Source organism: Streptomyces sp. HP-A2021, assembly GCF_022807935.1.
GTDB classification, from domain to species: Bacteria; Actinomycetota; Actinomycetes; order Streptomycetales; family Streptomycetaceae; genus Streptomyces; species Streptomyces afghaniensis.
Window position 1 is genome coordinate 5,741,538 of record NZ_CP094344.1, and the last position, 114,051, is coordinate 5,855,588.

Genomic DNA, 114,051 nt, shown 5'->3' on the forward strand with positions numbered 1-114,051 from the left:
CAGCGACGCCGAGCGGTGGCTCCACCGGCAGCTGCCCTTCACCTCGCAGCTGCGCCGCGGACTGCTGTGGGGCATCCGGGAGTTGCAGGTCCAGGCGTTCACCAAGCGCCCGAACGAGCTCGGCTTCGTCGAGCAGCTGGCCAAGCGCAACATGGCCCGCGCCATCAAGGACCCGGCCCTGCGGGCGAAGCTCACCCCCGACTACCGCATCGGCTGCAAGCGGATCCTGCTGTCCAGCGAGTACTACCCGGCGCTCGCGCAGCCGAATGTGGACGTGGTCGCGAGCGGGCTGGCCGAGGTCCGCGGCTCGACCCTCGTCGCCGCAGACGGCAGTGAGGCCGAGGTGGACGCGATCGTCTTCGGCACCGGGTTCCACGTCACCGACATGCCCATCGCCGAGCGGGTCGTGGGCGCCGACGGGCGGACCCTCGCCGAGAGCTGGAAGGGCGGCATGGAGGCCCTGCGCGGCGCCTGTGCCGCCGGGTTCCCCAACTGGATGACGATCATCGGGCCCAACACCGGCCTCGGGAACTCCTCGATGATCCTCATGATCGAGTCCCAGTTGAACTACCTGGCCGACTTCGTCCGCCAGGTCGACGTCCTCGGCGGCCGCGTCGCCCTGGACGCCCGGCCGGACGCCGTACGCTCCTGGAACCACCGGGTCCAGGAGCGCATGAAGCGGACCGTGTGGAACACCGGCGGCTGCACCAGCTGGTACCTCGACGCGAGCGGCCGCAACACCACCATCTGGCCCGGTACGACAGCCGAGTTCCGGCGGGCGACGCGGCGGGTGGACCTCGCGGAGTACGACGTCCTGCGGGCCCCCGTGGCGGAGACCGAGAAGGCCGCCGGGCAGAAGGCCGGGGCGGACGCGTGAGCCGCCTCCTGCCCGTCGACTCCGGGCCCTACGCCCCGCCCGCCCCCGCGCGCGAACTGACCGCCGTCTCCGCCGACGGCGCCCGGCTGCACGTCGAGATCCACGGGCCCGGCACAGCCCCCGCCGTCGTCCTCGCCCACGGCTGGACCTGCTCCACCGCCTTCTGGGCGGCCCAGATCCGCGACCTCGCCGCCGACCACCGGGTCATCGCCTACGACCAGCGCGGCCACGGACGCAGCCCCGCCAGCCCCGCGTGCACCACCGACGCCCTCGCCGACGACCTGGAAGCCGTACTCGAAGCCACCCTCGCGCCCGGCGAACAGGCCGTGATCGCCGGGCACTCCATGGGCGGCATGACCGTGATGGCGGCCTCCGGGAGAACCGCCTTCCGCGAGCACACCGCCGCCGTCCTGCTGTGCAGCACGGGCAGTTCGCAGCTGGTCGCGGCCGCCACCGTCGTCCCCCTGCGGCCCGGGCGGCTGCGGACCTGGCTGACCCGGAGGGTCCTCGGCTCCCGGGCACCGCTCGGCCCGGTCACGCCCCTGGCCCGCCGGATCCTCAAGTACGCGACGATGGGCCCGGGTTCGGCCCCGGACATGGTCGAGGCCTGTGCCCGCATCGTGCACGCCTGCCCCCGCAAGGTCCGCTACGCCTGGTCGCACGTGCTGGACCTGCTCGACCTGGACCACGCCGTACGGGCGCTGGATATGCCCACGGCCGTGGTGGCCGGTACGGCGGACCGGCTGACCCCGCCCGTGCACGCCCGGGCCCTGGCCGCCGCGCTGCCGCACTGCACCGGGCTCACCGAGCTGCCCGGCATCGGCCACATGACGCCGGTCGAGGCGCCCGAGCTGGTCACCGGCAAGATACGTGAACTCGTCCAGACACACATCCAGGCACACATCCAGGTCGTATCCGAGGAGAGCGCATGAGCAGGGTGAACCTCGAGGGCAGGGTCGCCGTGGTGACCGGGGCGGCGCGCGGCGTCGGGGAGTTGCTGGCCCGTAAGCTCTCCGCGCGCGGCGTGAAGATCGCGCTGGTCGGGCTCGAACCGGACGCGCTCAAGGAGGTCTCCGGGCGGCTGCACAGCGACAGCGACCATTGGCACGCCGACGTCACCGACCACGAGGCGATGGCCCGGGTCGCGCAGGAGGTCGAGGAGCGCTTCGGCCGGGTCGACATCGTCGTCGCCAACGCCGGTGTCGCCACGGGCGGTCCGTTCGCCGACTCCGACCCGGTGTCCTGGCGGCGGGTGATCGAGGTCAACCTGGTCGGCTCGGCGGTGACCGGCCGCGCCTTCCTGCCGATGCTGCTGGAGAGCCGCGGCTATCTGCTCCAGATCGCGTCCCTCGCGGCGATCACCCCCGCGCCGATGATGACCGCGTACTGCGCGTCCAAGTCCGGTGTGGAGGCGTACGCGCACAGTCTGCGCGCCGAGGTCGGGCACCGTGGTGTGAAGGTCGGCGTCGGGTATCTGTCGTGGACCGACACCGACATGGTGCGCGGGGCCGACCAGGACGACGTCATGCGGGAGTTGCGGCAGCGGCTGCCCTGGCCGTCCAACAAGACGTATCCGCTCGGCCCGGCGGTGGACCGGCTGGTGGCCGGGATCGAGCGCCGGTCGAGCCATGTCTACGGGCAGTGGTGGCTGCGCGGCATGCAGGGCGTGCGCGGATATCTGCCCGGGGTCATCGGGACGGTGGGCCAGCGCGAGATGCGGCGGTTCGCGGACCGGCTGACGGGCATGCGCACGGGCCTCGTCGGGGCGGGCGGAGCGGCCGATGAGCAGCAGCGGGCTACGCTCCGTAAGTGATCGACATGCGCAGCGTCACCGCTCGTGTGAATCTGGTCGAGCCAGATCCCCTCACCCCCAACGGGAGTGAACCCACATGGGTATGAAGGACCAGTTCCAGGAGAAGTCCGAGCAGTGGCAGAACCAGGCCAAGCAGAAGGCCGACCAGGCCCGTGAGCAGATGCAGGGCCGCGGTCGCCGGCGTGACGAGGACATGGACCCCTCGCACCCCTCGCAGCCCTCGCAGCGCGAGCGTGAGCGGGAGCGGGAGCGCGAGCAGGAGGACCGCTTCGACCAGGACTACGACGCCTGACGTTGCGTGCTGAACGGAAGGGGTGCCTCGCGCGGGGCACCCCTTCCTCACGCCCTGGTGCCCTCCTCACCTCCTGGGCGGCAGCTTCGGACGGGAGTGGTCCGGTACGTCGCTGTAGGTCGGCGGTTTGGCCGGCGGGTTGGTCTCCAGCAGCCCGAGCGCCAGCTCCACGGCGTCGGTCAGCTGGGCGTGGCGGCCCTCCGCCCAGTCCAGCGGGGTGCGCAGGACGTCGATGTCGGGGGCGACGCCCTTGTTCTCCACCGACCAGCCGTAGGCGTCGAACCAGGCCGCGTTCATCGGCACCGTGATGACCGTGCCGTCCCCCAGCTCGTGCCGGCCGGTCATGCCGACCACACCGCCCCAGGTGCGCTGCCCCACCACCGGGCCCAGCTTCAGCAGCTTGAACGCGGCGGTGATCATGTCGCCGTCGGACGAGGTCGCCTCGTCCGCCAGGGCCACCACCGGGCCCCGCGGCGCGTTCGAGGTGTACGACACGGGCTGGGCGTCGCGGGTCAGGTCCCAGCCCAGGATCGTGCGGCTCAGCGTCTCGATGACCAGCTCACTGATGTGACCGCCGGCGTTGCCGCGCACGTCCACGATCAGCGCGGGCCGGGACACCTCCATGCGCAGGTCGCGGTTGAACTGCGCCCAGCCAGAACCGCCCATGTCCGGGATGTGCAGGTAACCGCACCGACCGCCGCTCAACTCCCGCACGACGGACCGGCGTTTGGCCACCCAGTCCTGGTAGCGCAGCGGCCGCTCGTCGACGAGCGGGACGACGGCGACCCGCCGGGGCGGGCCCTCGCCCTCCGCCGGCGAGAAGGTCAGCTCCACCGTCGTACCGCCCGCGCCCGCCAGCAGCGGATACGGGCCCGCGTCCGGATCCACCGGGCGGCCGTCGACATGGGTCAGGATCGCTCCCTCGCGGATGCCCGTACCGGCCAGCGGGGAGCGGGCCTTGGAGTCGGAGGAGTCGCCGGGCAGGATCCGCCTGACCGTCCAGCCGCCGTCCCGGCGTACGAAGTTGGCGCCCAGCAGGCCCTGCCGGCGCTGGTAGTGCGGCGGGCCCTCGTTGCGCCGGGCGGCGGTGACGTAGGCGTGGGAGGTGCCGAGCTCGCCCAGCACCTCGCGCAGCAGGTCGGCGAACTCGTCCGGGGAGGCGACCCGTTCGACCAGCGGACGGTACTGCTCCAGCACCCCGTCCCAGTCGATGCCGCACATGTCCGGCTCCCAGAAGTACGCCCGGATCAGCCGCCCGGCCTCCTCGTACGCCTGCCGCCACTGAGCGGCCGGGTCGACCACGTGCAGGATGCGGCGCGCGTCGATCCACACCGTCGTGTCCAGGTCGCCGGGTTCGGTCGCGGGCACCGCGCGCAGCTCGCCCTCGTCGACGACGACCAGCCGGGTGCCGTCGCCGCTGACCGCGAAGAAGTCCAGGTGTACGGCGAGTTCGGACTTCTTGGCCTTGGTGATGCCGAAGTGCTCCAGGGTCGGCCGGCCGCTGGTGTCGTCCGGGTTCGCGAACGTCTCACCCAGCGCGCCCGAGATCGGCCAGCGCAGCCACACCAGCCCGCCGCCCGCCACCGGGTGCAGTGCCGAGTACTTGGAGGCGGCCACCGGGAACGGTGTGACCCGGCTCTCCAGCCCTTCGACCTCGACGGTCACCGCCCCGCTCTCCCCGTTCTCCTCGTCCTCCACCGGATCCAGGCCCCCGGCGGCCGGGCGGCCCTCGGGGTTCACCGCGAACGGGGAGGGCGTCGCGGAGGACAGCGGGACGAGGTACGGGCGGCAACCCAGGGGGAAGGACAGGTCGCCGGTGTGGACGTCGTAGACGGGGTCGAAGCCGCGCCAGGAGAGGAAGGCGAGGTAGCGGCCGTCGCGTGTGAAGACCGGGTTCTCGTCCTCGAAACGGCCGTTGGTGACGTCCAGGACGAACTTGTCCTTGATCCTGGCGATCTTGATCTGCCGCAGGGTCCGCCCGATGCCCGGATGTGACCAGGTCAGCCATGCCCCGTCCGGGGAGAACGCGAGATCCCGCACGGGCCCGTTGATCGACCGGATCAGCTCGGTGACCTCGCCGTCGGACTCCTCGGCCACGTCCACCAGCAGCAGCCGTCCGTCGTGCGAGGCGACCGCGAGCCGCTCGCCCTCCGGATCGGACACGAGCTCCCGTACCCGGCCCAGCGCGCCCGAGGCCAGCCGCCGCGGCCCGCGGTCGCCGCTCGCCCGGGGCAGGGAGGCGATCTCGATCGCGTCCTCGCCCTCCGTGTCCGTCACGTACGCCACCCGCCCGCTCCCGCCGAGCATCTCCGGCATCCGCACCCGGACGCCCGGGGTATCGGTGAGGGTGCGGGCCGGGCCGTCCCGGTGGGTGAGCCAGTAGAGGCTGCCGCGTACGACGACCGCGCTCGCCCGCCCGGTCTCGTCGACGGAGATCCCGTCGATGTGCTGGGCCGCGGCCACCTGGTACGGGCGCCGCCCCGCGCGCGGCCCGCTCAGCCGTACGTCCAGCCGGCGCGGCTCGGAGTCCGGTGACAGGTCGTCGACCAGCCACAGGTCGCCCGCGCACTGGTACACCACCCGGGTGCCGTCGCTGGCGGCGTGCCGGGCGTAGAAGGCGTCGTGGTCGGTGTGCCGGCGCAGGTCGGAGCCGTCGTACGCGCACGAGTAGAGGTTTCCGACGCCCTCGTGGTCGGAGAGGAAGGCGATCCTGCCGCCGACGAACATGGGGGAGTGCAGATGGCCGCCGAGGCCTTCGAGCAGCCGTTCGCCGTGCAGCCACAGCCTGCCCATGGCCCCGCCCCGGTAGCGCTTCCAGGCGGCCGGTTCGTGCGGCGGGGTGCCGGTGAGGAGCAGCGACTTGCGCTCCCCGTCCAGGTCGGCGACCTGGATGTCGGCGACCGGCCCCCAGGGCAGCTTGCGCCCCGGGTCGCCCTCGGGGGAGACCTTGTAGGCCCAGGTGAAGTACGAGAAGGGCTCGCCGTGCGAGGCCACGGCCAGGATCTCGCCGTCCGGGGTCCAGCCGCAGACCCGGGTGTCGGCGCTGCCCCAGTGGCTCACCTGCCGGGCCGGGCCGCCGTCCACCGGCGCGAGATGGACCTCGGGCACCAGGCTGCGCCAGCTCGTGTACGCCAGGTGCCGGCCGTCGGGCGAGAAGCGGGGGTGGCCCACCTTGGTGCGGTCGACGGTGAGCCGCCAGGCGCGGCCGGGGCTGTCCACCGGGGCGAGCCAGAGGTCGTCCTCGGCCACGAAGCAGAGCAGGTCGTCATGGAGATGCGGCAGACGCAGATAGGTCACCTCTTCATGCTTTGCCGGGGGACGGAGTGCAGCAAGTCAAGACAAACCGGATACCGTGAACTCGGCCGTGACTCAGCACACGTACGAAACGGTTTCGTTTCCATATGGGATGCGCTACCTTCGTGATGTACGAAACCGTGTCGTTCGGAGCAGGAAGGTGAGCGAGATGGCTGAGGTCGCCACCACGCGTCGCAGTCGGATCACCCCCGAGCGTGAGGCCGAGCTGTACGCGGCCGTGCTCGAACTGCTCCGCGAGGTCGGCTACGACGCCCTCACCATGGACGCCGTGGCAGCCCGCACGCGATCCAGCAAGGCGACGCTCTACCGCCAGTGGGGCGGCAAGCCGGAGCTGGTGGCGAAGGCGATCCGGCACAACAAGCCGGGCAACATCGCCGACGTCGACACCGGATCGCTGCGGGGTGACCTGCACGCCCTCACCACGCGTGAGGACGACTGCACCATGCAGCAGAACGCCGCGCTGATGCGCGGTCTGTTCATGGCGGTGCACAGCAACCCGGACCTGCTCCAGGCCTTCAAGGAACTGCTCATCGAGCCCGAGATGGAGGAGTTCCACCGGGTGGTGCAAAGAGCAGTCGACCGCGGTGAGGTCGAGGCCGGCCGCCCGGCGCTGGACTACATCGTGCACATGCTCGTCGGCGCCTTCGCCACGCGCACCCTGATCGACGACCAGCCGCCCACGCAGGCGTTCCTCACCTCGTACATCGACGCCGTGGTCCTCCCCGCCCTCGGCATTCCCGTCGACTGACAAACCCCCTCAGTCACATCCCCACCTGACGTCACCGCTCACGTCGTCGGGCTGATCAGCCCTGCCCAGAACCAACCCAACGACCTGACCGGGAGTACGCCCTCGTGGCCACATTCCTCTACAAGATCGGCCGGATGTCGTTCCGGCGGCGGCATTTCGTCGCCCTGCTGTGGGTGGCGCTGCTGACCCTCGCCGGTGTCGGCGCGGCCAGTGCCCCCGCCGCGGGCAACAGTTCCTTCTCCATTCCCGGCACCGAGGCTCAGAAGGCCTTCGACCTGCTGGAACAGCGCTTCCCCGGCACGAGCGCCGACGGAGCCACCGCACGCGTCGTCTTCAAGGCGCCGAGCGGCGAGAAGATGACCGACCCGGGCAACAAGGCGACCGTCCAGGAGACCGTCAAGGAACTCTCCGACGGCTCCGAGGTCGTCCGCGTCACCGACCCGTACCAGGCGAAGGCCGTCAGCAAGGACGGCACGGTCGCGTACGCGCAGGTGTCGTACAAGGTCTCCGGCATGGAGCTGGAGGACTCCTCCCGCGACGCACTGGAGGACTCCGCGCAGGACGCGCGGAAGGCCGGGCTGACCGTCGAGATCGGCGGTGACGCGCTCCAGACGGTCCCGCACACCGGCACCACCGAGATCATCGGCATCGCCGTCGCCGCGGTCGTCCTCGTCATCACCTTCGGCTCGCTGGTCGCGGCCGGCCTGCCGCTGCTGACGGCACTCGTCGGCGTGGGCATCGGCGTCTCCACGATCACGGCCCTGGCCAGTGCGCTGGACCTCGGCTCGACAACCACCACCCTCGCGATGATGATCGGCCTCGCGGTCGGCATCGACTACGCGCTGTTCATCGTCTCCCGCTACCGGGCCGAACTCGCCGAGGGCCGCGAGCGCGAGGAGGCGGCCGGCCGGGCCGTCGGAACGGCGGGCTCCGCGGTGGTCTTCGCCGGCCTCACGGTCGTGATCGCCCTGGTGGGCCTGTCCGTCGTCAACATCCCGATGCTCACGAAGATGGGCGTCGCGGCGGCGGGCACGGTGGCCATCGCGGTGCTGATCGCCCTGACCATGATCCCGGCGCTGCTCGGATACGCGGGCCGGAGGGTGAAGCCGGCGGGGGAGAAGGGCAAGCTGCTCGGCCGCTCCAAGAAGCAGGAGAGGCCTGCGAAGCCGAACCTGGGCACGCGCTGGGCGAGCTTCGTCGTCCGCCGCCCGGTCGCGGTGCTGCTGTTCGGCGTCATCGGCCTCGGCGCGGCGGCCGTCCCGGCGGCGAGCCTGGAACTGGGCCTGCCGGACGACGGCTCCCAGCCCACGTCCACCACGCAGCGCCGCGCCTACGACCTCCTCTCCGAGGGCTTCGGGCCGGGCTTCAACGGTCCGCTGATGGTCGTGGTCGACGCGCAGCACAGCGACGACCCGAAGGCGGCCTTCACGCAGGTCGGCGACGAGATCAAGGGCCTCAAGGACGTCGTCACGGTCACGCCGCCGGCGCCCAACAAGGCCGGTGACACGGCGACGATCACCGTCATCCCGGACTCCAAGCCCTCGTCGGTCGCGACCGAGGACCTGGTCCACTCCATCCGGGACAAGGGCGCCGGGATCAAGGCCGACTCGGACGCGAACGTGCTGGTCACGGGCCAGACCGCGATGAACATCGACGTCAGTGAGAAGCTCAACGACGCCCTGATCCCCTACCTGGTCCTGGTGGTCGGCCTGGCCTTCCTCCTGCTGATCGTGGTGTTCCGCTCGATCCTCGTCCCGCTGAAGGCGGCCCTCGGCTTCCTCCTGTCGGTGATGGCGGCCCTCGGCGCGGTCGTCGCGGTCTTCCAGTGGGGCTGGCTGGCGAACCTGATGGGCGTCGAGCAGACCGGCCCGGTCATGTCGATGATGCCGATCTTCATGGTGGGCGTGGTCTTCGGCCTGGCCATGGACTACGAGGTCTTCCTGGTGACCCGGATGCGGGAGGCCTACGTCCACGGCGAGAAGGCCGGCCAGGCGGTCGTGACGGGCTTCCGGCACGGCGCCCGGGTGGTGACGGCCGCGGCGGTCATCATGATGGCGGTCTTCGCCGGCTTCATCGGCTCGTCCGAGTCGATGGTCAAGATGATCGGCTTCGGCCTCGCGATCGCGGTCTTCTTCGACGCGTTCATCGTCCGCATGGCCATCGTCCCGGCCGTCCTGGCCCTCCTCGGCCGCAAGGCCTGGTGGCTGCCCAAGTGGCTGGACCGGGCCCTGCCCAACGTGGACGTCGAGGGCGAGGGCCTGCGCACGGACGCCGACCGCGGGGACCAGGACAGGGAGCTGGTACGCGCCTGACGGCACCCTGGGAAACCGGCCGGTGAGGGCTCCCCGTGGGGACGGGGAGCCCTCACCGGCTCTTCTTTCTCATCCTTCTCAAGCGTGCGGGTGGAGTCTCTCAACCGTGCGGGTGGAGAACGACCTTGGTGTAACCCTCGACGCGCTTGTCGAACTTCTCGTACGCCGTCGGCGCCTGGTCGAGAGGAAGTTCGTGCGAGACGACGAAGCTCGGCTTCGCACGGTCCTCGATGATCAGGTCACGCAGGTGGCGGTTGTACCGCTTGACGTTGCACTGGCCGGTGCCCATCCGGAGCCCCTTCTCGAAGAGGCGTCCGATGCTGACCATCAGCATCCCCTGCTTCGCCTGCTCGTCCGGTCCGCCCGGGTCGCGCGGGACGTACAGGCCGGGTACGCCGAGCGCGCCCGTCGGCCGGACTGTCTCGACGAGCGAGTTCAGCACGGTCGCCGGTTCCTCGCGGTCCTCGCTCTGCGCCTGCGCCTGGTAGCCGACGGCGTCGATCCCCTTGTCGGTGCCCTGGCCGTCGGTCTGCTCCTTGATCTGCTCCGCCGGACTGCCCTGGGTGAAGTCGATCGGCACGGCACCGATCTCCCGCGCCTTCTGCAGCCGCTCCGCGACCCGGTCGACCACGAACACCTTGCTCGCGCCGCGCAGCATCGCGGAGTAGGCGGCCATGAGCCCGACCGGGCCGCCGCCGTAGACCGCGACGCTGTCACCGGGACGCACGTCGGCCAGTTCGTTGCCGTGGTAGCCGGTCGGGAAGATGTCGGCGAGCAGGACGAAGTCGGTCTCCTTCTCGGTGCCCTCGGGGAGCTTGAGGCAGTTGAAGTCGGCGTACGGCACGCGCACGTACTCCGCCTGGCCTCCCACATAGGGCCCCATCGCGACATAGCCGTAGGCGCCGCCGGCGAAGCCCGGGTTCACGGTCAGGCAGAAGCCCGTGAAGCCGGCCGTACAGTTCTTGCAGAAGCCGCATGCCACATTGAAGGGCATCACCACCCGGTCGCCGCGGCTGAGCGAGGTGACCCCCTCTCCTGCCTCCTCGACGACCCCGAGGTTCTCGTGGCCGAACACGATCCCCGGTTCCGCGGCGGTACGGCCCTCATACATGTGCAGGTCCGAGCCGCAGATGGCGGTCGAGGTGACACGGACGATCACATCGTTCGGGTGCTGGATCCGTGGGTCCTCCACTTGCTCTATCGCTACCTCGAAGGGGCCTTTGTACACGACAGCCCTCATCGTCACGCACCTCCAACTGTGCCGTGGGTCATATACCAGGCTGGTGCATGATGAGACGATTTGCATCTACAGAAGAAAGGAAGTAGCGCTTTGTCAGGACGTATCGGCACATTGCTCGTGGCGGTCCCCGGTCTGTCCGGCGTCGTCTATCCGGAGGGGACGCGCGTGACCATCCAGGGCACCGGCGGCTCCGTAGACGGTTTCGTCGACGGGGACTGGCTGCCGCTCGCGTGGTGGGAGTTCGCGGATGTCCGGCCGGAGGACGCCACCGGCTGAAACCGCCTCGCGTGCCTCGTACACGTACCGCTAGCGTGCCCGCATGACGACGACAGACGCCACGGACGCCGAGAACCCCGGAGCGCACCCCCGTTTCGCCGAGGCCCTGCGGGAGCTGGGGATCGGGGACCTCGTACCCCAGGTCCGCCGGTTCCCGGAAGCCACCCGCACCGCCGCCGAGGCCGCCGCCGCGCTCGGGTGTGAGCTGAGTCAGATCTGCAAGTCGCTGATCTTCGCGGCGGACGGTGTGCCGGTGCTCGTCCTCATGGACGGGGCCTCCCGGGTCGACCTCGAGCTCGTGCGCAAGGAGCTCGGGGCGGACAAGGTCACGCGGGCCAGGGCCGATGTCGTGCGGGAGACCACCGGGTACGCCATCGGCGGCGTGCCGCCCTTCGGGCACCGGACGAGGACGCGCGTGCTCGCCGACCGGTCCCTGCTGGCCCACGACGTCGTCTGGGCCGCCGCCGGGACGCCGTACACCGTGTTCCCCATGGCGCCCCGCGACCTCGTCGCCCACGCCGGCGCCACCCTCGTGGACGTGCGCGAGCACGCCGCGTGACGCCGCTGGTCACCGCCGCCGTCCTGCTCGCCGCCGTCACGCACGCCAGCTGGAACGCCATCGCCCACAAGATCACCGACAAGCTGGCCGGTTTCGCGCTGATCTCGGGCGGCGGGGTGGTCATCGGGCTGGCCCTGGCGCCCTTCGTGGCGTTTCCGGCGGCCCGGGCCTGGCCGTATCTGCTCGGCTCGGCCGTCATCCACATCGCCTACTACGCGCTGCTCATGAAGTCCTTCCGGCTGGGCGACTTCGGGCAGGCCTATCCCATCGCGCGCGGCACCGCGCCTCTCGTCGTGACCGTGCTGGCCGCCGTCTTCGCGCACGAGGTGCCCGACGGGTGGGCCGCAGCCGGCGTCGCCCTGTCGTGCGCGGGGCTGACCGGCGTCGCCGTGTGGGGACTGCGGGGGCGCCGGCCCGACTGGGCGGCGATCGGGGCGGCCCTGGCGACCGGGCTGACGATCGCGGCGTACACCGTCGTCGACGGACTCGGCGTGCGCGCCTCCGGGTCCTCCCTCGGATACATCGCCTGGCTGATGGCCGTGCAGGGGGTCGTGATCCCCGCCTACGCCGTGAGCCGCTGGAGGAGGGAGACCGTCGCCGTGCTCCGGCCGTTCGCCGGGATCGGGCTCATCGGGGCCGCCCTCTCCGTCGCCGCCTACGCCCTCGTCCTGTGGGCCCAGACCAAGGCCGAACTCGCGCCCATCGCCGCCCTGCGCGAGTCGTCGATCATCGTGGGCGCGGCGATCGGGGCCGTGTTCTTCAAGGAGCGGTTCGGGACGCCGAGAATCGTGGCGGCCGGGCTGCTCGTCGTCGGGATCGGGCTGATGCTGCACACCGGATAGACCGGGCCGGACGGGTGCGCATCCCCCTCCCGAGGAGGACCCTGGAACTAGACGTTCCGGAGGTGATCGACATGATGCACACCAGAGTCGGATGGCACGTCGAGATGGAGTTCCGGGAGGACGACCAGCACACCCAGGCGGTGGCGATGGTCCGGCTGCCCGACGGCACCGAGGTACGGGCGCGCGGACACGCGAGCCGGCACCGGACCGACGTCAATCAGCCCAGAGTCGGGGAGGAGATCGCCGGCGCCCGGGCGCTCAACGAGCTCGCCATGCAGCTCCTGACCAAGGCCCACGAGGAGATCGACCAGGCGTCGGGGCGGACCTCCCACCCGATCCACGTCTAGAGCCCCAGTGCTCCCCGCACCGCCCGCACCAGCCCCTGCGCCCGAGGATCGGCCGTCACCGTCTTGCGGAAGCCGTTGGTGACGTAGCCGAAGGCGATCCCGGTCTCCGGGTCGGCGAAGCCGAGGGCGCCGCCGCGGCCCGGGTGGCCGAAGGAGCCCGGTGTGAGGAAGGGGGAGGCGCTGCCGTGCAGCATGTAGCCGAGGCCGAAGCGGGTGCCGACCACCAGGACGCGGTCGGGGCCCGCCGACTCCTCGGTCCGGGCCAGTGCGACCGTCTCCGGGGTGAACAGGCGGGCGGCGCCGGCGGTGTCGCCGATCAGCGTCGCGTAGAAGCGGGCCAGTCCGTCCGCCGTCGCGACGGCGTTGGTCGCGGGGAGGGCCGCCGCGCGGTAGGCCGGGTCGTTCTGGTCCGGGAACGGAGTGATCGCCGCGAAGGCCCGGCGGGTCAGGGAGGCCGGGTCCTCGTAGGCCTCGGTGACCGAGCGCTTCGGGCGGGCGCGCAGGCCGCCGGCCGGTTCGGGTCCCTCGACGCGGCCCACGCGTCCGGCCCGGCCGGCCTCCGCGTCCGGCAGGCCCAGCCAGAGGTCCAGGCCCAGCGGGCCGGTGATCTGTGAGGCGAGCCATGCGCCGGTGCCCTGCCCGGTCACGCGTCGCACCAGTTCGTCGAGGAGCCAGCCGTAGGTGAGCGCGTGGTAGCCGTGGTCGGTGCCGGGCTCCCAGGCGGGGGCCTGGGCGGCGACCGCCTCCGGGCCCCGCAGCGGGTCGAGGGCCTGCTCGGGGGTGAGGGGGCGGTCGAGTACGGGCAGGCCGGCCCGGTGGTTCAGGACGTGCCGGACCAGCACCCGCTCCTTGCCCCGCGCCTTGAACTCCGGCCAGTAGTGGCCCACCGGCGCGTCCAGGTCCAGCTGCCCGCGCTGGTGCAGCAGCAGGAGTACGGCGGCGGCGACCCCCTTCGTCGCCGAGCGCACGACCTGGGCGGTGCCGCGCTCCCAGGGGGCCGTGCCGTCGACGTCCTTCGTGCCGGCCCACAGGTCGACGACCCGCTGCCCGTCCCGGTAGACGGCGACCGCGGCGCCCCGCTCCCCGAGCGTGGCGAAGTTCCGTACGAACGCGTCCCTGACCGGCTCGAAGCCCTCGGCCACTGTGCCGTGCACGTCCACGTCCGTACTCCTCGTCTCGCTGCGGTGCTCTCGTTGCTCCCCTTCAGCCAAGCAGGATGGTCACGTCGATGTTCCCGCGGGTCGCGTTCGAGTACGGGCAGACCTCGTGGGCCGCGTCCACCAGCTTGGTCGCGAGGTCCGGGTCGAGGACCGGGAGCGAGACGCTCAGGGCGACCGCGAGGCCGTAGCCGCGCTGCTTGTTGGGGCCGATGCCGACCTTCGCGGCGACCGTCGAGCCGGTCAGGTCGTAGCCCTCGCGGTTGCCGACCAGGATCAGCGCGTTGTGGAAGCAGGAGCTGTAGCCGGCTGCGAAGAGCTGCTCCGGGTTGGTGCCGTTGCCGTCGCCGCCGAGCTGCGGGGGCATCGCGACCTTGAGGTCGAGCTGTCCGTCCTGGCTGGTGACATAGCCCTCGCGGCCGCCGTGGGCCGTGGCCTCGGCCACGTACATGATCTTCGTCGGGCGGGTGTCGACGGCGGGGCCGTCCATCATGCTGTCCTCCCCCGGGAAACAAGTGCGCACAAACACATCGTGCACAAGGTACTGACCGGTAACCGGCCTCCCGCTACCAGGGGTGGGCAACCGGGGGTAACTGCTCCTAGAGGCTCTCCGCCAGCCGCCACAGCTCCTCGCGGAGCCGTGCGACCTCCGCGTTGTCGAACCCCGTCGCCGCCAGCAGTGCGTCGGGCACGCTCGCCGCCCGTTCCCGGAGCTCCTCCCCGCGCCCGGTCAGCGCCACGAGCACCGACCGCTCGTCCCGCGCCGACCGTTCACGCCGTACGAGACCCGCCGACTCCAGCCGCTTCAGCAGCGGCGACACCGTGCCGTAGTCGAGCCGCAACGCGGCCGCCAGCTCCTTGACCGTGGTCTCCCCACGCTCCCAGAGGACCAGCAGGACGAGGTACTGCGGGTAAGTCAGGCCCAGTTCCTCGAGGAGCGGGCGGTACGCCGCCGTCACCGCGCGCTGGGCGGCGTACAGCGCGAAGCACAGCTGCCGGTCCAGCAGCAGCGGGCTCTCGGTCTCCTCGTTCGTCACGCGCCCATTGTCACGGACGTGCCGGAGCGGCCGGCACGGCACGCGGATCGAAACCGAACGGCAGCTCCAGCCGGTGGGCGCGCATCAGTTCCTCGTCGGAGAGCAGTTCACCGGTCGGGCCGTCCGCCGCGATCACACCCTCGCTGAGGATCAGGGACCGCGGGCACAGCTCCAGGGCGTACGGCAGGTCGTGCGTGACCATCAGCACGGTCACGTCCAACGACCGCAGGATGTCGGCCAGTTCGCGGCGCGAGGCGGGGTCGAGGTTGGAGGAGGGCTCGTCGAGGACGAGGATCTCCGGTTCCATGGCCAGGACGGTCGCGACGGCGACCCGGCGGCGCTGCCCGAAGGAGAGGTGGTGCGGCGGGCGGTCCTTGAAGTCCGCCATGCCGACCCGCTCCAGCGCCCGGTCCACGCGCTGCTCCAGCTCCGGCCCCTTCAGCCCGGCCGCCGCGGGCCCGAACGCCACGTCCTCCCGGACGGTCGGCATGAAGAGCTGGTCGTCCGGGTCCTGGAAGACGATGCCGACCCGGCGCCGGATCTCCGCCATGTGCTGTCTGCCGACGGGCAGTCCGGCCACCTTCACCGTGCCGGTGCCGCCGGTCAGGATGCCGTTGAGGTGGAGCACCAGGGTCGTCTTGCCGGCGCCGTTCGGACCGAGCAGGGCCACCCGCTCGCCGCGGGCGATCGAGAAGTCGACCCCGAAGAGGGCCTGGTGCCCGTCGGGGTAGGCGAAGGCCAGACCGGCCACGTCCAGGGAAGGGGTCACATCAGTCACAGGGCCCATCCCAGCAGACAGACGACGAGGGCGGCACACGGCAGGGCGAGGGCGTACGACCACTGTGCCCGGGACGCGGTCACCTCGTCGATGACCGGCATGGAGCCGGCGTACCCGCGGCTGACCATGGCCAGGTGCACGCGCTCGCCGCGCTCGTAGGAACGGATGAACAGGGCGCCCGCGGACTTGGCCAGGACACCCCAGTGCCGGACGCCCTTCGCCTCGAAGCCGCGGGACTCCCGGGCGATCCGCATGCGCCGCATCTCGTCCGTGATGACGTCGCCGTAGCGGATCATGAAGGACGCGATCTGCACGAGGAGCGGCGGGAGCCTGAGCCGTTGGAGGCCGAGGAGGAGTTCGCGCAGTTCGGTGGTGGCGGCGAGCAGGACGGAGGCGGCGACGCCGAGCGTGCCCTTGGCGAGCACGTTCCAGGCGCCCCACAGGCCGTTGACGCTCAGGGACATCCCCAGGACGTCGACCCGCTCGCCCTCCGCCACGAACGGCATCAGCACCGCGAACGCGACGAACGGCACCTCGATCAGCAGCCGCCTCAGCAGGAACCCGGCGGGCACCCGCGCGACGTACGCCACGGTCCCGAGCAGCGCGGCGTACAGCCCGAAGGCCCACATCGCCTCCCGCGGTGTCGACACCACGACCACCACGAAGGCGAACACGGCGGCGAGCTTGGTGTGCGGCGGCAGACCGTGCACGGGCGAGTGCCCGTGCCGGTAGAGCTTGTGCGCGTGCCCCGCTCCCATGTCAGACGCTCGTGCTGCTCGTCGAGTCCGGCGTGGCCGATGTGCTCGTCGTGTTCGTCGTGTTCGACGGCGAGGTGTCGTCGTCACGGCGGCGGCGGACGGCCCAGAAGACCGCGCTGCCCGCGACGACCGTGACACCCACGCCGATGACGCCCGCCAGCCCCCCGGACAGACGGGCGTCGTCGACGTCCTTGACGCCGTAGTCGGCGAGCGGGGAGTCCGCGACGGCGTGCTCCTCGGTCTTCTTGTCGATGCCGTGGTCGGCGGCGACCTTCTCCAGACCGTCGGGGTCGGCGGAGGCGTAGAAGCTGACGAATCCCGCCAGGACCAGGGAGGCGACCAGGCCGGCGGCCCACACCTTGCGGTGCGAGGTCCGGGCGGCCACGGGCGTCGGCTCCGGCTCGGCGGCAGGGGCGTCGACCAGTTCGCCGTTCACCCGCAGTTTGAGCTTCTGCGTGAGGCCGCGCGCCCCGTACACCAGGTCCGGGCGTACGGCGATGACGGCGCCGACGGTCAGCGCGGTGATCACGGCCTCGCCGATGCCGATCAGGACGTGCACGCCGATCATGGCGGTGGCGACCTTGCCGATCGACACGTCGGTGGTGCCGCCGATCGCGTACATCAGCGTGAAGGCCAGGGCGGCGGCCGGGACGGAGACCAGGGCGGCGGTGAACGAGGCCACGGTGACCGAGCGGCGGGTGCGGGGCAGCACCTTCACCAGGCCGCGGAAGAGGGCGTAGGCGACGACCGTGGTGACGATCGCCATGTTGGTGATGTTCACGCCGAGCGCGGTCAGACCGCCGTCCGCGAAGAGGATGCCCTGCATGAGCAGGACGACGGAGACACACAGGACCCCTGTGTAGGGGCCCACGAGTATCGCGGCCAGCGCACCGCCGAGCAGATGGCCGCTGGTCCCCGCCGCGACGGGGAAGTTCAGCATCTGCACGGCGAAGATGAACGCCGCGACGAGTCCGGCCAGCGGTGCCGTCCGCTCGTCGAGTTCGCGGCGCGCGCCGCGCAGGCTCACGGCGACGGCGCCCGCGGCGATCACACCGGTGGCGGCGGAGGTGGGCGCGTTGATGAATCCGTCGGGTACATGCACCGTTCGATGATGTGGCTTGATGCGAATGATTTGCAAGAGCGGGATGCTCGTTTTACCTCACGTGCGGTCTCTCCGGCCTCCGGGGGCGTAATCCGGAAAATATGCGACATTGGAGAGGGAGTGGACGCACAGTCTCCACACAGATGGCGCACGGTGAAGGGTCTGTCCGATGTCCGTAGTCGAGCAGTACGCGCGAGCCCACATCGTCACGGACGCGGCCGTCCCGCTGATCGACGAACTGCAGGCGGTTCCGGTCACGCTGCGGTACGACCCCGACCGCGATCCCCGGTCGGTGCGCATGGGGCTGCCCGGGTCCGGGGGGCGCGAATGGACCTTCGGCCGCGAGCTGCTGGAGGAGGGGCTGCGGGCCCCCGCCGGGAGCGGTGACGTGAGGGTGTGGCCGTGCGGCCGGGTGCAGGTCGTCGTGGAGTTCCACTCCGCACAAGGGGTGTCGGTGGTGCAGTTCGAGCGGCAGGCGCTGCTTCGGTTCCTGCGGCGGACGTACATGGCCGCCGCGGAACCGGTCACGCACTGAGCCCGGGCCCGGGCTTCGAGCCCTGAGGCTCAGCCGCCCGCCTTCAGCAGCGCCGCCACGATCGGACCGGCCGTCGAACCGCCGTGCCCGCCCTGCTGGACCACACCCGCCGCCGCCAGATCGCCCCGGTAGGCGGTGAACCAGCCGTTCGGCTTCTTCTGGCCGTCGACCTCGGCGGACCCGGTCTTCGCGCCGACGTCGCCGCTCACCCCGGCCATCGCCTCCGCGGCCGTGCCGTAGTCGGCCGTGTACGACATCAGCTCACGCAGCTGGGACAGTGTGCCCGCCGACATCGTGCGCGAGGCCGTGGCGAGCTTGCGGCCGTCCACGTCCGGGGAGACCAGGTACGGCTGGTGGAAGGTGCCGGACTTGACCGTCGCCGACACCGACGCCATGTTCAGCGGGTTCATCCGGACGCCGCCCTGCCCGATCAGCGAGGCAGCCATCTGGGCCGCCGACTGCACCGGCACCGCGCCGTCGAAGGACGGCACACCGATCGCCCAGTTGTTCATCCCCAGGCCGAAGACCTGCTGGGCCTGCTTGGTCAGGTCGTCGTCCTTGAGCTTCGGCGCCTGGCTGATGAAGGCCGTGTTGCAGGAGCGGGCGAAGCTCGCCTTGAACGTGCCGTTCTTGATCTCGAACTTGTCGTCGTTCTGGAACTTCCAGTGCCCGTACGTGAAGTACTTCGGGCACGGGTGCTTCTTGTCCGCCGAGGCCAGGCCCTTCTCGAGCAGCAGCGACGAGGTGATGACCTTCATCGTGGAGCCGGGCGCGAGGGAGCCCTGGAAGGCGGTGTTGAAACCGGGCGAGGCGTTGGCGGCGGCCAGGATCTCGCCGGTCGAGGGCCGCACCACGGCCACCGACGACCGGGCCTTCTTCGCGACCTGCTTCTCGGCCGCCGCCTGGAGGGCCGGGTCCAGCGTGGTCTTCACCGTGCCGGGCGTGCCCTCGCTCAGCTCCAGCAGGGTCTTGTCGGACAGGTCGTCCGACTTGGCGGACTTCCCGCGCACGACCCGCAGCTCGATGCCGGCCTTGCCGCCGGCCTCCTTGCCGTACTTCTCGCGCAGCCCGTCCAGGACCGGGCCGAGCGAGGCGTACTTCTCCTTGGTCAGTTCGCCGCCGTCCCGGTCGAGCGCCTTGACCGGGGGTGTGCCCGCCTCGCCGGTGACCAGCTTGTCGCCGTCCTTCAGGTCGGGGTGGACGACCGCCGCGTGCCAGTCGACCAGCGGCTTCCCGTCGCTCGTACGGCGGACGACGGTCAGCGCGCTGTCGTACGCCAGCGGCTTCTCGGTGTTCTTGTACGACACCGTGGCCTTGACGGCGAACGGCACCTTGTCGCCGGCGGGCGTGCCCGGGGTGAGGGTGACGTCCTTGATGCGGGCGTCCTTGGTGTAGCCGGTGAGCAGGGACCTGGCCGCCGCCGAGTCGTCGGTGGCCGCGGCGGCCTCGGTGACCTTCCCCGACTGCCAGGCGGTGAGGAAGGCCCGGGATGCGGTTTTGACCTCGGTCACCGACAGGGGCCCGGTCTTCACCTTGGGCTTCTGGTCGGTGGAGGCCGCGCGGGTGCCGTCGTCGGCCGCCGCGCCGGCGCCGTACAGCGCGTAGGCGCCGAACCCGGCGCCGCCGACGACCACGGCGATCATCCCGCCGATCACGGCGGGTCTGGTGTTCCGTCGCTCGGCGACGCGCCTTCTGTTGCCCACTGCTGTCCGTTCCTCCGCGAATCCCCAGGGTCCCCGATGCCCTCAGCTGTCCCAACGACGGCATCCACCCTAGAGTCCCGTCCTGCGCGGGTGAGATCAGCCGCCTGTTCGTAGCACGGCTGCGACAATCGGCCCGGCCGCGTCGCCGCCGTGGCCGCCCTCCTCGGTCATGGCCGCCGCCGCGATGTCGTTCCGGAACCCGGTGAACCAGCTGTTGGACTTGGCGTTCCCGTCGACCTCGGCGGAACCGGTCTTGGCGCCGATGTCGCCGCCGAGCCCCGCCATGGCCTCCTGGGCGGTGCCCTGGGTGGCGGTGAGCCGCATCATCTGCTTCAGCTGTGCGGCGGTGCTCGCCTTCAGGCCCTCGGCCCGGGCCAGTTGCCGGTCGTCCAGCCTCGGCGAGACGAGATAGGGCTGGCGGAAGGTGCCGGTGATCGCGGTCGCCGTCACCGAGGCCATGTTCAGCGGGCTCATCTGCACCTGGCCCTGCCCGATGGCACCGGCCGCCCGGTCCGGGCCGCTGACCGCGGGGACGCTGCCGTCGAAGGAGACGATGCCCGTCTTCCAGTTGTCCTGCCCGAGCCCGAAGTGCTGCTCGGCCTCCTGGGTGAGCGAGGCGTCCGTGAGCGGCTTCTCGTCGATGAGCTTGATGAAGGCGGTGTTGCAGGACCGCATGAAGCTGTTGGCGAGGGTGGCGTTCTCGTTGGGCTCCATGCCCTTGAGGTTGTTGAAGGTCTGGCTCTGCCACGTCGCCGTGGGCGGGCAGGGTGCCGGGCCGTTCATCGAGGTCACGCCGTTGTCGATGAGCATCGCGGCGGTGATGATCTTCATCGTGGAGCCGGGTGCGGTCCGGCCCTCGAAGGCCGCGTTGAAGCCGTCCGTACGGTTGTTCGCCACGGCCAGCACCTCACCGGTGCTCGGCTTGACGGCCACCACCGACGACTGGGCGAACCGCTTGACCGCCTTCTCGGCCGCCGCCTGCGCGCTCGGGCTGATCGTGGTGGTGAGCTTGCCGGGCTTGCCCTCGGCGAGGGTCAGCAGCGGGGTGTCGGGAGCGCTCCCGCTGTGCCGGACGACCAGCTCGATGCCGGCGGAGCCGCCGGCCTTCCGTCCGAACTTCTCGCGCAGGGCGTCCAGGACGGGACCGAGGGAGGGGTACTTCTCCTTCGTCAGCTCGGAGCCGTCACGGCCGACCGCCTCGATGGGCGGGCTGTCCGACCGCTCCGTGACGAGGGTGTCGTCCTTCTTCAACTCCGGGTGCACGAGGGACGGCTGCCAGTCGACCAGCGCCCGCCCGCTGGTGAGACCGCGCACGACCGTCAGCTTGCTGCTGTAGCTCAGCGGCTTCGACTTCCCGCCGTAGGCCACCTTCGCCTTCACCGTGTAGGGCACGGTGGTACCGGCCGCCGTGCCGGGTGTGATCTTCACGTCGGTGATGTGCGCGTCGTCCCCGAAGGCGGTCAGCAGCTGCTCGGCGGCCGCGTCGTTGTTCGTGTACGACGCCGCCGTCGTGGCCTCGCCCTTCTCCCAGGCCGCGAAGAACTTGGCCGTGGTCTCCTTCACCTCGTCCTTGCCGGGCGGCCCCGACTTCTTCTCCGTGGCCACGCCGCTCGTGCCGCCCCCGTCACCGTTCAGCGCGCTCACGATGTTGTAGGCCCCGTACCCGGCCCCGCCCACCATCACCGCGAACACGCCGCCTATGACGGCGGCCTTGACCCCCTTGCTCATGAGGCGGTCCCCTCCCCGTTTCGAGCTTCACACGTCCCTTTGAACGTGTTCAGAAAGCTCATATCCCGGAGCACTCTATGCACAAGCGGTTACTACCGGCACGGGCGTTTCGATTTTTTGACCGAAGACGGCGGCTGAAGGTCGCCCTCGGTGCGCGGTACGGTGCGCCGATGTCAGCGATCAAGAAGTTCCAAGTCACCTTTGACTGCGCAGAACCCGAGCGCCTCGCCCGCTTCTGGTGTGAAGTGCTGGGGTACGTCGCACCGCCTCCACCGGAGGGGTTCACCACCTGGGACGATTTCAACCGCACCCTGCCTCCTGAGGAGCGGGGATCATGGTTCGCCTGCAGTGATCCCTCAGGCGTGGGCCCTCGCCTGTACTTCCAGCGCGTCCCCGAAGGAAAGATCGTCAAGAATCGGGTGCATCTCGACGTCCGGGTCGGCACCGGGCTCGTGGGGGAAGAGCGCCTCGCCACGCTCGAAGCCGAGTGCGCACGACTGGTCGCGCTCGGGGCGACCCACGTGCGAACGCTGTACGCCGATGAGGAAAACGAGTCGTGCATCCCGATGCTGGACATCGAGGGCAACGAGTTCTGCATCGACTGAACATCCTCCGCTCAGGGGAGGTGGGGAACCACCTCCCCTGAGCCTCGCAGCCGGGCGATGCCGGGCATGGCGCTGTGAACGCCGTCGCCCTTCGTCGTGCCTTTGGGCGTCTGCCCAGCTAGACCCAGGTGTCCAGCCACATCCGCGCCCGCCAGTCGTCGATGGGGATGGCGGTGCCCGTGTAGAGCGGCCAGAAATAGATGAAGTTCCACGCGATCAGCAGGACGAGGACGCCCGCGGCCGTGGCGCCGACGACGCGGCGGGTGTCGGTGGAGCGGGGCGGGCCGATGATCGCGCCGAGGAGCATGGCCACCGCCAGGCACAGGAACGGCAGGAAGACGATGGCGTAGAAGAAGAAGATCGTGCGCTCCTGGTACATGAACCAGGGCAGGTAGCCGGCCGCGATGCCGCAGGCGATGGCGCCCGCGCGCCAGTCGCGGCGGAAGAGCCAGCGCCACAGCACGTAGAGGACCGCGAAGCAGGCGACCCACCACAGCAGCGGCGTGCCGAGGGCCAGGACCTCGCGGGCGCACTTCTCGCCCGCGTCCGCCGGGCAGCCGTCCTTGCCGGGCGCCGGCGACTCGTAGAAGTACGACACCGGGCGGCCCAGGACCAGCCAGCTCCACGGGTTGGACTGGTAGGTGTGCGGCGAGGACAGGCCGACGTGGAACTCGTACACCTGGTGCTCGTAGTGCCACAGGCTGCGCAGCCAGTCGGGCAGGAAGGTCCAGCTGCCGCCCTTGCCGTCGGTCGCGGCCCAGTTGCGGAAGTAGCCGCCCTTGCCGTCGGTGGCGGAGAGGATCCAGCCGGTCCAGGACAGCACGTAGGTGACGATCGCGACGGGGACCGTGGCGACGAACGCCAGGCCCGTGTCGCGCCTGAGCACCGTCGAGTACGGGTGCCGGGCGCCGGCCACCCGGCGCGAGCCGACGTCCCACAGGACCGCCATCAGGCAGAACGCGGCCAGGATGTAGAGGCCGTTCCACTTCGTGGCGAAGGCCAGGCCCAGCATCAGGCCCGCCGCCCAGCGCCAGGGGCGCCATCCCAGACGGGCCGTCTCGGCGACGTGCCGGTCCGGCCGGACCCGGCCGTCGGCGTCCACCGGGAGCGCCGCGGCGAGTTTCCCGCGCGCTTGGTCCCGGTCGATGAGCAGACAGCCGAACGCGGCCAGCACGAAGAACATCAGCACGCCGTCGAGCAGTGCCGTGCGGCTCATCACGAAGTGCAGGCCGTCCACCGCCATCAGCGCGCCCGCCAGGCACCCCAGGAACGTGGAGCGGAACAGCCGGCGGCCGATCCGGCACAGCAGCAGCACCGACAGCGTGCCGAGCAGCGCCGTCATGAACCGCCAGCCGAACGGATCGAAACCGAACAGGAGCTCGCCGAGCCCGATGACGTACTTGCCGACCGGCGGGTGCACGACGTACGCCGCGTCCGCCGGGATCGTGACGTGCCCACCGGACGAGAGGACCAGGTCGTTGGCGTTCTTGTCCCAGTTGACCTCGAAACCGCGGTGGACGAGCGCCCACGCGTCCTTCGCGTAGTACGTCTCGTCGAATATCACCGCCTTGGGGTTGCCCAGGTTCCAGAACCGCAGCACCCCCGCCAGCAGTGTGACGAGCAGCGGGCCGATCCAGCCCGACCAGCGCACCAGCCGCCCCGCGAGGGTGTGCGGGACGCCGAGCGCGGCCCACAGGCGCGGGCCGGGCTCGGTGTACGGCGGCACCAGCCGGTCACGGACGTCACCGGCGTCGCTTCGTGGCTGCTGGTAGCCGAAGCGGCGCAGCCGCTGCTGCCAGGACGGCCGCTGCTCGTGCGGCGCCTGGCCCTGCCGGGTGTCCGTGGAGGACGCGGTACTGGTCACCGCGCCATCGTAGGGAACCGTGCTGTGTGAGTCCCGTGCATGGCCGGTATGCGTCCCCATCCTCCGCCCCTGGGCGGAGTGTGCGTCCCCGGCCCCTGGGAGGATGGGGGCGTGACCGGAACCCTCGTACTCGCAGGCACCCCCATCGGCGACATCGCGGACGCCCCGCCCCGGCTCGCCGAGGAACTGGCCGGAGCCGATGTCGTCGCCGCCGAGGACACGCGGCGGCTGCGGCGGCTGACCCAGGCGCTCGGCGTCACGCCCAAGGGGCGGGTGGTGTCGTACTTCGAGGGCAACGAGTCCGCGCGGACGCCGGAGCTGGTCGAGGAACTGGCGGGCGGGGCGCGTGTGCTGCTCGTCACGGACGCCGGGATGCCCTCGGTGTCGGACCCCGGGTACCGGCTGGTCGCCGCCGCCGTGGAGCGGGACGTCCGGGTCACCGCCGTGCCCGGGCCGTCCGCCGTGCTGACCGCGCTCGCGCTGTCGGGGCTGCCCGTCGACCGGTTCTGCTTCGAGGGGTTCCTGCCGCGCAAGGCGGGGGAGCGGCTGGGGCGGCTGCGGGAGGTGGCGGGGGAGCGGCGCACGCTCGTCTACTTCGAGGCTCCGCACCGGCTCGACGACACGCTCACGGCGATGGCCGAGGTGTTCGGGGCGCAGCGGCGGGCCGCGGTGTGCCGGGAGCTGACCAAGACGTACGAGGAGGTCCGGCGGGGCGGGCTGGGCGAGCTCGCCGCGTGGGCGGCCGAGGGCGTGCGGGGGGAGATCACCGTCGTGGTGGAGGGGGCGCCTGAGAAGGGGCCTGAGGAGGTCGGGCCCGAGGAGCTTGTGCGGAGGGTCCGGGTGCGGGAGGAAGCGGGGGAGCGGCGTAAGGAGGCCATTGCCGCGGTGGCGGTCGAGGCCGGGGTGCCGAAGAGGGTTGTGTTCGATGCGGTGGTTGCCGCGAAGAACGCGGCGGGGTAGCCGGGTTCGGGGTGGGGGCTGGAGTGCTTCGCGGGGTGCGGGTGGTGTGTGGTTGAGCGCGCAGTTCCCCGCGCCGCTGAAGGGCGACTAACTACCCTCTGAGCAGGGCGCATGTCGGATGAGCGTGCGCCCCATGGGTGGGCAAAGGTGGCGGGGGTCAGGGGCAAGGGACGCCCAAATCGGGGCCAATTAGTCGACAGGTCTGCTGCCATCGGTCCGGCTGAGGAGTCCACTGGGTTGCGGGGGCGGAATCGTCCTCACGCCACAGCGGAACAGGAGCTGGCATGAGCGAGATCACAGGACAGACCGGGCTCCGCGCCGGTGCGAGTGCCGTCGTCAACGAGTCGTACTCCTTCGCGTGCATGCGCTGCGGGTACGGCTGGGAACAGTCGTACGAGATAGAGCACCACACGGACGCCGCGGGGCACGAGTTCGTCCTCTACGTGGCGGACGGCCAGGTCGTGCCCTCGCCGTTGAGCAAGCCCACGTGCCAGAACTGCGACGGACACCTCGTGCGGATCATGCGGCCCGGGCGGGTCGAGTCGGCGCGCAACGCGGCGCACCGGCCCCACCGCGTGCCCCCGCAGGCCGGCCCCGTTCAGGCCCCGACGGCGGACGCCGAGGCCGAGGGCGCGGGCGAGCGGGAACAGCGCGAGGACCACCACTGGCATCTGTCCGACCTGCTGCACCCCTTCCAGCGCAAGGCGAGCTGACCCGTCCGGCTCCCCTTGTCGACGCCCTCCCCGGTCCTCCCCCATCGGGGAGGGCGTACCCCTTTCGTAGGATCGGGGCATGCCTTCGAACGACTCCGGCAAGCACGCCGCGCCCCCGCTCCCGGAACCCCTCCGGGTGCCGGTCGCCGACTCCCACACCCACCTGGACATGCAGTCCGGCACGGTCGAGGAGGCGCTGGCGAAGGCGGCGTCGGTCGGAGTGACGACCGTCGTGCAGGTCGGCTGCGACCTCAAGGGCTCCCGCTGGGCGGCCGAGACGGCGGCGGCGTACGACGCCGTCCACGCGACGGTCGCCCTGCACCCCAACGAGGCGCCCCGGATCGTCCACGGCGACCCCGACGGCTGGTCGCGGCAGGGCGCGCGCGAGCCCGGCGGTCAGGCCGCCCTGGACGACGCGCTCGCCGAGATCGACCGGCTGGCCGCGCTGGAGCAGGTCAAGGGCGTCGGCGAGACGGGCCTCGACTACTTCCGCACCGGCCCCGAGGGCAAGGAGGCGCAGGAGAGGTCCTTCCGCGCCCACATCGAGATCGCCAAGCGGCACGGCAAGGCCCTGGTCATCCACGACCGCGAGGCCCACGCCGACGTCCTGCGCGTGCTGAAGGAGGAGGGCGCCCCCGAGCGGACCGTCTTCCACTGCTACTCCGGCGACGCCGAGATGGCGCGGATCTGCGCGAGCGCGGGCTACTTCATGTCCTTCGCCGGCAACGTCACCTTCAAGAACGCCCAGAACCTGCGGGACGCGGTGGCGGTGTCCCCGCCGGAGCTGCTGCTGGTGGAGACGGACGCGCCCTTCCTCACGCCGGCGCCGTACCGCGGGCGGCCCAACGCCCCGTACCTCGTGCCGATCACGGTGCGGGCCATGGCCGAGGTGCGGGGCATCGACGAGGACACGCTGGCGACGGCTCTCGCGGAGAACACGGCACGCGCCTTCGGTTACTGACCCGCCCGCCCTCCCGTACGACTGTGCGTAGTCGCGTCGCTTTGGAGAGTGACGACCGCTCCGCTAGGTTCTGGGGGCCCCATCCGGACCCCTCTGGACCCCCTCCGGCCCCTGGAGCGTGTCGGCGTGAGCAACTCGCGGTACGAGACGTACGAGACGTACGAGACGTATGAGCCATACGAGGCGTACAAGGCGTGCAAGGCGTACGAGACGTATGGCCCGGCCTACGCGGACCCGGTGTACGGCGGCTTCGACGCGCCGTCCGCCGGTCTGCACAGCGCCGAGACGCTCGGGGCCGAGACGCTCGGGTACGGGACGAACCCGGGGGCGCCCGTCGCCTACGAGGACACCTACCGGCCCGCCTACGAGGCGCCGCCCCTGCCCGGACTGCCCCGGCAGGGCGGCCGCGTGCCGGTCGCGGGCGATCCGGGACCGCCCGCGACCGGCACGCGGCCCTCGCGCGCGGAAGCGCGCGCCGAAGCCCGCGCCGCGTCGCGCACCGGCTCGCACCGGCGGTCCGCGCGGCGGCGCAAGGCGCGGTACGTCGAGCGTCCGGGCGACGGCTCCATGCGGCGGCTGCTTCCGCAGGCCCTGGTCGTCGCCTTCCTGGCAGGCGGGACCACGGCGTTCGTCGCCAAGGACAAGGCGATCGAGCTGAACGTCGACGGCAAGTCCCGCACGCTGCACACCTTCGCCGACGACGTCACCGAGCTGCTGGCGGAGGAGGGCGTGGACATCGGCGCCCACGACGTGGTGGCGCCCGGCCCCGGCGCGGAGATCGCCAGCGGCGACGAGGTCGCCGTGCACTACGGCCGCCCCGTGCGGCTCACCCTCGACGGACAGCGGAGCGAGGTGTGGACGACGGCACACACCGTGGCGGGGGCGCTCCGGCAGCTGGGGGTGCGACAGGAGGGCGCGTACGTGTCCACCTCGCGCTCCCGGAGTATCGGGCGGGAAGGGCTCGCACTGGACGTGCGGACCGAGCGCACGGTCACGATCATGGCGGACGGCCGGGCCCGCACCGTCCGCACCAACGCGGCGACCGTGCGGGAGGCCGTCGAGGAGGCCGGGATCACCCTGCGCGGCCAGGACACCACGTCGGTGCCGCAGGGGAGCTTCCCGCGCGACGGGCAGACCGTCACGGTGCTGCGGATCACCGGCGGCAAGGAGGTCCGTGAGGAGCCGATCCCCTTCCAGGTGCGGCGGACCGACGACCCGACCCTGTTCCGCGGCACGGAGGTCGTCGAGGAGGCGGGCCGGCCCGGCCTGCGCCGGGTCACCTACTCGCTGCGCACCGTCAACGGCGTCAAGCAGAAGCCGCGCCGGATCAGCTCCGAGGTGGTGCGCGAACCGCGCCCGCAGCTGGTGAAGGTCGGCACCAAGCCGCGTCCGATGTCCGTGCAGGGCGCCGACCACCTCGACTGGCAGGGCCTCGCGGCGTGCGAGTCCGGCGGCCGCCCCGACGCGGTCGACTCGTCGGGCACCTACGGCGGCCTGTACCAGTTCGACACCCACACCTGGCAGGCCCTCGGCGGCAAGGGCCGCCCCCAGGACGCCCCGGCGGCGGAACAGACGTACCGCGCGAAGAAGCTGTATGTGCGGAGAGGGGCGAGCCCCTGGCCGCACTGCGGGGGCCGCTTGCACGGGTGAGGTCAGCTGCGGGCACCAGTCCCGCCCAGCTGCGGGCAATCGTGCCGCTAAGGGCGGCACGGGTGGGCGCAGCGGCACCCCGCTCCGCCGGGCTGCGCACCCCCCGGCCCCAGCCCCACCGCCGAGCACCCCACATCGCCGGGCCGCGTAACCCCCCGGCCCCACACCAACGCCGAGCACCAGGAAACCCGGCCCCCGAACCCCCCGTACCCTTGTCCCCGTGACCAGCCCCACCCCCGACGCCCTCCTCGGCCCCGCCGACGTCCGCGAACTCGCGGCAGCCCTCGGCGTACGCCCCACCAAACAACGCGGCCAGAACTTCGTGATCGACGCGAACACCGTCCGCCGCATCGTCCGCACCGCACAGGTCCACCCCGACGACGTGGTCGTCGAGGTCGGCCCGGGCCTCGGGTCACTGACGCTCGCCCTCCTGGAGGTCGCCGACCGCGTCACAGCCGTCGAGATCGACGACGTGCTCGCCGCCGCGCTGCCCGCGACCATCACGGCCCGCATGCCCGACCGCGCCGACCGGTTCGCCCTCGTCCACTCCGACGCGATGCACGTCACGGAGCTGCCCGGCCCCGCCCCCACCGCGCTGGTCGCCAACCTTCCCTACAACGTGGCCGTCCCGGTCCTGCTGCACATGCTCGAAGCCTTCCCGAGCATCGAACGCACCCTGGTCATGGTCCAGTCGGAGGTCGCCGACCGCCTCGCCGCCCCGCCCGGCTCGAAGGTGTACGGCGTCCCGTCGGTCAAGGCCAACTGGTACGCCGAGGTCAAGCGGGCCGGCGCCATCGGCCGGAACGTCTTCTGGCCGGCGCCCAACGTCGACAGCGGCTTGGTCTCCCTCGTCCGCCGGACCGAGCCGCTGAAGACGACCGCCTCCAGGCCCGAGGTGTTCGCCGTCGTCGACGCCGCCTTCGCGCAGCGCCGCAAGACGCTGCGGGCCGCGCTCGCCGGCTGGGCCGGGTCCGCCGCCGCCGCGGAGGCGGCCCTCGTCGCCGCCGGGGTCTCACCGCAGGCGCGGGGCGAGTCGCTGACCGTGGAGGAGTTCGCGCGGATCGCCGAGCACAAGCAGAACCAGCACCAGGAGGAGGAGTCCGCGTGAGCGTGACGGTCCGGGTCCCCGCCAAGGTCAACGTCCAGCTGGCGGTCGGCCCCGCCCGCCCCGACGGCTTCCACCCCCTGGCCAACGTCTTCCTCGCGGTCGGCCTCTACGACGAGGTCACCGTCACCCCGGCCGACGAGCTCCGCCTCACCTGCGAGGGCCCGGACGCGGGGCAGGTCCCGCTGGACCGTACGAACCTGGCCGCACGGGCGGCCGAAGCGCTCGCCGAGCGGTACGGCAGGACGCCCGACGTCCACATCCACATCGCCAAGGACATCCCCGTCGCCGGCGGCATGGCGGGCGGCAGCGCGGACGGTGCCGGCGCACTGGTCGCCTGCGACGCGCTGTGGGAGACCGGCGCCTCCCGGGAGGAACTGCTCGACATCTGCGCCGAGTTGGGCAGCGACGTGCCGTTCAGCCTGGTCGGCGGGGCGGCCCTGGGCATCGGGCGGGGCGAGCAGCTGACGCCCCTGGAGGTCGGCGGCACCTTCCACTGGGTGTTCGCGATGGCCGGCCGCGGCCTGTCCACCCCGGCCGTGTTCCGGGAGTTCGACCGGCTCGGCGAGGGCACGGACATCCCCGAGCCCGTCGCCTCCCAGGAGCTCCTCGCCGCCCTGGCGAAGGGCGACCCGGACGCGCTCGCCGCCGCCGTCTCCAACGACCTCCAGCCCGCGGCCCTCTCCCTCTTCCCGGAACTCGCCGGCACCCTGGCCACGGGCCGCGCCGCCGGTGCCCTCGCCGCCCTGGTCTCCGGCTCCGGCCCGACCACGGCGTTCCTCGTCCGCGGCCCGGAGTCGGCGGCCGCCGTCGCCCAGGCGCTGGTGGCGTCCGGCACGTGCCGGACCGTGCGGACGGCCTCGGGTCCGGCGCCCGGGGCGACGGTCGCCGGGCGTTAATCACGTGCCCGGCCGCGGCCGGACGCCTAGGCTCCCCCAGTCGTTTCAAGAGGGGGCAAGGGTGTGGGAACTGGTCGCGGCCGTACGGCGCGGTGACGTGGACGAGGTCACGGCGCTGCTGGGGTCCGGCGCCGACCCCGACACCCTCGAGGACGGCCTCCCGGTCCTCTGCCTGGCCGTGGCGGCGTACGACCGGCCCGTCGCCGAGGCGCTGCTGCAGGCCGGCGCCGACCCCCTGCGCCGGCTGCCCGACGGGAGCACCCCGCTGACGCGGGCGGTGGACGGCGGGTCCCACCTGCTGACCTACGCGCTCGCCACCAGTCGGATCCCGCTCCCGGCACCGGCGCGCGCCGAACTGCTGGCCCGAGCCCGGCGATGGGCCGAGGCGGGCCCGGAGGCCGAACTGCGCCGCATCACCGGCCACACCGGGCCGGTGATGCGGATCCGGGTCGAGGACGACGAGGTCGGTTGGTGGTCCGAGCAGCTCACGCTGGGCGGGACGACCGTGCGCGACGAGCACCGGGCGGTGCTCACCTCCATGGAGGAGCGCTACGGGATCCGTACGCCCTTCGACGAGCTGGTGGACCGGGCCCTCGCCCACCCCGACCGGAACCACGTCGTTTGGCTGGACGTGGTCTTCACCCTCGGCCGCCGCCTGGACGAGGAGACCTGGCAGTGGACCAGGGACCTCCTCAACCACCCCGACCGGCTGTACCGCCTGCTCGCCGCCGACATCCTGCTGTTCCTGATCCTCGGGGACTTCGTCACGGGAAGGGACCCCTTCTGGGACCGGGGCAGGGAGCTCGTGCCCTGGGCCGAGCAGGAGGAGGACCCGGAGGTGCTGGCGGTCATCCTCCAGGCGATGACCCACGACAGCGCCCCGGAGATCGAGGCGGTCGGCCTGTCGCACCTCGCCCACCCGGACCCCCGGGTGCGCGCCCAGGTGACGGACGCCCTGGGGCACTCCGAGGACGGCCGGTCCCAGGCCGGCCCCGAGAGCCTCACCGCGGTGCTCACCCTGGCCCGCGACGAGGACCCCGGCGTACGCGAGGCGGCGTGCCGCTGGCTGGCTCACTACCGGGGGCCCGACCCCGAGGTCGGGGACGCGCTGGTCGCGCTCACCCATGACGAGCGGCAGCCGATCCGCATCTGCGCCGTGTCCGGCCTGGCCTACCGCGACGACCCGCGCTGTGTGGAGGCCGAGCACCGGATCGGCCCCGTCGACGCGGAGCAGCCGTTCGACGAGAGGCTGCTGGACGTGTGGCGGTACCAGCGCCGCCAGGAGGCCGCCGGGGGCTCCTGACGACCCCGGACGGAGCACCGCCCCGCCCGACTACCCTGGAGGGTCGATCCACCCCCCTCGTCAGGAGAGAAATGGCCGTCAACCTGGTCAATGTCGAGAACGTCAGCAAGGTGTACGGCACCCGCGCCCTGCTCGACGGCGTCTCCCTCGGCGTCTCCGAAGGGGAACGCATCGGCGTGGTCGGCCGCAACGGCGACGGCAAGACCACGCTGATCCGGATGCTCGCCAGGCTGGAGGAGGCCGACACCGGGCGCGTCACGCACTCCGGCGGACTGCGCATCGGCGTGCTCACGCAGCACGACTCCCTCGACCCCGAGGCCACCGTCCGCCACGAGGTCATCGGCGACATGGCCGACCACGAGTGGGCCGGCGTCGCCAAGGTCAGGGACGTGCTGACCGGCCTGTTCGGCGGGCTCGACCTGCCGGGGTTCCCCAAGGGGCTCGACACCGTCATCGGTCCGCTGTCCGGCGGTGAGCGGCGCCGCATCGCGCTCGCCAAGCTGCTCATCGAGGAGCAGGACCTGCTCGTCCTCGACGAGCCCACCAACCACCTCGACGTCGAGGGCATCGCCTGGCTCGCCCGGCATCTGCAGAACCGCCGGTCCGCGCTCGTCTGCGTCACCCACGACCGCTGGTTCCTGGACCAGGTCTGCACGCGCATGTGGGACGTCCAGCGCGGCGACGTCTACGAGTACGAGGGCGGCTACTCCGACTACGTCTTCGCCCGGGCCGAGCGCGAGCGCATCGCCGCCACCGAGGAGGTCAAGCGGCAGAACCTCGTCCGCAAGGAGCTGGCCTGGCTGCGGCGCGGGGCGCCCGCCCGGACGTCCAAGCCGCGCTTCCGCGTCGAGGCCGCCAACGAGCTCATCAAGGACGTACCGCCGCCCCGGGACAGCAGCGAACTGATGCGGTTCGCGTCCACGCGGCTCGGCAAGACCGTCTTCGACCTGGAGGACATCACGGTCCAGGCCGGTCCCAAGGTCCTCCTCAAGCACGTCACCTGGCAGCTCGGGCCCGGCGACCGGATCGGTCTCGTCGGCGTCAACGGCGCCGGGAAGACGTCCCTGCTGCGGGCCATGGCCGAGGCGGCCCGGACCGACGGCGAGGCCCAGCCCGTGGGCGGGCGCATCCGCGTCGGCAAGACCGTCAAGCTGGCCTACCTCTCCCAGGAGGTCGCCGAACTCGACCCCGCCACGCGGGTGCTGGAGGCCGTGCAGCAGGTGCGCGAGCGCGTCGACCTGGGCAAGGGGCGCGAGATGACGGCCGGGCAGCTGTGCGAGACGTTCGGCTTCACCAAGGAGAAGCAGTGGACGCCGGTCGGGGACCTGTCCGGCGGTGAGCGACGGCGGCTCCAACTGCTGCGGCTCCTCATGGACGAGCCCAACGTCCTCTTCCTCGACGAGCCCACCAACGACCTCGACATCGAGACACTGACGCAGCTGGAGGACGTGCTCGACGGCTGGCCCGGCTCGATGATCGTCATCTCCCACGACCGGTTCTTCATCGAGCGCACCACCGACCGGGTGTTCGCCCTGCTCGGCGACGGCACCCTGCGGATGCTGCCGCGCGGCATCGACGAGTACCTGGAGCGGCGGCAGCGCATGGAGGAAGCCGCGGCCGCCTCGACGCCCGCCGCGGCGCCGCAGACCGCCGCCCCGGAGAAGAGCGCCGCCGACCAGCGCGCCGCCAAGAAGGAACTCCAGAAGATCGAACGGCAGCTCGACAAGGTCTCGGAGAAGGAGGCCAAGCTGCACGCGCAAATCGCTGAAAACGCCACGGACTTCTCGAAGGTCGCCGAACTGGACGCCGAGCTGCGCGAGTTGGCCGGTCAGCGCGAGGAGCTGGAGATGCGCTGGCTGGAACTCGCCGAGGACGCGTGAAGGGTGCGTGAAGGCGCATAACGACGGCATCACGGGCCGGTCCTCCCTTGGGAACAGGGGGTGACACGGCCCGGTGCGCTGTCGGAACGGGGTGATAGAAAGAGCCGTCTTAGAACTTTATGAAGCGACTCTGAGCCCATCGCGTACCTCAGGGCGTGGCTAAAAATCAGTGATCGAACGGGGGAGCCGCTGATGACTCAGCCGCCCAATCAGCCACCGCACGGTGGCTTCGGAGCACCGCAGAACCAGCCGCCGCAGGGCGGTGGCTTCGGGGCACCGCAGACCCCGCCGCCGCCCCAGGGACCGCCCCAGACGCCGCCGCCCCCGCAGGGGCCGCCGCAGCCTGGATACGGCTATCCCCAGCAGCCCCCGCAGCAGCCCGGGCCGTACGGGCAGCCGGGACCCTACAACTCCGGCCCCTACGGCCAGCCGCAGCAGCCGGGCCCGTACGGCCAGCCCGGCTACGGCTACCCGCAGCAGCCGCACTACCCCGGCGCGCCCGGCACCCCGCCCGGGGGCGGCTCGGGCAACCCCTTCAAGGGCAAGCCCGCCCTGATCATCGGCGCCGCCGTGGCCGTGCTGCTCGTGGTCGGCGGCACCGTGTGGGCGGTCACCGGCGGCGACGACGGCAAGGGCAAGAAGAAGCCGGTCGCCCAGCCGAGCAACGACGGCAAGCCCGCCGCCTCCGCCCCGGTCAACCCCGGTGACGGCAGCGGCGACGGCGGCGAGGACCCGGAGAACCTCAACGAGGGCCGCCAGGCAGGCGAGGCGAAGGTCCTCTGGTACAAGGAGGCGCCCGACGCCCCCGGTTCCGGCGCCGACGCCCCCGGCATGTGGATCACCGACAAGGCGGCGGTGAAGGCGGCGTACAAGCAGCTCTTCGCCTACAACGTCGGTGACGGCAAGCCGGCCTGGGACGCGATCACCTTCCCGCAGAAGATCTGCGCGACCACCCCGCAGAAGACGTCCGACGACAAGATCGTCGTCGCGTACATGAGCGGCAGCAGCGACCGCGCCAAGTGCAACCAGCTCCAGGAGATCGACCTCGACACCGGCGAGAAGGGCTGGAAGGAGGAGGTCGGCGACGGCGCCCTGTTCGACTCCACGCTCTCCGTCGAACTGTCCATCACCGGCAAGACGCTGATGGTGGGCCGCTCCCAGTCCGGCACGGCCTACGACGTCACCAACGGCGACAAGCTCTTCGACAAGAAGAAGTACGGCAGTGCCTGCTTCCCGTCCGCGTTCGCCGGCGGCGAGAAGCTGATCGCCGTCTCCTCCTGCGGTGCGGGCACCGACAAGGAGCACGACGAGGTGCAGGAGCTCGACCCGAAGACCGGCAAGGCGAAGTGGACCCAGCCGTTCGACAAGGGCTGGCGGGTCGCGCGCACCTACTCGGTCAGCCCGCTGGTCGTCTACAGCACCAACAAGGACAAGAAGGCCTGGAACATCTCCACCTTCACCTCCGGCGGCAAGTTCCGCTCGCAGGTCGGCTTCGACGAGGACTTCGCCCCCGAATGCGGCTGGGCCATCCTCGAACGCGACCTCCAGGGCTGCCAGGGCGTCGCCGTCGACGACACCACGCTCTACCTCCCGACGGAGGCGACCACCGGCGCCAACGAGATCGTCGCGGTCAACCTCGCCGACGGCAAGGAGAAGTGGCGGGTGAAGTCCCCCGCCGACGAGTCGATGCTGCCGATGAAGGTCGAGGGCGGCAAGCTCATCGCCTATGTGGAGCCGTCGTACGACGCGGGCGGCCAGATCGTGTCCATCCCGACCGGCGGCAGCGGCCACAAGCCGGTCAAGCTGCTCCAGAACCCGCAGGCCGCGGCGGACATCGAGAACGGCTTCTTCTCCAAGGACACCGACTGGGTCGACGGGCGCTTCTACATCTCGACCACCCGGCTGAGCGGAAACGACGACACGAAGGAGAAGTTGATGCTCGCCTACGGCAAGTGACTCTTCCCCCTTCGGTTCTGTCTTCGTCTTCGTCGTCCGTCCCCTTCCCCGAGGTACTCACGCCATGACCCAGCCGCCGCCTCCGCCGCCCCAGCAGCCCCCGCCCGGGGGAGGCTTCGGGCCGCCCCCGGACCAGCCCCCGCAGGGTCCGCCCGCGGGCGGACCGAACCTCGGGAAGGCCCCGCAGCCGGGGTACGGCTATCCGCAGGCCCCGCAGACGCCTCCGCAGACACCCTCGCCGGCGGCTCCGCAGACGCCGCCCCCACCCCCCGCGCAGCAGCCACAGCCGGGGTACGGCTATCCGCAGGGCGCTCCGCAGGCGCCGCCCGGCTACGGCCACCCCGGCCAGCAGCAGCCGCCGGGGCCGTACGGGCAGCCGCCGCAAGCGCCTTACGGACAGCCGGGGCAGCCGGGCCAGCCGGGATACGGGCAGCAGCCCGGTTACGGCTATCCGCAGCCGACCATGCCGCTCCAGCCGCAGCCCGGACAGCCGGGCGGGGGCAGGAAGTTCAACGCGCAGGTGGCGATCATCGTGGCCGCGGTCGTGGCGATCGCCCTGATCGTCGGCGGCGGTGTCTGGTACTCGACGTCCAAGGACGACGGCAAGAAGGACGACACGGCCAGCTCCGGCGGCACCACCGGCGGCACCGACGACAACAACGGCGGCACCAGCTCGGGCGGCAAGGAGAAGGCCCCGGCCGACACCGGTGCCAAGGTCCTCTTCCAGGTCCCGATGCCCGAGGTGAAGAACGACAGCACGGTCGTCGTCTCCGGCTCGTGGCTCACCGACAAGACGTACGCCAAGAGCGGCGTCGCCGAGATCGTCGGCTACGACCGCGACAAGGGCGGCAAGCAGTGGACGATCCCGCTGGACGGCCCGGTCTGCCAGGCCAGCCGCCACGTCACGGACGACAACAAGACGGCGGTCCTCTACCAGCCCGCGATGCCGACCAAGGCCGACCCGTCGCACGGATGCAGCCAGCTCGCCCTGATCGACCTCGACGCCGGCAAGGAGCTGTGGACCAAGACCGTCAAGACCGGTGACCAGCTGATCAGTTTCGACAACGTCACGATCAGCGGCAACACCGTCGCCGTCGGCAGCACCAGCGGCGGCGCCGCGTTCGACCTGTCCGGCAAGCTCCTGTGGAGCCCGAAGCCGACCGACTCCTGCTACGACGCCGGGTACGGCGGCGGCGAGAAGCTGGTCGCGGTGCGCAAGTGCGGCACGTACGAGCAGCGGCAGCTGCACATCCAGACCATCGACCCGAAGACGGGGAAGGTGATCTCGGAGTACAAGATGGCCCAGGGCATCGAGTACGCGAGCATCGTGTCGACCAACCCGCTCGTCGTGGCCGCCGACGTCGGCGACTCCGCGGGCGACGGCAGCGGCATCTCCGACTTCTTCTCCATCGACAACAAGACCGGCAAGCTGCGCACGCGCATCTCCGCGCCGGGCGAGCAGTTCGCGGCCCGCTGCGAGGGCGTCACCCGCATCGAGTACTGCACCCAGCTGGCCGTCGGCAACGACCGGCTGTACCTGCCGACCGAGGAGCACGACGGCACCGGCGAGTACAGCCAGACCAACGAGATCGTCGCCTTCGACCTCACCACCGGCAAGCAGACCGGGCAGCGGGCCGACGCGGGCGACGGCTACAGGATCTCGCCGCTGCGGATGGACGGCGGCAACCTGATCGCGTACAAGCGGCCGCCGTACGACAAGGGCGGGCAGGTCGTGAGCATCGACGGGGGCAGCTTCAAGCAGACGAAGCTGCTGGAGAACCCGGCGAACGACTCGGTGCGGGACGTGGAGGCGGGCATGTCGCCGGAGTACTCCGAGTTGCTGTACGGCGACGGGCACCTGTTCATGTCCAAGGTGTACGCCAGCAAGCGGACCAGCAGTACGAGTGAGAAGGAGTACCTGGCGGTCGGCTTCGGTACGAGTTGATCGCCCGGTGTCCGCTCTGTGATCGACTGAGTGCCGGTACGGTCCCGTCCCTGTTCAGGGGCGGGACCGTTCGCGTTTGGTTCGGTCAACCTCGAATGAGAGGAATTTCGGCGATCGGGGCGATTATCGCCGGTAGGGGGAGCGCAACGTCGAACAAGCGTGTAGCTTCCGGGGGCATGAAGGCGGGGGAGCCGGGGGGCTTCCATCTGGGGGGACCGGGGTGACTGGGGGGTTGCTCGATGGGAGTGCGGCTCATGGTGGTCGACGACCACCGATTGCTGGCCGAGGCGCTGGCCTCGGCGCTGAAGCTGCGGGGGCACCGGGTGCTGGCCGCGGCGGCGCCGGCCGCGGGGGCGGCGGAGCTGGTGATCACACGGGCGCCGGAGGTGTGCCTGCTGGGGACGGCCACGCCGGCGGAGCCGGGGATCTTCGACCCGGTGGTGCGGATCAAGCGGGAACGTCCGCAGGTCGCGGTCCTGGTCCTGGGGCCGGTGCCGAGTCCGCGCGGCATCGCGGCCGCCTTCGCCGCGGGGGCTTCCGGGTACGTACGGCACGATGAGCGCATAGAGGGTGTCGAGCGGGCGATCATGAAGGCTCGGGCGGGGGAGGCGGCGGTGGCGCCGCAGTTGCTGCAAGGGGCGTTCAGCGAGTTGCTCAACCCGGCGGCCCAACCGGACGACGAGGGCCAGCGGTTGCTGTCGATGCTCACGCCGCGGGAGGCGGAGGTCCTGGTCCGCGTCGCGGACGGCGAGGACACCCGCCTGATCGCGGCGGGCATGGGCATCGCCCCCTCCACGGCCCGCACACACGTGCAACGGGTCCTGATGAAACTGGGCGTCGGCTCCCGCCTGGAGGCAGCGGCGCTGGCGGCTCGGACGGGGTTGCTGGACCGGGCGGGCCCCCTCACCCGTTCCCCGGACCCGGAGCCGTAGCCGTAGGCCGGGCCACGCCGGGGGGCGGGGCGGGGGTCCGCCTAGTGCTCTGACCACGTAGGTTCGCCGGGTCGGTGGCCCGGGCGGTTGGATGTGCGGTGACGTCCGATCCAACTGCCGGGGGGTGTGGTGGCTGAGCCTGTCCGTGTGCGCAGGTTGACCGACCAGGAGGGGCAGAGACTGCAGCAGATCGTGCGCCGAGGGAGCACCAGTTCGGTGCGGCTCCGGCGCGCGATGATGCTGCTGGCCTCGGCCGGCGGGAACCGGGTGCCAGTGATCGCGAAGCTTGTGCAGGCCGACGAGGACACTGTCCGGGATGTGATTCACCGGTTTAACGAGATCGGCTTGGCCTGTCTGGACCCTCGGTGGGCGGGAGGTCGTGCCCGCCTTCTCAGTCCTGACGATGAGGACTTCGTCGTTCAGACGGCCACCACGCGCCCGACCAAGCTCGGCCAGCCCTTCACCCGCTGGTCGATCCGCAAACTTGCCGCCTACCTGCGCAAAGTCCACGGCCGCGTGATCCGGATCGGCCGCGAGGCGTTACGGGGCCTGCTCGCCCGCCGCGGTGTCACCTTTCAGCGGACCAAGACGTGGAAGGAGTCTCCCGACCCGGACCGTGACGCCAAGCTGGACCGCATCGAGCAGGTGCTGGAGCGATTCCCGGCCCGGGCGTTCGCGTTCGACGAGTTCGGCCCGCTCGGCATCCGGCCCACCGCCGGGTCGTGCTGGGCCGAGCAGGGCCGGCCCGAGCGGCACCCCGCCACCTTCCACCGCACCCACGGAGTCCGTTACTTCCACGGCTGCTACTCGGTCGGCGACGACACCCTGTGGGGCGTCAACCGCCACAAGAAGGGCGCCGTGAACACCCTGGCCGCACTGAAGTCGATCCGAGCGGCCCGCCCGGACGGCGCCCCGATCTACGTGATCCTGGACAACCTGTCCGCCCACAAGGGCGCCAAGATCCGCAGCTGGGCAAAGAAGAACCGCGTCGAGCTGTGCTTCACCCCGACCTACGCGTCCTGGGCCAACCCGATCGAAACCCACTTCGGACCGCTGCGACAGTTCACCGTCGCCAACTCCCACCACCCCAACCACACCGCGCAGACCCGCGCCCTGCACGCCTACCTGCGCTGGCGCAACACCAACGCCCGCCACCCCGATGTTCTCGCCGCCCAACGACGCGAACGCGCCCGCATCCGCAGCGAAAAGGGCATCCGCTGGGGCGGACGCCCACTCGCCGCGGCCTGACCGCCCGTCACGGGTGCTGGTCGGCCTCTCCACGGCGCCGGACCTTACCGAGACATCGGCTTGAGGGCGTCGGCAATCTCTGGCACCAGGGCCTCGTAGGCCGCGCGCGACAGGTGCATGCCGTCGGGGTCGAACGCGGCGGGGCCCAGCCGGTCTGTCACCGCGCGCACCCTGATCGCAGTGCCGCCGGCCGTCGTGACCAGCTCGGCCAGCACCTCGGCATAATCCCTGATCAGGTCGTTGACCTCGGCGGTGTCGAACGGCTCGGGAGCACGAGCAAGGCCCGGGGGCACGAGCGCGACCCACCGACCACCGCGCTCCAGCTCGCGAGCCACGTTCTTGCGGAAGAGGCCCAGGGAGCTCGAGAAGGCCGGATGGTTGTCGCTGCTCCCGATCGACAGCACGACCGCGTCATACGACGCCGGCTCCCGATCGCCGACCTGGCCTCGCAGGGACCCCGACCAGGCACCGCCGACCGCGCAGGACTCGACGTCGCCGCCGAACGCGAGCGGCACGAGGTCCGGGTACTGGTCCTGAAGCACCGCGAGGTTGCTGTCACCGAGCAATAGAACGGTCATATGAACATCCTGCACCAGGACACTGACACGGCTCGCAGACCAGGCACGACATCGAGGACTCCACCCGTTGCCGCGGCCGCCATGGCACGCAGCTCATGAAGTAATCCGGCGAACCTATGCGGTCACAGCACTAGCTGCGGGCAGTCGTGCCTCCCCCAGTGCCTTAAGGGCCTTGAGGTGCCCCCAGGCGGCACGGGTGGGCGCAGCGGCACCCCGCTCCGCCGGGCTGCGGACCCACCCGGCCTCAGCTCCAGCGCCGAGTACCTGTGACGCCGTCGGTCACTCGGCCCGCTCCTCCTCCCCGGGCACCACACCCGGCGGCGGAGGGGCCACAGGCCTCAGCTTCAGCCAGACCAGGAAGAACACCCCGAGCGCGAGCATCCCCAACCCGGTCCACAGGTTGATGTTCACGCCCTCCGCCTTGTCGATGTCGGCATCGGACGCCGTGAACCCCGCGATCGTGACGATGACCCCGTAGACCACGAACAGCCCACCGATGATCCGCCGGATGTCGAACAGCCGCGCAGCCGTCGCCGACTTGCCCTGCAGCTCGGTGACTTCCCGCTGCACGTCCTTCTCGGAGTAGAACTCGGACATCTGTCAATCCTCCCTCGGTCAGAACGAGAACGGGATGTAGCAGGCCGCGGCCAGCACGATCGCGCCCCATCCCAGCAGCGCCGGCTTGCGATACCAGGCCTCGTCCCCGGGTGCCGGCGGCTCCGCCATGCCGGGCGAGGTCGTGCCGTAGACCAGCCCCTGGAGTTCGTCGGCCGGCTTCGGCGCGGTGAAGAGCGACACCACCACCATGACGACCGCGCCCGCGACGAACCCCGCGATGGCCGAGACGAAGTTGGCCCCCTGGTCGGAGGGGATGCCGATGATGTCCTGCTTGTAGAGGACGAAGTAGTTGACCATCGCGGCCGTGGTGCCGGCGAGCAGACCCCAGAAGCCCGACTTCATCGACGTCCGCCTCCAGAACATGCCGATGATGAAGACGACGAACATCGGCACGTTGAAGAAGGAGAACAGCGTCTGGAGGTAGCTCATGATGTTGGAGAAGGACGACGCCAGGAACGCCGTGCCGATCGAGGCCAGGACACCGATCGCGGTGATCAGGCGGCCGAAGCGGACGTAGTACTCGTCCTCCCGCTCCTTCACCACGTACTTCGCCCAGATGTCCGTCGTGAACACCGTGTTGAACGACGACACGTTCGCCGCCATGCCCGCCATGAAGGCCGCGAGGAGACCGGTCACGGCGATGCCCAGCACCCCGTTGGGCAGCAGCTGCTCCATCAGGTACGGGATCGCGTCGTTGTACTGCAGGTCGGAGCCGGACGTACCGATCTTCGGGACCAGCACCGCGGCGACCAGACCGGGGATCATCACCAGGAAGACGATGAAGATCTTCGGGAACGCGGCGATGAGCGGGGTGCGCTGGGCCGCCGAGAGGTTCTTCGCCGACAGGGCTCGTTGGACCTCCGCGAAGTTCGTCGTCCAGTAGCCGAAGGACAGCACGAAGCCCAGGCCCAGGACGATCGTCAGCCAGTTCGCGCCCAGCGGGTTGGCATTGCCGATGCCCGTGCCGCCCCAGGAGGTCATGAAGTCGGCGCCGTGGGACTGGGTGAGGGAGTCGGACAGGCCGTCCCAGCCGCCGACCTTCTTCAGCCCGAGGGCGGTGATGGGGATGAGCGCGGCGAGGATCACGAAGAACTGCAGGACCTCGTTGTAGATCGCCGAGGACAGCCCGCCGAGGGTGATGTACGCCAGGACGAAGAAGCCGGCGACCACGATCGCCACCCACTCCGGCCAGCCCAGCAGCGCCTCGACGACGATGGCCAGGGCGTAGAGGTTGACGCCGGCGATGAGGATGGCGGCGCAGGCGAAGAGGCCCGAGCTGAGCAGGTGTGCCGCCCTGTCGAAGCGCAGCAGCAGGAACTCCGGTACCGAGCGGACCTTGGAGCCGTAGTAGAAGGGCATCATCACCAGGCCGAGGAAGACCATGGCCGGGATGGCGCCGATCCAGTACCAGTGCGTGGTGTAGACGCCGTACTGCGCGCTGTTGGCGGCCATGCCGAGGATTTCGGTGGCGCCCAGGTTGGCGGCGATGAACGCGAGGCCGGTGACCCAGGCGGGCAGGGAACGGCCGGAGAGGAAGAAGTCGAGGCTCGTCTTCACCGAGCGGCGGGCGGCGAAGCCGATGCCGAGGACGACGACGAAGTAGATGCCGAGGATCGTGTAGTCGAGCCAGTTCGTGGGGAGCCGCAGCTCGGCTGCCAGGGGGGTGGGGGGATGCGTGGGGGGATGCATGAGCCCTCGCTTCGTTGCGCGAACCGATACCTCGCGGAATGTACGCCTCCGACTTCAGAAGTTGAACACGTCTGATGATGCTCTTTGTTTGATTGTGATGTTGACGATTGGGGAGGGCCGTGTTTTGATATGTTTGGTTATGTTTGAAGGATGAGGAGTCCGGCGTGAAGAAGACCTCGACCCGGCTGGCCGACGGTCGCGAGCTCATCTACTACGACCTGCGTGACGACAGCGTGCGGGACGCGGCCGACCGCCGCCCGCTGGACCGCACCGTCACCACGTCCGAGATCCGCCGTGACCCCCTGCTCGGCGACTGTGTCGCCGTCGCCTCGCACCGCCAGGGCCGCACCTACCATCCGCCGGCCGACGAGTGCCCCCTGTGCCCCTCCGAGGGCGACCGGCTGAGCGAGATCCCGGACTCGTCGTACGACGTCGTCGTGTTCGAGAACCGCTTCCCCTCGCTGGCCGGTGACTCCGGCCGCTGCGAGGTCGTCTGCTTCACGTCCGACCACAACGCGTCCTTCGCGAGCCTCAGCGAGGAGCAGGCCGGCCTGGTGCTGGAGGCCTGGACGGACCGTACGTCGGAGCTGTCCCATCTCCCCTCCGTCGAGCAGGTGTTCTGCTTCGAGAACCGGGGTGCCGAGATCGGCGTGACCCTCCAGCACCCGCACGGACAGATCTACGCCTACCCCTTCACCACCCCGCGCACCGCCCTGATGCTCCGCTCCGTCGCGGCCCACAAGGAGATGACGGGCGGGGAGAACCTCTTCGACGCCGTCCTGGAGCGTGAACTCGCCGGGGAACGGATCGTCCTGGAGGGCGACCACTGGGTGGCCTTCGTGCCGTACGCGGCGCACTGGCCGTACGAGGTGCACCTCTACCCCAAGCGCCGCGTGCCCGACCTGCTCGGGCTGGACGAGGCCGCGCGCACAGAGTTCCCCAAGGTCTATCTGGAACTCTTGAGGCGCTTCGACCGGATCTTCGGTGAGGGCGAGCCTCCGACCCCGTACATCGCGGCCTGGCACCAGGCCCCGTTCGGCGCGCTGGAGGAGTTCGACGGGGTCGTGCGGGAGGATTTCGCGCTTCATCTCGAGCTTTTCACCATCCGCCGCACTTCCGGCAAGTTGAAGTTCCTCGCGGGTTCCGAGTCCGGTATGAACGTGTTCATCAACGACGTGCCGCCGGAGCGCGCGGCCGAGCGACTGCGAGAGGTAGCGAGTTCATGAGCGGGAAGTACCTGGTGACAGGCGGCGCGGGTTACGTCGGCAGCGTGGTCGCCCAGCACCTGCTGGAAGCCGGTCACGAGGTCGTCGTCCTCGACAACCTCACCACGGGTTTCCGCGAGGGCGTCCCCGCGGGTGCCTCCTTCGTGGAGGGCGACATCCGCGACGCCGCCAAGTGGCTGGACTCCTCCTTCGACGGCGTCCTGCACTTCGCGGCGTTCTCGCAGGTCGGCGAGTCGGTCGTGAAGCCGGAGAAGTACTGGGACAACAACGTCGCCGGCACCATGGCCCTGCTCGCGGCGATGCGCGAGGCGGGCGTCCGCAAGCTCGTCTTCTCCTCCACGGCGGCGACGTACGGCGAGCCGGAGCAGGTCCCGATCGTCGAGTCGGCACCCACCTCCCCCACCAACCCGTACGGCGCCTCGAAGCTCGCCGTCGACCACATGATCAGCGGTGAGGCGGCCGCCCACGGCCTGGGCGCGGTCTCGCTGCGCTACTTCAACGTGGCCGGGGCGTACGGCGAGTACGGCGAGCGCCACGACCCCGAGTCCCACCTGATCCCGCTCGTCCTCCAGGTCGCGCAGGGCAGGCGCGACGCGATCTCCGTCTTCGGCGACGACTACCCGACGCCGGACGGCACCTGCGTGCGCGACTACATCCACGTCGCCGACCTGGCCGAGGCCCACCTGCTGGCGCTCGACGCCGCCACCACCGGCGAGCACCTGATCTGCAACCTCGGCAACGGCAACGGCTTCTCCGTCCGCGAGGTCATCGAGACGGTCCGCCGGGTGACCGGCCACCCGATCCCGGAAGTGGTCGCCCCCCGCCGGGGCGGCGACCCGGCGGTCCTGGTGGCATCGGCCGCCACGGCACGCGAGAAGCTTGGCTGGAACCCGTCCCGCGCGGACCTCGACGGAATCGTCACGGACGCCTGGGACTTCGCGCAGCGGCGCGACAACTAGTACGGAACGAAGGGTCAGGGGTCAGGCATGAGCGAGGCTGTTGCCGACAAGGCCGCCGGAGCGGTCGCCGAGCGGTTCACGGAGCTGTACGGCGCCGAGCCGCACGGAGTCTGGGCGGCGCCGGGCCGCGTCAACCTCATCGGCGAGCACACCGACTACAACGACGGCTTCGTCATGCCGTTCGCCCTGCCGCACCAGGCGGTGGCGGCGGTCTCACGCCGTGCGGACGGGGTGCTCCGCCTCCACTCGGCGGACGTCGAGGGCGGGGTGAGCGAACTCCGCCTGGACGACCTGTCCCCCGAGTCCGACAAGAACTGGACGGCGTACCCGGCGGGCGTGGTGTGGGCCCTGCGCGAGGCCGGTCACGCGGTGACGGGCGCGGACATCCACCTGGCCTCCACGGTCCCGTCGGGCGCGGGCCTGTCGTCGTCGGCGGCGCTGGAAGTGGTCGTGGCGCTGGCCCTCAACGACCTCTTCTCCCTCAACCTCCGCGGCTGGCAGCTGGCCCGCCTGTGCCAGCGCGCGGAGAACGTCTACGTGGGCGCCCCGGTCGGCATCATGGACCAGACCGCGTCGGCGTGCTGCGAGGAGGGCCACGCCCTCTTCCTCGACACCCGCGACCTCTCCCAGCGCCAGATCCCCTTCGACCTGGCGGCCGAGGGCATGCGCCTCCTCGTGGTCGACACGCAGGTCAAGCACTCCCACAGCGAGGGCGAGTACGGCAAGCGCCGCGAGGGCTGCGAGAAGGGTGCGGCGCTGCTGGGAGTCGACGCCCTGCGCGACATCCCCTACGCCGACCTGGACGCGGCCCTGGCCCGCCTCGGCGACGAGGAGGAGGTCCGCCGCCTGGTCCGCCACATCGTCACGGAGAACGAGCGCGTCGAACGGGTGGTGTCCTTGCTGGAGTCGGGCGAGACCCGCGCGATCGGCCCGGTCCTGGCCGAAGGCCACGCCTCCCTCCGGGACGACTTCCGTATCTCCTGCCCCGAACTGGACCTGGTCGTCGACACGGCCCTCGCCTCCGGCGCCCTGGGCGCCCGCATGACCGGCGGCGGCTTCGGCGGCTCGGCGATCGTCCTGGCGGAGGAGACCGACGTGGACGCCCTCACCAAGACGATCCAGGAAGCCTTCACCACGGCGGGCTTCACAGCACCCCGCATCTTCGAAGCAGTACCGTCGGCGGGGGCCCGCCGCCTGCGCTGAGACCCCGCACCAGGTGCTGAGCGCCCTTGTCCTGAAGACGAGGGCGCCCGGGCATTTTTGCGGTTCAGCGGTCGACGGACTGGATCTCCTGGACCGTCATGTTCCGCGTGGTCTCGAAAGTCCCGTCCGGCAGGTCGCCCCGCGCGCCGCCGGAGCCCTCCCAGGAGATCTGCCACGTGCCGTCTCCGTCTTCCGCACCCTTGATCGTGTCGGAGGACGAGTCTCCTCCTCCCGATCCGCATGCGGTTACGAGCAGGGCCATCGACGCGGTGAGCGCGGCTGCTGTGAGCCGGTCGGGGCGATTCACTCAGGTCTCCCGTTGAGGACTCAAGCGAACCAACGCTATTGGTGGGTGCACGCATGGTGGCACCGAGGTCTCGTACACCTCCCGCGTCGCCTCTTTGCCAACCCGGGCTTCGCTGCCCGAACGATCCTGACCGACCGTCAGCGCAGCCGCTTCGTGAGCAAGTACTCCGTGATCCCCGGCGGATAGTCCGGCACCGCGCACGCCACCTCGTACCCCTGCTTCTCGTAGAAGCGGGGGGCCTGGAAGTCCCATGTCTCCAGGCGGGCCGCGCGGCAGCCGCGGTCGCGGGCGGCGATGCGTTCCGCCTTCGAGAGCAACCGCGCACCCATGCCCCGGCCCCGGTGGCGTTCGTCGACCCAGAGGTAGGTGACGTGGAGCCAGGACGCCCAGGTGTAGCCGACGAGTCCGCCCGCCAGGGCGTCGTCCCTGTCGTTCACAGCCCACACGTGCAACGGGACGTCCCTTTCGTCCGGCGTTCCGCGCAGGGCGCGCAGTACCGGAGAGGCGGCTGTGTTCGTTTCCCGCAGGCGTGTACGGAGCAGATCACGTCGGGCCTTGTCGACTTCTGTCTCAAGACGGAACATGCGGCACACCATAAACGCGCAGGACAGTCAGTTCTGCAAATAACCTTCCGCTCCGGGCCCCCGGCCGTACCCTGATGAACAGCACCGGTGGGGGCCGGTGCCGATCAGGGGGCGAGACAGCCGGGTACGACACCCGGGGTGGGGGTAGCGGTTTCTGCACGGCGGCGGCCGTGCGGCTGCGGCGACCCGGCCGGACTGCTGTGAGGACGGACGGACAGATGCAGCAGATCCGGGCACCCCGGTGTCGTACCCGCGCGGTGCCGTCTTCCGACGATGGGGAATCCCCTGCTCTTCAGGAGCCTGGGGAAGGGGGTTACGTGGTTCGCATCCGAGTCCTGGTCGTCGACGACCATCGCATCTTCGCCGAGTCACTCGCGGCGGCCCTGGCCGCCGAGCCCGATGTCGACGTCTCCGCGGCCGGCAGCGGCCCCGCCGCGCTGCGCAGCCTGGAGCGGGCGGTCGCCGAGGGGCGGCGGTTCGACGTGCTGCTCGTCGACGCCGATCTGGGCGGCAAGGTGCCGGGCGCCCGCCCGGCCGTACCCGTGCAGGAGGGCAACGAGGACGGGCTCGTCGACGGGATCTCCCTCGTCGCGGGCGTGCGGTCCGCGCAGCCGAACGTACGGATCGTCGTGCTCGCCGAGAAGGACGACCCGCGCCGGGCCGCGCTGGCCCTCCAGGCCGGGGCCTGCGGGTGGGTCGCCAAGGACTGCTCGCTGTCCCGGCTGCTCACCGTCATCCGGGGCGTGCTGCGGGACGAGACGCATCTGCCGCCGGCCCTGCTGACCGGCGTGTTGCGGGAACTGACCGCCGCGCGCAAGCACCGCACCGAGAGTGAGCGGCTCGTCGAGTCCCTCACTCCGCGTGAGCGTGAAGTGCTGCGGTGCATGGTGGCGGGGCTGGGGCGCAAGGCCGTCGCCGAGCGCCTCTATCTGTCGCCGCACACGGTGCGTACGCACATGCAGAACGTGCTGGGCAAGCTGGGGGTGCATTCCACGCTCGCCGCCGTCGCCCTCGCCCGGCGGGCCGGGGTCGGGCCCGTCGACCTAGCCGGGGATGTTGTCGAACGGGGCGGTCAGCTGGCGTAGCAGCCCCGCCAGTTCGCCGCGCTGGGCGCGGGAGAGCTCCGCGAGGATCGCGCGCTCCTGGTCCAGCAGACCCGCCAGGGCCTGGTCCGCGCGGTCCCGGCCCTCGGCCGTCAGCCGGACCAGGACGCCTCGGCGGTCGCTGGGATCGGGGAGGCGTTCCACCAGGCCCTTCTTCGCCAGGCGGTCGATGCGGTTCGTCATCGTGCCCGACGTGACCAGGGTCTGGGTGAGGAGCTGTCCCGGCGAGAGCTGGTACGGCGTGCCCGCACGGCGCAGCGCCGTCAGGACGTCGAACTCCCACGGCTCAAGACCGTGCTCCGAGAAGGCCAGCCGGCGGGCCCGGTCCAGATGCCGGGCCAGTCTGCTCACGCGGCTGAGCACCTCGAGCGGTTCGACGTCGAGGTCCGGGCGCTCCCGGCGCCATGCTGCGACCAGCCGGTCGACCTCGTCCTCCATGGCGATCAGTGTAGTGGTTGTGTCGACGTAGAGTCTCTTGATGTCCATTTTCTTGACGTCGAGATAAATGCGGTGTCACGCTGTGTGTGCGCCCCTCTCGGCCATCACGGACACCAGGAGGACCCATGCCCGCAGCCGCCCCCACCTGGGACCCCGCCCAGTACCTCCGCCACGCCGGCCACCGCGCCCGGCCCTTCACCGACCTCCTCGCCCGCGTCCCCGACCTCCCCGGCGACCCTGCGCGCATCGCCGACCTCGGCTGCGGCCCCGGCAACGTGACCGCGCTGCTCGCCGCCCGCTGGCCCACCGCCCGGATCACCGGCTACGACAACTCGCCCGAGATGCTCGACAAGGCCCATGTCGAGCACGAGGGGCCCACCCCGGGCGGCGGCCGTCTCGACTTCGCCCACGCCGACGCCCGTACGTGGGCGCCGGGCGAGTCCTGCGACCTGATCGTCAGCAACGCCACGCTCCAGTGGGTGCCGGGGCATCTCGACCGGTTCGCCGACTGGGTGGCCGCACTGAAACCCGCCGGGACCTTCGCCTTCCAGGTGCCCGGGAACTTCGACGCCCCCAGCCACCGGCTCATGCGCGACCTCACGCACGCACCGCGCTGGCGCGACCGGCTCGCCGGCACCCTGCGCCACGCCGACGCCGTCCACACCCCCGAGGCCTACCTGGAGCGGCTCACCTCGCTCGGCTGCGCCGCCGACGTGTGGGAGACGACGTACCTCCATCTGCTCCAGGGCGAGGACCCCGTGCTCGACTGGGTGAAGGGGACCGGACTGCGGCCCGTGCTGACCGCCCTCGCCGACGACCCCGAGGCGCGGGACGGCTTCGTCAGTGAGTACCGGGCCGCCCTGCGCGAGGCCTATCCGACGGGGCCGCACGGCACACCGTTCCCGTTCCGGCGCCTGTTCGCCGTGGCCCGGAAGGAGGCGTGATGATCACCGGCCTCGACCACGTCCAGCTCGCCGCCCCCGCCGGCAGTGAGGAGCGGCTGCGGACCTACTACGTCGACGTCCTCGGGATGGCAGAGGTCCTGAAGCCGCCCGTGCTCGCCCGGCGCGGCGGGTGCTGGTTCCGGGCCGGTGCCGTGCAGCTTCACGTCGGGATCGAGGAGGACTTCCGGGCGGCGAAGAAGGCTCATCCCGGGCTGCGGGTGACGGGCATCGACGCGTACGCCGCCCGGCTGGAGGCCCACGGGGCGCCCGTCACCTGGGACTCCGCCCTGCCGGGGTACAAGAGGTTCTACTCGCAGGACCCCGTCGGCAACCGCCTGGAGTTCCTCGAGCCTCTCCAGGCGGACACGCCTTAGGCCTTGCGGCGCCCTATCAGGTGCGGCTTGGCCTCCAGTCCGTCCAGGCCGTGCCACGCGAGGTTCACCAGGTGCGCGGCCACCTCGGCCTTCTTCGGCTTGCGTACGTCCAGCCACCACTGGCCGGTCAGGGCGACCATGCCGACCAGGGCCTGGGCGTACAGCGGGGCCAGCTTGGGGTCGAAGCCGCGGCTCTTGAACTCGCGGCCCAGGATGTCCTCCACCTGGGTGGCGATGTCCGAGATGAGCGAGGCGAACGAGCCGGTCGACTGGGGGATGGGGGAGTCACGGACCAGGATGCGGAAACCGTCCGTGTACTCCTCGATGTAGTCCAGCAGGGCGAAGGCCGCCTGTTCGCACAGTTCGCGGGGGTGACCGGCCGTGAGAGAGCTGGTCACCATGTCCAGCAGGCGGCGCATCTCGCGGTCCACGACCACCGCGTACAGCCCTTCCTTGCCGCCGAAGTGCTCGTACACCACGGGCTTGGAGACCCCGGCCTTCGCCGCGATCTCCTCCACCGACGTGCCCTCGAAACCCTTCGCGGCGAAGAGCGTGCGACCGATCTCCAGCAGCTGCTGGCGGCGCTCGGCACCGGTCATCCGGGTGCGACGCACTCGCCGCGGCTTGTCGTTGCTGGGGGTGCTGCTCGAGTCGGTCGCCACAGCGACCATCATGCCGCCTTGACGGGCTCCTTCCCGCGTGGGGAGCCGCCTTCCCCGGTGTTACGGCGCGAATCGATACGCGAGCGTGACGGCCAGCGCACGTCGTACGCCCAGCCGAGCATCTCGAACCAGCGGATCAGCCGGGCGGAGGAGTCCAGCTGGCCGCGCATCACACCGTGCCGCGCGGAGGTGGGGTCGGCGTGGTGCAGGTTGTGCCAGGACTCGCCGCAGGACAGGATCGCCAGCCACCACACGTTGCCCGAGCGGTCACGCGACTTGAAGGGGCGCTTGCCCACCGCGTGGCAGATCGAGTTGATCGACCACGTCACGTGGTGCAGCAGGGCCACCCGGACGAGCGAACCCCAGAAGAACGCCGTGAACGCGCCCCACCAGGACATCGTGACCAGCCCGCCGATCAGCGCCGGGAGGGTCAGGGACACGACCGTCCACAGGACGAACTGGCGGGAGATCGCGCGGAGCGTCTTGTCCTTGATCAGGTCCGGGGCGTACTTCTCCTGCGATGTCTGCTCCTCGTCGAACATCCATCCGATGTGCGCCCACCACAGGCCCTTCATCAGGGCCGGAAGCGTCTCGCCGAACCGCCACGGCGAGTGCGGGTCGCCCTCCGCGTCGGAGAACTTGTGGTGCTTGCGGTGATCGGCCACCCAGCGGACCAGCGGACCCTCGACCGCCATGGACCCGGCGATCGCCAGCGCGATCTTCAGCGGCCGCTTGGCCTTGAAGGAGCCGTGGGTGAAGTGACGGTGGAAACCGATCGTGATGCCGTGGCAGCCCAGGTAGTAGAAGAACACCAGCAGACCGAGGTCCAGCCAGCTCACACCCCAGCCCCAGGCCAGCGGCACCGCCGCCAGCAGCGCGAGGAACGGGACGGTGATGAAGAGGAGGAGGGCGATCTGCTCGATGGACCGCTTCTGCTCGCCGCCCAGCGTGGCGGGGGGATCTTGATCGGTTGCCTGACCGGACGCCTTCGGGGCGTTTTCGATCACGTCGGAACTACTGGTCATACGCGTCCCCTGGGGGGTATGTGGATGGAGAGGAGGGTGCCGGAGCACGGGAACCCCGCAGTGCTTCCTACGGTTCCGTAACCTACGGCTTCGTAAGTATGGCAGCGCGCCGCCCGGCGGCAAGAGCCCGAGAGCCTGCGCGTCCCGGCCGACACCTATCCTGGAGTCGGTCGGACAGCGCGGTCCGCTCTGATTTCTTCCCGGATGTCCGGCCCGTATGCGGCGCCCGCCGCGCGAGACGCCGTCCGGGTACCCCCTCCCAGACGAGCTTCAACACTGCAAGGAGCCGCACCTGTGAGCAGTGCCGACGACCAGACCACGACCACGAGCAGTGAGCTGCGTGCCGACATCCGCCGACTGGGTGACCTCCTCGGAGAGACGCTCGTCCGGCAGGAGGGTCCCGAGCTCCTGGAGCTCGTCGAAAAGGTCCGCCGCCTCACCCGTGAGGACGGCGAGGCCGCCGCCGAGCTGCTGCGCGGCACCGAACTCGACACCGCGGCCAAGCTGGTCCGCGCGTTCTCCACCTACTTCCACCTGGCCAACGTCACCGAGCAGGTGCACCGCGGCCGCGAGCTGCGCGCCCGGCGCGCCGCCGAGGGCGGACTGCTCGCCCGTACGGCCGACCGGCTCAAGGACGCCGACCCCGAGCACCTGCGCGAGACGGTCCGCAACCTCAACGTCCGCCCCGTGTTCACGGCCCACCCGACCGAGGCCGCGCGCCGGTCGGTCCTGAACAAGCTCCGGCGCGTCGCCGCACTCCTGGAGACCCCGGTCATCGAGTCGGACCGCCGCCGCCTCGACACCCGCCTGGCCGAGAACATCGACCTCGTCTGGCAGACCGACGAACTGCGCGTCGTCCGCCCCGAGCCCGCCGACGAGGCCCGCAACGCCATCTACTACCTCGACGAACTGCACGCCGGCGCCGTCGGCGACGTCCTTGAGGACCTCACCGCCGAGCTGGAGCGCGCCGGCGTCAAGCTCCCCGACGACACCCGCCCCCTCACCTTCGGCACCTGGATCGGCGGCGACCGCGACGGCAACCCCAACGTCACCCCCCAGGTCACCTGGGACGTCCTCATCCTCCAGCACGAGCACGGCATCAACGACGCGCTGGAGACGATCGACGAACTCCGCGGCTTCCTGTCCAACTCCATCCGCTACGCCGGCGCCACCGAGGAACTGCTGACCTCCCTCCAGGCCGACCTGGAGAACCTCCCCGAGATCAGCCCCCGCTACAAGCGCCTCAACGCCGAGGAGCCCTACCGGCTCAAGGCCACCTGCATCCGGCAGAAGCTGGAGAACACCAAGCAGCGCCTCGCCAAGGGCACCTCGCACGTGCCCGGCCGCGACTACCTCGGCACCGGCGAGCTGATCAGCGACCTGCGGATCATCCAGACCTCCCTGCGCGAACACCGCGGCGGCCTCTTCGCCGACGGCCGCCTCGCCCGCACCATCCGCACCCTCGCCGCCTTCGGCCTCCAGCTCGCCACCATGGACGTACGCGAACACGCGGACGCCCACCACCACGCCCTCGGTCAGCTCTTCGACCGGCTCGGCGAGGAGTCCTGGCGGTACGCGGACATGCCCCGCGACTACCGCGCCAAGCTCCTCGCCAAGGAACTGCGCTCCCGCCGCCCCCTCGCGCCCACCCCGGCGCCCGTGGACGCGCCCGGCGAGAAGACCCTCGGCGTCTTCCAGACCGTGAAGCGGGCCCTGGAGGTCTTCGGACCCGAGGTCATCGAGTCGTACATCATCTCCATGTGCCAGGGCGCCGACGACGTCTTCGCCGCCGCCGTCCTCGCCCGCGAGGCCGGCCTGATCGACCTGCACGCCGGCTGGGCCAAGATCGGCATCGTGCCGCTGCTGGAGACCACCGACGAGCTCAAGGCCGCCGACACCATCCTGGAGGACATGCTCTCCGACCCGTCCTACCGGCGCCTCGTCGCGCTGAGGGGCGACGTCCAGGAAGTCATGCTCGGCTACTCCGACTCCTCCAAGTTCGGCGGCATCACCACCAGCCAGTGGGAGATCCACCGCGCCCAGCGCCGCCTGCGCGACGTCGCCCACCGCTACGGCGTCCGCCTGCGCCTCTTCCACGGCCGCGGCGGCACCGTCGGCCGCGGTGGCGGCCCCACCCACGACGCCATCCTCGCCCAGCCCTGGGGCACCCTGGAGGGCGAGATCAAGGTGACCGAGCAGGGCGAGGTCATCTCCGACAAGTACCTCATCCCGTCCCTGGCCCGGGAGAACCTCGAACTCACCGTCGCCGCCACCCTCCAGGCCTCCGCCCTGCACACCGCACCCCGCCAGTCCACCGAGGCCCTCGCCCGCTGGGACGCCGCGATGGACGTCGTCTCCGACGCCGCCCACGCCGCCTACCGCCGCCTCGTCGAGGACCCCGACCTGCCGACGTACTTCCTCGCGTCGACGCCGGTGGACCAGCTCGCCGACCTGCACCTGGGCTCCCGGCCCTCCCGCCGCCCCGGCTCCGGCGTCTCGCTCGACGGCCTGCGCGCCATCCCCTGGGTGTTCGGCTGGACCCAGTCCCGGCAGATCGTCCCCGGGTGGTTCGGCGTCGGCTCCGGCCTCAAGGCTCTGCGCGAGGCCGGGCTCGACACCGTCCTGGACGAGATGCACGAGCAGTGGCACTTCTTCCGCAACTTCATCTCCAACGTCGAGATGACCCTCGCCAAGACCGACCTGCGGATCGCCCAGCACTACGTCGACACCCTCGTCCCCGACGAGCTCAAGCACGTCTTCGACACCATCAAGGCCGAACACGAACTGACCGTCGCCGAGGTCCTCCGCGTCACCGGGGAGAACGAACTGCTGGACGCCGAACCCGTCCTCAAGCAGACCTTCGCCATCCGCGACGCCTACCTCGACCCCATCTCCTACCTCCAGGTCGCCCTGCTCAAGCGGCAGCGCGACGCGGCGGCCGCGGGCGAAACGCCCGACCCGCTGCTCGCCCGCGCCCTGCTCCTCACCGTCAACGGCGTGGCAGCGGGCCTGCGCAACACCGGCTGAGCCGCTCCCCGGACACGACCGTGCCCCCGAGCCCGTACAAGCTCGGGGGCACGGTCGCGTTCCACGTCAGCCGCGGCCGACCTTCCGGCGACGGAACACCAGGAACCCACCGCCCGCGACCAGCACCGCCGCCACACCGGACAGCAGACCCACCGGCGCCCCGTTGCCCGTCTCGGCGAGATCACCGTCGGCACCGCCCTGCGGCGACGCCGACGGCGACGAGGACGCGGTCGCACCCCCGCCGGCCGGCGAACCCGGGGACGCCGACGTGCCCGGCTCCGCCGGCGGCGCCTCGGACGCCCCGGACGAGGGCGACGGCGACGCCGACCCGGACGGCGTCGACCCGCCCGGCTCCTGCTCGTCCTCGCAGTCCGTCCAGAACACCTTGTGCTTGGCGGCACCCTTCTCGCCGTCGAAGTTCCAGAACAGCTTGTAGTGCCCGTCGGGCAGCGACAGGTCCTCCGTACGGCCGTGGCCCTGGTCGTCCAGCGTGAGCGCGCCGGACTTCACCGTCTCCCCCTTGTTCTCGCTCGGGGGGATCGCGTTGATGTGCCAGTCGACCTCCTGACCGCCGTCGAAACCGAAGGCGTCCAGGTAGAACGTGCACACGTGCGGCTCGTTGCGGCGCAGCTCCTCGCCCGTCGAGGCGTCGTGGATCTTGACCGTGCCGTTGTCACCAGGAGGGGTCGCGTGGGCGGCCGGAGCGAGCAGGAGAACCGCGGAAGCGGCGGCGGCGACAGCGCCGGCGCGCGAGAGAGTTCGCATCGAGGAGTCATCCATCTTCGAGAAGTGACCGGGAAGATGTGGAGGGGGCGGCTCAGCTTCCAGCCCTGCCCGACCGCTCGTCAATCACGAACCGACAACGCTCGGCCCCCCACAGAAATGGAGAACGCCGCAACCCCTCGGACAGTCACTCGGACAATCACTCAGAGAATCACTCAGACAGTCACGAAAGCGGCCGTCAGCAACGCCACCCCCGACAACGCCATCACCCACGCCGCCCGGGTGCGCAGCAGACCGCCCGCCACCACCACCGACGCCAGCAACAGCGCACCACCCAGCGGAATCCACGCGTACAGGACCCCGGCCGGACCCGAGCGCACCGCGTCATCGCTGCCGGGCTTCATGACCACCGTGTAGGTCCGGCCCTTCTGCACCGCGACCGACTTCTCCAGAACCACCTTCGACCGCGGCTGCGAACCCTCGGACAGCGGCGCGTACCGGCCCGAGCACGTCTCCGGCCCGCACCGCGTCACATCCACCGTGCCGCGCTCCCGGCCCTTCGTCAGCATCACGTGCTGCGCCGTACCCCACGACGCCCACACACCCGCGATCAGGATCAGCACCGCGACCGTACCCATCGCCGCGAACCGACCGAACCTCAGCACGGCATGGGTGCTCTGGCGAGTGGCGACGGCAGAGGCAGGCATGGCCGGGATCATTGGCCATACCCGTACGGCCGGTCAACTCCCGTGGGCGACAAGTCAGGAGTTGTACGTGCTTTGCGCCCGCTCCAGCCCCTCGATCACCAGACACTCCACCGCGTCCGCCGCCCGGTCCACGAAGTAGTCCAGCTCCTTGCGCTCCGCCGACGAGAAATCCCGCAGCACGAAGTCCGCCACCGGCATCCGCCCCGGCGGCCGGCCGATCCCGAACCGCACCCGGTGATAATCCGCCCCGAACGCCTTCGTCATCGACTTCAACCCGTTGTGCCCGTTGTCCCCGCCGCCCAGTTTCAGCCGCAACGCCCCGTAATCGATGTCCAACTCGTCATGAATCGCCACCACATGGGCAACCGGCACCTTGTAGAAATCCCGCAGCGCGTTCACCGGCCCACCCGACAGATTCATGTACGACATCGGCTTCGCCAGAACCACCCGCCGGCTCATCGGCCCCGGCGGCCCGATCCGCCCCTCGACGACCTGCGCCTGCGCCTTCCCGGCCCGCTTGAACCTCCCCCCGACCCGGTCCGCCAGCAGATCGGCCACCATGAAACCCACGTTGTGCCGGTTCCCCGCATACTCCGGCCCCGGATTGCCCAGCCCCACGATCAGCCAGGGAGCAGCGGCATCGGTCGTCACGTCCATGTCTCCTTCATAGCGTCGGCCGCTGCCCCGCACGGGAACAGCGGCCGACGAAACGACGACGAAGAGGATCAGGCCTCGGCGGTCTCGCCCTCGGCCGACTCCTCGCCCTCCGGGGCCTCCTCGGCCTGCGCGGCCAGCACCTGCAGGACGACGGTGTCCTCCTCGACGTCCAGCGTCGTGCCCTTCGGCAGCGGGATGTCCTTGGCGAGAACGGAGTCACCCGCCGTCAGACCCTCGACGGAGACCGTCACGGACTCCGGGATGTGCGTCGCCTCGGCCACCACCGGCAGCGCGTTCAGCACGTGCTCCAGCAGGTTGCCGCCCGGGGCCAGCTCACCCTCGGTGTGCACGTAGATCTCGACGTTGACCTGCTCGCCACGCTTCACCAGCTGCAGGTCCACGTGCTCCAGGAAACCCTTCAGCGGGTCACGCTGCACGGCCTTCGGAATCGCCAGCTCGTTCTGCTTGCCGTCGATGTCCAGCGCGATCAGCACGTTCGGCGTACGCAGCGCCATCAGCAGGTCGTGACCCGGCAGGGTCAGGTGCAGCGGGTCCGAACCGTGCCCGTACAGGACACCCGGAACCTTGTCTTCACGACGGATACGGCGCGCGGCACCCTTGCCGAACTCGGTGCGCGTCGCGGCGGAGATCTTCACCTCGGACATACTCACTCCTCGAAGTCAGAAACGGACGTGGTCACCCGGCCACGAACGGCCTGCTACGAAGAGCGCGTCGATAACGGACAGCCGCACAAACTTCCAGAAGAAGCGGTACGGCCTCCCTCGCCGAGCAACTTCAGCAGTCTACTCGGCAAGGGAGGCCGCACCCAAAACGATCTACAGCAGCCCGACCAGGGGCTCCTACTGCTCGTCGAACAGGCTCGTCACCGAACCGTCCTCGAACACCTCACGCACCGCACTCGCGATCGTCGGCGCGATCGACAGCACCGAGATCTTGTCCAGGTCCGCGCTCAGCTCACCCGGCGTCGGCAGCGTGTTCGTGAACACGAACTCACTCACCCGCGAGTTCTTCAGCCGATCAGCCGCCGGACCCGACAGCACACCGTGCGTCGCCGTCACGATCACGTCCTCCGCGCCGTGCGCGAACAGCGCGTCCGCCGCGGCACAGATCGTCCCGCCCGTGTCGATCATGTCGTCCACCAGGACACACACGCGCCCCTTCACCTCACCCACGACCTCGTGGACGGTGACCTGGTTCGCCACATCCTTGTCCCGGCGCTTGTGCACGATCGCCAGCGGCGCACCCAGCCGGTCACACCAGCGGTCGGCGACCCGCACCCGGCCCGCGTCCGGAGACACCACCGTCAGCTTCTCCCGGTCCACCTTCCGGCCCACGTAGTCCGCCAGCAGCGGCAGCGCGAACAGATGGTCCACCGGACCGTCGAAGAAGCCCTGGATCTGGTCCGTGTGCAGATCCACGGTCAGCAGCCGGTCCGCGCCCGCGGTCTTCATCATGTCCGCGATCAGACGCGCCGAAATCGGTTCACGTCCCCGGTGCTTCTTGTCCTGCCGCGCGTAACCGTAGAACGGCACGATGACGGTGATGGAGCGGGCCGACGCGCGCTTCAGCGCATCGATCATGATCAACTGCTCCATGATCCACTTGTTGATCGGAGCCGTGTGGCTCTGGATCAGGAAGCAGTCGGCACCACGTGCCGACTCCTGATAACGCACATAGATCTCGCCGTTCGCGAAGTCGAAGGCCTTCGTCGGGACAACCCCGACACCCAACTGCTGGGCGACCTCCTCGGCAAGCTCGGGGTGGGCGCGGCCGGAGAAGAACATCAACTTCTTCTCGCCGGTCGTCTTGATCCCGGTCACAGCACTGTCTCCTCAGAGGTGTCGCAGCTGGGGTTTCGAGAGACCTCTCAGCCGGCTTGCGAGAGGCCGTCTCAGCTGATGGGGGTGCGGGTATGCACTTATCACCGTACGCCGTGTTTGAGGCACCGGTTTCCGGTCACCCCTCCTCGGCCGACCCCCGGGAAGCCGCCTCGGCCGCCTTCGCGGCCGCGCTCCCCGGACGCTTCCGAGCCACCCAACCCTCGATATTCCGCTGCTGACCACGGGCCACGGCCAGCGAACCGGGCGGCACATCCTTGGTGATCACGGACCCGGCAGCGGTGTACGCGCCGTCCCCGACCGTGACAGGCGCCACAAACATGTTGTCCGAACCCGTACGGCAATGCGAACCGACGGTCGTGTGGTGCTTCTCCTGACCGTCGTAGTTCACGAACACGCTCGCGGCACCGATGTTGGAGTACTCACCGATCGTCGCGTCACCGACATACGAGAGATGGGGCACCTTCGTCCCCTCCCCGATCGACGCGTTCTTCGTCTCGACGTACGTCCCGATCTTGCCCTTGGCACCCAGCCGCGTCCCCGGACGCAGATACGCGAACGGCCCGACGGATGCCCCCGGCCCCACCTCCGCACCGACGGCCACGGTGTTGTCGACACGCGCACCGGCATCCACCCGGGTATCGGTCAGCCGGCAGTTGGGCCCGACCTCCGCGCCCTCCCCGAGATGGGTCGACCCGTGCAGCTGCGTGCCCGGGTGCACGACGGAGTCCTGCTCGAACGTCACCGTGACGTCGATCCACGTGGTCGCCGGGTCGATCACCGTCACACCGGACAGCATGGCCTCGGTGAGCAGCCGGTCGTTGAGAATGCGACGCGCCTCCGACAGCTGCACACGGTTGTTGATGCCGGCGATCTCACGGTGGTCGCCCGCCACGGACGCCCCGACCCGGTGCCCGGCCTCACGCAGGATCCCCAGGACGTCGGTCAGGTACTCCTCGCCCTGACTGTTGTCCGTCCGCACCTTCTTCAGCGCGTCGGCCAGCAGCTGCCCGTCGAACGCGAACACCCCCGAGTTGATCTCCCGGATCGACCGCTGCGCGTCGGTGGCGTCCTTGTGCTCCACGATCGCCGTCACGGCACCCGAGTCGTCCCGCACGATCCGGCCGTAGCCGGTCGCGTCCGGCACCTCGGCGGTCAGCACGGTGACCGCGTTGCCGTCCTGCGTGTGGGTCGCGGAGAGGGCCCGCAGCGTCTCGCCGGTGAGCAGGGGAGTGTCCCCGCACACGACGACGACCGTCCCGTTGACGGACCCGCCGAGCGCCTCCAGTCCCATCCGTACGGCGTGCCCCGTGCCGTTCTGCTCCGCCTGTACCGCCGTGCGGACGTCCGGGGCGATCTCGCCGAGATGGGCGGTGACCTTCTCACGGGCGTGGCCGACCACGACGACCAGGTTCTCGGGGTGCAGCTCGCCCGCGGCGGCGAGCACGTGTCCCACGAGACTGCGGCCGCAGAGCTCGTGCAGGACCTTGGGTGTGGCCGACTTCATACGGGTGCCCTCACCCGCTGCGAGAACGACGACGGCTGCCGGGCGGTTGGCGCTCACGGGATGCCCTTCGGCTGTGGATGGGGTGGGGTGACATCCGCAGGATACCGGGGGGTTTTGTGGGGGGTGGGGGTGTGGGGCCTGACCGGGGGTTCATGGGTCAGGATCCGAACTGAGGCTCTGGGGGCCGCTGGCTCCCCCGCAAGGATTCGAACCTTGTCCTGCTGGTACCAAAAACCAGTGTGCTGCCAGTTACACCACGGGGGACAGCGCCTCAGACCTTACCGGAGACGTGCCTGAGCGTGGGCAACGATGCCGCTCCACCAGCCTTCGATGCGGTTGTACAGCTCGGCACTTCGGGCAACCGTCACGACGAGGCAGCCGTGGTAGTCGTCGCCGGTGTTCTTGCGGACGGTTTTGGGGTTGTGCTTCTTCAGCGTCGGCCTGGCGAAGACCGACGCGTCGACGTCGGCCAGGTCTGCCCAATAGTGCTGGGCCGCGTCCACGTCCGCAGATTCGTGGATGAGTACCCGGAAGCCCAGGCGTTCCCGGCTTACCCCGAGCAGGTCGAGCCAGGCGAGGTAGACCTGGATCACCCCGGGGTCACTGTTGACGAAGATGACCCTCTCGCGCCGGTCATATGGCTTGCTCTTGGAACCCTCGGCCCAGTAAAGCGCGACGCCCGTCAGGAACAGCTCCCTGTCCGTGAGGTCACCCACCTCCTGTGTTGCGCTTTCCTTGGTGCGCTTGCGCTCTTCGTCCTGCGTGGCACGGAGCCGGGCGAGACCCGCTTGCATGAGAGCCCGCTGTTCCTCCGGCGTGTACCGGGGCTCCGGCTTCGGGAGGTCCCTCACCCACAGCGACACCGAGCTCCTCGAGCACCCCAGCTCCGCCTCGATCTGGTCGTACGTCCAGCCCTGGAGCCTGAGTTCCCGCGCATTCTGTCGTAGGTCGTCCTTCGCGTTCGGGCGCTTCGTCCAGGCCGGCGGGGGCTCGCCCTTCACCAGTTGGTTGAGGATGTCGTTGTTGAAGATCTTCAGCTCGTCTCGGATCTGGCGGAGGCTGTAGCCCGACCGCCGCAGGGCCACCGCCCTCTCCCGCAGTTCCTCGAAGTCGGCGTATTTGCCAGGGGCATGTGTCATACGCATACCGTCCGGGCGGAATGGAGGGCTCCGGGGTCGAACGGTGAGCGATTCAGCAGTTCGAGGGATATCGGGCCGTATCGCAGCCGAACGGTCACGGAGTGTGGTGCAGGCCAGTCCGGGAAACTCGCCGGAAAACCGGCGGGGGCCGCCCGTAGGCTGGAGGCATGACCGCGACGGGGGAAGACCATGTGACGGCCCGGGGAGGGCCGTGGTGGTGGGCCAGACGGCGTAGTGCCGTGTTCGATGTGAGTCTGGCCGTGGTGTCCGCGCTGGAGTGCGGGCTGGAGGGATTTCCATTCGCCAGGGACGCGGGGGTCCCGGTGGCCGCGGGGGTCGTTTTCGGCCTGCTGGCCGGGTCCGTGCTGCTCGTGCGGCGGCGCTGGCCGATCGCCGTCGTCCTGGTCTCGATCGCCATCACGCCCGCCCAGATGGGTTTCCTGATGGGCGTCGTCGGTCTCTACACCCTGGCCGCGGCCGAGCTGCCCCGGCGGATCGTCGCCTCGCTGGCGGGGATGTCGCTGGTGGGGACGTTGATCGTGACGTTCGTGAAGACACGGCAGGACATGTCGCGGGGGGACTTGGACCTGGGGGACTGGTTCGTGCCCTTCGCCGCCATCACGATGTCGCTGGGCTTCACGGCGCCCCCGGTGCTGCTGGGTCTGTACGTGGGGGCCCGGCGGCGGCTGATGGAGAGCCTGCGGGAGCGGGCGGACAGTCTGGAGCGGGAGCTTCAGCTGCTCGCGGAGCGGGCGGAGGAGCGGGCCGAGTGGGCCCGGAACGAGGAGCGGACGCGGATCGCCCGGGAGATGCACGACGTCGTCGCGCACCGGGTGAGCCTGATGGTCGTGCATGCCGCCGCGCTTCAGGCCGTGGCGCGGAAGGATCCCGAGAAGGCCGTCAGGAACGCCGCGCTCGTGGGGGACATGGGGCGGCAGGCGCTGACCGAGTTGCGGGAGATGCTCGGGGTGCTGCGCAGCGGTGGGGACGCGCGGCGTGAGCGTGCCGCCTCGGTGCCGCTGGCGGCGGTGGGGGTGGCTGCCGCGGCGGCGGCTTCGCGGGCCGCCGATGACGAGGGGCCGTGTCTGGCGGAGATCGAGGAGCTGGTCGGGCAGTCGGCCGCCGCGGGGATGGTGGTCGATCTGACGGTGGAGGGGGATGCCCGGTCGTATGCGCCGGAGGTGGAGCAGACGGCGTACCGGGTGGTGCAGGAGGCGTTGACGAACGTCCACAAGCACGCGGCCGGGGCGAAGACGTATGTGCGGTTGGCGCATCGGGTGTCGGAGATCGCGATGCAGGTGGAGAACGAGCCGCCCGAGGCGGCGGCGTCGTCGGCGAGGTTGCCGTCCGGGGGGAACGGGCTGGTGGGGATGAAGGAGCGGGTTGCCGCGCTGGGCGGGGTGTTCGTGTCCGGGCCGACGGACGCGGGGGGTTTTCGGGTGTCTGCGGTGATTCCGGCGTCGTAGCCCCCGCGGTTGAGGGGCTGGTGGCTGTCTCCAGTCGCTCTGGTCAGCCTGTTGTCAGGCGGGTCGGTGTCGTGCCGGCGATGAGGGCGGACAGGGCTTGGTCGATGTCGGGGCCGAGGTACCAGTCGCCGGTGTGGTCGAGGGTGTAGACGCGGCCTTCTGTGTCGATGGCGAGGAGGGCCTGGCTGTCGGTTTCGGCGCCGAGGGGGCAGACCTCGGTGCCGAGGGCGCGGCCGAGGTCGCCGAGGGTGCGGGCCATGTGGAGGCCGTGCAGGGGGTCGAGGTGGAGGGTGGCGGGGGCGACCTGGCGGCCGGGGCCGGTGGGGGTGATGTGGAGTCCGCCGAATTCGGCCCAGGCCTCGACGGCGGCGGGGAAGACGGTGTGGCGGTGGCCGGCGGGTGAGACGTGGTCGCGCAGGGCGTCCGCCCAGATCTCGGCCTGTTTGATGTCCCAGCGTCCGGGTTGCCAGCCGGCGGCGCGCAGGGCGGCGTCGACTTGTACGGCGAAGCGGGTGGTGGACGTGCGGTCGGTGTGCATCTGCCCTTCGTCTCGTCGAGGTCATGGGTGGCGTGCGGGGCGCGGTGCGGTGGGGTGCTTTCGGTGTGCGTGGGGGTGGGGGCGCGTCAGCCGGTCGTGGCGGCCGGGTCGACTATGCGTACGCCGAAGTGGGCGCTGAGCGCGGTGCAGGCGCGGCAGGGAGTGGCGAAGCTGCCGTGGAGGGGGTCGCCGTCCTCGCGGATGCGGCGGGCGGTGAGTTTGGCCTGCTTGAGGGCTTTGCGGGCCTCGCCGTTGGTCATGGGTTTGCGGGCGGCGCGTTTGCTGCGGGCGGCGTCGGCTGCGGCGATGTGGCGGGAGATGAGGATGGTCTCGGCGCAGCGGCCGGTGAAGCGGTCGCGCTGGGCGCTGGTGAGGGTGTCCAGGAAGTCCTGGACGAGGGGGTGCAGGGCCGGGGGTGTGTCGCCGCGGGCGGCGGTGCCGGTGAGGGTGGCGCCGCGGACGGAGAGGGCGGCGGCGACGGTGGGGAGGATGCCGTCGCGGCGGTGGTGGAGGACGGGGGCGTGGGGCGCTTCGGTGGCGCTCCAGCCGATGCGGGGGTCGCCGCCTCGCGGGTCGCCGTTTCGCGGGTCGGCGGACCTGCCGGTGTGTGGTCCCGTCTGTGTCGCGTTCATGATCGTATTCCCCTCCGTGCATCCCCCCGGGGGTCACAGACTGCCAAATGGCGTGGCTGGTGCGGAAGCTGGGGCGCGATGACACGCCCGTACCGGGGCGTGCCGTCACGGTGGGGTGACGGCTGGTCACGGAGGCGTAGGGGCGGCCGACCGGTGCCGGTGACCGGTGTCGTCGTACCGCATAGGCTGTCGGCACCGCGGGCGATGCGGTGATCCGTTCGGAGATCGATGCAGTGAACCGGAGGGTGATCCGTGAGGTGGGCGCGTGCGGTGACGTGCACCGAGGTGCACAGCAGTTGAGACAGAAGACGTGACAGTCGATACGGGCCGTAGTGCGCCAAAGGCGGTGAATACGGGTCGTACAGAGTGCCGCAGGGGGCAACCGCCATGACGACAGGTCGGCTCGGGCAGCAAGCCGCGCCGCCGAACGCGGCCTACGCCGGGCAGGTCGTGCATTTCCCGGATCCGGTCCGGGCGGCGCGTCACCCGAGAGGGGTACGGGTCGACGAGGGTGGTTACCCCGACTTCTCGCCCTACGCGCGTGCGGCCGCGGAGATCGCGGAGCCGCCGGAGGGGTTCGGCGTCGACGAGTTGCGGCTGACGGACTACGTGTCGGCGAACATGGCGCTGGCGGCGTCCGGGCACGAGCTGTGGGACACGGTGCCTGCGGTGGCGACGCCGCACGGCTGGACGTGGCACCACGCGGTGGGCACGCGGCGGCTGGAGCTGGTCCCGGTCGAGGTGAAGGCGTTGCTGCGGCACCACGGCGGCGTGGCGACGTCGGGCGTCGACCAGTCCAAGCGGGGCACGCGGCCGTTGCAGGAGACGCGTCCGGCGCACTTCGGGCTGCCGAAGTCGGGCGTGGCGGTGACGGAGTCGCAGGTGCAGGGGGCCGAGGAGGACCTCGGCTACCGGCTGCCGGGGCCGTACCGGTCGTTCCTGAAGGCGGCGGGGGGTTGTGCGCCGGTGGGTGCCGCGCTGGACGCGGAGCTGGGGCTGCTGATCGACCAGCCGTTCTTCACGGTGCGGGACGAGGCGGCCGTCAACGATCTGGTGTACGTCAACAAGTGTCTGCGTGACCATCTGACCAAGGACTACCTGTGTGTCGGGTTCGTCCAGGGCGGGCTGCTGGCCGTGAAGGTGAAGGGCGACCGGATCGGTTCGGTGTGGTTCTGCGCGTACGACGATGCGCGGGACGTGGATCCCTCGCTGCCGCCGGCGGAGCGGGTGGAGCGGCTGCTGCTGCCGTGCGGGGACGACTTCGACGTCTTCCTGTCGCGGCTGGCCGGTAATCCGCCGGAGTTGGAGACGGTGGCGAATCTGATGGTGGACGGCGGGTTCGCGCGTGTGGTGCCGGTGGGTGCGGTGTCGTCCTCGGCCGTGGGGGAGTGACTTCAGCGATGGTGACCTTCGCGCAGGCGCAGGAGCGCGCGGAAGAGTGGATCAACGGGGACGTGCCGTCGTACCAGCATCGTGAGGTGCGGGTGCGGGAGTTCGACCTCGGGTTCGTGGTGTGGGCCGAGGACCGGGCGGACGGGCCGCGGTCGGACGGTGGTGCGCAGCGGCTGGTGATCGCGCGGGACAGCGGCGAGGCGACGCTGTGGCCCGGGCTGCCGGTGGGTGAGGTGATCCGCCGGTACGAGGAGGAGTACGGCCGTCCGGACACGGCGGAGGAGCCGGCTCCGGCTCCCGCGGCCCGGGTGGATCTGAACCAGACGTCCTTCCTGCTGACTCCGCCGGAGTGGTTGCAGGACGCGGCGGACAAGCTGGGGATCCCGGATCGGCGGGCGGCGGGTACGCAGGCGGGTGCGGGTGCCGCGTCGGCTTCTGCCGGTGCTGGTGATTCCGCTTCCGGTGCCTCGTGGCCTGCTGCCGTGGGGAGCGACTCGGGGAGTGACCCCGGGGCGGGAGCGGCGACGGGGACGCCGGGTGTGCCGGCCGGGGCTACGCCCTGGGCCGGTACGGACACCAACGGCGATGCCGGTGACGACCGTTCCGTACCGCTGCCCGCGACGGTCTTCGCGCCGCCGCTGAGCGAGACCGACGCCGACACGCCGCCGCCGGCGCCGCCGGCGACGCCCGACGCCAAGACGACGCTGATGTCGGGCGGCAGCCAGCTTCCGCCGACGGCGGTGTCACCGGCGATCGACGATCCGAACGCGCAGGGGGGTGCGGGGGCGGGTGCTGCTCCGGCTCCCGGTGTGCCGGGTACGCCGCCCGGTGGTGTGCCGCAGGGCAGTACGCCTCCGGTGGCTTCCGGGCCCGCCGGTCCCGCCGGTCCCGCCGGTGTGCCGCAGCCGCCGGCCGGGCCGGGCGTGCCCGAGCGGCCGCTCGCGCCGAATGCCGGGGACATCGCCGACGCCGCGACCAGCAAGGCGACTCCGCCGCCGGGTCGTGGACGGGGGCCGACGACGCCGCCTCCGCCGGGCGCCCCCGGGATGCCGGGTGCGCGGCCGGACAGTACGCCTCCGCCGTCGGGGCCCGGGGCGCCGGGTACTCCGGCGGGCGGTTACGTGCCTACGCAGCTGGTGTCGGCGCTCGGGCCGGAGGGGCCCGGGGGGCCTGGAGCCCCGGGCAGCGAGGGCGCAGGTGCGCCGCTGCCTCCCCAGCAGCCGCCGGGTCCTCCCGGTGCGCCGAACCCGCCTGGTGCGCCGCAGCCTCCGGGCGCTCCGAATCCGCCCGGCGCCCCCGGTGGTACGCCTCCTGGTGGTGTCCACCATGCCGCGACGATGCTCGCCGATCCCGGCCGGGTGGGCCCGGGTGCGCCGCAGCCTCCGGGGCCTCCGGCTCCCCCCGGCGCACCTGGTGCGCCGGGCACCCCCCAGCCTCCTGGCGCCCCGGGTGCTCCCGGGGGCCCGGGTCCCGTGCACCACGCGGAGACCATGCTGGCCACGCCCCCGGCGGGCGGCCCCGGCGTGCCTCCGCCGCCGCAGGCCCCGGGCGCACCACCCGCTGCCCCGGGCGCCCAGGGCGCTCCTGGCGCGCCCGGTGCGCCGCCGATGCCGCCGCCCGGCGCCATGCCGGGTGCGATGCCGCAGGGTGGGATGCCGCCCGGCGCGATGCCGCCGCCCGGTCAGCCCGCCCCCGGGCAGCCTCCGGCGTACGGCTATCCGCAGCAGCCCACCGGGCAGCCGACGGTCGGCCCCGGCTACCAGGCCGTGCTGCGCTACCGCGCGCAGGACGGTTCCGAGCAGCAGCTGATCCGGCGTTCGGCGCCGGGTACGCCGCACCCGGAGTGGCAGATCTTCCACGAGCTGCGGGCCATGAACGTGCCGCCGGACCAGGTGCTGGAGCTCCACACCGAGCTGGAGTCGTGCGAGCTGCCGGGTGCGTACTGCGCGCGGATGATCCGGGAGCAGTGGCCGCAGGCGCGGATCACGAGCATTGCGCCGTACGGTACGGACCACGCGAGCCGGCAGCAGGGTATGCAGCAACTGCTGGCTCACCAGGGCGAGTTGCACCAGGTGGCGGACGGCCCGGCGCGTCCGGCTCCGGTGCGGGCGCCGTTGCCGCCGGTGCAGGCGATGCCGCCGATCCCGCCGGAGGGCATCGCGCAGGAGCTGGGTGCCGCGTTCGGGCCGGGGGTGTTCCGGTTCGAGCAGGCCGCCGTGTCCCGGCAGGGAGTGCCGCCGGTCGTGGCGCACACGCTGGTGGCGGCGGGCCTGCCGATGGACATGGGCCCCTTCTTCTGGGCGCAGGCGCAGCCGGGCCGGCCCGTGCCGACGCTGGCGGAGCTGGCGGCCGAGCGCGGTGTGCAGCCGGCCCCGGACGCGGGCTCCTACCTGGTGATGGGCAGCGACTTCGGCAAGGCGATCTGCGTGCAGTACGGCACGGCGAACATCGTCGCGGTGCCGGTGGAGGCGGGGCCGGGCGGGGCGCCCGTACCGCCGCAGTTCGTGAACACCGGGCTGCCGGAGTTCGCGCGCTGCCTGGCGCTGCTCGGGCGGATGTGGCGGCTCAGGTTCGGGCTGAACCAGGAGCAGGCGGGCCGTTGGACCGTCGACTTCCAGGCGCAGTTGGCCGCGCTCGACCCGGCGGCGCTCGGGTCGCCGGAGAGCTGGTGGTCGGTGCTGCTGGAGCAGATGTGGGACGGGCTGCTGTGACGCGCCGTCGCTGACGTGTCCTGAGGAGCCGGGTCCGGGTCGGTCGTGAGGCCGCCGGGCCCGGCTTTTTCGCGCCGGGCTGTCACATCTTCCTGCGCCGTTCCGTCAGTGCAGTGACAGCGATTCACCGCCGACGCAGGAGGCAGAGATCATGCAGGCACGGATGACCAACCCGGCGTACGTCCTTCCCGGCGCGATGAAGGGCATCGGCACCCTCTTCCAGGCGATCGGCGAGGGGGGCCTTCGGCAGGACGTGGCGGAGATCGTCGGGCTGCGGGCCAGTCAGATCAACGGTTGCGGTGCGTGTGTGCACGGGCACACCGCCAACCTCCGCAAGGCCGGGGTGAGCGAGGAGCGCATCGCGGCCGTCGCGGCCTGGCGGCACGCGCCGTTCTTCTCGGACGCCGAGCGCGCCGCGCTGAAGCTGACGGAGGCGATGACGCGGCTCTCGGATCTGTCGGAGGAGTCGGTTCCGGACGCGCTGTGGGACGAGGTGGCCGACCACTTCGACGAGAAGGAGATCTCCGCGCTGATCCTGACCGTCTCGGTGACGAACATGTTCAACCGCATCAACACGACCATCAAGGAGCCCGCGGGCACCACGTGGGGCTGACGGCCGTACGGCCGGGCCGGGGCCCGGGGCCTCTGTGCGGAGTGTCGTGTTAGGAACGCTTCCGTCTGATCCACCAAGATGTGCGCGAAATCATCCCGTTTCGTGCTCGATCGCGCGTCGGCGTGGTGGAGAGGGGCCCCAGCATGAGCAGCGCATCGGCGTCCCCGCACGGCTTCCAGGCCGTGCGGGGACGCGGTTACCGTCCGGAGCAGGTCGACGAGTACGCCGAGGCCCTCTCCGACGACCGTGACGCGGCCTGGGAGAGGGCCGCCCGGCTGACGGTGCTCGCCCGGCAGATGGACGCGGAACTGGAGCGGCTGCGGGAGGCCGTCGCGGGACTGGTCCCGCAGACCTACGAGTCGCTCGGGGAGCGGGCGCGGCGGCTCCTCGAACTCGGCCAGGAGGAAGCGGCGGCCGTGCGGGAGGGTGCGCGGCGGGAGGCGCGGCAGCTTGTGGACGAGGCGTGCGCTTCCGCGGCCGGCGCGCGCGAGTCCGCGCAGGCGTACGCCGATGCCGTACGCGCCGACGGCGACGAACGCGCCCGGCAGCGGCTGCTCGCGGCGCGCGCCGAGGCCGACGAGATCCGGGCCGCGGCCGACCGTGAGGCGAAGGAGCAGCGGGGCGAGGCGCTGGCCGCGTTGCGGGAGGTGCGGCGGCGCACCTCCGGGATGGCGGCCGAACAGGCCAAGGAACACGCCGAGCGGTTGGCTGAGTCGGACGAGGAGGATGCCGCCCGGGCGGCCGCGCTGGACGCCGACCACGCGGAAGCGGTGACCCGCGCCGAGGGCGCGCTGACCGAGGCGGAGCAGGCCTTCGCCGACGCCGATGACTCCGCCCGGCACCGGCAGGAAGAGGCATCCGCACGCGCCGCGGAGCTGCTCGCCGAGGCCCGCGCCCACGCGGAGTCCGTCGAACAGGAGACACAACGAGTGCTGCGCGAGCACGCCGAGCGCGCGGACGACGTACGGGCACACATCGACCGCGTCCACACCAGCCTGACGGCGTGGGCGGGGAGAGCGACGGCGGAGTGAGTCGGGCGTGCGGCGTGGTGGGGGCGGGACGGCGACGCCGGCCGCCGCGGATGGGAGCGCCGTCGGTCCAACGCAACCGTGGCGCCGCCGGCCACCGGCCGACGGCCGCGTGTTGGCGCCGCCGCTGGCCGTCGACGGACCAGCGGGCGTTGTCGAGGGTGCCGTCTGCCGTCCGCTGGCCGTCCCTTGTGCGTTACGCTGCCTGCCGCCCGGCCGACGCGTGCGGGTTGGGGCCGTCGCCGATCGTCGGCGGACCAGCGGGCGTTTGCCGCGGCTGCCGCCTGTCGTCCGCTGGCCGTCGCGTCCGCGGGGCGTGCTGTCCGCCGGCTCGCGGGTGTATGTCGGGGCCGCCTCCGGCTGTCGGCCGATTAGCGCGAGTTGCCGACGCCATCCGTCTGTCGTCCGCCGGCCGTCGCTTCTGCGCGCCGTCGGCGGGGCGCCGCCGGCCACCGGCCGACGGCGCCTGTTGGGGCCGCCGTCGGCGTTGCCGGCGGTCGTCGTGTTCTCCGTGTCAGCGGTTCCTGCGTATCGCGCCTGCCAGGATCCAGCCCTCCACCGCCTCGTACTCGTGGCGTTGTTCCTCCGACTTGCGGCGGCCGGAGGCCAGCGTGCCCAGCCAGCCGCAGGCGAAGCCCAGGGGGATGGAGAGCAGGCCCGTGGTGGTGAACGGGAACCAGTTGAAGTCGGAGTCGGGGAAGGCGGAGACGGGCGAGCCGGAGACCAGGTTGGTGCCCGGCATCAGCAGCAGGACCGCCAGGGAGCCGCCGATGAGGGTGCTGAGCAGGCCCGTCCGGGTGTAGCGGCGCCAGAAGAGGCTGTAGACCAGCGCGGGCGCGATGGCCGAGGCGCCCAGGCAGAAGGACAGCGTCACCAGGGGTTGCAGGCTGCGGTGCTGGACGAGCGTGGCCAGGAGGATCGCCGGGATGCCCACCGCCAGTGCGGAGAGGCGGGCCAGCGTCATCTCGCGGCGGGGTGACATCTCCTGCACCCGCGCCGCGAACACGTCGTGCGCGAGGGAGTTGGCGCAGGCGAGGATCATCCCGGCGACCGAGGCGAGCAGCGTGAGGAAGACGGCCGTGGTGACGGTCGTGAACAGGAACGTCTCCGCCGACGACACGTCCGCGCCGAACGCCGCCTGCGAACCCAGCAGGTACGCCGTGTTGCCCTGGGGGTCGACCTGGGCGATCACCGCCCGGCCGACCAGCGCGGTCGCGCCGAAGCCGACGACCGTGATGATCAGCACGAACAGCGCCACGCCCGACACCGCCCAGGACATCGAACGCCGCACCTGCCGGGCACTGGAGGCGGTGTACATGCGCATGGTGACGTGCGGCAGTACGCCACCGCCGAGGACGACCGTCAGTTGCGCGGTGATCATGTCCAGGTCGGGGCTGGGGCCGCTCGCGAACTGGAGGCCCGAGGAGAGGAACGCCGAGCCCACACCGCTGTTCGCGGCGGCCGCGTCGAACAGGGCCCCCGGGTCCCAGTCGAACCGGTTGAGGATCAGCACCGCGACCACCATGCCGGAGCCGAGCAGCATCACGATCTTCAGGATCTGGATGAGGGCGGTGCCCTTCATCCCGCCGATCGCCGCGTAACTGATCATCAGCGCGCCCACGCCGATGATGCAGCCCGTCTGCAACGACTCGCCGGAGAAGCCGAGGACGAACGCCATCAGCTGCCCGGTCCCCGCCAACTGCACGACCATCAGCGGCAGCAGCGCCGCCAGGGTCACCGCACAGGCCGTCATCCGGACGCCGCGTCCCGGCATACGGCGGGTCAGCGCGTCGCCCATGGTGAACCGGCCCGCGTTGCGCAGCGGTTCGGCCAGCAGGAACATCAGCAGCATCAGGGACAGCGCCGTACTGAGGGCCAGTACGGTCCCGTCGTAGCCGAACAGGGCGATCACTCCGCCCGTGCCGAGGACGGTCGCGGCGGAGATGTAGTCGCCGGCGATGGCCAGGCCGTTGCGCATGGGGGACAGGGAGCTGTAGCCGGTGTAGAACTCGTCGAGGTCGTCCCGGTCCGGGCCCGTCATGACACACAGCAGGAGCGTGATCGTGGCCACCGCCGTGAACCCCACGAGCGACATCGACTGGGCGTTGCCGCTGAACTCGGTGGTCACCGCGTTCCCTCCCGCCTGGCGTCCAGTTCGGACTGCTTGCGTATCCGGTCCGCGATCGGGTCGACGCGGCGGCGGGCCGTCTGCTCGTACAGGACGATCGCCAGCCAGGTCACGGGGACCTGGACGAGCGCGAGCAGCAGACCGGTGGGCAGGCCGTCGGTGACGGTGCTCGTCATGAACGACGGTGCGAACGCCGAAAGGATCAGGAACAGCACGAAGTAGCCGAGCGCCGTGAGCGTGGCCACCCGCCGCTGCCAGCGGTAGGCGCTGCGCAGCACCCGCAGGTCGCTGTGGTGCCCGAGCGCGGTGTGGCGCTGAGGGCGCCGCCCGGCCGGTTCGGGTGGCTGGGGCGGCTGCTGCGGCACCCAGGGGTAGGTGTCGTAGGAGGGCGAGGATTCCGGCGGGCGGTACGGGTAGGACGGTGGCGGCGGGTCGTAGGACATCCCGGTGCTCCTTGCGCGGGTCGGTTCCGGTGCGGCGGGCCGCAGGGAGGTTGGGGGGCGGGCGGCCACGCACGTTACTTCGGAGTACCCGGGCTGCGCGAGGGTTTCGGCAAACTGATCGGTCGGTACGCGCTTACCTTTTTGACCTCGGGTGTTACCGGCGTCAACCCATGTTCGCCGAAGGTGCCGATGGCGCGAAGTCCAAGTTCCGCCGCACGAAGCGGACTCCGGGGCGGCCGCTCACGGTGGTGTCCTCGACGCGTGTGAAGCCGTTGCGGGCCAGGACCGTCATGGAGGCGTGGTTGTCCAGGGTGGTGACCGCGGTGAGGGAGGTCAGCCCGTAGTCGGTGGCGGCAAGGCGGCACAGCTGCGCGACGGCCGCGGTCGCCACGCCCCGGCCGGCGGCCCGTTCGCCTATCCGGTAGCCGAGTTCGGCGCAGCCGTCCGCCAAGTCGACCAGATTGACCCGGCCGACCAGGGTCCCCTCCTCGTCCAGCACGACATGGAAGCGGCACACGCCCGCGTGCTGCTCCGCGAGGAGCGCCCGGAGGCGTTCGGCGAACCCGTCCGCCGTGAAGTAGGCGTCCCCGCGGTCCGGCACCGAGCGGGCGAAGTACGCCCGGTTCTCCAGCTCGAAGGCCAGCAGCGCGTCCGCGTGATCCGCCCGGAGCCGTTCCAAAGTCAGCATGGGCGGGAGGATACGTACGGTCAGTCCTTGAGCACCGGGAATTTCCGGGGCGCGAGGAACAGCAGCACCAGGAACGCCAGGGCCGCCGCGCAGGACGCGCCCAGGTAGACGGCGTGCACCGCGTCGGCGATCGCCCGCCGGGTCGCCTCCGGCGCGGTGCCCGAACCGAGGGCCCGGGTCACCGAGTCGAGGTCGCCCGCACCGCCGAGCCGGGCGGCCAGCACCCCGTTGGCGACCGCGCCGAAGACCGCCGCGCCGATCGTCTGGCCGGTCTGGCGGCAGAACAGCACGGACGCGGTCGTCGTGCCGCGCTCCGCCCATCCCACCGTCGACTGCACGCCGACGATCAGCGGCAACTGGAACAGTCCCAGCGCGGCACCGAGCAGCAGCATCAGCAGGGTCGGCTGCCAGGCCTGCCCGGGATACGGCAGGAACGGGAACGCGAACAGGATCAGCGCGGCCGCTCCGATGCCCAGCATCGCGGTGTTGCGGAAGCCGATCCTGCGGTACACGTGCTGGCTCAGCGCCGCCGATACGGGCCAGCTCAACGTCCATACGGAGAGCACGAATCCGGCGGCCACCGGCGCGAGGCCCAGCACCGACTGGGCGTAGGTGGGCAGGAACACCGCCGGCGCCACCATCAGCAGGCCCAGCGCGCCCAGGGCGAGATTGACCGCGGCGATCGTACGGCGCCGCCACACCCAGCCCGGGATGACCGGCTCCGCCGCCCGGCGCTCCACCAGCACCACGACCGCGACCAGGGCAAGTCCCGTACCGAACAGGGCGAGTGAGGGCGCCGACAGCCACGGCCATGCCACCCCGCCCTGGACCAGGGCCGTGAGCAGCACGCCGCCGCAGGCGAACACCGCGAGGGCGCCGGCCCAGTCCACGCGCGCGTGCCCGCCGCTTTCCCGCTCCGGCTCGTGGAGGTGACGGACGATCAGCCACAGCGCGACCGCGCCGATCGGCAGATTGACCAGGAAGATCCAGCGCCAGTCCGCGTAGGCGGCGAGCACACCGCCGATACCCGGGCCGGCGACCGCCGAGACCGCCCACACCGTGGACAGCTTCGACTGGATCCTGGGGCGGTCCTTCAGCGGGTAGAGGTCGGCGGCGAGCGTCTGCACGGTGCCCTGGAGCGCGCCGCCGCCCAGCCCCTGCACGATGCGGAACGCGATGAGCGCCCCCATGTTCCAGGCCAGCGCGCACAGCAGGGAGCCGACGAGGAAGACCACGGATCCCGCGACGAGGACCGGTTTGCGGCCGAAGGTGTCGGAGAGCTTGCCGTAGACGGGCAGGGTGACGGTCACGGCCAGCAGGTAGCCGGAGAACAGCCAGGAGAAGACGGAGAAACCGCCGAGGTCCCCGACGATCTGCGGGACGGCGGTCGAGACGATGGTGGCGTCGAGCGCCGCCAGCGCCATCGAGAGCATCAGCGCGGCGACGACCGCGCCGCGTCGGCCCGTCGCGGCGGGACGTGCGGCCTCACGTGCCGCGGAACTGGTGCTTCCCACCCCGGGTCCTCCCCCTCGTGTCTGCCTGCCCCTTGCACCTACCTGCCGCCCGACAGCTTCGCACTTGACCCTGACGCTGCGGGAGGGTGGAGCCTGAGTGAGCCGACGGGTGGAGCCAACCCTGAGACGGCCTCCACCCTCCGGTGGACTGCCCCTAGGGGTACCTCCGTACTACGACCTGGGGAGGGTTCGTACCGGCGGAGGACGAGACGCGCGGGGGGCGGTCCTTAACCTGGCTTTATGCCGCCGGGGGGCGGTTGTGCACACCGGCGGGGGTGGGGTTTTCCACAGGAAAAGACTGCGCTGAGCACCAGGGCGCGGGACCCCTCCCCGCCGCGAGACTGAAACGCGTCGGACGGATTCGTCGTCCGGACTCGCGTAAAGCGGCTGTCGATCAGGCGACCGCCTTCACCATCTGCTGACCGATATAGGAGACATACCGTGACATCGGCTGTGACCATTCCCAGGCACGGGGGTACTGGAGGGCGTACGGCCGTTGCCGCGCGGGCGCGGCAGGTCGTGAAGGCGTACGGGACCGGTGAGACCCGCGTCGTCGCCCTCGACCACGTCGACGTGGACATCGCACGCGGCCAGTTCACCGCGATCATGGGCCCCTCGGGGTCCGGCAAGTCCACGCTCATGCACTGCCTGGCCGGGCTCGACACCGTCACCGGCGGGCAGATCTACCTCGACGAGACCGAGATCACCGGCCTGAAGGACAAGAAGCTCACGCAGCTGCGCCGGGACCGGATCGGGTTCATCTTCCAGGCGTTCAACCTGCTGCCGACGCTCAACGCGATAGAGAACATCACGCTGCCCATGGACATCGCGGGCCGTAAGCCGGACAAGGAGTGGCTGGCGCGGGTCGTGGAGACCGTGGGGCTCGCCGACCGGCTCAAGCACCGGCCGACCCAGCTGTCCGGCGGCCAGCAGCAGCGCGTCGCCGTGGCGCGGGCGCTGGCGGCCCGGCCCGAGATCATCTTCGGGGACGAGCCGACCGGAAACCTCGACTCGCGCGCCGGTGCCGAGGTGCTCGGCTTCCTGCGGCGGTCCGTGGACGAGCTGGGCCAGACCATCGTGATGGTCACGCACGACCCGGTCGCCGCCAGTTACGCGGACCGTGTGCTGTACCTCGCCGACGGCCGCATCGTCGACGAGATGTACAAGCCGACCGCGGAGGCCGTCCTCGACCGCATGAAGGACTTCGACGCCCGGGGGCGCACGTCATGACCGTCATGAAGACCTCGATGCGCAACTTCCTCGCGCACAAGGGACGCATGGCGCTGTCGGCGATCGCCGTCCTGCTGTCGGTGGCCTTCGTCTGCGGGACGCTCGTCTTCACGGACACCATGTCCACGACGTTCGACAAGCTCTTCGCGGCCACCTCCTCCGACGTCACGGTGAGCGCCAAGGGCGCCTCCGACAGCGGTGAGACGACTGCCGACAACGGCAAGCCGCCGGTCATGCCGGCCTCCGTGCTGGGCGAGGTCCGCAAGGCGCAGGGCGTGAAGTCCGCCGAGGGCACGGTGTTCTCCACCTCGGTGACCGTCGTCGACGGCGACAAGGACAACCTGTCGCCCTCCAGCGGCGCCCCGACCATCGTCGGCAGCTGGAACGGCAACGACGCCCGCACCATGAAGATCACCTCCGGTGTGGCGCCCGAGGGCCCCGAACAGATCATGGTCGACGCCGACACCGCCGACAAGCACGACCTGAAGCTCGGCGACGAGATCGGCGTGATCAGCGCGGTCGGCACCCACGACGCGAAGATCTCCGGCATCGCCGACTTCACCGTCACCAACCCCGGCGCGGCGATCTTCTACCTCGACACCAAGACCGCCCAGCAGACCCTGGTCGGCGAGACCGGCGTCTACACCAACGTCAACGTCACCGCGGCCTCCGGCGTCAGCGACGCGCAGCTGAAGAAGAACGTCGCAGCCGAACTGGGCGCCGGCTTCCAGGTGCAGACCGCCAAGGAGACCGCCGACGCCAACCAGAAGGACGTCGAGGGCTTCATGAACGTCATGAAGTACGCGATGCTCGGCTTCGCCGGGATCGCCTTCCTCGTCGGCATCTTCCTGATCATCAACACCTTCTCCATGCTGGTCGCCCAGCGCACCCGCGAGATCGGCCTGATGCGGGCGATCGGCTCCTCCCGCAAGCAGGTCAACCGCTCCGTGCTGGCCGAGGCGCTGCTGCTCGGCTTCGTCGGATCGGTGCTCGGCGTGGGCGCGGGCGTCGGCCTCGCGGTCGGCCTGATGAAGCTCATGGGCCAGATGGGCATGGAACTGTCCACCGACGACCTGACGGTGGCCTGGACGACCCCGGTGGTCGGCCTCGTCCTCGGCGTGGTCGTCACCGTCCTGGCCGCCTACCTGCCCGCCCGGCGCGCCGGCAAGATCTCCCCGATGGCCGCACTGCGCGACGCGGGAGCCCCGGCGGACGCCAGGGCCGGCTGGATCCGCGGTGTGATCGGCACGGTCCTCACCGGTGCCGGCGGTGCCGCCCTGTACCTGACGGCACAGGCCGACAAGGCCACCGAGGGCTCGCTGTGGCTCGGCCTCGGCGTGGTGCTGTCGCTGATCGGCTTCGTCGTCATCGGCCCGCTGCTCGCCGGCGGCGTGGTCCGCGTCCTGGGCGCCGTCCTGCTGCGGATGTTCGGCCCCGTCGGCCGCATGGCCGAGCGCAACGCCCTGCGCAACCCGCGCCGCACCGGCGCGACGGGCGCCGCGCTGATGATCGGCCTCGCCCTGGTGGCGTGCCTGTCCGTGGTCGGCTCCTCCATGGTGGCGTCCGCCACCGACCAGCTCGACAAGACCGTCGGCACGGACTTCATCATCCAGTCCGACAGCGGCCAGCTGATCACCCCGCAGGCGGTCAAGGCCGCGAAGTCGGCCTCGGACGTGGAGCGGGTCACCGAGTACAAGTGGACCAAGGCCGACTTCACCACCCCCGACGGCAAGACGCTCAAGGACACGGCGATCACGGCGGCCGACCCGTCGTACGCGACCGACCTGCGCACCGAGACGGTCGCCGGCAAGCTGCCCGACGCCTACAAGCCCGACTCGATGTCCGTCCACGAGAAGTTCGCCAAGGACCACGGCATCAGCCTCGGCTCCACGATCAAGGTCGCCTTCAAGGACGGCTCCACGGCCGACCTGACGGTCCGGGCGATCACCAGCAGTGACGTCGTGATCGACGCGGGCGCGATGTACACGTCCATCGCCACGATGGCCAAGTACGTCCCGGCCGACAAGATGCCGCTGGACTCGCTGCTCTTCGCCAGCGCCAAGGAGGGGCAGCAGGACGCCGCCTACAAGTCCCTGAAGTCGGCGCTGCACGACTACCCGCAGTACACCGTGCGCGACCAGACCGACTACAAGGAGGCCCTGAAGGACCAGATCGGCCAGCTGCTCAACATGATCTACGGCCTGCTGGCCCTGGCGATCATCGTCGCCATCCTGGGCGTGGTGAACACTCTGGCCCTGTCGGTGGTGGAGCGCACCCGGGAGATCGGCCTGATGCGGGCGATCGGCCTCTCCCGCCGCCAGCTGCGCCGCATGATCCGCATGGAGTCGGTCGTCATCGCCCTCTTCGGTGCCCTGCTGGGCCTCGGACTGGGCATGGGCTGGGGCGCCACCGCACAGCAGCTCCTCGCCCTGGAGGGCCTGGGAGTCCTGGAGATCCCCTGGCCGACGATCATCGGCGTCTTCATCAGCTCGGCGTTCGTGGGGCTGTTCGCGGCGCTCGTCCCGGCGTTCCGGGCGGGCCGGATGAACGTCCTGAACGCGATCGCGACCGAATAGCCGGCCAGGACCACCGCACACGGGGGTTGCGGAGGACGGGCCCGCCCCGGAGGTTTTCGCCTCCGGGGCGGGCCCTTTGCGCGGCCGGGGGCCGCAGCGTCCGGTATCAGCTCGCCGTGCGCCGCTCCAGGACCACGTACCCGTTGGCCTTGCCCGCGACGGCGTACTCGGCGCCGGGGTGCAGCCGCCGGGCGTAGCCCACGGGGTCGCGGTACCTGCCGTCGGTGTTCTCCAGGGCGATGTACCCGGGGGTGATGCCCTGGGTGCCGCCGAGCCAGAGGACCCGGCAGCGCGAGGTCAGGCGGCTGATCGGGCCGACGTTGGCCTCGACGGTGGCGCCGTCGGGGATCCGGGCCAGGAGCCGCTCGACGCCGGAGACGGGGGCGGGCTTGCGGTAGACCTCGGCCTCCGTGAGCTGCGCCAGCGGCAGCGAGGTGGTCAGCGCCAGGGCCGCAGCGGCGACGGCGGCCGGCAGCTGGGCGGCGTACGAGCTCAGCCACGGGCGGGGACTCGTGCGCGCGGTCGTGAGGGCGTCGGCCAGGGCGAGGAAGACGACCGGCATCAGGACCGCGCTGTAGTGCCAGTCGGTGCCCCAGTAGTGCTCGTCCCCGGACAGGAAGCGCCAGCCGAGCGTCGGCAGGGCCACCAGCAGCAGCGGGGAGCGCAGGGCGAGCAGTCCGGTGGTGGGGATCAGCAGCCAGGCCAGGGTGCGCAGCTTGGTGCCGAGGCCGTCGACGGGGCTGCCCGACTCGCTGACCTTGGTCCAGTAGTCGTAGGTCCCGGAGGTGTTGAACGCCGGGATGACCACGGTGAGGACGAGCAGCGTCGCCGCCAGGCCGAACACCGCGGCACCGAGCGCGTACGGAACCGTCCGGGGCGACGAGCCGCGTGCCCGCCACGCGACGACGAGCGCGATCGCGGCCAGGGTCAGCCCCAGGTCCTCCTTCACCAGCACCAGGGGAAGCGCCCAGCACAGGGCCGCGCGCCGGCGGTCCGCGAGCAGGGCCTCCAGGGAGAAGGCGATCAGCGGGACGGCGAAGCAGATCTCGTGGAAGTCGAAGTCGACGGCGCGCTGGACGCCCCAGGACAGTCCGTAGGCGAGGCCGAGTGCGAGACCGCGGCGGCGGCCGAGCAGCCGGGCGGCGGCGCGGGTGACCGGTACGGCGGACAGGGCGAAGAGCGCGGCCTGCGCGACCAGCAGCGTGACCGGCGAGGGAAACAGCCGGTACACCGGCGCGAGCAGGGCCGTCACCGGGCTGAAGTGGTCACCCAGGATGTCGAAGCCCGGCCCCTTGAGGTCGGCCACCGGCGCCCGCAGATGCGCGTACGCCCTCACGACCTGCTCGAAGATGCCCAGGTCCCAGGAGAGGGTCGTCATGTGCTGGTAACGGCCGACGGAGACGGCCGCGTAGGCGGCGCACAGGGCGGCGGCGAGGATCCACGGGTCCCACCGCGCGCGGTCCGGGGCCGGATCGTCGCGGGTCAGGCCGACAGGAGCCGGTATGTGGGGCTGGGGCTCTGAGGCCCGGAGGGTGGACGCGGGCATGCCGGGCCTTACGGGTGGGGGGTACCGCTCGGGGGACCGGACCGATCATGCCGTGGCGAAATCAACGGGTGGGGGTGATGTTGTGAAGGTTGGGCGGCTGATTCCCTCTTGACCCCGCACGCGCTCGACCGGAAGAGGCGTTGTCCACAGCCCCGCCGCACGGACGCGCATCGTCGTACGCTGGAGACCCCCGGCCCGCGGCGCGCGTCGGGCCCGTCGTGTTGCCCACCCCTGGACGGAAAAATCCCCGAATGAGCCTGCACGGTCTGCTCGACGCCGTAACCAAGGACGCCGCCCTCGCGGAAGCGATCAACGCGGCCGCAGACGGCAACCGCATGCATGTCGACCTGGTCGGCCCCCCTGCGGCCCGCCCCTTCGCGGTCGCCGCCCTGGCCCGCGACACGGGCCGCCCGGTGCTGGCGGTGACGGCGACGGGCCGCGAGGCGGAGGACCTGGCCGCGGCCCTGCGCTCCCTCCTCCCGCCGGAGGGGATCGTGGAGTACCCGTCCTGGGAGACGCTCCCGCACGAGCGGCTCAGCCCCCGCAGCGACACCGTCGGCCGCCGCCTGGCCGTGCTGCGCCGCCTGGCCCACCCCCGCCCCGACGACCCCGAGACCGGCCCGGTCTCCGTCGTCGTCGCGCCCGTGCGGTCCGTGCTCCAGCCGCAGGTCAAGGGCCTCGGCGACCTGGAGCCGGTCGCCCTGAGGACGGGACAGACCGCCGATCTGAACGAGATCGTCGACGCCCTCGCGGCCGCCGCCTACGCGCGCGTGGAGCTCGTGGAGAAGCGCGGCGAGTTCGCCGTCCGCGGCGGCATCCTCGACGTGTTCCCGCCCACCGAGGAACACCCCCTGCGCGTCGAGTTCTGGGGCGACGACGTCGAGGAGATCCGCTACTTCAAGGTCGCCGACCAGCGCTCCCTCGAAGTCGCCGAGCACGGCCTGTGGGCGCCGCCGTGCCGCGAGCTGCTGCTCACCGAGGACGTCCGCGCCCGTGCGCGTGCCCTGGCCGAGGAGCACCCCGAGCTCGGTGAACTGCTCGGCAAGATCGCCGAGGGGATCGCGGTGGAGGGCATGGAGTCCCTCGCGCCGGTCCTCGTCGACGAGATGGAGCTGCTGCTCGACGTGCTGCCCAAGGGCGCCATGGCCGTCGTGTGCGACCCGGAGCGGGTGCGCACGCGCGCGTCGGACCTGGTGGCCACGTCGCAGGAGTTCCTCCAGGCCTCCTGGGCGGCCACCGCCGGCGGCGGCGAGGCGCCCATCGACGTCGGCGCGGCCTCCCTGTGGTCCATCGCCGACGTCCGGGACCGGGCCCGCGAGCTGGACATGATGTGGTGGTCGGTGTCGCCGTTCGCCGCGGACGAGGAGCTGGACGCGGACACCCTGAAGCTGGGGATGCACGCCCCGGAGACCTACCGCGGGGACACCGCCAAGGCCCTCGCCGACACCAAGGGCTGGCTCGCCGACGGCTGGCGCACGGTGTTCGTCACCGAGGCGCACGGCCCGGCGGCCCGTACGGTCGAGGTGCTGGGCGGCGAGGGCATCGCGGCCCGTCACGACGCCGACCTGGCCGAGATCTCCCCGTCGGTCGTGCACGTGACGTGCGGCTCGATCGAGCACGGCTTCGTCGACCCGGCCCTCGGACTCGCCGTCCTGACGGAGACGGACCTGACCGGTCAGCGGGCGGCGGGCCGCGACGGCGCCCGGATGCCGGCCCGCCGCCGCAAGACCATCGACCCGCTCACCCTGGAGCCGGGCGACTACATCGTCCACGAGCAGCACGGCGTCGGCCGTTACATCGAGATGGTGCAGCGCACCGTGCAGGGCGCGACCCGCGAGTACCTGGTCGTCGAGTACGCGCCCGCCAAGCGCGGCCAGCCCGGCGACCGCCTCTACATCCCCACCGACCAGCTGGAGCAGATCACCAAGTACGTCGGCGGCGAGGCCCCCACCCTGCACCGCCTCGGCGGCGCCGACTGGACGAAGACCAAGGCCCGCGCGAAGAAGGCCGTCAAGGAGATCGCGGCCGACCTCATCAAGCTCTACAGCGCCCGCATGGCGGCCCCCGGCCACGCCTTCGGGTCGGACACCCCCTGGCAGCGGGAACTGGAGGACGCCTTCCCCTACGCGGAGACGCCCGACCAGCTCACCACCATCGCCGAGGTCAAGGAGGACATGGAGAAGTCGGTCCCGATGGACCGTCTGATCTGCGGCGACGTCGGCTACGGCAAGACCGAGATCGCCGTCCGGGCCGCCTTCAAGGCCGTCCAGGACGGCAAGCAGGTCGCCGTCCTGGTGCCCACGACCCTGCTGGTGCAGCAGCACTTCGGGACGTTCAGCGAGCGGTACGCGCAGTTCCCGGTGAGCGTCAAGGCGCTGTCCCGCTTCCAGACCGACACCGAGGCCAAGGCGGTCCTGGAAGGCCTGCGCGAGGGCTCGGTGGACATCGTCATCGGCACCCACCGCCTGTTCTCGTCGGAGACCAAGTTCAAGGACCTGGGCCTGGTCATCGTCGACGAGGAACAGCGCTTCGGCGTCGAGCACAAGGAGCAGCTGAAGAAGCTCCGCGCCAACGTCGACGTGCTGACCATGTCCGCCACCCCGATCCCCAGGACGCTGGAGATGGCGGTGACCGGCATCCGCGAGATGTCCACGATCACGACGCCGCCGGAGGAGCGGCATCCGGTGCTGACCTTCGTCGGCCCCTACGAGGAGAAGCAGATCGGCGCCGCCATCCGCCGCGAGCTGCTGCGCGAGGGCCAGGTCTTCTACATCCACAACCGCGTCGAGTCGATCGACCGGGCCGCCGCCCGGCTGCGTGAGATCGTCCCCGAGGCGCGCATCGCCACCGCCCACGGCCAGATGTCAGAGCAGGCGCTGGAGCAGGTCGTCGTCGACTTCTGGGAGAAGAAGTTCGACGTGCTGGTGTCCACGACGATCGTGGAATCCGGCATCGACATCTCCAACGCCAACACCCTCATCGTGGAGCGCGGCGACACCTTCGGCCTGTCCCAGCTGCACCAGCTGCGCGGCCGGGTGGGCCGTGGCCGCGAGCGCGGCTACGCGTACTTCCTCTACCCGCCGGAGAAGCCGCTGACCGAGACCGCGCACGAGCGGCTCGCGACCATCGCCCAGCACACGGAGATGGGCGCCGGCATGTACGTGGCGATGAAGGACCTGGAGATCCGTGGCGCGGGCAACCTGCTCGGCGGCGAGCAGTCCGGCCACATCGCGGGCGTCGGCTTCGACCTGTACGTACGGATGGTCGGCGAGGCCGTCGCCGACTACCGCCGCCAGCTGGAGACCGGCGAGATCGAGGAGGAGCCGCCGCTCGAGGTCAAGATCGAGCTGCCCGTCGACGCGCACGTCCCGCACGACTACGCGCCCGGCGAGCGGCTCCGGCTCCAGGCGTACCGCGCCATCGCCTCCGCCAACACGGAGGAGGACATCAAGGCCGTACGCGAGGAACTCGTCGACCGCTACGGCAAGCTGCCCGAGCCGGTGGAGAATCTGCTGCTCGTGGCCGGGCTGCGGATGCTCGCGCGGGCGTGCGGCGTCGGCGAGATCGTGCTCCAGGGCACCAACATCCGGTTCGCGCCCGTGGAGTTGCGCGAGTCGCAGGAGCTGCGGGTCAAGCGCCTGTACCCCGGAGTCGTCATCAAGCCGGCGACGCACCAGGTGCTGGTACCGCGCCCGAAGACCGCGAAGGTCGGCGGGAAGCCGCTGGTCGGGCGCGATCTGCTGGCGTGGGTCGGGGAGTTCCTGACGTCGGTGCTGGGCTCCTGACGCCGACGTCCTGTCAGGCCACCGGCCGCACGCGCGCGCCGGTGGCCTCGCGCAGGGCCGCCGCCAGCCGCTCGCGGACCGCGACCTGCGCGGCGATCCGCGCGTCCAGCACCGCGAGACGGCCGGCGGCGACCCGGAGCGCCTCATCAGAGGCGGGCCCGGCCGTGACGTCGCCGTCCAGGCACGGCAGGAACACCCGTACGTCGTCGAGCGTCAGGCCCACGTCCAGCAGGCGGCGGACGTTGCGGACGCGGACGGCCGTACCGGCGTCGTACAGGCGATAGCCGTTCTCGGCGCGTTCGGAGGTGATGAGCCCCGCCTGCTCGTAGTGGCGCAGGGCGCGCGGCGTCGTGCCGGTCGCCTCGGCGAGTTCACCGATCCGCATACGTCGTTCCGCCATGCGCGTCAGTCTCATGCGACGACCGCGCCGCCGTCCACCGGAAGGATCACGCCGGTGACGAACGACGCCTGCGGGGAGGTCAGTTGGGTGATCGCCCACGCCACCTCCTCGGGGCGTCCGACCCGGCCGAGCGGCGTGTGCGCGAGCTGCCACGCGCGGATCGCGGCCTGCTGTTCGGGGGTGTGGCCCGAATGCTCGCCGATCGGTGTGTCGATCGCTCCCGGCGCCACGGCGGCGACCCGGATCCCCAGCGGGGCGAACTCGACCGCCCAACTGCGCGTGAGCACCTCCAGGGCCGCCTTCCCGGCCGCGTACAGGGAGTTGCCCGGCCAGGCGCGCTGCCCGACTGACGTCGTCACGTTCACGATCACGCCCCGGCTGTCCTCGAGAGCCGGGAGCGCGGCCTGCACGAGCAGGACGGGAGCGAGGAGGTTCGTCGCGAGCTGGTGCTCCACGGCTGCTCGCGTATAGGTGCGCAGGGACTGGGTGTTGACGATGCCCGCGTTGTTCACGAGCACATCGAGGCGACCGTGCCGGTCGAGTGCCGTACGGACGATGCTCTCGGGGCCGTCGGCGGCCGTGATGTCGGCGACGAGCGGGCTGATGCGGGCCGGGTCGTGAGAGGCGGTCTCTGCGAGGGGCGCCGCCCGGCGGCCCACCGCCACGACCTGGGAGCCCTCGTCGGCGAACGCGTGGGCAGCGGCCCGGCCGATGCCTGTGCCGGCGCCGGTGACGAGTACGGTGCGCGGCGTCTTCGAGTGTGGGGATGCCATGCGGCGATGGTCGGACCCTGACGTCAGTGTCAAGGTCAAGCGAAGCCGCCCGCAGGAGTTGTCTCTCCGCGGACGGCCTCTGAGGGGGGAGGCCTTATTGCTGGTCGGGTCGTTCGCGGTCGCGGTCGCGGTCGCGGTCCATGCCGAGCTGTCCCTCGACCCGCTGCTGCCCGGCGTCGATCTGGTCCTCGTGCTTGCCGCCGGTCCGCTCGTTCATCCTCTGTTCCGCGGAGTCGGAGCGATGCTTGCCCTTGTTCCGCGCCTGGCTCTTGAACTTGTCGAAGATGCCCATTCAGAAAACTCCCTCCGGAGGTGACTCAGAACCGACGATACGCGCGGCATGCGAGGAATGCCCGTTTAGGTCTGATGTGGTCTGGACCTCTCCCTCGCTACCGTGGGGTCCAGTCACACGCCGCCCGTGCGGAGGCGGAACAGGCAAGCAGGGAGGGGCGCACGGTGAGGCGTCTGAGGGGCGGGGCGGCACTGGCTGTCGCGATGATGTTCGCGGGTTCGGCGCTGGCCGGCTGTGAAGGCCTGACCCCGCCCGCGGACGGCGGCGGACCCTCGGGCTCCGGCGTGCCGGCGGCCGGTGACGGACGGGCCGTGAGCCCGCTGGACAACCCGGACGGCACGAAGCCGGGCCTGGCGGCGATCACCTCCACCGAGGACAAGGCTCGGGCCCGTGCCGTCATCGAGAAGGTGGAGACGAAGGGGCGCGGGCCCAGGACGGGCTACGACCGGGACAAGTTCGGCTACGCCTGGATGGACTCGGCACCGGCCGACGTCCCCTTCGCCCGCAACGGGTGCGACTCACGCAACGACCTACTGAAGCGCGACGGGGAGGACCTCCGCTTCCGGTCGGGCTCGGACTGCGTCGTCATGTCGCTGACGCTGCACGACCCGTACACCGGGAAGGTCATCGAGTGGACCAAGTCCCGTGCGACGAAGGTCCAGATAGACCACGTCATGCCGCTGTCCTACGACTGGCAGATGGGCGCCTCGCGCTGGACGAAGGACAAGCGTGAGGCCATCGCCAACGACCCGCTCAACCTCGTCCCGGTGGACGGGCCGACCAACGGCTCCAAGGGCGACTCCGGTCCGGCGTCCTGGCTGCCCCCGAACAAGCGGATCCGCTGCGCGTATGCGGTGCGCTTCGCCCAGGTGTCGCTGAAGTACGAGCTTCCCGTCACGGCGGCGGACAAGCGGATGATGCTGGAGCAGTGCGGCGGCTGACACGGCACCGGGCCGCCGACGCGGCTGCCGCTCGGACGGAAAGCCCTTTCTAAACTCCGACCCGGTGTGCTGAGGTGACGGGTGAGGTCGCTGAACGAGTGACGTGTGCCCGATCGGGGAGTGCCGGATGCCGAGTGGACTCGTCGCGCTGGCGCTCGGTGGGTTCGGCATCGGTCTGACCGAGTTCCTCATCGCCGGGCTGCTGCCCCAGGTGGCGTCGAGCTTCACGGTGTCCGAGGCGGCCGCGGGCTGGCTGATCTCCGGGTACGCGCTGAGTGTCGCGGTGGGAGCGATCGCGCTGACCGCGGCGACGGCACGGCTGCCCCGCAAGCAGGTACTGCTCGGGCTGGTGGCGTTGTTCGTCGTCGGCAACCTGCTCTCCGCCATCGCGCCGAACTACGCGGTGATGCTGCTCGGGCGGATCGTCGCGGCGCTGTGCCACGGCTCGTTCTTCGGTATCGGCTCGCTGGTCGCGCGCAGTCTGGTCGCGCCGGAGAAGAAGTCCCAGGCCGTGGCGGTCATGTTCGCCGGGCTGACGGTCGCGAACGTGCTGGGCGTGCCGTTCGGCGCGCTGGTCGGTGAGCGCTGGGGCTGGCGGGCGGCGTTCTGGGCGGTCACCGCGATCGGCGTACTGGCACTGGCGGGAATCGCCGCGCTGGTGCCGGCGCGGGCGGGCCGGGTGCATCCAGCCACAGGTACAGGCGGGTCGGACCCGATACCGTCCCGGTCGGCCACCGGGACGGGCGGGGCCGCATTCGACCCGGCACCGCTTCAGCCGGCCGCAGAGGCAGGCGAGCCGGACCCGGCGCCGCCCAGCGGCCTGCGGGCGCAGGTGCGGGCCTTCCGGTCCTGGCAGGTCTGGCTGACGCTGACGGCCACCGCGCTCAGCTACGGCGGGATGTTCGGCGCGTTCAGCTACATCGCCTACACCTTCACCGAGGTCAGCGGCTTCGCCCCGGCGGACGTCGCCTGGCTGCTGATGGTCTATGGCGTCGGACTGGTCGTCGGGAACCTGGTCGGCGGGCGCGCCGCCGACCGCGACCGTGACCGTGCGCTGGTCCTCGCCCTGGCCGGACTCACCCTCACCCTGGCCCTGTTCGGGCTGCTGGCCGGCAGCGCCACCGCCTCGGTCGTCCTGGTGTTCGTGATGGGTGTGACAGGGTTCGCCAGTGTGCCCGGGATGATCACGCGCGTCACCGACTACGCGCACGGAGCGGCACTGGCCGCCAGCGCCAACGTGTCCGCGTCCAACGTCGGCAACGCCCTCGGCGCCTGGCTCGGCGGCCTGGCCATCACCGCGGGCCTGGGCTACACCTCACCGCTCTACGTCGGTGCCGGCATCGCCCTGCTGGCCACTGTCGTCATGGTCATCGCCGCACGGCAGGCCAGGTCCCCCCAGGTGGCGGACCGTGCCCCCACGCCCTAATTCGGTTCCGGCCGTGCGCCGTCCCGCCTACCGTGATCGCATGCAGCCGAAGATATCGAGCCTCGCCGACCGCCCGGACATGCTGGAGCGGGTCGTCGGGATGGCGGACACCTGGCCCGAGTTCACGATCCAGGACCTCGTGGGCGCCGCCCACTTCCCCCGGATCGCCGCCGAACTCCCGGAGTACGTCCTGTTCGCCGAGGACGAGCAGGGCGAGATCGTCGCGAACGGCTACAGCGTGCCCTTCGCCCTCCAGGCCGAGGGCCGTGGCCGACTGCCCGGGAACGGCTGGGACACGGTCCTCGTGTGGGCGTTCTCCGACCTGCGCCGCGGTGTCCGCCCCGACACCGTCAGCGCGATCTCGATCTCCGTCGCCCCGCACGCCCAGGGCCGCGGCCTGTCCGGGGCGATGCTCTCGGCCATGCGCGACAACGCCCGGGCGCGCGGCTTCCGGGAGGTCGTCGCCCCGGTCCGCCCCAACGCCAAGCACCTGGAACCGCACACGCCCATCGAGGAGTACGCGCACCGGGTCCGTCCCGACGGCCTGCCCCAGGACCCGTGGCTGCGGGTCCACGCCCGGGCCGGTGCCACGATCGACTCCGTGGCACCGGCGTCCATGACGGTGGCCGCCTCACTGGCGGACTGGCGCCGCTGGACGGGGCTGCCCTTCGACACCCGGGGCGACATCGAGGTGCCCGGCGCCCTGGTGCCGGTGCGCTGCGAGCCGGAGCGCGGGTACGCGGTGTACGTCGAGCCCAACGTGTGGATGCGGCATCCCCTGTGACCAGGCGTGGGCCCGCCGCAGAGCCCCTACGACCCGTAGGCCGGCTGGCCGACCACGCGGCGAGTTCGGGAGCGGGCTCGCCCCGTCCCTCCTGCCATACAACGAGTAACAGCTCACAACCCTGGGGAGACGAACCGCGCCGCCCCCGACCCCCGGATGCGGCTCCCCTCCCGGCCCGGTCCGCGCGGCGGTGCCGGAAGTCCCGGTGAATCGTTGGTCGAATGGGTTGGCCAGAGCCTGGCCACTGCCTACCATCGATCACCGCAAGACCTTGTGCACCGTCGCACAATCTCCTCGGGAGGTCTCCTTGCACCGCCGCCGTCGCACCGCGCTCGTCCTCACCGCCGCGATCGCCGCTGCGGCGCCCCTTCTCACCGCCTGCGGCAACGACGCGCATCCCGGCGCGGCGGCCGTGGTGGGCGGCCAGCGGATCACCGTCTCGCAGCTGGAGGACCGGGTCGGCGAGGTGCGCGCGGCCCAGCGGGCGGCCGTGCGGGACGACGCCCAGTACCAGCAGGCCATCGCCGGCACCGGCACGCTCACCCGCGACACCCTGCACACCATGGTCCTCGACCGGGTGCTGCACCGCGCCGCCCAGGACGCCGGTGTGACCGTCACCCGCAGGGAGATCCAGGAGATGCGGTCCGGCCTGGAAGAGCAGGCCGGCGGCGCCAAGGCGCTGGAGACCACCTGGCTCCAGCAGTACGGCATCCCGCCGGAGCGCCTCGAGGAGAACCTCCGCCTCCAGCTGGAGGCCCAGAAGCTCGCTCGGAAACTCGGCACGGACACCAACCGTCCGGAGTTCTGGAAGGCCCTGTCCGAGGCCTCCAAGGACCTGAACGTCGACCTCAACCCGCGCTACGGCACCTGGGACGTCCAGAAGAGCAGCCGCGCCGACGCGAAGACGCCGTGGGTGCGGGACGTGTCGGCGGCGCAGGCGCAGGCGCAGCAGAACATGTAGGGCACCTGTCCCCGGCGGCATGTGGATGACTTCCGGGGCTGCCGGCGGCGTGGGATAGCTTCGAATCGTGAACGCCAACAGCCCCGAAGCCCCCGGCCGCATCGTCCTGCTCACCACGAGCCACCGCGTCGCCCCCGGCCTGCTGTCCTGGCCCGCCTGGCAGGCGCTGCACGCGGCCGACCAGGTGCTGTGCTCGGACGGCGCGCACCCGCAGCTGCCGTATCTGCGCGAGGCGGGGATCACCGTCGACGAGGCGTCTCCGACGGCCGAGGAACTGGTCGACGCCTGCGCCGGCGGCCGCACGCTGGTCGTCGTGGCGACGGGCGAGGGCGAGCCGGCCCTGACGGACGGCCTGGCCCGCCTGGCCGGCACCGGCCGCGTCGCCATGCCCGAGCTGGAGCTGCTCCCCGCCTCCTACGACCTGCCGGGCGCCCGCCTCCTCGATCTCGTCCAGGTCATGGACCGCATCCGCGCCGAGTGCCCGTGGTCGTCCCAGCAGACCCACAAGGGCCTGGCCAAGTACGGCATCGAGGAGGCGTACGAGCTCGTCGAGGCGATCGAGGAGGGCGACCGCGACGAACTGCGCGAGGAGCTCGGTGACGTCCTCCTCCAGGTCGTCTTCCACGCCCGGATCGCCGAGGAGGGCAGCCCGGAGGACGGGGCGAACCCCTTCTCCATCGACGATGTCGCCGCCGGCATCGTCGCCAAGCTGATCCACCGCCACCCGCATGTCTTCGGCGACGAGACGGCCACCACGCCCGAGGAGGTCAAGGCGCACTGGCTGCGCACCAAGGCGGTCGAGAAGCAGCGCACCTCGATCACCGAGGGCATCCCCCTCGGCCAGCCCGGCCTGGCCCTCGCCGCCAAGCTGGCGTCCCGGGCACGCACCGCCGGCCTGGACATACCGCTCCCGCCGGTGGAGGGCATCGGCTACGACCTGCTGGCCCTGGCGGTCCGCGCGGAGGCGGAGGGCGTCGACCCGGAGGCGGCCCTGCGAGCGGCGGCCCGCGCGTACCGGGACGCGATCAGGGAGACCGAGGGCCGAGACCGACGGCCGTGACGCGGTGCCCGGCGGGTCAGTCCCGCCAGTCCAGCTGCGCTTCGGGGATCCCGAGGGAACGGGCGTGGTCCTGCGCCCGCCGACGGCCCTCCGCACGCCCGCGTGGATCCTGGCCGCGCGGATAGCGGAAGACCTCGCCGGGGAAGACCACGAACGCCTCGGTGGCGGTGTTGTAGTTGACGTACCAGCCCCCGGCCGGGTCCAGGCAGGCGGCCAGCCGCTCGGCCAGAGGCTCCGCGTCGGCTTCTTCCCCGGTGAAGTCCAGGAGCGTCCACCGCCGCGGCTGCCCGGCCGCGGCGCCCTCCACCTCCACGCTGGCGATCTTCGTGACGTGCAGCGGGACACCGGCCAGCTCGGTCCCCACCCGCAGGCTCTCCGCGATCAGTACGCCTTCGAGCACCTGGTCCTCCTCGATCTCGACGCGGTGAGAGTAGCGACGACCTCTGACAACGGCGGTCGGCGTTGCCCCGGCCGCTGCGTAGGGTCGTGGCATGCAACGTGAAGCGCCCGGGATGCCGGAACTGTTCTCGTGGGAGTTCGCGAGCAACCCCTACCCCGCCTACGCCTGGCTCCGCGAGCACGCCCCCGTGCACCGCACCAAGCTGCCCAGCGGTGTGGACGCCTGGCTGGTCACGCGGTACGCCGATGCCAAGCAGGCGCTCGCCGACCACCGGCTCTCCAAGAACCCGGCGCATCACGACGAGCCCGCGCACGCCAAGGGCAAGACCGGGATCCCCGGGGAGCGCAAGGCCGAGCTGATGACGCATCTGCTCAACATCGACCCGCCGGACCACACCCGGCTGCGGCGGCTCGTCTCCAAGGCGTTCACGCCCCGCCGGGTCGCCGAGTTCGCGCCGCGGGTGCAGGAGCTCACCGACGGGCTCATCGACGGGTTCGCGCACAAGGGGTCCGCCGACCTCATCCATGAGTTCGCCTTCCCGCTCCCCATCTACGCCATCTGCGACCTGCTCGGCGTCCCCCGCGAGGACCAGGACGACTTCCGCGACTGGGCGGGGATGATGATCCGTCACCAGGGCGGGCCCCGGGGCGGAGTGGCGCGGTCCGTGAAGAAGATGCGCGGCTACCTCGCCGACCTCATCCACCGCAAGCGGGAGGCGCTGCCCGACGAGCCCGCCCCCGGCGAGGACCTCATCTCCGGCCTCATCCGCGCCTCCGACCACGGTGAGCACCTCACCGAGAACGAGGCCGCGGCCATGGCCTTCATCCTGCTGTTCGCCGGTTTCGAGACCACCGTGAACCTGATCGGCAACGGCACCTACGCCCTGCTCACCCACCCCGAGCAGCGCGCACGCCTCCAGACGTCCCTCGCCGCCGGGGAGACCGGCCTCCTGGAGACCGGCGTCGAGGAGCTCCTGCGCTACGACGGCCCGGTCGAACTCGCCACCTGGCGGTTCGCCACCCAGCCCCTCACCATCGGAGGGCAGCACATCGCGCCCGGCGACCCGGTCCTCGTCGTCCTGGCCGCCGCCGACCGGGATCCGGAGCGGTTCGCCGATCCGGACGTGCTCGACCTCGCCCGCCGGGACAACCAGCACCTCGGCTACGGCCACGGCATCCACTACTGCCTCGGCGCCCCGCTCGCCCGCCTGGAGGGCCAGACCGCGCTCGCCACGCTCCTCACCCGTCTCCCGGACCTGCGGCTGGCGGCGGATCCGGCGGAGCTGAGATGGCGCGGCGGCCTCATCATGCGCGGGCTGCGCACGCTGCCGGTGGAGTTCTCAGCGGCATGAAGTGACGAAACATCAGACCTGTGATCTTCACGTGATCTGCGCGGCATGAACTTGTGACAAGTGATCGTCTGCCGATACGTTCACCCATCATCAGCGCGGCCCGGGGGGGACCCTGCGCCGCGCCGGTCACTGCTGTCTCGCGAAAGGTCTCCGTATGCTCTCCGGGAACGGTCGGCACCGTCGCCCCCGCCAGGCTCCGGCTCTCCTCGTCGCGGCCGGGGTGACCGGCTCCGCCATCGCGATCCCGCTCCTCGGGGCCTCCGGCGCCAGCGCGGCCGACGGCACGACCTGGGACCGGGTCGCGGACTGCGAGACCGGCGGCGCCTGGAGCCAGAACAGCGGCAACGGGTACTTCGGCGGCCTCCAGTTGTCCCAGGAGGACTGGGAGAACCACGGCGGCCTCGACTACGCCCCGAGCGCCGACCTGGCCAGCCGCTCCCAGCAGATAGCCGTGGCCGAGAGAATCCTCGCCGACCAGGGGGTCGGCGCGTGGCGCACCTGCGGGCTGCTCTCCGGCCTCGAGCAGGACAAGAGCTCGGACACGTCCGACTCGTCCAGCTCGTCCGACTCGTCCGCGCCGACGGACTCGCCCGGACTGCTCGACTCCACCGAGTCGTCCTCTGACGGACAATCGACTCCGGAGGATGAAACCGCCAAGTCCGACAAGTCATCCGATTCTGTCGACTCCTCGACGCAGGACCCGTCGCCCGCCCCCGAGAGTGACAAGCCCGACAACTCTCAGCAGGACGACGGCTCTTCGGCACCCGCCGAAACCGAAACCGGCACCGCCTCCGGCCGCCACCGCGGCCCCAGCGCGGACGAGGACACCAAGACTGAGGACGGCCGTACGTCCGGGTCCACCGGACGGCACGCCTCGCGCGACGGCGAAGCCTCCCGGGAGGCGACGGACGGCTCCTACACCGTCCGCCCCGGCGACACTCTCTGGTCCATCGCGAACTCCCTCGACCTCAGCGGCGGATGGCACGCCCTCTATGTCGGGAACGAGACGGCCGTCGGCACCGACCCGAACCTCATCCGCCCCGGTCAGAAGCTCACGGTAGAGGGCGAAGCGGACGAGGAGTAGCCGGTGGGGCAGTACGGAAACGGGGGCGGAAGTCACCCCGAAACCGTGCGAGTTCACGTCACCGTTCGCGCCTAATGTCCCTTATCGGTGCGGTGAGAGATAGATCTCAGAAGCCCTGATCGTCTTTGAAATTCCGCGGATCGCATGTCTACGGTCATGACCGCTCGCCACCGCGAGCCCCGGCTGCCGCAACGCCGAATCCTGCCAGCGGCCGCACGGGAACAGTCGTCGCGTCAAGCGCCGTAGGCAGGAGCGGGGGACCCAAGGTAAGTGCCCGACCGGCCGGTTGTGCCGGAAGGGCTTGGGGTGAAGCCGTGTCCCGGGAGGGACGCGGCCGGGCAACTCAACCGGCCCGAACCCGACAGCTCACCTCGCAGGCGTCGGTGAGGGGATCTCTCCATGCTGTTTTCCGGCAAGGGCACGCACCGCCGTCCGTCCAAGGCCTCTCGGGTCATCGCCATCGCCGGTGTCACCGGTGCCGCCGTCGCCGCCCCGCTGATGGCGGCCGGCAACGCCTCCGCCGCCACCGCCTCCGAGTGGGACGCCGTCGCCCAGTGCGAGTCCGGCGGCAACTGGTCCATCAACACCGGCAACGGCTACTACGGCGGTCTGCAGTTCTCCGCCTCCACCTGGTCCGGCTACGGCGGCACCAAGTACGCCTCCACCGCCGACCAGGCCACCAAGGAGCAGCAGATCGAGATCGCCGAAAAGGTCCTCGCGAGCCAGGGCAAGGGTGCCTGGCCGGTCTGCGGCAAGGGCCTGTCGAGCGCCGGCTACAGCGGCGGCTCCGAGCAGAGCAGCGGCTCCACCGAGACCCGCCAGACCGAGCAGCAGCCGGCCTCCCGCTCCGACGAGCGCCCGGCCCAGACCCAGAAGACCGTCACCACCCCGACCGGCAAGAAGGTCAAGAAGGGCGACGGTGAGTACAAGGTCGTCAAGGGGGACACCCTCAGCTCGATCGCGACCGAGAAGAAGGTCGAGGGCGGCTGGGAGAAGCTGTTCGAGCTGAACAAGGACATCGTCACGGACGCCAACCTGATCTACCCGGGCCAGCAGCTGCACCTGAAGTAAGCAGCGGCCCACCCCGTCCCCACGGGCTCCCCGCCCCGGTGCGTCATCCCCCGTGCGCACCGGGGCGGGGTTTTTTCTGCCGGTCTTTGCGATCCGGCTTTGTTCCGTTCGGAAACAATTTACTCTCGGTTCTGTCCATGGGGTGGGCGACCCGGTGGCCGATCGCCCGGAGCCGGTTAGGCTCATGTCGCGAGCCACCGCGGCCCGCGCCTCGCCGGGTCCACGCGGCCCGCGTACCCGCGTCACATGAAGAAGGAGATGCTCGTGCCGTCCATCGACGTCGTCGTAGCCCGGGAAATCCTGGACTCCCGAGGCAACCCCACGGTCGAGGTCGAGGTCGGCCTCGACGACGGCAGCACCGGTCGTGCCGCCGTCCCGTCCGGCGCCTCCACGGGCGCCTTCGAGGCCATCGAGCTGCGCGACGGCGACTCGAACCGCTACCTCGGCAAGGGTGTGGAGAAGGCCGTCCTCGCGGTCATCGAGCAGATCGGCCCGGAGCTCGTCGGCTACGACGCCACCGAGCAGCGCCTGATCGACCAGGCCATGTTCGACCTGGACGCCACCGACAACAAGGGCTCCCTCGGCGCCAACGCCATCCTCGGCGTCTCCCTCGCCGTCGCCCACGCCGCCTCCGAGGCCAGCGACCTGCCGCTGTTCCGCTACCTGGGCGGCCCGAACGCGCACCTGCTGCCGGTGCCGATGATGAACATCCTGAACGGCGGCTCGCACGCCGACTCCAACGTGGACATCCAGGAGTTCATGATCGCCCCCATCGGCGCGGAGTCCTTCTCCGAGGCCCTGCGCTGGGGCGCCGAGGTCTACCACACGCTGAAGAAGGTCCTGAAGTCGAAGGGCCTGGCCACCGGCCTCGGCGACGAGGGCGGCTTCGCCCCGAACCTCGGCTCCAACCGCGAGGCCCTCGACCTCATCCTGGAGGCGATCAACGAGGCCGGCTACACCCCCGGCGAGCAGATCGCCCTCGCGCTCGACGTCGCCGCGTCCGAGTTCTACAAGGACGGCGTCTACACCTTCGAGGGCAAGGAGCGCTCGGCGGCCGAGATGACCGAGTACTACGCGGAGCTCGTCGACGCGTACCCGCTCGTCTCCATCGAGGACCCGCTGTTCGAGGACGACTGGGAGGGCTGGAAGACCATCACCGCCAAGCTCGGTGACAAGGTCCAGCTCGTCGGCGACGACCTGTTCGTCACCAACCCCGAGCGCCTGGCCCGCGGCATCGAGGAGGGCGCGGCCAACGCGCTGCTGGTGAAGGTGAACCAGATCGGCTCGCTGACCGAGACCCTGGACGCCGTCGAGCTGGCCCAGCGCAACGGCTTCAAGTGCATGATGTCCCACCGCTCCGGCGAGACCGAGGACGTCACCATCGCCGACCTGGCCGTCGCCACCAACTGCGGCCAGATCAAGACCGGCGCCCCGGCCCGCTCCGAGCGCGTCGCCAAGTACAACCAGCTGCTGCGCATCGAGGAGATCCTCGACGACGCCGCGGTGTACGCCGGCCGCAGCGCGTTCCCGCGCTTCAAGGGCTGACCCGACCCGTAAGTAGCAGCGTCGTACGTACGTCCCCGTACTCGGTCCCGTACCGTGTCCGGGGACGTACGCGCGTATGACGGTGGAGCGGGAGGCGGACAGACATGGCCGTGAAGGACCGGGACCGGTTCTCCACCGCGACCAGGATCCGGTTGCTCGGTGAGCAGACCGCGGCCCGGGTCTACCGCTCCCAGACCAAGCGCCAGGCGCGCCGCTCCCGGCTGACCGGCCGGGCCGCGCTGCTCGCCCTGGTGATGTGCTCGCTGATCGTGGCCCTGGCCTACCCGATGCGGGAGTACGTCTCGCAGCGCGCCGAGATCGACGATCTCCAGCGCGAACAGCAGCAGGCCCGGCAGCGCGTCGAACGGCTGCGCGACCAGAAGGCGCGCTGGCAGGACGACGCGTACGCGGAGCAGCAGATCCGGCAGCGGTTGCACTACGTCATGCCGGGGGAGACGGGGTTCATCGTCGTCGATCCGCACGCGGCGAAGCAGTCGCACGCCGACCTCGGGGCGGCCGACCGCCCCTGGTACTCGAACGTCTGGGACGGGGTCGACAAGGCCGACGCCTCCGACCAGTGAACCCGGACCCCAGCCAGTGACCTGAACCCAGAAAGACAGCCTGAACACAGTCATGGAAACGCCCCCGCCGACCACCCCGCGCACCGAGCCCACCGACGCGGACGTCGAGGCATTCAAGCAGCAGCTCGGCCGGCCCCCGCGCGGCCTGCGCGCGATCGCGCACCGGTGCCCGTGCGGGCAGCCCGACGTCGTCGAGACGGCCCCGCGGCTGCCGGACGGGACGCCGTTCCCCACGCTGTACTACCTGACGTGCCCGAAGGCGAACTCGGCGATCGGCACGCTGGAGGCGAACGGCGTGATGAAGGAGATGACCGAGCGGCTGGCCTCGGACCCGGAGCTGGCGGCGGCGTACCGGGCGGCGCACGAGGACTACATCCGGCGTCGTGACGAGATCGAGGAGCTGAAGAACTTCCCGAGCGCGGGCGGCATGCCGGACCGGGTGAAGTGCCTGCACGTGCTCGTGGCGCACTCGCTGGCCGCGGGGCCGGGCGTGAACCCGCTGGGCGACGAGGCCCTGGCCATGCTGCCCGAGTGGTGGCGCAAGGGCGCGTGTGTGACGACCGTCGAGGAGGACGCCCAGTGACCCGTGTCGCCGCCGTGGACTGCGGTACGAACTCCATCCGGCTCCTGGTCGCCGACGCCGACCCGGTGACCGGCGAGCTGGTCGACCTGGACCGCCGGATGACGATCGTGCGGCTGGGGCAGGGCGTCGACCGCACCGGCCGGCTGGCCCCCGAGGCGCTGCAGCGGACCTTCGCGGCCTGCCGCGAGTACGCCGGGACCATCAAGGAGCACGGGGCGGAGCGGCTGCGGTTCGTGGCGACGTCGGCCTCCCGGGACGCCGAGAACCGGGACGAGTTCGTGCGCGGCGTGCTGGACATCCTGGGCGTCGAGCCCGAGGTGATCTCCGGGGACCAGGAGGCCGAGTTCTCCTTCACCGGCGCCACCAAGGAGCTCGCCGGGCGCGACCACCTGCCCAAGCCCTACCTCGTCGTGGACATCGGCGGCGGCTCGACCGAGTTCGTCGTCGGCGACGACCACGTCCGTGCGGCCCGCTCGGTGGACATCGGCTGTGTCCGCATGACCGAGCGGCACCTGGTCCGGGACGGGGTGGTGAGCGACCCGCCGTCCGCGGAGCAGATCGCGGCGATGCGGGCGGACATCGAGGCCGCCCTCGACCTCGCCGAGGAGACGGTCCCGCTGCGCGAGGCCCGCACGCTGGTCGGCCTTGCGGGGTCCGTGACGACCGTGTCGGCGATCGCCCAGGAGCTGCCCGAGTACGACTCGGCCGCCATCCACCACTCCCGTGTCTCCCACGACCGGGTCCGCGAGATCACCGAGTGGCTGCTGCGCTCCACGCACGCCGAGCGCGCGGCCGTGCCCTCCATGCATCCGGGCCGGGTCGACGTGATCGGGGCGGGGGCCCTCGTCCTGCTGTCGATCATGGAGCGGATCGGCGCTCAGGAGGTCGTCGTCAGCGAGCACGACATCCTCGACGGCATCGCGTGGTCCGTCGCCTAGGACGGGCTCCAGGCCGCTTCTGAGCAGGCAAGGATCACGTTTGAGCGTCTCCGGGGGGCTCGCGCGAGCCCCCCGGGAGCAGCCCTCCGGAAAAGTTCGTGAAGTTCTTCACAAGGAATTCGGCACTCCAGGGCGACGAGAAGGGTCGCGTTGACCCTTCTGGGGGCCCAAGAGGCCTTTGAACGTGTTCAGAAGCATGGTATGGGCATCCCTGGGCAGGTGCCCGCAGGAGGGTCCGGCGGAGGGCTCACAGGGGGGTCGGCGGGCCAGAGAGGCAGCTCACGCGGCATTGACAACGACCCGCACTGCACAATCGATCCGGGTTGTCACCATGACATGGATCACGAGAGCCGCGGAGGATAACACACACCCTGCCGAAGCTTGTGAAGGGGCGCACGAGCCACCCCCCTGAGACGGGTGGATACTCGATGGCATGAGCACCACGGAGCGTCCCAGGATCCTCGTAGTAGGCGGTGGGTACGTAGGCCTGTACGCAGCTCGACGCATTCTGAAGAAGATGCGTTACGGAGAGGCGACCGTCACGGTCGTCGACCCCCGGTCGTACATGACCTACCAGCCCTTCCTCCCCGAAGCCGCCGCCGGCAACATCTCCCCGCGCCACGTCGTCGTCCCGCTGCGACGCGTGCTGCCGAAGGCGGAGGTCCTCACCGGCCGGGTCACCACCATCGACCAGGACCGCAAGGTCGCCTCGATCGCCCCGCTGGTCGGCGAGGCGTACGAGCTGCCCTTCGACTATCTGGTCGTCGCGCTCGGCGCGGTCTCCCGCACCTTCCCGATCCCCGGCCTCGCCGAGCAGGGCATCGGCATGAAGGGCATCGAGGAGGCCATCGGCCTGCGCAACCACGTCCTCGAGCAGCTCGACAAGGCCGACTCCACCACCGACGAGGAGATCCGCCGCAAGGCGCTCACCTTCGTCTTCGTGGGCGGCGGGTTCGCCGGTGCGGAGACCATCGGCGAGGTCGAGGACCTGGCCCGGGACGCGGCGAAGTACTACAAGAACGTGTCCCGTGAGGACATGCGCTTCATCCTGGTCGACGCCGCCGACAAGATCCTCCCCGAGGTCGGCCCCAAGCTCGGCAAGTACGGCAAGGAGCACCTCGAGGGCCGCGGTGTCGAGGTCTACCTGTCCACCTCCATGGACTCCTGCGTCGACGGCCACGTGGTGCTGAAGAACGGCCTCGAGGTCGACTCCAACACGATCGTCTGGACCGCCGGCGTCAAGCCCAACCCGGTCCTCTCCCGCTACGGCCTGCCCCTCGGGCCCCGCGGTCACGTCGACTGCGAGACCACGCTCCAGGTCAAGGGCACCGACTACATCTGGGCCGCGGGCGACAACGCCCAGGTCCCGGACCTCGTCGGCCGCAAGGCGGGCAACGAGAACGCCTGGTGCCCGCCGAACGCGCAGCACGCGCTGCGGCAGGCCCGAGTCCTCGGCGACAACGTCCTGTCCGGCATGCGGGGCTTCCCGCAGAAGGACTACTCCCACGCCAACAAGGGCGCGGTGGCCGGTCTCGGCCTCCACAAGGGCGTGGCGATGATCGTCATGGGCAAGATGAAGATCAAGCTCAAGGGCCGTCTCGCCTGGTACATGCACCGTGGCTACCACGGCATGGCGATGCCGACCTGGAACCGCAAGATCCGCGTCTTCGCCGACTGGACGCTCGGCATGTTCCTCAAGCGCGAGGTCGTCTCGCTCGGCGCGATCGAGACGCCGCGCGAGGAGTTCTACGAGGCCGCCAAGCCGGCCCCGGTCGCCGCCGCGCCGAAGGAGAAGACCGAGGCCAAGGCCAAGGAGAAGACCGAGGAGAAGGCCAAGGCCTCCTGACCTCCGGTCGGTCACCTGCCTGACGACGGAATCCACTGCAGGACTCCGCCGTAGGACTCCCCGAAGGACCTCCCGCCATCCGTGGTGCGGGAGGTCCTTCGGCGTTCCCGTTCCTTCGGCTTGGTGGTTTTGCCCAGACATGACGCGTGCCGGGGACTGCGCAAAGGCCCCGCAGGTGTTTACGTGGTATCGGACATTCCGGGATTCCCCGTCACGGAGGTGTACACCATGGCAGACGCCGCGCCGCGGCTGCAGGGCCTCTTCGCACAGTTGCTGGGAGCACCGCTTCCCGTGCGCATCCGCGCCTGGGACGGTTCGCAGGCGGGTCCGCCGGGCGCGCCGACCCTGGTGGTACGCAACCGCCGCGCTCTGCGCCGCCTGCTGTGGAAGCCGGGCGAACTCGGCCTCGCCCGGGCCTGGGTGGCGGGCGACCTCGACATCGACGGCGACCTCTACACCACCCTCGACCTGCTGGCCGGTCACATCTGGGAGCGCGACGAGGACGCCCGCACCCTCGCCCAGGCCCTGCGCGACCCCGAGGTCCGCGCCGCCGTACGCGGGCTCGTCAAGCTCGGCGGGACCCCGCTGCCGCCCGCCCCGCCCCGCGAGGAGGCCCGCCGGCCCCGCCGCAACCTGCACACCAAGCGCACCGACAGACGCGCCATCAGCCACCACTACGACGTCGGCAACGACTTCTACGAGATCGTCCTCGGCCCGTCCATGGTGTACTCCTGCGCCTACTGGCCCAGCCCTGACAGCACCCTCGAACAGGCCCAGTACGACAAGCTGGAACTGGTCTGCCGCAAGCTCAACCTGAGCCCCGGTCAGCGGCTCCTCGACGTCGGCTGCGGGTGGGGCTCGATGGCCATCCACGCCGCCCGGGAGCACGGCGTGAGCGTCGTCGGCGTCACGCTCTCCCAGGAGCAGGCGGCATACGCCCGCAAGCGCGTCGCCGACGAGGGACTCACCGACAAGGTCGAGATCCGCGTCCAGGACTACCGCGACGTCCGGGACGGGCCCTACGACGCGATCTCCTCCATCGGCATGGCCGAACACGTCGGCGCCGAGCGGTACCTGGACTACGCCCGCGACCTGCACGAGCTGCTCAAGCCCGGCGGGCGGCTCCTCAACCACCAGATCGCCCGCCGCCCGCGGCGGGACGAGACGACGTACAGCGTCGACGCGTTCATCGACTCCTACGTCTTCCCCGACGGCGAACTCCAGCCCGTCGGCAGCACCGTCGTCATGCTGGAGCGCGCCGGGTTCGAGGTCCGCGACGTCGAGTCGATCCGCGAGCACTACGCCCTCACCCTGCGGCAGTGGGTCGCCCGCCTGGAGGCCGACTGGCCGCGTGCCGTCCAGCTCACCAGCCCCGGCCGGGCTCGCGTCTGGCGCCTGTACATGGCCGCCTCCGCGCTCGCCTTCGAACGCAACCGCATCGGCGTCAACCAGGTCCTGGCCGTACGGACCCCCGAATCGGGGGAGTCGGGCATGCCGCTGCGCGCCCGTACCTGGAACTGAACGCAGAAGGGCCCCTTTCCCACCGTGGGAAAGGGGCCCTCGCATGTCCGGCGCTACTCCGCCTTGATCGCCTCCAGCATGTTCAGCCGGGCCGCCCGCCGGGCCGGCCACAGTGCGGCGAGGACGCCCACCGTCGCGGCCAGCAGCAGGAAGACGCCGATCCGTGCCCACGGCAGGATCAGTTCGTAGGTCGCCAGCTTCGTGGCCAGCAGCTCACCGGCCGCCCAGCCGAAGAACACGCCCAGGCCGATGCCCAGCACCGCGCCGAACAGGGAGATCACCAGGGACTCCAGGCGGACCATCCGCTTGATGCCCTTGCGGTCGAGGCCGATCGCCCGGAGCATGCCGATCTCCTGGGAGCGCTCGAAGACCGACATGGCCAGGGTGTTGATGACACCGAGGACCGCCACGATCACCGCCATGGCGAGCAGGCCGTAGACCATGTTCAGCATCAGCGTGAACATCTGCGCGATCTCGTTGGAGATGTCCTGCTTGTCCTGGACCTTGATGGCCGGGTTGGTGCCGAGGGCCTTCTCCAGCTTGTCCTGGGTCGCGCCGGACGTGCCGTCGGCGGTCTTCACCATGACCTTCATGTTGTACGGGTCCGACTCGTGCGGGGCGAGGATCTTCTCGTCGAGCAGGATGCCGCTCAGGAAGTCGTTGCTCTCGTAGGTCCCGGCGACCGTCAGCTTCTGCTTCTTGCCGTCCTCGAAGGAGGCGGTGAAGGCGCTACCGGCCTTCCAGCCGTGGGACTTGGCGGTCTCGCTGTCCACGACGATGTCGCTGCCACCGACCTTGAAGGAACCGGTGTCGACCTTCGGGCCGGCCAGCTCGCCGATCGCGGCGCCGTTGACGCCGGTCAGGTACTCGGTCTGGCCGTCGATCCGGGAGGCGGCGTTGAGCATCGGACTGGTGGCGGTGACGCCGTCGGTCCGCTCCAGCTTCTTCTCGACGTCCGGCGACAGCGCGTTGCCGTTCGCCATGGACACCACGTAGTCCGCCTTGATCGACGACGACGCCATCTTCTCGATGGCCTGCTGCAGGCTGCCCGCCATCACCGTCATGCCGGTGATCAGGGTCAGGCCGATCATCAGCGCGGAGGCGGTGGCGGCCGTGCGGCGCGGGTTGCGCACCGAGTTCTGCCGGGCCAGCTTGCCGGAGACACCGAAGGCGCGCAGCACCGGTGCGGCGGCGGCGATCAGCGGGCGGGACAGCAGCGGCGTCAGGATGAACACGCCGATGATCAGCAGCACCGCGCCGAGGCCCATGGGCAGCTGCCCGTCCGAACCGTCCATGGTCGTGGCCACGAGGACCACCGCCACGCCCGCGGCCGAGACCAGGGCGCCCAGCGTGTTGCGCAGCACCAGCGACTTCGTCGTGGCCTTGGCGTGCACGCTGTTCATGGCCGCCACCGGCGGGATCTTCGCGGCCCGGCGGCCCGGCAGCCACGCCGCGAGCATGGTCACCAGGATGCCGACCGCGAGCGCGGCGACGATCGTGGCGGGCTTGACGACCAGCGGCCCGTCGGGCACGGACCCGCCGAACGTCCCCATCAGGGAGCGCAGTCCGGCTCCGATGCCGATGCCCGCGACCAGCCCGGTCACGGCGGCGACCGCGCCGACCACGAACGCCTCGATGAGCACCGACCGCGTCACCTGCCGGCGGGAGGCGCCGACCGCCCGCATCAGCGCCAGCTCCTTGGTGCGCTGGGCGACCAGCATGGTGAAGGTGTTGGCGATGATGAACGTGCCGACGAACAGAGCGATGCCGGCGAAGACCAGCAGGGCCGTCTGCATGCCGCTCATCGACCGGGCGATCGCATCCGCCTGGTCGTCGGCGAGCTGCTTGCCGGTGGTGGTCGAGACGGTGCCCTCGGGCAGCGCCTTGTCCAGCTCCGCCTTCAGCGCGGCCTGTGTGACGCCCGGCTTCGCCTTGACGTCGATCTGGTCGTACACGCCCGCCTTGCCGAACAGCTTCTGGGCGGTCGCCGTGTCGAACAGGGTGAGGCTGCCGCCGGCCGCGACGTTGCCGTCGTCGGTGGTGAAGATGCCGGTGATCTCCGGGGTGAGGACCGGCCCGTCGACCGACATCCGCACGGTGTCGCCGACCTTGTAACCGGCGCGCTTCGCCGTCTCGGAGTCGATGAGGATCTGGCCCGGGCCCTTGGGGGCGTGCCCGCTGACCAGGGGGTAGCGCGGGTCCTTGGCGCTCCAGTAGTTGCCGCCCTGCGACTGGAAGCCCTCGCCGATGAGCTTGCCGTTCTTGTCGGCGACGGCGGTGAAGCCCTGCACGACCCCGATGGCGGACGCGGCCCCGGGGACCCGCTCGCTCTTGTCGAGTGTGGCCTGGGTCAGGTCGTGGGGCTTGCCGACCCGGTCGCCCTCGGCCTCCTGGTAGTCCGCCGTCATGGCGACGTCGACCTGGTCGAAGCCCTTGGCGGAACTCTTCTGGAAGGCGTCGGAGATGGTGTTGGTGAAGACCAGGGTCCCCGACACGAAGGCCACGCCGAGCATCACGGCGAGGACGGTCATCAGGAGCCGGGCCTTGTGCGCGAGCACGTTGCGCAAGGCGGTACGGAACATGGGTTTCTTCTTCTCAGTCCTGTCGGTCCTGACGGGGGATCAGCTGGTGCGGCCCTTGGCGTCGAAGGCGGGGGTCTGGGGGTTTCCCCCAGGAAGGACACGCATGCGGTCCAGGACCGACTCGGCCGTCGGCCCGTACATCTCGTCGACGATCCGGCCGTCCGCGAGGAAGATCACCCGGTCCGCGTAGGCCGCGGCCACCGGGTCGTGAGTCACCATCACCACCGTCTGGCCCAGTTCGCGCACGGAGTTGCGCAGGAAGCCCAGCACCTCGGCGCCCGAGCGCGAGTCGAGGTTTCCGGTGGGCTCGTCCCCGAAGATGATCTCGGGCCGGGAGGCCAGCGCCCGCGCCACGGCGACGCGTTGCTGCTGACCGCCCGACAGCTGGGAGGGCCGGTGGCCGAGCCGGTCGGCCAGACCGACCATCCGGATGACGGAGTCCAGCCACTGCCGGTCCGGCTTGCGGCCCGCGATGTCCATCGGGAGGGTGATGTTCTCCAGTGCCGTCAGGGTCGGCAGCAGGTTGAACGCCTGGAAGATGAAGCCGATCTTGTCCCGGCGCAGCTTGGTGAGCTGCTTGTCCTTCAGGGAGCCGAGTTCGGTGTCGCCGATGCGCACCGACCCGGAGGAGAAGGTGTCGAGACCGGCCACACAGTGCATCAGGGTCGACTTGCCGGAGCCGGAGGGGCCCATGATCGCGGTGAACTCGGCCTGCCGGAAGTCGACGGAGACCCGGTCCAGGGCGACCACCTTGGTCTCACCCTGTCCGTAGACCTTCGACAGATCCGTGGCGCGCGCGGCCATGGTGGTGGCCCGGTCGGTGAGCGGTGCGGTGGTCACGGGATGGCACTCCTGTCGGACGGCGGTGTTCTTGGAAGGACTCGTTCCATCGTCCGGGTCCCACGCCGCCGTGTAGTCACCCGTTGTTCTGGTTCCGGGGGCCGTCTGCGGTCTGACCGCGAGGGGCGGTGTCATACCTGGGGATGACGAACACCCCTGAGAGGGCCGCGTGTCGGGGGACCGCGCGGCCCAGGTGCAGGGGAACGGAGGGGTCCAGGTGTCAAGAACAGGTGGAGTGCCCTCGTTCGGGCGGTGAAATTCCGTCATTCCGCATGCGCCGCCGACGGTCGCACGCAAGGCTATTGGCAAGTGCGGATGGCGCGTTCCGTGTGCTGATGCACCCTCAGACGTCAATAAAATAAGACAACATCGGTCCGCCCTTCCGCTGTTCGGGGTACCCGTCCCGATAGTCTCGGAACCTCGATGCGGAGCCCATGGCCTGCCCGGATGGTGGAATGCAGACACGGCGAGCTTAAACCTCGCTGCCCCTTCGCGGGCGTGCCGGTTCGAGTCCGGCTCCGGGCACCTTCCGATCCCTGTGTGGTCCATTGAGAAGTTCGCGGCGTGCCCGTTGACAGCGGTCGCATGCCGTCAGAGACTCACATCCAGCAACGGTGAAGGAAATTTCACCTGACGAACGGATGGGAAGGGGTCGCCCGATGCGCACCACCGTCGGCATCATCGGAGCCGGCCCCGCCGGCCTCCTCCTGGCCCGGCTGCTCCACAACGCCGGCATCGACTCGGTCGTCCTGGAGAGCCGCGACCGCGCCTACGTCGAACGGCGGCAGCGCGCCGGGATCCTGGAGCAGGGCACCGCGGACGTGCTGCGCGCGGCCGGAGCCGGGCAGCGCATGGACCGCGAGGGTCTGCGCCACGACGGCATCGAACTGCGCTTCGACCGCAGACGCCACCGCGTCGACTTCCCCGCCCTCACCGGCGGACGCTCCGTGATGGTCTACGCCCAGACCGAGGTCTGCAAGGACCTCATCGCCCTCCAGCTCGCCGAGGGCGGCCCGCTGCTGTTCGAGGCGGAGGCGCTGGCCGTGGAGGACGCCGGCACCGACGCCCCGCGCGTCCGCTTCCGGCACGAGGGCCGCGAGGACGTCCTGGAGTGCGAGTACGTCGTCGGCTGCGACGGCTTCTGGGGCGTGGCCCGCAAGGCGATCCCGGCCGGACTCACCCAGGTCTTCGAACGGACGTACCCCTTCGGCTGGCTCGGCATCCTCGCCGACGTGCCGCCCTCGCACGACGAGCTCGTCTACGCCCGTCACGACCGCGGCTTCGCCCTGCTCTCCATGCGCTCGCCGTCGGTCTCCCGCCTCTACCTCCAGGTGCCCGACGGCACCGACGCCGAGGCGTGGAGCGAGAAGGAGATCTGGGACGAGCTGGAGCGCCGCTTCGAGACCGCCGACGACTGGCGCCTGGAGCGCGGCCCGATCACCCAGAAGTCGGTCACGCCCATGCGCTCCTACGTCCACGAGCCCATGCGCCACGGCCGCCTCTTCCTCGCCGGCGACGCGGCGCACATCGTGCCGCCCACCGGCGCGAAGGGGCTGAATCTCGCCGTCGGCGACGTCGTGACGTTCGCCCGGGCCCTGGCCCACCGGAAGGAGACCGGCTCACCGGAGCTGCTCGACGCCTACTCGGAGACCTGCCTGCGCCGGATCTGGCAGGCCGAGCGGTTCTCCTACGACATGACGACCCTCCTGCACCGCGCACCCGGCGCGACCGGCTTCGAGGACCGGCTCCAGCTCGCCCGGCTGGACCGGATCGCCTCCTCCCGCGCTGCCGAGACCGACCTGGCCGAGGGGTACACGGGCTTCCCGTTCGGGTGATGCCCCGGGTGACGTAAGGACGGCGTCAGCGGGTGATCTCCGTCCGGTTCCGGACGTGTCGCAGCTTGGTGATGAATGACCCCCTCCGATGAGGGGAATCACGAAGCCGCGTAGCGTGTTGCGCAGCACGACGAGGGAAAGATCCTCCCCAAGCACTAGGGTCATTCCTTTGCCTACCTATTACTCTTGAGCCAAGGCCACGAAGTGCTGGCCATGGAGGAGTGAAATGAGGAGCAGAAACCCGGTCTTCTCGCGACGGGGGTTCAGCCGCGACAACGGCTACGCGGGCTTCAACACCGCGCCGCAGGCCGGGGGTCCCGCTGTCGCCACCCAGGGCAACCCGTACGCGCAGCAGCCGACGGGCAACCCCTACGCGCAGAACCCGTACGCGCAGAACCCTTACGCCCAGCAGGACCTGCAGTACGGCGCGCCGCCGCAGGCCCCGGCCACCACCGGCCGGATGACCATCGACGACGTCGTCCTGCGCACGGCGAGCACGCTCGGTGTGCTCATCCTCACCGCGGCGCTCTCCTGGGCCCTGCTGCCGGTCGACGACGCCAACATCAGCCGTAGCTACGGCATCGGTATCGGCGCCGCGCTGATCGGCATGGTCCTGGCGTTCGTCCAGTCCTTCAAGCGCAAGGCCTCGCCCGCGCTGATCCTGACGTACGCCGCGTTCGAGGGTGTCTTCCTCGGCGTCGTGTCCAACATCGTCGACAGCCGCATCGCCGACGGCGCGGCCATGCAGGCCGTGATCGGCACGATGGCGGTCTTCGCCGGTGTGCTGATCGCCTACAAGGCCGGCTGGATCCGCGTCAACCGCCGCTTCTACGGCTTCGTGATGGCGGCCGCGCTCGGCTTCATCCTGCTGATGATGGTGAACCTGCTGTTCGCGGTGTTCGGCGGCGGTGACGGCCTCGGCTTCCGCAGCGGTGCCCTCGGTGTGATCTTCGGCATCGTCGGCATCATCCTCGGAGCCTGCTTCCTCGCCCTGGACTTCAAGCAGGTCGAGGACGGCGTCGCCTACGGCGCCCCGCGCGAGGAGGCGTGGCTCGCGGCCTTCGGCCTCACGCTGACGCTGGTGTGGATCTACCTGGAGTTCCTGAGGCTCATCTCGATCCTCAACAGCAACGACTAGTCGCCGACGCGTCGTGCGCGAAGGGCCCCGGCTGCGGCCGGGGCCCTTCGTCGTGGTGCGCGCCTAGAGCAGTTTGCGCGCGGCCCTCCTCAGGTCGTACTCATGGACGATCGCCTTGGCGTGGCCGTAGGCCAGGTTGTGTTCGTGCCGGAGCCAGCTGACCTTTTCCTCGAAGCGGAAGAGTGCCGGGCCTTCTTCGACGGTGCGAAGCCAGTCGGAGATCTCACGACCGGTGCAGTGGGGGATGCGGGCGAGCATGTTGCGATGGGTCTCTTCGGAGAAGACTTGGGACATCGGCGCCTCCGGACGCTGGGATGTAAGCCGGTCCTTCAGGTCACCGTGCCTGAGTGTTCGCCCGTTGGCAACAGTCCCGGTGCGACGCGTACGCTCGCGGCGTGGTTGATACGACGCCTCTGACCCGTGCGGTGGAGCACTTCGCCGATCGTTTGAGGGCTGCGCCCCAGAGCCGGTTGCAGCGGGGCGCTGCCACTGAGGCTCTCGGGCTGGCCCGGGAGTTGGCCCGGAGGGCGCAGGTGCTCGAGGGGCTGGAGCCTCGGGAGATGCCGGATGCGGGGATGTTTGCAGCGGCAGATCAGATCACCGTTGCCGGGCATGATCTGGCGGTGGTGATTCCCGCTGACGCCGACGTCGATGAAGCAGTGCGCTTGGTTGAGGAGGCGCAGAAGCGGGCGGGGGTTTAGCGCCGCGCGCGAGTGCGGGTCGTCTGTGGCTGATCGCGCAGTTCCCCGCGCCCCTGAAGGGGCGCTTCACTACAGGGACGCGATGACCCGGTCCGCCAGGATGTAGACGTTCTCCTCGCCGCACTCGAACGTCAGGGTGTAGGCGCCGGAGACGCCTGAGCCGCCGAGGAGGGTCGGGGTCTCGCCCGCGCGCAGGGCGGCGGCGAGGCGTTCCGCGGTTTCCCGGTGGCCCGGGGTCATGCACAGGGTCGTGCCGTCGGCGAAGACGTAGACGTCGAGGGTGCCCAGCGGGCCCGGGCGGACGTCCGTCAGTTCCACACGCGAGGCGGCCAGCTCCTCCAGCGTGGCGACCGTGCGCTCGTGGTCGTTCGCCACCGGCGACTGCGTCGGCACGAAGTCCGGGTGGGAGGGGTGGCGGCGGCGGGCCGCGGCCAGCTCCGGGGATTCGGCGGCCGGTTCCTCGGTGTCCGCGCCGGGCTCGGACACCGGCTCCAGGCCCGCGAAATCGGTCTGGCGGGGCAGGAACAGGTCGGTGTCGGGCAGACCCAGCAGGGGCGGTGCGTCGGAGGCGTCACGGGCCTCCTGGGCGGCCCAGAACGCCCGCGCCTCGGCGAGCTCCCGCTCGCGTTCCTCCGCGAGCGCCGCCGCCACGGCGGCCCGTATCTCGTCGGTGTCGGCGGACCTGCGGGCGGCGGGCAGGAGTGCACGGGTGGTGGCGGCGCGGTTCTCGGCCAGCGCGGTGTGCAGGGCCGCGACCTGTCGGCGCAGCTGCAGGACGGTGCGCAGGACGGCGACACCCACGGCGCCCGTGGCGGCCGTGGTGACCAGCAACGCGATCGGCATGGCGCTCACTGACGTACTCCCGGTTCAAAGTCGACCCCCGACTTCCTACATCAGCTTGAAGGGCGGACTAACCAGCTGTCAGTGCGTAACGTCACGAAACGGACAGGGCTTAGGTGCCGGGGGAGGGGGTGGGGCTGCTGTGACCTGGTCTTCTCTGCGTGTAGAGGGAGATAGGTCACATCCTGGGGGAGATTGGATCACAAAACAGCCCAGAACCCCGGGGTTTCCGGGGTTCTGGGCCAACACCTCACGGTCGGTGCTATGGCGGCTACGGTCGGACGCTCAGCTGAGGCGCTCGATGACCATGGCCATGCCCTGGCCGCCGCCGACGCACATCGTCTCCAGGCCGAACTGCTTGTCGTGGAACTGGAGGGAGTTGATGAGCGTGGTGGTGATGCGGGCGCCGGTCATGCCGAAGGGGTGGCCGACGGCGATGGCGCCGCCGTTGACGTTCAGCTTCTCCAGCGGGATGCCCAGGTCGCGGTAGGAGGGGATCACCTGGGCGGCGAACGCCTCGTTGATCTCGACCAGGTCGATGTCGTCGATGGTCAGCCCGGCCCGCTTCAGGGCCTGGTTGCTCGCCTCGACCGGGCCGAGGCCCATGATCTCGGGCGAGAGGCCGGAGACGCCGGTCGACACGATGCGGGCGAGCGGGGTGAGGCCCAGCTCGCGGGCCTTGGTGTCGGACATAATCACGAGCGCGGCGGCACCGTCGTTCAGCGGGCAGCAGTTGCCGGCCGTGACCAGGCCGTCGGGGCGGAAGACCGGCTTGAGGCCCTGGACGCCCTCCAGGGTGACGCCGGCGCGCGGGCCGTCGTCCTTGGCGACGACCGTGCCGTCGGGGAGGGTCACCGGGGTGATCTCGCGCTCCCAGAAGCCGTTCTTGATGGACTCTTCGGCGAGGTTCTGCGAGCGGACGCCGAACTCGTCCATGTCCTGGCGGGTGACGCCCTTGGCGCGGGCCAGGTTCTCGGCGGTCTGGCCCATCGCGATGTACGGGTCGGGCAGCAGGCCGTCCTCGCGCGGGTCGTGCCAGGTGGAGCCCTCGGACTGGGCGGTCTCGGCGGTGCGGGCCTCGGCCTCGGCGAAGACCGGGTTGTGCGTGCCGGGCATGTCCGAGCTGCCGTTGGCGTACCGGGAGACCATCTCGACGCCGGCCGAGATGAAGACGTCGCCCTCGCCCGCCTTGATGGCGTGCAGGGCCATGCGGGAGGTCTGCAGGGAGGAGGAGCAGTACCGGGTGATGGTGCAGCCCGGCAGGTGGTCCATCCCCATCTGCACGGCGACGATGCGGCCGAGGTTGTGGCCCTGCTCGCCTCCGGGCAGGCCGCAGCCGAGCATCAGGTCGTCGATGTCCTTCGGGTCCAGCTCGGGGACCTTCGCCAGGGCGGCCTGGACGATCGTGGCGGTCAGGTCGTCCGGGCGGAGGTCCTTCAGGGAGCCCTTGACGGCGCGGCCGATGGGGGAGCGGGCGGCTGAGACGATCACGGCTTCGGGCATCACGGCTCCATTGACGTACCGGGTGGTCTGGCTGGGCTGTCTGGGAAGTTACCCGTACGTATGGCCTCGGTCACGGGTGTGGCGGTGTGACCCTGACCGCAGTTTTCTAAGCGCTTGCTTTTCAGCCTCCCTGGGCTTCCGTCAGCTCGACGGCGTGGCAGGGGTCGGCTCCTGCTCGGGTACCCGCCGGCGCCGCCGGCGCTTCAACAGCGCCCACGGTCCCCTCGGGCCGCTCGGCATGGCGGCCGTGACCTCCGTACCAGCCTCCGACGCGGCCTCCGCCGCCGCCCGGGCCACCGGCAGGAAGCCCTCGCGGCGGGAGGCGTCCGGGCGCTCCTCCTCGGCCGGCCACAGGCCGAGGGAGGCGCAGACGGTCGGCAGGACCGCCATCGCCGCCGTCGCGTAGCCCTCGGCCGAGGGGTGGTAGCTGTCCGGGCCGAACAGCTCGCGCGGGTTCGCGGCGAACTCGGGACCCAGCAGGTCGCCCAGTGACACCGTGCGGCCGCCCTGTTCGACGACTCCGATCGTCTGGGCGGCCGCCAGCTGGCGGGAGGCCCGTCGGGCCAGCCAGCGCAAGGGTTGCTGGACCGGCTCGATCGTGCCCAGGTCGGGGCAGGTGCCGACCACGACCTCCGCGCCGGCCGTGCGCAGCCGCCGTACCGCCGCGGACAGGTGGCGGACCGAGCGGGTCGGGGGCATGCGGTGGGTGACGTCGTTCGCGCCGACCATGATCACGCAGATGTCCGGCACGTCGGGGTCGGCCAGCACCAGGGCCACCTGGCGGTCCAGGTCGTCCGAGCGGGCCCCGGGCGTCGCCACCGTGCGCAGCTCCACCGGCCGTTCCGCCAGGGCCGCGAGCCCCGAGGCCAGCAGCGCGCCCGGGGTCTGCCCGGCCCGGTGCACGCCCTGGCCGGCGGCCGTGGAGTCGCCCAGCATCGTCAGCCGCAGCGGTGCGTCGGTGGGGACGGTGTACGTACGGCCGTACAGCCCGTCCGCGTTCGGCACGTGCGGGGACGTGCCGTTGCCCACCCGGCGCCGCGCCAGCTGCACCTCCGCCAGCACCAGCCCCACGGCGGCCGCACCGGCCAGCCCGATCCCGCCACCGCCGTACGCCGCGCCCGCCGCGATCCGCCGGGCCACCCGAGCCCTCGACATACTCGTCATGCGTCGCGCCACCTCCTCGAACCCGTACACCCAGTGCTTGCCCCGTACAGACCGTCGCCCAATCTCAACAGCGAGTGAACGAACCTCACGGATGACGGGCAGGCCATAGGCTGGCGGCACCAATAACGACCACTTCTGCGGCAACCGGAGACAACGGTGCAGTTCCACGACTCGATGATCAGTCTCGTCGGCAACACCCCGCTGGTGAGGCTCAACAGCGTGACCAAGGGCATCAGGGCGACCGTCCTGGCCAAGGTGGAGTACTTCAACCCCGGCGGGTCCGTGAAGGACCGCATCGCCCTGCGCATGATCGAGGCGGCCGAGGAGAGCGGCGCGCTCCGGCCGGGCGGCACGATCGTCGAGCCGACCAGCGGGAACACCGGCGTCGGTCTGGCCATCGTGGCGCAGCAGAAGGGGTACAAGTGCATCTTCGTGTGCCCCGACAAGGTGAGCACCGACAAGATCAACGTGCTGCGCGCGTACGGCGCCGAGGTCGTCGTCTGCCCGACCGCCGTGGACCCCGAGCACCCGGACTCCTACTACAACGTCTCCGACCGGCTGGTCCGTGAGACGCCCGGCGCCTGGAAGCCCGACCAGTACTCCAACCCGAACAACCCCCTCTCCCACTACCACTCCACCGGCCCCGAGCTGTGGGAGCAGACGGAGGGGAAGATCACCCACTTCGTGACGGGCGTGGGCACCGGCGGGACCATCTCCGGCACCGGGCGCTACCTGAAGGAGGTCAGCGACGGCAAGGTGAAGGTGATCGGCGCCGACCCCGAGGGGTCCGTCTACTCCGGCGGTTCCGGGCGGCCGTACCTCGTCGAGGGCGTCGGTGAGGACTTCTGGCCCACCGCCTACGACCGCACCGTCGCGGACGAGATCGTCGCCGTGTCCGACAAGGACTCCTTCCAGATGACCCGCCGCCTGGCCAAGGAGGAGGGCCTGCTGGTGGGCGGCTCCTGCGGCATGGCGGTCGTCGCCGCGCTGGAGGTCGCCGAGCGGCTCGGCCCGGACGACGTCGTCGTGGTCCTGCTGCCGGACAGCGGCCGCGGCTACCTCAGCAAGATCTTCAACGACGAGTGGATGGCCGACTACGGCTTCCTGGAGGACACCGGCCCCAGCGCCCGGGTCGCCGACGTCCTGAACGACAAGGAGGGCGACCGCATGCCCTCCCTCGTCCACATGCACCCGGACGAGACGGTCGGCCAGGCCATCGACGTGCTGCGCGAGTACGGCGTCTCGCAGATGCCGGTCGTCAAGCCGGGCGCCGGCCACCCCGACGTGATGGCCGCCGAGGTCGTCGGCTCGGTCGTGGAACGCGAACTGCTGGACGCGCTGTTCAGCAAGAGCGCCTCGCTCGACGACCCGCTGGAGAAGCACATGTCCGGCCCGCTGCCCCAGGTCGGTTCCGGCGAGCCCGTCGCCGACCTGATGGCCGTCCTCGGCAAGGCGGACGCGGCGATCGTCCTCGTCGAGGGCAAGCCGACCGGAGTGGTCAGCCGGCAGGACCTGCTGTCCTTCCTTGCCCGGTCCGCGAAGTGACGGCGAACGCCTGGTGAACCACCCGTTGACCGGGTGCACTTGCCGTTCGTCCGCGATCTTCGTGGACTTCGCGGAAGTGGTACGAGCGCGTCACGTTCGCGCAGCACCCGCTTAACACGAGTCCTGCACATTGGTGGGTGTCGGCAGGGCGGGAGCGGCTCCCCGCCCCGGCCGGCGCCGTTGGCGTCAAGGACCTCCGGAGCGGCTCCCGGACCTCCACCGACGTCACAGACGCGGGGGCCCGGCCTGACCAGGCCCGCGTCTTACGCGGGGACCGCCGTCGTCCCGCCCCCCGGTCACGGGGGTGCGGCGGTCCCCGCGCTTTTCTTTGTGCGGTGCCAGCCGGCCGGTTTCTTTCGCGGGCGTCAGCCGGGCTGTTTCCTTCGCGGGCGTCAGCCGGCCCGGCTCGTCACCCAACTCCCCAGCAGCGCCAGCCGCTCCGCCGTCTCCGAGCCCGGCTCCGGCGTGTACGCCACGATCGTCTGGTCCGGGGCGGCCGGGATCGTGAGCGTCTCGTACGGGAGGGTCAGCAGGCCCGCGACCGGGTGCCGGATCTGCTTCACCCCGTGGTCGCAGGGCTTGACCAGGTGGTCGGCCCACAGACGGCGGAAGTCGTCGCTGGCGCGGGAGAGTTCACCGACGAGCCGGCCCATCGCGGCGTCGTCCGGGTGGTGGCCCGCCTTCAGACGGAGGTGGGCGACCGTCTGGGCGGCGATCGCCGGCCAGTCCGGGTAGAGGTCGCGGGCGGTGGGGTCGAGGAAGACACGGCGGGGCATGTTGCGCTCGCCGGGAGCCTTGTCGCCCAAGCCGACCACGGCGTCACCGAGGGCGTTCCACGCGAGGACGTCCATGCGGTGGTCCAGCACGTACGCCGGGTTGCGGTCCAAGCCGTCCAGGATCAGCTGGACACCCGGGCGCACCCGGGACGGGACCGCGGCCTCCCGGTTCGCGGATTCCCGGGCCGCGGCCCGGCCGCCCTCGGACCGCCGACGGGGCCGGGCGACCGCCCGCAGATACGCGTGCTCCGCCTCGTCCAGCCGCAGGACCCGCGCGACCGCGTCCAGCACGGCGTCCGACACGCTCGGTCCCCGGCCCTGCTCAAGCCGGATGTAGTAGTCGACGCTCACCCCGGCCAGCTGCGCCACCTCCTCACGACGCAGCCCTGGGACCCGGCGGCGGCCGTACGAGGCCAGCCCCACCTCCTCCGGCCGGATACGGGCGCGGCGCGAGCGCAGGAAGTCTCCCAGTTCTCCGTCCATGGGTCCGAGCCTAGGCGGCCCGGGGCCG

The 114,051-nt window shown here is 71.0% G+C and carries 101 protein-coding genes, 2 tRNA genes and 1 riboswitch (1 of these 104 cut by a window edge); of the genes, 58 read left to right on the forward strand and 45 right to left on the reverse strand.

Annotated features, from left to right (window positions below):
* From MQE23_RS26085 to MQE23_RS26100, 4 genes are all read left to right on the forward strand, one after another.
* Nucleotides 1–877 carry the 3' portion of an NAD(P)/FAD-dependent oxidoreductase gene (locus tag MQE23_RS26085; RefSeq protein ID WP_037667965.1) on the forward strand. 656 nt of this gene lie to the left of the window's left edge, so only the last 877 of its 1,533 coding nucleotides appear in the window; the start codon falls outside the window, past its left edge; it ends in the stop codon at nt 875–877.
* On the forward strand, nt 874–1,809 hold the full coding sequence (locus MQE23_RS26090) for an alpha/beta hydrolase (protein WP_243380449.1): 936 nt from the start codon (nt 874–876) through the stop codon (nt 1,807–1,809). Before MQE23_RS26085 ends, MQE23_RS26090 begins: the two co-directional genes overlap by 4 nt.
* Nucleotides 1,806–2,690 carry an SDR family oxidoreductase gene (locus MQE23_RS26095; protein WP_037667967.1) on the forward strand — a complete coding sequence of 295 codons (885 nt, stop codon included), beginning with the start codon at nt 1,806–1,808 and terminating at the stop codon, nt 2,688–2,690. The genes MQE23_RS26090 and MQE23_RS26095 overlap by 4 nt, the downstream gene beginning before the upstream one ends.
* Nucleotides 2,691–2,766: 76 nt before the next feature.
* Nucleotides 2,767–2,982: a hypothetical protein gene (locus MQE23_RS26100; RefSeq protein WP_037667968.1), complete on the forward strand. Its 216-nt coding sequence runs from the start codon at nt 2,767–2,769 to the stop codon at nt 2,980–2,982.
* A gap of 66 nt (nt 2,983–3,048) precedes the next feature.
* Here the strand turns inward: MQE23_RS26100 and MQE23_RS26105 are convergent, their stop codons facing one another.
* The gene (locus MQE23_RS26105) at nt 3,049–6,279 is read right to left on the reverse strand and encodes a S41 family peptidase (RefSeq protein WP_243380450.1); all 3,231 of its coding nucleotides are present in this window, start codon (nt 6,277–6,279) and stop codon (nt 3,049–3,051) included.
* 166 nt (nt 6,280–6,445) lie between these two features.
* Here MQE23_RS26105 and MQE23_RS26110 point away from each other — a divergent pair, with 166 nt between their 5' ends.
* Together MQE23_RS26110 and MQE23_RS26115 are read left to right on the forward strand one after the other, a co-directional pair.
* Nucleotides 6,446–7,045, forward strand: a complete 600-nt coding sequence (locus MQE23_RS26110; protein WP_037667970.1) for a TetR/AcrR family transcriptional regulator — start codon at nt 6,446–6,448, stop codon at nt 7,043–7,045.
* Between the two features lie 104 nt (nt 7,046–7,149).
* Nucleotides 7,150–9,357, forward strand: a complete 2,208-nt coding sequence (locus MQE23_RS26115) for an MMPL family transporter (RefSeq protein WP_243380451.1) — start codon at nt 7,150–7,152, stop codon at nt 9,355–9,357.
* Between the two features lie 100 nt (nt 9,358–9,457).
* On the opposite strand, the gene MQE23_RS26120 is transcribed toward MQE23_RS26115, so the two are convergent.
* A complete protein-coding gene (locus MQE23_RS26120; protein WP_037667972.1) occupies nt 9,458–10,597 on the reverse strand; it encodes a glutathione-independent formaldehyde dehydrogenase in 1,140 nt (379 codons plus the stop codon).
* 90 nt (nt 10,598–10,687) lie between these two features.
* Between MQE23_RS26120 and MQE23_RS26125 the strand changes: the two genes are divergently transcribed.
* The 4 genes from MQE23_RS26125 (at nt 10,688) to MQE23_RS26140 (ending at nt 12,621) form a co-directional block, all read left to right on the forward strand.
* Entirely contained in the window at nt 10,688–10,873 is a 186-nt protein-coding gene (locus MQE23_RS26125) for a hypothetical protein (protein ID WP_010035316.1), read from the forward strand.
* Nucleotides 10,874–10,916: 43 nt separating this feature from the next.
* Entirely contained in the window at nt 10,917–11,432 is a 516-nt protein-coding gene (locus MQE23_RS26130) for a YbaK/EbsC family protein (protein WP_020271254.1), read from the forward strand.
* Nucleotides 11,429–12,274 carry a DMT family transporter gene (locus MQE23_RS26135; protein ID WP_020271255.1) on the forward strand — a complete coding sequence of 282 codons (846 nt, stop codon included), beginning with the start codon at nt 11,429–11,431 and terminating at the stop codon, nt 12,272–12,274. Before MQE23_RS26130 ends, MQE23_RS26135 begins: the two co-directional genes overlap by 4 nt.
* A gap of 71 nt (nt 12,275–12,345) precedes the next feature.
* Entirely contained in the window at nt 12,346–12,621 is a 276-nt protein-coding gene (locus MQE23_RS26140) for a DUF1876 domain-containing protein (RefSeq protein ID WP_037667980.1), read from the forward strand.
* Here MQE23_RS26140 and MQE23_RS26145 read toward each other — a convergent pair.
* From MQE23_RS26145 to MQE23_RS26170, 6 genes are all read right to left on the reverse strand, one after another.
* The gene (locus MQE23_RS26145; protein WP_243380452.1) at nt 12,618–13,781 is read right to left on the reverse strand and encodes a serine hydrolase domain-containing protein; all 1,164 of its coding nucleotides are present in this window, start codon (nt 13,779–13,781) and stop codon (nt 12,618–12,620) included. The two genes, MQE23_RS26140 and MQE23_RS26145, sit on opposite strands and share 4 nt — an antisense overlap.
* 43 nt (nt 13,782–13,824) lie before the next feature.
* Nucleotides 13,825–14,271: an organic hydroperoxide resistance protein gene (locus tag MQE23_RS26150; protein ID WP_020271258.1), complete on the reverse strand. Its 447-nt coding sequence runs from the start codon at nt 14,269–14,271 to the stop codon at nt 13,825–13,827.
* A 106-nt stretch (nt 14,272–14,377) separates the two neighbouring features.
* The gene (locus tag MQE23_RS26155; RefSeq protein ID WP_020271259.1) at nt 14,378–14,815 is read right to left on the reverse strand and encodes a MarR family transcriptional regulator; all 438 of its coding nucleotides are present in this window, start codon (nt 14,813–14,815) and stop codon (nt 14,378–14,380) included.
* A gap of 10 nt (nt 14,816–14,825) precedes the next feature.
* Nucleotides 14,826–15,602, reverse strand: a complete 777-nt coding sequence (locus MQE23_RS26160) for an ABC transporter ATP-binding protein (RefSeq protein ID WP_243380453.1) — start codon at nt 15,600–15,602, stop codon at nt 14,826–14,828.
* Nucleotides 15,590–16,351 (reverse strand): cobalt ECF transporter T component CbiQ, encoded by a 762-nt coding sequence (gene cbiQ, locus MQE23_RS26165; RefSeq protein ID WP_020271261.1) that lies wholly within the window; start codon nt 16,349–16,351, stop codon nt 15,590–15,592. The genes MQE23_RS26160 and cbiQ overlap by 13 nt, the downstream gene beginning before the upstream one ends.
* Nucleotide 16,352: 1 nt before the next feature.
* Entirely contained in the window at nt 16,353–17,453 is a 1,101-nt protein-coding gene (locus MQE23_RS26170) for an energy-coupling factor ABC transporter permease (RefSeq protein WP_020271262.1), read from the reverse strand.
* 169 nt (nt 17,454–17,622) lie between these two features.
* Here MQE23_RS26170 and MQE23_RS26175 point away from each other — a divergent pair, with 169 nt between their 5' ends.
* Complete coding sequence (locus tag MQE23_RS26175) at nt 17,623–17,988, forward strand: SsgA family sporulation/cell division regulator (protein ID WP_037667976.1); 366 nt, start codon at nt 17,623–17,625, stop codon at nt 17,986–17,988.
* Nucleotides 17,989–18,017: 29 nt separating this feature from the next.
* On the opposite strand, the gene MQE23_RS26180 is transcribed toward MQE23_RS26175, so the two are convergent.
* Nucleotides 18,018–19,691, reverse strand: coding sequence for a penicillin-binding transpeptidase domain-containing protein (locus MQE23_RS26180; RefSeq protein WP_243380454.1), 1,674 nt, complete (start codon nt 19,689–19,691; stop codon nt 18,018–18,020).
* A 96-nt stretch (nt 19,692–19,787) separates the two neighbouring features.
* Nucleotides 19,788–21,419 (reverse strand): penicillin-binding transpeptidase domain-containing protein, encoded by a 1,632-nt coding sequence (locus tag MQE23_RS26185; RefSeq protein WP_243380455.1) that lies wholly within the window; start codon nt 21,417–21,419, stop codon nt 19,788–19,790.
* Between the two features lie 170 nt (nt 21,420–21,589).
* On the opposite strand from MQE23_RS26185, the gene MQE23_RS26190 reads away from it, so the two are divergent.
* Nucleotides 21,590–22,024, forward strand: a complete 435-nt coding sequence (locus MQE23_RS26190) for a VOC family protein (protein ID WP_020271265.1) — start codon at nt 21,590–21,592, stop codon at nt 22,022–22,024.
* Between the two features lie 118 nt (nt 22,025–22,142).
* Here MQE23_RS26190 and MQE23_RS26195 read toward each other — a convergent pair whose 3' ends face one another.
* Entirely contained in the window at nt 22,143–23,888 is a 1,746-nt protein-coding gene (locus MQE23_RS26195) for a phospholipid carrier-dependent glycosyltransferase (RefSeq protein ID WP_243380456.1), read from the reverse strand.
* Between the two features lie 111 nt (nt 23,889–23,999).
* On the opposite strand from MQE23_RS26195, the gene rsmI reads away from it, so the two are divergent.
* From rsmI to MQE23_RS26255, 12 genes are all read left to right on the forward strand, one after another.
* Nucleotides 24,000–24,848 carry a 16S rRNA (cytidine(1402)-2'-O)-methyltransferase gene (gene rsmI, locus MQE23_RS26200; RefSeq protein ID WP_020271267.1) on the forward strand — a complete coding sequence of 283 codons (849 nt, stop codon included), beginning with the start codon at nt 24,000–24,002 and terminating at the stop codon, nt 24,846–24,848.
* Nucleotides 24,849–25,132: 284 nt separating this feature from the next.
* The gene (locus MQE23_RS26205) at nt 25,133–25,561 is read left to right on the forward strand and encodes a hypothetical protein (protein WP_020271268.1); all 429 of its coding nucleotides are present in this window, start codon (nt 25,133–25,135) and stop codon (nt 25,559–25,561) included.
* A gap of 79 nt (nt 25,562–25,640) precedes the next feature.
* Entirely contained in the window at nt 25,641–26,522 is an 882-nt protein-coding gene (locus tag MQE23_RS26210; protein WP_020271269.1) for a TatD family hydrolase, read from the forward strand.
* 126 nt (nt 26,523–26,648) lie between these two features.
* The gene (locus MQE23_RS26215; RefSeq protein ID WP_243380457.1) at nt 26,649–28,172 is read left to right on the forward strand and encodes a resuscitation-promoting factor; all 1,524 of its coding nucleotides are present in this window, start codon (nt 26,649–26,651) and stop codon (nt 28,170–28,172) included.
* Nucleotides 28,173–28,392: 220 nt separating this feature from the next.
* Nucleotides 28,393–29,280, forward strand: coding sequence for a 16S rRNA (adenine(1518)-N(6)/adenine(1519)-N(6))-dimethyltransferase RsmA (gene rsmA / locus MQE23_RS26220; RefSeq protein ID WP_020271271.1), 888 nt, complete (start codon nt 28,393–28,395; stop codon nt 29,278–29,280).
* A complete protein-coding gene (locus MQE23_RS26225; protein WP_020271272.1) occupies nt 29,277–30,176 on the forward strand; it encodes a 4-(cytidine 5'-diphospho)-2-C-methyl-D-erythritol kinase in 900 nt (299 codons plus the stop codon). The genes rsmA and MQE23_RS26225 overlap by 4 nt, the downstream gene beginning before the upstream one ends.
* Nucleotides 30,177–30,237: 61 nt before the next feature.
* A complete protein-coding gene (locus tag MQE23_RS26230; RefSeq protein ID WP_020271273.1) occupies nt 30,238–31,479 on the forward strand; it encodes a HEAT repeat domain-containing protein in 1,242 nt (413 codons plus the stop codon).
* 71 nt (nt 31,480–31,550) lie between these two features.
* The gene (locus MQE23_RS26235; protein ID WP_243380458.1) at nt 31,551–33,359 is read left to right on the forward strand and encodes an ABC-F family ATP-binding cassette domain-containing protein; all 1,809 of its coding nucleotides are present in this window, start codon (nt 31,551–31,553) and stop codon (nt 33,357–33,359) included.
* Between the two features lie 192 nt (nt 33,360–33,551).
* Nucleotides 33,552–35,315, forward strand: a complete 1,764-nt coding sequence (locus tag MQE23_RS26240; RefSeq protein ID WP_020271275.1) for a PQQ-binding-like beta-propeller repeat protein — start codon at nt 33,552–33,554, stop codon at nt 35,313–35,315.
* 64 nt (nt 35,316–35,379) lie between these two features.
* Complete coding sequence (locus tag MQE23_RS26245) at nt 35,380–37,260, forward strand: PQQ-binding-like beta-propeller repeat protein (RefSeq protein ID WP_243380459.1); 1,881 nt, start codon at nt 35,380–35,382, stop codon at nt 37,258–37,260.
* A 239-nt stretch (nt 37,261–37,499) separates the two neighbouring features.
* Nucleotides 37,500–38,192 carry a LuxR C-terminal-related transcriptional regulator gene (locus MQE23_RS26250; protein WP_020271277.1) on the forward strand — a complete coding sequence of 231 codons (693 nt, stop codon included), beginning with the start codon at nt 37,500–37,502 and terminating at the stop codon, nt 38,190–38,192.
* Between the two features lie 129 nt (nt 38,193–38,321).
* Nucleotides 38,322–39,440, forward strand: coding sequence for an IS630 family transposase (locus tag MQE23_RS26255; RefSeq protein WP_347710145.1), 1,119 nt, complete (start codon nt 38,322–38,324; stop codon nt 39,438–39,440).
* Between the two features lie 44 nt (nt 39,441–39,484).
* On the opposite strand, the gene MQE23_RS26260 is transcribed toward MQE23_RS26255, so the two are convergent.
* From MQE23_RS26260 to MQE23_RS26270, 3 genes are all read right to left on the reverse strand, one after another.
* Complete coding sequence (locus tag MQE23_RS26260; protein WP_243380461.1) at nt 39,485–40,033, reverse strand: GDSL-type esterase/lipase family protein; 549 nt, start codon at nt 40,031–40,033, stop codon at nt 39,485–39,487.
* A gap of 264 nt (nt 40,034–40,297) precedes the next feature.
* Nucleotides 40,298–40,615, reverse strand: coding sequence for a hypothetical protein (locus MQE23_RS26265; RefSeq protein WP_020271278.1), 318 nt, complete (start codon nt 40,613–40,615; stop codon nt 40,298–40,300).
* 18 nt (nt 40,616–40,633) lie between these two features.
* On the reverse strand, nt 40,634–42,325 hold the full coding sequence (locus MQE23_RS26270; protein WP_243380462.1) for a sodium:solute symporter family protein: 1,692 nt from the start codon (nt 42,323–42,325) through the stop codon (nt 40,634–40,636).
* 164 nt (nt 42,326–42,489) lie between these two features.
* On the opposite strand from MQE23_RS26270, the gene galT reads away from it, so the two are divergent.
* From galT to galK, 3 genes are read left to right on the forward strand one after another with little or no spacing between them, the layout of a single operon-like run.
* The gene (gene galT / locus MQE23_RS26275; protein WP_037667991.1) at nt 42,490–43,551 is read left to right on the forward strand and encodes a galactose-1-phosphate uridylyltransferase; all 1,062 of its coding nucleotides are present in this window, start codon (nt 42,490–42,492) and stop codon (nt 43,549–43,551) included.
* Complete coding sequence (galE, locus tag MQE23_RS26280; protein WP_020271282.1) at nt 43,548–44,510, forward strand: UDP-glucose 4-epimerase GalE; 963 nt, start codon at nt 43,548–43,550, stop codon at nt 44,508–44,510. Before galT ends, galE begins: the two co-directional genes overlap by 4 nt.
* Nucleotides 44,511–44,537: 27 nt before the next feature.
* Entirely contained in the window at nt 44,538–45,713 is a 1,176-nt protein-coding gene (galK, locus tag MQE23_RS26285; protein WP_243380463.1) for a galactokinase, read from the forward strand.
* A gap of 64 nt (nt 45,714–45,777) precedes the next feature.
* Here the strand turns inward: galK and MQE23_RS26290 are convergent, their stop codons facing one another.
* Together MQE23_RS26290 and MQE23_RS26295 are read right to left on the reverse strand one after the other, a co-directional pair.
* Entirely contained in the window at nt 45,778–46,020 is a 243-nt protein-coding gene (locus MQE23_RS26290; RefSeq protein WP_243383004.1) for a hypothetical protein, read from the reverse strand.
* A gap of 137 nt (nt 46,021–46,157) precedes the next feature.
* The gene (locus MQE23_RS26295; protein ID WP_243380464.1) at nt 46,158–46,616 is read right to left on the reverse strand and encodes a GNAT family N-acetyltransferase; all 459 of its coding nucleotides are present in this window, start codon (nt 46,614–46,616) and stop codon (nt 46,158–46,160) included.
* Nucleotides 46,617–46,921: 305 nt separating this feature from the next.
* On the opposite strand from MQE23_RS26295, the gene MQE23_RS26300 reads away from it, so the two are divergent.
* Nucleotides 46,922–47,689, forward strand: coding sequence for a response regulator transcription factor (locus MQE23_RS26300; RefSeq protein WP_020271286.1), 768 nt, complete (start codon nt 46,922–46,924; stop codon nt 47,687–47,689).
* Here MQE23_RS26300 and tamR read toward each other — a convergent pair.
* A complete protein-coding gene (tamR, locus tag MQE23_RS26305; RefSeq protein WP_037667999.1) occupies nt 47,648–48,145 on the reverse strand; it encodes a MarR family transcriptional regulator TamR in 498 nt (165 codons plus the stop codon). The two genes, MQE23_RS26300 and tamR, sit on opposite strands and share 42 nt — an antisense overlap.
* A 125-nt stretch (nt 48,146–48,270) precedes the next feature.
* Here tamR and MQE23_RS26310 point away from each other — a divergent pair, with 125 nt between their 5' ends.
* Complete coding sequence (locus MQE23_RS26310; RefSeq protein WP_020271643.1) at nt 48,271–49,089, forward strand: trans-aconitate 2-methyltransferase; 819 nt, start codon at nt 48,271–48,273, stop codon at nt 49,087–49,089.
* Nucleotides 49,089–49,463 carry a VOC family protein gene (locus MQE23_RS26315; RefSeq protein ID WP_020271642.1) on the forward strand — a complete coding sequence of 125 codons (375 nt, stop codon included), beginning with the start codon at nt 49,089–49,091 and terminating at the stop codon, nt 49,461–49,463. Before MQE23_RS26310 ends, MQE23_RS26315 begins: the two co-directional genes overlap by 1 nt.
* Here MQE23_RS26315 and MQE23_RS26320 read toward each other — a convergent pair.
* Entirely contained in the window at nt 49,460–50,137 is a 678-nt protein-coding gene (locus tag MQE23_RS26320; protein ID WP_037668217.1) for a TetR/AcrR family transcriptional regulator, read from the reverse strand. The genes MQE23_RS26315 and MQE23_RS26320 overlap by 4 nt on opposite strands.
* On the reverse strand, nt 50,134–51,150 hold the full coding sequence (locus MQE23_RS26325) for a fatty acid desaturase (protein ID WP_037668214.1): 1,017 nt from the start codon (nt 51,148–51,150) through the stop codon (nt 50,134–50,136). The genes MQE23_RS26320 and MQE23_RS26325 overlap by 4 nt, the downstream gene beginning before the upstream one ends.
* A 294-nt stretch (nt 51,151–51,444) precedes the next feature.
* On the opposite strand from MQE23_RS26325, the gene ppc reads away from it, so the two are divergent.
* Complete coding sequence (gene ppc, locus MQE23_RS26330) at nt 51,445–54,177, forward strand: phosphoenolpyruvate carboxylase (protein ID WP_243380465.1); 2,733 nt, start codon at nt 51,445–51,447, stop codon at nt 54,175–54,177.
* Between the two features lie 66 nt (nt 54,178–54,243).
* On the opposite strand, the gene MQE23_RS26335 is transcribed toward ppc, so the two are convergent.
* The 8 genes from MQE23_RS26335 to MQE23_RS26370 form a co-directional block, all read right to left on the reverse strand.
* Nucleotides 54,244–54,942 carry an LPXTG cell wall anchor domain-containing protein gene (locus tag MQE23_RS26335; RefSeq protein ID WP_243380466.1) on the reverse strand — a complete coding sequence of 233 codons (699 nt, stop codon included), beginning with the start codon at nt 54,940–54,942 and terminating at the stop codon, nt 54,244–54,246.
* A gap of 173 nt (nt 54,943–55,115) precedes the next feature.
* On the reverse strand, nt 55,116–55,607 hold the full coding sequence (locus tag MQE23_RS26340; RefSeq protein ID WP_037668220.1) for a hypothetical protein: 492 nt from the start codon (nt 55,605–55,607) through the stop codon (nt 55,116–55,118).
* 54 nt (nt 55,608–55,661) lie between these two features.
* A complete protein-coding gene (gene pth / locus MQE23_RS26345) occupies nt 55,662–56,264 on the reverse strand; it encodes an aminoacyl-tRNA hydrolase (protein WP_020271635.1) in 603 nt (200 codons plus the stop codon).
* Between the two features lie 68 nt (nt 56,265–56,332).
* On the reverse strand, nt 56,333–56,929 hold the full coding sequence (locus tag MQE23_RS26350; RefSeq protein ID WP_020271634.1) for a 50S ribosomal protein L25/general stress protein Ctc: 597 nt from the start codon (nt 56,927–56,929) through the stop codon (nt 56,333–56,335).
* Nucleotides 56,930–57,124: 195 nt separating this feature from the next.
* Nucleotides 57,125–58,105 carry a ribose-phosphate diphosphokinase gene (locus MQE23_RS26355; RefSeq protein WP_020271633.1) on the reverse strand — a complete coding sequence of 327 codons (981 nt, stop codon included), beginning with the start codon at nt 58,103–58,105 and terminating at the stop codon, nt 57,125–57,127.
* 136 nt (nt 58,106–58,241) lie between these two features.
* Nucleotides 58,242–59,687, reverse strand: a complete 1,446-nt coding sequence (glmU, locus tag MQE23_RS26360; protein WP_243380467.1) for a bifunctional UDP-N-acetylglucosamine diphosphorylase/glucosamine-1-phosphate N-acetyltransferase GlmU — start codon at nt 59,685–59,687, stop codon at nt 58,242–58,244.
* 131 nt (nt 59,688–59,818) lie between these two features.
* Nucleotides 59,819–59,894, reverse strand: a tRNA-Gln gene (locus MQE23_RS26365).
* Between the two features lie 14 nt (nt 59,895–59,908).
* Nucleotides 59,909–60,769, reverse strand: coding sequence for a hypothetical protein (locus tag MQE23_RS26370; RefSeq protein ID WP_037668209.1), 861 nt, complete (start codon nt 60,767–60,769; stop codon nt 59,909–59,911).
* A 167-nt stretch (nt 60,770–60,936) separates the two neighbouring features.
* On the opposite strand from MQE23_RS26370, the gene MQE23_RS26375 reads away from it, so the two are divergent.
* The gene (locus MQE23_RS26375) at nt 60,937–62,235 is read left to right on the forward strand and encodes a histidine kinase (protein ID WP_037668207.1); all 1,299 of its coding nucleotides are present in this window, start codon (nt 60,937–60,939) and stop codon (nt 62,233–62,235) included.
* Between the two features lie 43 nt (nt 62,236–62,278).
* On the opposite strand, the gene MQE23_RS26380 is transcribed toward MQE23_RS26375, so the two are convergent.
* The gene (locus tag MQE23_RS26380; RefSeq protein ID WP_020271628.1) at nt 62,279–62,773 is read right to left on the reverse strand and encodes an SUKH-3 domain-containing protein; all 495 of its coding nucleotides are present in this window, start codon (nt 62,771–62,773) and stop codon (nt 62,279–62,281) included.
* Between the two features lie 86 nt (nt 62,774–62,859).
* Nucleotides 62,860–63,405 (reverse strand): YwqJ-related putative deaminase, encoded by a 546-nt coding sequence (locus MQE23_RS26385; RefSeq protein ID WP_020271627.1) that lies wholly within the window; start codon nt 63,403–63,405, stop codon nt 62,860–62,862.
* Between the two features lie 387 nt (nt 63,406–63,792).
* Here MQE23_RS26385 and MQE23_RS26390 point away from each other — a divergent pair, with 387 nt between their 5' ends.
* From MQE23_RS26390 to MQE23_RS26405, 4 genes are all read left to right on the forward strand, one after another.
* A complete protein-coding gene (locus tag MQE23_RS26390; protein ID WP_020271626.1) occupies nt 63,793–64,797 on the forward strand; it encodes an SMI1/KNR4 family protein in 1,005 nt (334 codons plus the stop codon).
* A gap of 8 nt (nt 64,798–64,805) precedes the next feature.
* A complete protein-coding gene (locus MQE23_RS26395; protein ID WP_243380468.1) occupies nt 64,806–67,508 on the forward strand; it encodes an SUKH-4 family immunity protein in 2,703 nt (900 codons plus the stop codon).
* Between the two features lie 151 nt (nt 67,509–67,659).
* Entirely contained in the window at nt 67,660–68,121 is a 462-nt protein-coding gene (locus MQE23_RS26400) for a carboxymuconolactone decarboxylase family protein (RefSeq protein ID WP_020271223.1), read from the forward strand.
* Nucleotides 68,122–68,264: 143 nt separating this feature from the next.
* The gene (locus tag MQE23_RS26405) at nt 68,265–69,152 is read left to right on the forward strand and encodes a hypothetical protein (protein ID WP_020271222.1); all 888 of its coding nucleotides are present in this window, start codon (nt 68,265–68,267) and stop codon (nt 69,150–69,152) included.
* 511 nt (nt 69,153–69,663) lie between these two features.
* Here MQE23_RS26405 and MQE23_RS26410 read toward each other — a convergent pair.
* From MQE23_RS26410 to MQE23_RS26425, 4 genes are all read right to left on the reverse strand, one after another.
* On the reverse strand, nt 69,664–71,277 hold the full coding sequence (locus MQE23_RS26410) for a cation acetate symporter (RefSeq protein ID WP_020271221.1): 1,614 nt from the start codon (nt 71,275–71,277) through the stop codon (nt 69,664–69,666).
* On the reverse strand, nt 71,274–71,720 hold the full coding sequence (locus MQE23_RS26415) for a DUF485 domain-containing protein (protein ID WP_020271220.1): 447 nt from the start codon (nt 71,718–71,720) through the stop codon (nt 71,274–71,276). The genes MQE23_RS26410 and MQE23_RS26415 overlap by 4 nt, the downstream gene beginning before the upstream one ends.
* A gap of 163 nt (nt 71,721–71,883) precedes the next feature.
* Nucleotides 71,884–72,408, reverse strand: a complete 525-nt coding sequence (locus tag MQE23_RS26420) for a GNAT family N-acetyltransferase (RefSeq protein ID WP_020271219.1) — start codon at nt 72,406–72,408, stop codon at nt 71,884–71,886.
* Between the two features lie 20 nt (nt 72,409–72,428).
* Nucleotides 72,429–73,922 (reverse strand): MFS transporter, encoded by a 1,494-nt coding sequence (locus MQE23_RS26425; protein WP_020271218.1) that lies wholly within the window; start codon nt 73,920–73,922, stop codon nt 72,429–72,431.
* 441 nt (nt 73,923–74,363) lie between these two features.
* On the opposite strand from MQE23_RS26425, the gene MQE23_RS26430 reads away from it, so the two are divergent.
* Both MQE23_RS26430 and MQE23_RS26435 read left to right on the forward strand, forming a co-directional pair.
* Complete coding sequence (locus MQE23_RS26430; RefSeq protein WP_037667957.1) at nt 74,364–75,152, forward strand: ABC transporter ATP-binding protein; 789 nt, start codon at nt 74,364–74,366, stop codon at nt 75,150–75,152.
* Nucleotides 75,149–77,728 (forward strand): FtsX-like permease family protein, encoded by a 2,580-nt coding sequence (locus MQE23_RS26435; RefSeq protein WP_243380469.1) that lies wholly within the window; start codon nt 75,149–75,151, stop codon nt 77,726–77,728. The genes MQE23_RS26430 and MQE23_RS26435 overlap by 4 nt, the downstream gene beginning before the upstream one ends.
* 106 nt (nt 77,729–77,834) lie before the next feature.
* Here MQE23_RS26435 and MQE23_RS26440 read toward each other — a convergent pair whose 3' ends face one another.
* Nucleotides 77,835–79,274 (reverse strand): DUF2079 domain-containing protein, encoded by a 1,440-nt coding sequence (locus MQE23_RS26440; RefSeq protein ID WP_243380470.1) that lies wholly within the window; start codon nt 79,272–79,274, stop codon nt 77,835–77,837.
* A gap of 251 nt (nt 79,275–79,525) precedes the next feature.
* On the opposite strand from MQE23_RS26440, the gene mfd reads away from it, so the two are divergent.
* Entirely contained in the window at nt 79,526–83,059 is a 3,534-nt protein-coding gene (gene mfd / locus MQE23_RS26445; protein WP_243380471.1) for a transcription-repair coupling factor, read from the forward strand.
* A 13-nt stretch (nt 83,060–83,072) separates the two neighbouring features.
* Here mfd and MQE23_RS26450 read toward each other — a convergent pair whose 3' ends face one another.
* From MQE23_RS26450 to MQE23_RS26460, 3 genes are all read right to left on the reverse strand, one after another.
* Nucleotides 83,073–83,444, reverse strand: coding sequence for a MerR family transcriptional regulator (locus MQE23_RS26450; protein WP_243382760.1), 372 nt, complete (start codon nt 83,442–83,444; stop codon nt 83,073–83,075).
* Between the two features lie 26 nt (nt 83,445–83,470).
* Complete coding sequence (locus MQE23_RS26455; RefSeq protein ID WP_243380472.1) at nt 83,471–84,232, reverse strand: SDR family oxidoreductase; 762 nt, start codon at nt 84,230–84,232, stop codon at nt 83,471–83,473.
* A 94-nt stretch (nt 84,233–84,326) separates the two neighbouring features.
* Nucleotides 84,327–84,524 (reverse strand): Rv0909 family putative TA system antitoxin, encoded by a 198-nt coding sequence (locus MQE23_RS26460; RefSeq protein ID WP_243380473.1) that lies wholly within the window; start codon nt 84,522–84,524, stop codon nt 84,327–84,329.
* 164 nt (nt 84,525–84,688) lie between these two features.
* Here MQE23_RS26460 and MQE23_RS26465 point away from each other — a divergent pair, with 164 nt between their 5' ends.
* From MQE23_RS26465 to MQE23_RS26485, 5 genes are all read left to right on the forward strand, one after another.
* Entirely contained in the window at nt 84,689–85,465 is a 777-nt protein-coding gene (locus MQE23_RS26465) for an HNH endonuclease family protein (RefSeq protein WP_037673973.1), read from the forward strand.
* Nucleotides 85,466–85,592: 127 nt separating this feature from the next.
* Complete coding sequence (locus MQE23_RS26470) at nt 85,593–86,891, forward strand: MFS transporter (protein ID WP_243380474.1); 1,299 nt, start codon at nt 85,593–85,595, stop codon at nt 86,889–86,891.
* A 40-nt stretch (nt 86,892–86,931) separates the two neighbouring features.
* The gene (locus MQE23_RS26475; protein ID WP_020277276.1) at nt 86,932–87,675 is read left to right on the forward strand and encodes an N-acetyltransferase; all 744 of its coding nucleotides are present in this window, start codon (nt 86,932–86,934) and stop codon (nt 87,673–87,675) included.
* A gap of 307 nt (nt 87,676–87,982) precedes the next feature.
* A complete protein-coding gene (locus MQE23_RS26480; protein WP_020277277.1) occupies nt 87,983–88,636 on the forward strand; it encodes a SurA N-terminal domain-containing protein in 654 nt (217 codons plus the stop codon).
* Nucleotides 88,637–88,703: 67 nt separating this feature from the next.
* Complete coding sequence (locus MQE23_RS26485; RefSeq protein ID WP_243380475.1) at nt 88,704–89,696, forward strand: nucleoside triphosphate pyrophosphohydrolase; 993 nt, start codon at nt 88,704–88,706, stop codon at nt 89,694–89,696.
* Between the two features lie 16 nt (nt 89,697–89,712).
* Here MQE23_RS26485 and MQE23_RS26490 read toward each other — a convergent pair whose 3' ends face one another.
* Nucleotides 89,713–90,096, reverse strand: coding sequence for a hypothetical protein (locus MQE23_RS26490; RefSeq protein WP_020277279.1), 384 nt, complete (start codon nt 90,094–90,096; stop codon nt 89,713–89,715).
* Between the two features lie 91 nt (nt 90,097–90,187).
* On the opposite strand from MQE23_RS26490, the gene MQE23_RS26495 reads away from it, so the two are divergent.
* From MQE23_RS26495 to MQE23_RS26535, 9 genes are all read left to right on the forward strand, one after another.
* Complete coding sequence (locus tag MQE23_RS26495) at nt 90,188–91,447, forward strand: cytochrome P450 (RefSeq protein ID WP_037673975.1); 1,260 nt, start codon at nt 90,188–90,190, stop codon at nt 91,445–91,447.
* Between the two features lie 154 nt (nt 91,448–91,601).
* Entirely contained in the window at nt 91,602–92,531 is a 930-nt protein-coding gene (locus tag MQE23_RS26500) for a transglycosylase family protein (RefSeq protein ID WP_243380476.1), read from the forward strand.
* 228 nt (nt 92,532–92,759) lie between these two features.
* Nucleotides 92,760–92,926, forward strand: a riboswitch (cyclic di-AMP (ydaO/yuaA leader).
* 4 nt (nt 92,927–92,930) lie between these two features.
* A complete protein-coding gene (locus tag MQE23_RS26505) occupies nt 92,931–93,602 on the forward strand; it encodes a transglycosylase family protein (protein ID WP_020277282.1) in 672 nt (223 codons plus the stop codon).
* A gap of 264 nt (nt 93,603–93,866) precedes the next feature.
* Nucleotides 93,867–95,147, forward strand: a complete 1,281-nt coding sequence (eno, locus tag MQE23_RS26510) for a phosphopyruvate hydratase (protein WP_128092713.1) — start codon at nt 93,867–93,869, stop codon at nt 95,145–95,147.
* Between the two features lie 104 nt (nt 95,148–95,251).
* A complete protein-coding gene (locus tag MQE23_RS26515; protein WP_020277284.1) occupies nt 95,252–95,728 on the forward strand; it encodes a septum formation initiator family protein in 477 nt (158 codons plus the stop codon).
* A gap of 52 nt (nt 95,729–95,780) precedes the next feature.
* Nucleotides 95,781–96,311: a DUF501 domain-containing protein gene (locus tag MQE23_RS26520; protein ID WP_020277285.1), complete on the forward strand. Its 531-nt coding sequence runs from the start codon at nt 95,781–95,783 to the stop codon at nt 96,309–96,311.
* Nucleotides 96,308–97,249 carry a Ppx/GppA phosphatase family protein gene (locus MQE23_RS26525; RefSeq protein WP_020277286.1) on the forward strand — a complete coding sequence of 314 codons (942 nt, stop codon included), beginning with the start codon at nt 96,308–96,310 and terminating at the stop codon, nt 97,247–97,249. The genes MQE23_RS26520 and MQE23_RS26525 overlap by 4 nt, the downstream gene beginning before the upstream one ends.
* Nucleotides 97,250–97,682: 433 nt before the next feature.
* Nucleotides 97,683–99,095 (forward strand): NAD(P)/FAD-dependent oxidoreductase, encoded by a 1,413-nt coding sequence (locus MQE23_RS26530; RefSeq protein WP_082320092.1) that lies wholly within the window; start codon nt 97,683–97,685, stop codon nt 99,093–99,095.
* Between the two features lie 228 nt (nt 99,096–99,323).
* Nucleotides 99,324–100,616 carry a cyclopropane-fatty-acyl-phospholipid synthase family protein gene (locus MQE23_RS26535; protein WP_243380477.1) on the forward strand — a complete coding sequence of 431 codons (1,293 nt, stop codon included), beginning with the start codon at nt 99,324–99,326 and terminating at the stop codon, nt 100,614–100,616.
* Nucleotides 100,617–100,669: 53 nt separating this feature from the next.
* Here MQE23_RS26535 and MQE23_RS26540 read toward each other — a convergent pair whose 3' ends face one another.
* Together MQE23_RS26540 and MQE23_RS26545 are read right to left on the reverse strand one after the other, a co-directional pair.
* Nucleotides 100,670–103,198, reverse strand: a complete 2,529-nt coding sequence (locus MQE23_RS26540) for an FtsX-like permease family protein (RefSeq protein WP_243380478.1) — start codon at nt 103,196–103,198, stop codon at nt 100,670–100,672.
* A gap of 39 nt (nt 103,199–103,237) precedes the next feature.
* Entirely contained in the window at nt 103,238–104,038 is an 801-nt protein-coding gene (locus tag MQE23_RS26545; RefSeq protein ID WP_020277291.1) for an ABC transporter ATP-binding protein, read from the reverse strand.
* A 441-nt stretch (nt 104,039–104,479) separates the two neighbouring features.
* Between MQE23_RS26545 and MQE23_RS26550 the strand changes: the two genes are divergently transcribed.
* The 3 genes from MQE23_RS26550 to MQE23_RS26560 all read left to right on the forward strand — a co-directional run bounded on the left by MQE23_RS26550 (nt 104,480) and on the right by MQE23_RS26560 (nt 107,011).
* A tRNA-Leu gene (locus MQE23_RS26550) sits at nt 104,480–104,563 on the forward strand.
* 134 nt (nt 104,564–104,697) lie between these two features.
* Nucleotides 104,698–105,873: a 4-hydroxybenzoate 3-monooxygenase gene (locus tag MQE23_RS26555; RefSeq protein WP_020277293.1), complete on the forward strand. Its 1,176-nt coding sequence runs from the start codon at nt 104,698–104,700 to the stop codon at nt 105,871–105,873.
* Between the two features lie 226 nt (nt 105,874–106,099).
* Nucleotides 106,100–107,011: a Bax inhibitor-1/YccA family protein gene (locus MQE23_RS26560; protein WP_020277294.1), complete on the forward strand. Its 912-nt coding sequence runs from the start codon at nt 106,100–106,102 to the stop codon at nt 107,009–107,011.
* Nucleotides 107,012–107,074: 63 nt separating this feature from the next.
* Here the strand turns inward: MQE23_RS26560 and MQE23_RS26565 are convergent, their stop codons facing one another.
* Complete coding sequence (locus MQE23_RS26565; RefSeq protein WP_010034472.1) at nt 107,075–107,305, reverse strand: DUF4287 domain-containing protein; 231 nt, start codon at nt 107,303–107,305, stop codon at nt 107,075–107,077.
* 101 nt (nt 107,306–107,406) lie between these two features.
* On the opposite strand from MQE23_RS26565, the gene MQE23_RS26570 reads away from it, so the two are divergent.
* The gene (locus MQE23_RS26570; protein ID WP_082320093.1) at nt 107,407–107,712 is read left to right on the forward strand and encodes a hypothetical protein; all 306 of its coding nucleotides are present in this window, start codon (nt 107,407–107,409) and stop codon (nt 107,710–107,712) included.
* 69 nt (nt 107,713–107,781) lie between these two features.
* Here the strand turns inward: MQE23_RS26570 and MQE23_RS26575 are convergent, their stop codons facing one another.
* The 3 genes from MQE23_RS26575 to MQE23_RS26585 form a co-directional block, all read right to left on the reverse strand.
* A complete protein-coding gene (locus MQE23_RS26575) occupies nt 107,782–108,564 on the reverse strand; it encodes a hypothetical protein (protein WP_037673978.1) in 783 nt (260 codons plus the stop codon).
* 273 nt (nt 108,565–108,837) lie between these two features.
* A complete protein-coding gene (locus MQE23_RS26580; protein WP_037673979.1) occupies nt 108,838–110,055 on the reverse strand; it encodes an acetyl-CoA C-acetyltransferase in 1,218 nt (405 codons plus the stop codon).
* A gap of 141 nt (nt 110,056–110,196) precedes the next feature.
* Nucleotides 110,197–111,219, reverse strand: a complete 1,023-nt coding sequence (locus MQE23_RS26585; RefSeq protein ID WP_243380479.1) for an SGNH/GDSL hydrolase family protein — start codon at nt 111,217–111,219, stop codon at nt 110,197–110,199.
* A gap of 156 nt (nt 111,220–111,375) precedes the next feature.
* Here MQE23_RS26585 and MQE23_RS26590 point away from each other — a divergent pair, with 156 nt between their 5' ends.
* The gene (locus MQE23_RS26590; protein ID WP_020277298.1) at nt 111,376–112,764 is read left to right on the forward strand and encodes a cystathionine beta-synthase; all 1,389 of its coding nucleotides are present in this window, start codon (nt 111,376–111,378) and stop codon (nt 112,762–112,764) included.
* 392 nt (nt 112,765–113,156) lie between these two features.
* Here the strand turns inward: MQE23_RS26590 and MQE23_RS26595 are convergent, their stop codons facing one another.
* Nucleotides 113,157–114,023, reverse strand: coding sequence for a helix-turn-helix transcriptional regulator (locus tag MQE23_RS26595; protein WP_243380480.1), 867 nt, complete (start codon nt 114,021–114,023; stop codon nt 113,157–113,159).
* Nucleotides 114,024–114,051: the final 28 nt, after the last annotated feature.

Excerpts from the sequence above, each read along its gene's own strand:
- MQE23_RS26095 (WP_037667967.1), top strand. The coding sequence starts at position 1,806 with ATGAGCAGGGTGAACCTCGAGGGCAGGGTCGCCGTGGTGACCGGGGCG.
- MQE23_RS26100 (WP_037667968.1), top strand. The coding sequence starts at position 2,767 with ATGGGTATGAAGGACCAGTTCCAGGAGAAGTCCGAGCAGTGGCAGAAC.
- MQE23_RS26110 (WP_037667970.1), top strand. The coding sequence starts at position 6,446 with ATGGCTGAGGTCGCCACCACGCGTCGCAGTCGGATCACCCCCGAGCGT.
- MQE23_RS26120 (WP_037667972.1), bottom strand. The coding sequence starts at position 10,597 with ATGAGGGCTGTCGTGTACAAAGGCCCCTTCGAGGTAGCGATAGAGCAA.
- MQE23_RS26130 (WP_020271254.1), top strand. The coding sequence starts at position 10,917 with ATGACGACGACAGACGCCACGGACGCCGAGAACCCCGGAGCGCACCCC.
- MQE23_RS26140 (WP_037667980.1), top strand. The coding sequence starts at position 12,346 with ATGATGCACACCAGAGTCGGATGGCACGTCGAGATGGAGTTCCGGGAG.
- MQE23_RS26150 (WP_020271258.1), bottom strand. The coding sequence starts at position 14,271 with ATGATGGACGGCCCCGCCGTCGACACCCGCCCGACGAAGATCATGTAC.
- MQE23_RS26160 (WP_243380453.1), bottom strand. The coding sequence starts at position 15,602 with ATGGGCCCTGTGACTGATGTGACCCCTTCCCTGGACGTGGCCGGTCTG.
- cbiQ (WP_020271261.1), bottom strand. The coding sequence starts at position 16,351 with ATGGGAGCGGGGCACGCGCACAAGCTCTACCGGCACGGGCACTCGCCC.
- MQE23_RS26175 (WP_037667976.1), top strand. The coding sequence starts at position 17,623 with ATGTCCGTAGTCGAGCAGTACGCGCGAGCCCACATCGTCACGGACGCG.
- MQE23_RS26185 (WP_243380455.1), bottom strand. The coding sequence starts at position 21,419 with ATGAGCAAGGGGGTCAAGGCCGCCGTCATAGGCGGCGTGTTCGCGGTG.
- MQE23_RS26190 (WP_020271265.1), top strand. The coding sequence starts at position 21,590 with ATGTCAGCGATCAAGAAGTTCCAAGTCACCTTTGACTGCGCAGAACCC.
- MQE23_RS26205 (WP_020271268.1), top strand. The coding sequence starts at position 25,133 with ATGAGCGAGATCACAGGACAGACCGGGCTCCGCGCCGGTGCGAGTGCC.
- MQE23_RS26210 (WP_020271269.1), top strand. The coding sequence starts at position 25,641 with ATGCCTTCGAACGACTCCGGCAAGCACGCCGCGCCCCCGCTCCCGGAA.
- MQE23_RS26235 (WP_243380458.1), top strand. The coding sequence starts at position 31,551 with ATGGCCGTCAACCTGGTCAATGTCGAGAACGTCAGCAAGGTGTACGGC.
- MQE23_RS26240 (WP_020271275.1), top strand. The coding sequence starts at position 33,552 with ATGACTCAGCCGCCCAATCAGCCACCGCACGGTGGCTTCGGAGCACCG.
- MQE23_RS26245 (WP_243380459.1), top strand. The coding sequence starts at position 35,380 with ATGACCCAGCCGCCGCCTCCGCCGCCCCAGCAGCCCCCGCCCGGGGGA.
- MQE23_RS26250 (WP_020271277.1), top strand. The coding sequence starts at position 37,500 with ATGGGAGTGCGGCTCATGGTGGTCGACGACCACCGATTGCTGGCCGAG.
- MQE23_RS26265 (WP_020271278.1), bottom strand. The coding sequence starts at position 40,615 with ATGTCCGAGTTCTACTCCGAGAAGGACGTGCAGCGGGAAGTCACCGAG.
- MQE23_RS26270 (WP_243380462.1), bottom strand. The coding sequence starts at position 42,325 with ATGCATCCCCCCACGCATCCCCCCACCCCCCTGGCAGCCGAGCTGCGG.
- galE (WP_020271282.1), top strand. The coding sequence starts at position 43,548 with ATGAGCGGGAAGTACCTGGTGACAGGCGGCGCGGGTTACGTCGGCAGC.
- galK (WP_243380463.1), top strand. The coding sequence starts at position 44,538 with ATGAGCGAGGCTGTTGCCGACAAGGCCGCCGGAGCGGTCGCCGAGCGG.
- MQE23_RS26295 (WP_243380464.1), bottom strand. The coding sequence starts at position 46,616 with ATGGTGTGCCGCATGTTCCGTCTTGAGACAGAAGTCGACAAGGCCCGA.
- tamR (WP_037667999.1), bottom strand. The coding sequence starts at position 48,145 with ATGGAGGACGAGGTCGACCGGCTGGTCGCAGCATGGCGCCGGGAGCGC.
- MQE23_RS26310 (WP_020271643.1), top strand. The coding sequence starts at position 48,271 with ATGCCCGCAGCCGCCCCCACCTGGGACCCCGCCCAGTACCTCCGCCAC.
- MQE23_RS26315 (WP_020271642.1), top strand. The coding sequence starts at position 49,089 with ATGATCACCGGCCTCGACCACGTCCAGCTCGCCGCCCCCGCCGGCAGT.
- MQE23_RS26320 (WP_037668217.1), bottom strand. The coding sequence starts at position 50,137 with ATGATGGTCGCTGTGGCGACCGACTCGAGCAGCACCCCCAGCAACGAC.
- MQE23_RS26325 (WP_037668214.1), bottom strand. The coding sequence starts at position 51,150 with ATGACCAGTAGTTCCGACGTGATCGAAAACGCCCCGAAGGCGTCCGGT.
- MQE23_RS26335 (WP_243380466.1), bottom strand. The coding sequence starts at position 54,942 with ATGCGAACTCTCTCGCGCGCCGGCGCTGTCGCCGCCGCCGCTTCCGCG.
- MQE23_RS26340 (WP_037668220.1), bottom strand. The coding sequence starts at position 55,607 with ATGCCTGCCTCTGCCGTCGCCACTCGCCAGAGCACCCATGCCGTGCTG.
- pth (WP_020271635.1), bottom strand. The coding sequence starts at position 56,264 with ATGGACGTGACGACCGATGCCGCTGCTCCCTGGCTGATCGTGGGGCTG.
- MQE23_RS26350 (WP_020271634.1), bottom strand. The coding sequence starts at position 56,929 with ATGTCCGAGGTGAAGATCTCCGCCGCGACGCGCACCGAGTTCGGCAAG.
- MQE23_RS26370 (WP_037668209.1), bottom strand. The coding sequence starts at position 60,769 with ATGACACATGCCCCTGGCAAATACGCCGACTTCGAGGAACTGCGGGAG.
- MQE23_RS26375 (WP_037668207.1), top strand. The coding sequence starts at position 60,937 with ATGACCGCGACGGGGGAAGACCATGTGACGGCCCGGGGAGGGCCGTGG.
- MQE23_RS26380 (WP_020271628.1), bottom strand. The coding sequence starts at position 62,773 with ATGCACACCGACCGCACGTCCACCACCCGCTTCGCCGTACAAGTCGAC.
- MQE23_RS26385 (WP_020271627.1), bottom strand. The coding sequence starts at position 63,405 with ATGAACGCGACACAGACGGGACCACACACCGGCAGGTCCGCCGACCCG.
- MQE23_RS26390 (WP_020271626.1), top strand. The coding sequence starts at position 63,793 with ATGACGACAGGTCGGCTCGGGCAGCAAGCCGCGCCGCCGAACGCGGCC.
- MQE23_RS26395 (WP_243380468.1), top strand. The coding sequence starts at position 64,806 with ATGGTGACCTTCGCGCAGGCGCAGGAGCGCGCGGAAGAGTGGATCAAC.
- MQE23_RS26400 (WP_020271223.1), top strand. The coding sequence starts at position 67,660 with ATGCAGGCACGGATGACCAACCCGGCGTACGTCCTTCCCGGCGCGATG.
- MQE23_RS26405 (WP_020271222.1), top strand. The coding sequence starts at position 68,265 with ATGAGCAGCGCATCGGCGTCCCCGCACGGCTTCCAGGCCGTGCGGGGA.
- MQE23_RS26415 (WP_020271220.1), bottom strand. The coding sequence starts at position 71,720 with ATGTCCTACGACCCGCCGCCACCGTCCTACCCGTACCGCCCGCCGGAA.
- MQE23_RS26420 (WP_020271219.1), bottom strand. The coding sequence starts at position 72,408 with ATGCTGACTTTGGAACGGCTCCGGGCGGATCACGCGGACGCGCTGCTG.
- MQE23_RS26435 (WP_243380469.1), top strand. The coding sequence starts at position 75,149 with ATGACCGTCATGAAGACCTCGATGCGCAACTTCCTCGCGCACAAGGGA.
- MQE23_RS26440 (WP_243380470.1), bottom strand. The coding sequence starts at position 79,274 with ATGCCCGCGTCCACCCTCCGGGCCTCAGAGCCCCAGCCCCACATACCG.
- mfd (WP_243380471.1), top strand. The coding sequence starts at position 79,526 with ATGAGCCTGCACGGTCTGCTCGACGCCGTAACCAAGGACGCCGCCCTC.
- MQE23_RS26450 (WP_243382760.1), bottom strand. The coding sequence starts at position 83,444 with ATGCGGATCGGTGAACTCGCCGAGGCGACCGGCACGACGCCGCGCGCC.
- MQE23_RS26455 (WP_243380472.1), bottom strand. The coding sequence starts at position 84,232 with ATGGCATCCCCACACTCGAAGACGCCGCGCACCGTACTCGTCACCGGC.
- MQE23_RS26460 (WP_243380473.1), bottom strand. The coding sequence starts at position 84,524 with ATGGGCATCTTCGACAAGTTCAAGAGCCAGGCGCGGAACAAGGGCAAG.
- MQE23_RS26470 (WP_243380474.1), top strand. The coding sequence starts at position 85,593 with ATGCCGAGTGGACTCGTCGCGCTGGCGCTCGGTGGGTTCGGCATCGGT.
- MQE23_RS26475 (WP_020277276.1), top strand. The coding sequence starts at position 86,932 with ATGCAGCCGAAGATATCGAGCCTCGCCGACCGCCCGGACATGCTGGAG.
- MQE23_RS26495 (WP_037673975.1), top strand. The coding sequence starts at position 90,188 with ATGCAACGTGAAGCGCCCGGGATGCCGGAACTGTTCTCGTGGGAGTTC.
- MQE23_RS26500 (WP_243380476.1), top strand. The coding sequence starts at position 91,602 with ATGCTCTCCGGGAACGGTCGGCACCGTCGCCCCCGCCAGGCTCCGGCT.
- MQE23_RS26505 (WP_020277282.1), top strand. The coding sequence starts at position 92,931 with ATGCTGTTTTCCGGCAAGGGCACGCACCGCCGTCCGTCCAAGGCCTCT.
- MQE23_RS26515 (WP_020277284.1), top strand. The coding sequence starts at position 95,252 with ATGGCCGTGAAGGACCGGGACCGGTTCTCCACCGCGACCAGGATCCGG.
- MQE23_RS26520 (WP_020277285.1), top strand. The coding sequence starts at position 95,781 with ATGGAAACGCCCCCGCCGACCACCCCGCGCACCGAGCCCACCGACGCG.
- MQE23_RS26530 (WP_082320092.1), top strand. The coding sequence starts at position 97,683 with ATGAGCACCACGGAGCGTCCCAGGATCCTCGTAGTAGGCGGTGGGTAC.
- MQE23_RS26535 (WP_243380477.1), top strand. The coding sequence starts at position 99,324 with ATGGCAGACGCCGCGCCGCGGCTGCAGGGCCTCTTCGCACAGTTGCTG.
- MQE23_RS26540 (WP_243380478.1), bottom strand. The coding sequence starts at position 103,198 with ATGTTCCGTACCGCCTTGCGCAACGTGCTCGCGCACAAGGCCCGGCTC.
- MQE23_RS26555 (WP_020277293.1), top strand. The coding sequence starts at position 104,698 with ATGCGCACCACCGTCGGCATCATCGGAGCCGGCCCCGCCGGCCTCCTC.
- MQE23_RS26560 (WP_020277294.1), top strand. The coding sequence starts at position 106,100 with ATGAGGAGCAGAAACCCGGTCTTCTCGCGACGGGGGTTCAGCCGCGAC.
- MQE23_RS26565 (WP_010034472.1), bottom strand. The coding sequence starts at position 107,305 with ATGTCCCAAGTCTTCTCCGAAGAGACCCATCGCAACATGCTCGCCCGC.
- MQE23_RS26580 (WP_037673979.1), bottom strand. The coding sequence starts at position 110,055 with ATGCCCGAAGCCGTGATCGTCTCAGCCGCCCGCTCCCCCATCGGCCGC.
- MQE23_RS26585 (WP_243380479.1), bottom strand. The coding sequence starts at position 111,219 with ATGACGAGTATGTCGAGGGCTCGGGTGGCCCGGCGGATCGCGGCGGGC.
- MQE23_RS26595 (WP_243380480.1), bottom strand. The coding sequence starts at position 114,023 with ATGGACGGAGAACTGGGAGACTTCCTGCGCTCGCGCCGCGCCCGTATC.